This is a genomic window from Fusobacterium massiliense (assembly GCF_900095705.1).
In the GTDB taxonomy this organism is placed as follows: Bacteria; Fusobacteriota; Fusobacteriia; order Fusobacteriales; family Fusobacteriaceae; genus Fusobacterium; species Fusobacterium massiliense.
The window spans coordinates 57,672-173,014 of record NZ_LT608326.1 but is presented as its reverse complement, the minus strand read 5'-3'; the positions used below and the strand labels follow the sequence as shown (position 1 = coordinate 173,014).

The 115,343-nt window shown below is 28.1% G+C and carries 109 protein-coding genes, 4 tRNA genes, 1 pseudogene and 1 other annotated feature (2 of these 115 cut by a window edge); of the genes and pseudogenes, 72 read left to right on the top strand and 42 right to left on the bottom strand.

Annotated elements, in window-relative coordinates; translation table 11 throughout:
- From BQ2505_RS03250 to BQ2505_RS03235, 4 genes are all read left to right on the top strand, one after another.
- Positions 1-927, top strand: the 3' portion of a protein-coding gene (locus BQ2505_RS03250) for a RelA/SpoT family protein (RefSeq protein ID WP_074016362.1). Its footprint begins 1,248 nt before the window's first position; only the last 927 of its 2,175 coding nucleotides appear in the window; its start codon lies off the left edge, out of view; its stop codon occupies positions 925-927.
- 17 nt (positions 928-944) lie between these two features.
- Positions 945-2,066, top strand: a complete 1,122-nt coding sequence (gene tgt, locus BQ2505_RS03245; protein WP_074016361.1) for a tRNA guanosine(34) transglycosylase Tgt — start codon at positions 945-947, stop codon at positions 2,064-2,066.
- 34 nt (positions 2,067-2,100) lie between these two features.
- Complete coding sequence (gene mgtE, locus BQ2505_RS03240) at positions 2,101-3,432, top strand: magnesium transporter (protein WP_074016360.1); 1,332 nt, start codon at positions 2,101-2,103, stop codon at positions 3,430-3,432.
- Positions 3,433-3,545: 113 nt separating this feature from the next.
- Complete coding sequence (locus BQ2505_RS03235) at positions 3,546-4,136, top strand: hypothetical protein (protein ID WP_074016359.1); 591 nt, start codon at positions 3,546-3,548, stop codon at positions 4,134-4,136.
- Positions 4,137-4,385: 249 nt separating this feature from the next.
- Here BQ2505_RS03235 and BQ2505_RS03230 read toward each other — a convergent pair whose 3' ends face one another.
- Genes BQ2505_RS03230 through BQ2505_RS03220 form a run of 3 tightly spaced genes read right to left on the bottom strand, consistent with a single transcriptional unit; the run spans position 4,386 to position 6,406 of the window.
- On the bottom strand, positions 4,386-5,285 hold the full coding sequence (locus tag BQ2505_RS03230; protein WP_074016358.1) for a DMT family transporter: 900 nt from the start codon (positions 5,283-5,285) through the stop codon (positions 4,386-4,388).
- An 8-nt stretch (positions 5,286-5,293) separates the two neighbouring features.
- Positions 5,294-6,124, bottom strand: coding sequence for an ethanolamine utilization protein EutJ (eutJ, locus tag BQ2505_RS03225; protein ID WP_074016357.1), 831 nt, complete (start codon positions 6,122-6,124; stop codon positions 5,294-5,296).
- Between the two features lie 12 nt (positions 6,125-6,136).
- Positions 6,137-6,406, bottom strand: coding sequence for a GNAT family N-acetyltransferase (locus BQ2505_RS03220; RefSeq protein ID WP_074016356.1), 270 nt, complete (start codon positions 6,404-6,406; stop codon positions 6,137-6,139).
- Positions 6,407-6,713: 307 nt separating this feature from the next.
- Between BQ2505_RS03220 and BQ2505_RS03215 the strand changes: the two genes are divergently transcribed.
- Genes BQ2505_RS03215 through BQ2505_RS03175 form a run of 9 tightly spaced genes read left to right on the top strand, consistent with a single transcriptional unit; the run spans position 6,714 to position 15,440 of the window.
- A complete protein-coding gene (locus BQ2505_RS03215; RefSeq protein WP_074016355.1) occupies positions 6,714-9,050 on the top strand; it encodes an endonuclease MutS2 in 2,337 nt (778 codons plus the stop codon).
- Positions 9,026-9,727 (top strand): 2-C-methyl-D-erythritol 4-phosphate cytidylyltransferase, encoded by a 702-nt coding sequence (gene ispD / locus BQ2505_RS03210; protein ID WP_074016354.1) that lies wholly within the window; start codon positions 9,026-9,028, stop codon positions 9,725-9,727. The genes BQ2505_RS03215 and ispD overlap by 25 nt, the downstream gene beginning before the upstream one ends.
- 21 nt (positions 9,728-9,748) lie before the next feature.
- The gene (gene cysS / locus BQ2505_RS03205; RefSeq protein ID WP_074016353.1) at positions 9,749-11,164 is read left to right on the top strand and encodes a cysteine--tRNA ligase; all 1,416 of its coding nucleotides are present in this window, start codon (positions 9,749-9,751) and stop codon (positions 11,162-11,164) included.
- Positions 11,152-11,550, top strand: a complete 399-nt coding sequence (locus tag BQ2505_RS03200; RefSeq protein ID WP_074016352.1) for a Mini-ribonuclease 3 — start codon at positions 11,152-11,154, stop codon at positions 11,548-11,550. The genes cysS and BQ2505_RS03200 overlap by 13 nt, the downstream gene beginning before the upstream one ends.
- Entirely contained in the window at positions 11,537-12,565 is a 1,029-nt protein-coding gene (mreB, locus tag BQ2505_RS03195) for a rod shape-determining protein (protein WP_074016351.1), read from the top strand. Before BQ2505_RS03200 ends, mreB begins: the two co-directional genes overlap by 14 nt.
- Positions 12,565-13,431 carry an ATPase gene (locus BQ2505_RS03190; RefSeq protein ID WP_074016350.1) on the top strand — a complete coding sequence of 289 codons (867 nt, stop codon included), beginning with the start codon at positions 12,565-12,567 and terminating at the stop codon, positions 13,429-13,431. The genes mreB and BQ2505_RS03190 overlap by 1 nt, the downstream gene beginning before the upstream one ends.
- Before the next feature lie 15 nt (positions 13,432-13,446).
- The gene (locus BQ2505_RS03185) at positions 13,447-13,710 is read left to right on the top strand and encodes a Smr/MutS family protein (protein ID WP_074016349.1); all 264 of its coding nucleotides are present in this window, start codon (positions 13,447-13,449) and stop codon (positions 13,708-13,710) included.
- 9 nt (positions 13,711-13,719) lie between these two features.
- Positions 13,720-14,715 carry a 3-deoxy-7-phosphoheptulonate synthase gene (gene aroF / locus BQ2505_RS03180; protein ID WP_074016348.1) on the top strand — a complete coding sequence of 332 codons (996 nt, stop codon included), beginning with the start codon at positions 13,720-13,722 and terminating at the stop codon, positions 14,713-14,715.
- On the top strand, positions 14,715-15,440 hold the full coding sequence (locus tag BQ2505_RS03175) for a purine nucleoside phosphorylase YfiH/LACC1 family protein (RefSeq protein ID WP_074016347.1): 726 nt from the start codon (positions 14,715-14,717) through the stop codon (positions 15,438-15,440). Before aroF ends, BQ2505_RS03175 begins: the two co-directional genes overlap by 1 nt.
- A gap of 268 nt (positions 15,441-15,708) precedes the next feature.
- Here BQ2505_RS03175 and BQ2505_RS03170 read toward each other — a convergent pair whose 3' ends face one another.
- The 13 genes from BQ2505_RS03170 to gltX all read right to left on the bottom strand — a co-directional run bounded on the left by BQ2505_RS03170 (position 15,709) and on the right by gltX (position 27,072).
- A complete protein-coding gene (locus BQ2505_RS03170) occupies positions 15,709-16,932 on the bottom strand; it encodes an IS256 family transposase (protein WP_187367082.1) in 1,224 nt (407 codons plus the stop codon).
- A gap of 210 nt (positions 16,933-17,142) precedes the next feature.
- On the bottom strand, positions 17,143-17,772 hold the full coding sequence (locus BQ2505_RS03165) for a DMP19 family protein (RefSeq protein WP_202613309.1): 630 nt from the start codon (positions 17,770-17,772) through the stop codon (positions 17,143-17,145).
- Positions 17,773-17,797: 25 nt separating this feature from the next.
- Positions 17,798-18,352, bottom strand: a complete 555-nt coding sequence (locus BQ2505_RS03160) for a hypothetical protein (protein WP_074016345.1) — start codon at positions 18,350-18,352, stop codon at positions 17,798-17,800.
- 221 nt (positions 18,353-18,573) lie between these two features.
- Positions 18,574-19,686, bottom strand: a complete 1,113-nt coding sequence (locus BQ2505_RS03155; protein WP_074016344.1) for a tetratricopeptide repeat protein — start codon at positions 19,684-19,686, stop codon at positions 18,574-18,576.
- A gap of 72 nt (positions 19,687-19,758) precedes the next feature.
- The gene (locus tag BQ2505_RS03150; protein ID WP_143403544.1) at positions 19,759-20,403 is read right to left on the bottom strand and encodes a hypothetical protein; all 645 of its coding nucleotides are present in this window, start codon (positions 20,401-20,403) and stop codon (positions 19,759-19,761) included.
- Between the two features lie 112 nt (positions 20,404-20,515).
- Entirely contained in the window at positions 20,516-20,938 is a 423-nt protein-coding gene (locus tag BQ2505_RS03145) for a recombinase family protein (protein WP_202613308.1), read from the bottom strand.
- Complete coding sequence (locus tag BQ2505_RS03140; RefSeq protein WP_074016343.1) at positions 20,925-21,599, bottom strand: DUF6678 family protein; 675 nt, start codon at positions 21,597-21,599, stop codon at positions 20,925-20,927. The genes BQ2505_RS03145 and BQ2505_RS03140 overlap by 14 nt, the downstream gene beginning before the upstream one ends.
- Positions 21,600-21,657: 58 nt before the next feature.
- Positions 21,658-21,942, bottom strand: a complete 285-nt coding sequence (locus BQ2505_RS03135) for a DUF2695 domain-containing protein (RefSeq protein WP_074016342.1) — start codon at positions 21,940-21,942, stop codon at positions 21,658-21,660.
- Between the two features lie 16 nt (positions 21,943-21,958).
- Positions 21,959-22,411 (bottom strand): hypothetical protein, encoded by a 453-nt coding sequence (locus BQ2505_RS03130; protein WP_202613307.1) that lies wholly within the window; start codon positions 22,409-22,411, stop codon positions 21,959-21,961.
- 28 nt (positions 22,412-22,439) lie between these two features.
- A complete protein-coding gene (locus tag BQ2505_RS03125; RefSeq protein ID WP_074016341.1) occupies positions 22,440-23,483 on the bottom strand; it encodes a Fic family protein in 1,044 nt (347 codons plus the stop codon).
- A 329-nt stretch (positions 23,484-23,812) separates the two neighbouring features.
- Positions 23,813-25,051: a DUF695 domain-containing protein gene (locus BQ2505_RS03120; protein WP_074016340.1), complete on the bottom strand. Its 1,239-nt coding sequence runs from the start codon at positions 25,049-25,051 to the stop codon at positions 23,813-23,815.
- 18 nt (positions 25,052-25,069) lie between these two features.
- Entirely contained in the window at positions 25,070-25,315 is a 246-nt protein-coding gene (locus tag BQ2505_RS03115) for an immunity 17 family protein (protein ID WP_074016339.1), read from the bottom strand.
- Between the two features lie 215 nt (positions 25,316-25,530).
- The gene (gltX, locus tag BQ2505_RS03110; RefSeq protein ID WP_074016338.1) at positions 25,531-27,072 is read right to left on the bottom strand and encodes a glutamate--tRNA ligase; all 1,542 of its coding nucleotides are present in this window, start codon (positions 27,070-27,072) and stop codon (positions 25,531-25,533) included.
- Between the two features lie 206 nt (positions 27,073-27,278).
- Between gltX and thyA the strand changes: the two genes are divergently transcribed.
- From thyA to BQ2505_RS03085, 5 genes are all read left to right on the top strand, one after another.
- Complete coding sequence (thyA, locus tag BQ2505_RS03105) at positions 27,279-28,106, top strand: thymidylate synthase (protein WP_074016337.1); 828 nt, start codon at positions 27,279-27,281, stop codon at positions 28,104-28,106.
- Positions 28,106-28,609, top strand: coding sequence for a dihydrofolate reductase (locus BQ2505_RS03100; RefSeq protein WP_074016336.1), 504 nt, complete (start codon positions 28,106-28,108; stop codon positions 28,607-28,609). Before thyA ends, BQ2505_RS03100 begins: the two co-directional genes overlap by 1 nt.
- Positions 28,610-28,944: 335 nt before the next feature.
- Positions 28,945-30,303, top strand: coding sequence for a Trk system potassium transporter TrkA (gene trkA / locus BQ2505_RS03095; protein ID WP_074016335.1), 1,359 nt, complete (start codon positions 28,945-28,947; stop codon positions 30,301-30,303).
- Between the two features lie 228 nt (positions 30,304-30,531).
- Positions 30,532-31,887 (top strand): CCA tRNA nucleotidyltransferase, encoded by a 1,356-nt coding sequence (locus BQ2505_RS03090; protein WP_074016334.1) that lies wholly within the window; start codon positions 30,532-30,534, stop codon positions 31,885-31,887.
- Between the two features lie 168 nt (positions 31,888-32,055).
- Positions 32,056-32,436, top strand: a complete 381-nt coding sequence (locus tag BQ2505_RS03085; protein WP_074016333.1) for an adhesion protein FadA — start codon at positions 32,056-32,058, stop codon at positions 32,434-32,436.
- Positions 32,437-32,671: 235 nt separating this feature from the next.
- Here BQ2505_RS03085 and BQ2505_RS03080 read toward each other — a convergent pair whose 3' ends face one another.
- The 3 genes from BQ2505_RS03080 to BQ2505_RS03070 all read right to left on the bottom strand — a co-directional run bounded on the left by BQ2505_RS03080 (position 32,672) and on the right by BQ2505_RS03070 (position 35,347).
- Positions 32,672-33,556 carry an SPFH domain-containing protein gene (locus BQ2505_RS03080; protein WP_074016332.1) on the bottom strand — a complete coding sequence of 295 codons (885 nt, stop codon included), beginning with the start codon at positions 33,554-33,556 and terminating at the stop codon, positions 32,672-32,674.
- A gap of 129 nt (positions 33,557-33,685) precedes the next feature.
- Entirely contained in the window at positions 33,686-34,111 is a 426-nt protein-coding gene (locus BQ2505_RS03075) for an NfeD family protein (protein WP_074016331.1), read from the bottom strand.
- Positions 34,112-34,168: 57 nt separating this feature from the next.
- Positions 34,169-35,347: a GNAT family N-acetyltransferase gene (locus tag BQ2505_RS03070; protein ID WP_074016330.1), complete on the bottom strand. Its 1,179-nt coding sequence runs from the start codon at positions 35,345-35,347 to the stop codon at positions 34,169-34,171.
- Positions 35,348-35,613: 266 nt separating this feature from the next.
- Between BQ2505_RS03070 and BQ2505_RS08815 the strand changes: the two genes are divergently transcribed.
- The 7 genes from BQ2505_RS08815 (at position 35,614) to BQ2505_RS03040 (ending at position 38,698) form a co-directional block, all read left to right on the top strand.
- A complete protein-coding gene (locus BQ2505_RS08815) occupies positions 35,614-35,790 on the top strand; it encodes a hypothetical protein (RefSeq protein ID WP_143403543.1) in 177 nt (58 codons plus the stop codon).
- A 287-nt stretch (positions 35,791-36,077) separates the two neighbouring features.
- Positions 36,078-36,929 carry a radical SAM protein gene (locus tag BQ2505_RS03065; RefSeq protein WP_074016329.1) on the top strand — a complete coding sequence of 284 codons (852 nt, stop codon included), beginning with the start codon at positions 36,078-36,080 and terminating at the stop codon, positions 36,927-36,929.
- Between the two features lie 72 nt (positions 36,930-37,001).
- A tRNA-Thr gene (locus BQ2505_RS03060) sits at positions 37,002-37,077 on the top strand.
- Positions 37,078-37,079: 2 nt separating this feature from the next.
- A tRNA-Glu gene (locus tag BQ2505_RS03055) sits at positions 37,080-37,154 on the top strand.
- A 16-nt stretch (positions 37,155-37,170) separates the two neighbouring features.
- A tRNA-Tyr gene (locus BQ2505_RS03050) sits at positions 37,171-37,255 on the top strand.
- A 133-nt stretch (positions 37,256-37,388) separates the two neighbouring features.
- Complete coding sequence (locus BQ2505_RS03045) at positions 37,389-37,943, top strand: HutD/Ves family protein (protein ID WP_074016328.1); 555 nt, start codon at positions 37,389-37,391, stop codon at positions 37,941-37,943.
- Positions 37,944-37,945: 2 nt separating this feature from the next.
- Positions 37,946-38,698 (top strand): YaaA family protein, encoded by a 753-nt coding sequence (locus BQ2505_RS03040; protein WP_074016327.1) that lies wholly within the window; start codon positions 37,946-37,948, stop codon positions 38,696-38,698.
- Between the two features lie 173 nt (positions 38,699-38,871).
- Here BQ2505_RS03040 and BQ2505_RS03035 read toward each other — a convergent pair whose 3' ends face one another.
- The 6 genes from BQ2505_RS03035 to BQ2505_RS03010 form a co-directional block, all read right to left on the bottom strand.
- A complete protein-coding gene (locus tag BQ2505_RS03035) occupies positions 38,872-39,636 on the bottom strand; it encodes an ABC transporter ATP-binding protein (protein ID WP_074016326.1) in 765 nt (254 codons plus the stop codon).
- 16 nt (positions 39,637-39,652) lie between these two features.
- Complete coding sequence (locus BQ2505_RS03030) at positions 39,653-40,432, bottom strand: ABC transporter ATP-binding protein (protein ID WP_074016325.1); 780 nt, start codon at positions 40,430-40,432, stop codon at positions 39,653-39,655.
- A 12-nt stretch (positions 40,433-40,444) separates the two neighbouring features.
- A complete protein-coding gene (locus BQ2505_RS03025; protein WP_074016324.1) occupies positions 40,445-41,995 on the bottom strand; it encodes an ABC transporter substrate-binding protein in 1,551 nt (516 codons plus the stop codon).
- Positions 41,996-42,030: 35 nt separating this feature from the next.
- Entirely contained in the window at positions 42,031-42,843 is an 813-nt protein-coding gene (gene nikC / locus BQ2505_RS03020; RefSeq protein ID WP_074016323.1) for a nickel transporter permease, read from the bottom strand.
- Complete coding sequence (gene nikB / locus BQ2505_RS03015; protein ID WP_074016322.1) at positions 42,843-43,781, bottom strand: nickel ABC transporter permease; 939 nt, start codon at positions 43,779-43,781, stop codon at positions 42,843-42,845. The genes nikC and nikB overlap by 1 nt, the downstream gene beginning before the upstream one ends.
- A gap of 708 nt (positions 43,782-44,489) precedes the next feature.
- Positions 44,490-44,948: a hypothetical protein gene (locus BQ2505_RS03010; protein WP_074016321.1), complete on the bottom strand. Its 459-nt coding sequence runs from the start codon at positions 44,946-44,948 to the stop codon at positions 44,490-44,492.
- 296 nt (positions 44,949-45,244) lie between these two features.
- Between BQ2505_RS03010 and pyrR the strand changes: the two genes are divergently transcribed.
- From pyrR to rplS, 13 genes and pseudogenes are all read left to right on the top strand, one after another.
- Positions 45,245-45,766: a bifunctional pyr operon transcriptional regulator/uracil phosphoribosyltransferase PyrR gene (pyrR, locus tag BQ2505_RS03005; protein WP_074016320.1), complete on the top strand. Its 522-nt coding sequence runs from the start codon at positions 45,245-45,247 to the stop codon at positions 45,764-45,766.
- Positions 45,767-45,851: 85 nt separating this feature from the next.
- The gene (locus BQ2505_RS03000; protein WP_074016319.1) at positions 45,852-46,742 is read left to right on the top strand and encodes an aspartate carbamoyltransferase catalytic subunit; all 891 of its coding nucleotides are present in this window, start codon (positions 45,852-45,854) and stop codon (positions 46,740-46,742) included.
- 194 nt (positions 46,743-46,936) lie between these two features.
- Positions 46,937-48,199: a dihydroorotase gene (locus BQ2505_RS02990; RefSeq protein WP_074016318.1), complete on the top strand. Its 1,263-nt coding sequence runs from the start codon at positions 46,937-46,939 to the stop codon at positions 48,197-48,199.
- Positions 48,200-48,227: 28 nt separating this feature from the next.
- A complete protein-coding gene (gene carA / locus BQ2505_RS02985) occupies positions 48,228-49,304 on the top strand; it encodes a glutamine-hydrolyzing carbamoyl-phosphate synthase small subunit (protein ID WP_074016317.1) in 1,077 nt (358 codons plus the stop codon).
- A gap of 14 nt (positions 49,305-49,318) precedes the next feature.
- On the top strand, positions 49,319-52,495 hold the full coding sequence (gene carB / locus BQ2505_RS02980; protein ID WP_074016316.1) for a carbamoyl-phosphate synthase large subunit: 3,177 nt from the start codon (positions 49,319-49,321) through the stop codon (positions 52,493-52,495).
- 213 nt (positions 52,496-52,708) lie between these two features.
- Positions 52,709-53,530 carry a dihydroorotate dehydrogenase electron transfer subunit gene (locus tag BQ2505_RS02975; protein ID WP_262360277.1) on the top strand — a complete coding sequence of 274 codons (822 nt, stop codon included), beginning with the start codon at positions 52,709-52,711 and terminating at the stop codon, positions 53,528-53,530.
- 11 nt (positions 53,531-53,541) lie between these two features.
- Positions 53,542-54,456, top strand: coding sequence for a dihydroorotate dehydrogenase (locus BQ2505_RS02970; protein ID WP_074016314.1), 915 nt, complete (start codon positions 53,542-53,544; stop codon positions 54,454-54,456).
- Between the two features lie 22 nt (positions 54,457-54,478).
- Entirely contained in the window at positions 54,479-55,192 is a 714-nt protein-coding gene (pyrF, locus tag BQ2505_RS02965; RefSeq protein ID WP_074016313.1) for an orotidine-5'-phosphate decarboxylase, read from the top strand.
- Positions 55,182-56,039, top strand: a complete 858-nt coding sequence (locus BQ2505_RS02960) for a hypothetical protein (protein ID WP_074016312.1) — start codon at positions 55,182-55,184, stop codon at positions 56,037-56,039. The genes pyrF and BQ2505_RS02960 overlap by 11 nt, the downstream gene beginning before the upstream one ends.
- A 29-nt stretch (positions 56,040-56,068) precedes the next feature.
- On the top strand, positions 56,069-56,686 hold the full coding sequence (pyrE, locus tag BQ2505_RS02955) for an orotate phosphoribosyltransferase (RefSeq protein WP_074016311.1): 618 nt from the start codon (positions 56,069-56,071) through the stop codon (positions 56,684-56,686).
- Positions 56,686-57,465: a histidinol-phosphatase HisJ family protein gene (locus tag BQ2505_RS02950; protein ID WP_074016310.1), complete on the top strand. Its 780-nt coding sequence runs from the start codon at positions 56,686-56,688 to the stop codon at positions 57,463-57,465. The genes pyrE and BQ2505_RS02950 overlap by 1 nt, the downstream gene beginning before the upstream one ends.
- A 28-nt stretch (positions 57,466-57,493) precedes the next feature.
- Positions 57,494-57,985: pseudogene (locus BQ2505_RS02945) on the top strand (hypothetical protein); the annotation flags it as partial.
- Between the two features lie 2 nt (positions 57,986-57,987).
- Positions 57,988-58,338: a 50S ribosomal protein L19 gene (gene rplS / locus BQ2505_RS08665; RefSeq protein WP_143403539.1), complete on the top strand. Its 351-nt coding sequence runs from the start codon at positions 57,988-57,990 to the stop codon at positions 58,336-58,338.
- 44 nt (positions 58,339-58,382) lie between these two features.
- On the opposite strand, the gene BQ2505_RS02940 is transcribed toward rplS, so the two are convergent.
- From BQ2505_RS02940 to dinB, 10 genes are all read right to left on the bottom strand, one after another.
- Positions 58,383-59,156, bottom strand: a complete 774-nt coding sequence (locus BQ2505_RS02940; protein WP_074016309.1) for a glutamate racemase — start codon at positions 59,154-59,156, stop codon at positions 58,383-58,385.
- A 43-nt stretch (positions 59,157-59,199) separates the two neighbouring features.
- Positions 59,200-60,054, bottom strand: coding sequence for a nitroreductase family protein (locus tag BQ2505_RS02935; RefSeq protein WP_074016308.1), 855 nt, complete (start codon positions 60,052-60,054; stop codon positions 59,200-59,202).
- 30 nt (positions 60,055-60,084) lie between these two features.
- Positions 60,085-60,867: an ABC transporter ATP-binding protein gene (locus tag BQ2505_RS02930; protein ID WP_074016307.1), complete on the bottom strand. Its 783-nt coding sequence runs from the start codon at positions 60,865-60,867 to the stop codon at positions 60,085-60,087.
- A gap of 2 nt (positions 60,868-60,869) precedes the next feature.
- Positions 60,870-61,865 carry a FecCD family ABC transporter permease gene (locus BQ2505_RS02925; protein WP_074016306.1) on the bottom strand — a complete coding sequence of 332 codons (996 nt, stop codon included), beginning with the start codon at positions 61,863-61,865 and terminating at the stop codon, positions 60,870-60,872.
- Between the two features lie 13 nt (positions 61,866-61,878).
- Complete coding sequence (locus BQ2505_RS02920; RefSeq protein ID WP_074016305.1) at positions 61,879-62,931, bottom strand: ABC transporter substrate-binding protein; 1,053 nt, start codon at positions 62,929-62,931, stop codon at positions 61,879-61,881.
- Between the two features lie 22 nt (positions 62,932-62,953).
- Positions 62,954-64,609 (bottom strand): nitrogenase component 1, encoded by a 1,656-nt coding sequence (locus BQ2505_RS02915; RefSeq protein ID WP_074016304.1) that lies wholly within the window; start codon positions 64,607-64,609, stop codon positions 62,954-62,956.
- A gap of 2 nt (positions 64,610-64,611) precedes the next feature.
- Positions 64,612-65,442 carry a nucleotide-binding protein gene (locus tag BQ2505_RS02910; RefSeq protein WP_074016303.1) on the bottom strand — a complete coding sequence of 277 codons (831 nt, stop codon included), beginning with the start codon at positions 65,440-65,442 and terminating at the stop codon, positions 64,612-64,614.
- Positions 65,443-65,982: 540 nt separating this feature from the next.
- Positions 65,983-66,432: a SoxR reducing system RseC family protein gene (locus BQ2505_RS02905; RefSeq protein ID WP_074016302.1), complete on the bottom strand. Its 450-nt coding sequence runs from the start codon at positions 66,430-66,432 to the stop codon at positions 65,983-65,985.
- Positions 66,433-66,521: 89 nt separating this feature from the next.
- Positions 66,522-67,721, bottom strand: coding sequence for a MalY/PatB family protein (locus BQ2505_RS02900; protein ID WP_074016301.1), 1,200 nt, complete (start codon positions 67,719-67,721; stop codon positions 66,522-66,524).
- A gap of 50 nt (positions 67,722-67,771) precedes the next feature.
- Positions 67,772-68,821 (bottom strand): DNA polymerase IV, encoded by a 1,050-nt coding sequence (dinB, locus tag BQ2505_RS02895; RefSeq protein WP_074016300.1) that lies wholly within the window; start codon positions 68,819-68,821, stop codon positions 67,772-67,774.
- Positions 68,822-69,212: 391 nt separating this feature from the next.
- Here dinB and rpmG point away from each other — a divergent pair, with 391 nt between their 5' ends.
- From rpmG to BQ2505_RS02820, 15 genes are all read left to right on the top strand, one after another.
- The gene (gene rpmG / locus BQ2505_RS02890; RefSeq protein ID WP_005904076.1) at positions 69,213-69,365 is read left to right on the top strand and encodes a 50S ribosomal protein L33; all 153 of its coding nucleotides are present in this window, start codon (positions 69,213-69,215) and stop codon (positions 69,363-69,365) included.
- Positions 69,366-69,392: 27 nt separating this feature from the next.
- Positions 69,393-69,468 (top strand) — tRNA-Trp (locus BQ2505_RS02885).
- 21 nt (positions 69,469-69,489) lie between these two features.
- Positions 69,490-69,666 carry a preprotein translocase subunit SecE gene (gene secE, locus BQ2505_RS02880; protein WP_074016299.1) on the top strand — a complete coding sequence of 59 codons (177 nt, stop codon included), beginning with the start codon at positions 69,490-69,492 and terminating at the stop codon, positions 69,664-69,666.
- Complete coding sequence (gene nusG, locus BQ2505_RS02875) at positions 69,663-70,244, top strand: transcription termination/antitermination protein NusG (RefSeq protein ID WP_074016298.1); 582 nt, start codon at positions 69,663-69,665, stop codon at positions 70,242-70,244. Before secE ends, nusG begins: the two co-directional genes overlap by 4 nt.
- A gap of 33 nt (positions 70,245-70,277) precedes the next feature.
- Complete coding sequence (gene rplK / locus BQ2505_RS02870; protein WP_074016297.1) at positions 70,278-70,703, top strand: 50S ribosomal protein L11; 426 nt, start codon at positions 70,278-70,280, stop codon at positions 70,701-70,703.
- Positions 70,704-70,764: 61 nt separating this feature from the next.
- The gene (rplA, locus tag BQ2505_RS02865; RefSeq protein WP_074016296.1) at positions 70,765-71,472 is read left to right on the top strand and encodes a 50S ribosomal protein L1; all 708 of its coding nucleotides are present in this window, start codon (positions 70,765-70,767) and stop codon (positions 71,470-71,472) included.
- Between the two features lie 4 nt (positions 71,473-71,476).
- Positions 71,477-71,607 (top strand) — a sequence feature (ribosomal protein L10 leader region).
- Positions 71,608-71,625: 18 nt separating this feature from the next.
- On the top strand, positions 71,626-72,138 hold the full coding sequence (gene rplJ / locus BQ2505_RS02860; RefSeq protein ID WP_074016295.1) for a 50S ribosomal protein L10: 513 nt from the start codon (positions 71,626-71,628) through the stop codon (positions 72,136-72,138).
- A 35-nt stretch (positions 72,139-72,173) separates the two neighbouring features.
- Positions 72,174-72,539, top strand: coding sequence for a 50S ribosomal protein L7/L12 (gene rplL, locus BQ2505_RS02855; protein ID WP_074016294.1), 366 nt, complete (start codon positions 72,174-72,176; stop codon positions 72,537-72,539).
- Positions 72,540-72,705: 166 nt separating this feature from the next.
- Positions 72,706-76,260 (top strand): DNA-directed RNA polymerase subunit beta, encoded by a 3,555-nt coding sequence (gene rpoB / locus BQ2505_RS02850; protein ID WP_074016293.1) that lies wholly within the window; start codon positions 72,706-72,708, stop codon positions 76,258-76,260.
- A gap of 36 nt (positions 76,261-76,296) precedes the next feature.
- The gene (gene rpoC / locus BQ2505_RS02845) at positions 76,297-80,256 is read left to right on the top strand and encodes a DNA-directed RNA polymerase subunit beta' (RefSeq protein ID WP_074016292.1); all 3,960 of its coding nucleotides are present in this window, start codon (positions 76,297-76,299) and stop codon (positions 80,254-80,256) included.
- A 233-nt stretch (positions 80,257-80,489) separates the two neighbouring features.
- Complete coding sequence (locus BQ2505_RS02840; protein ID WP_074016291.1) at positions 80,490-81,368, top strand: YicC/YloC family endoribonuclease; 879 nt, start codon at positions 80,490-80,492, stop codon at positions 81,366-81,368.
- A gap of 19 nt (positions 81,369-81,387) precedes the next feature.
- Positions 81,388-81,948 carry a guanylate kinase gene (gene gmk, locus BQ2505_RS02835; protein ID WP_074016290.1) on the top strand — a complete coding sequence of 187 codons (561 nt, stop codon included), beginning with the start codon at positions 81,388-81,390 and terminating at the stop codon, positions 81,946-81,948.
- Position 81,949: 1 nt separating this feature from the next.
- Complete coding sequence (rpoZ, locus tag BQ2505_RS02830; RefSeq protein WP_074016289.1) at positions 81,950-82,168, top strand: DNA-directed RNA polymerase subunit omega; 219 nt, start codon at positions 81,950-81,952, stop codon at positions 82,166-82,168.
- Complete coding sequence (locus BQ2505_RS02825; protein WP_074016288.1) at positions 82,155-83,165, top strand: FAD:protein FMN transferase; 1,011 nt, start codon at positions 82,155-82,157, stop codon at positions 83,163-83,165. Before rpoZ ends, BQ2505_RS02825 begins: the two co-directional genes overlap by 14 nt.
- A 77-nt stretch (positions 83,166-83,242) precedes the next feature.
- Positions 83,243-85,261 (top strand): sodium-translocating pyrophosphatase, encoded by a 2,019-nt coding sequence (locus tag BQ2505_RS02820; RefSeq protein WP_074016287.1) that lies wholly within the window; start codon positions 83,243-83,245, stop codon positions 85,259-85,261.
- Between the two features lie 263 nt (positions 85,262-85,524).
- Here the strand turns inward: BQ2505_RS02820 and BQ2505_RS02815 are convergent, their stop codons facing one another.
- A complete protein-coding gene (locus BQ2505_RS02815) occupies positions 85,525-86,178 on the bottom strand; it encodes a Crp/Fnr family transcriptional regulator (protein WP_074016286.1) in 654 nt (217 codons plus the stop codon).
- 72 nt (positions 86,179-86,250) lie between these two features.
- Between BQ2505_RS02815 and BQ2505_RS02810 the strand changes: the two genes are divergently transcribed.
- Complete coding sequence (locus BQ2505_RS02810; protein WP_074016285.1) at positions 86,251-86,565, top strand: hypothetical protein; 315 nt, start codon at positions 86,251-86,253, stop codon at positions 86,563-86,565.
- An 8-nt stretch (positions 86,566-86,573) separates the two neighbouring features.
- Here BQ2505_RS02810 and BQ2505_RS02805 read toward each other — a convergent pair whose 3' ends face one another.
- From BQ2505_RS02805 to hcp, 5 genes are all read right to left on the bottom strand, one after another.
- Positions 86,574-87,050 (bottom strand): deoxycytidylate deaminase, encoded by a 477-nt coding sequence (locus BQ2505_RS02805; protein ID WP_074016284.1) that lies wholly within the window; start codon positions 87,048-87,050, stop codon positions 86,574-86,576.
- Between the two features lie 86 nt (positions 87,051-87,136).
- Complete coding sequence (locus tag BQ2505_RS02800; protein ID WP_074016283.1) at positions 87,137-87,901, bottom strand: ABC transporter ATP-binding protein; 765 nt, start codon at positions 87,899-87,901, stop codon at positions 87,137-87,139.
- 1 nt (position 87,902) lies between these two features.
- On the bottom strand, positions 87,903-88,790 hold the full coding sequence (locus BQ2505_RS02795; RefSeq protein WP_074016282.1) for an ABC transporter permease: 888 nt from the start codon (positions 88,788-88,790) through the stop codon (positions 87,903-87,905).
- A 39-nt stretch (positions 88,791-88,829) separates the two neighbouring features.
- Positions 88,830-89,831, bottom strand: coding sequence for a tryptophan ABC transporter substrate-binding protein (trpX, locus tag BQ2505_RS02790; protein ID WP_074016281.1), 1,002 nt, complete (start codon positions 89,829-89,831; stop codon positions 88,830-88,832).
- A 664-nt stretch (positions 89,832-90,495) separates the two neighbouring features.
- A complete protein-coding gene (hcp, locus tag BQ2505_RS02785) occupies positions 90,496-92,178 on the bottom strand; it encodes a hydroxylamine reductase (protein WP_074016280.1) in 1,683 nt (560 codons plus the stop codon).
- 185 nt (positions 92,179-92,363) lie between these two features.
- On the opposite strand from hcp, the gene gmhB reads away from it, so the two are divergent.
- The 14 genes from gmhB (at position 92,364) to rpoN (ending at position 107,967) form a co-directional block, all read left to right on the top strand.
- Positions 92,364-94,211, top strand: coding sequence for a D-glycero-beta-D-manno-heptose 1,7-bisphosphate 7-phosphatase (gene gmhB, locus BQ2505_RS02780; protein ID WP_074016279.1), 1,848 nt, complete (start codon positions 92,364-92,366; stop codon positions 94,209-94,211).
- The gene (mraY, locus tag BQ2505_RS02775; RefSeq protein ID WP_074016278.1) at positions 94,211-95,296 is read left to right on the top strand and encodes a phospho-N-acetylmuramoyl-pentapeptide-transferase; all 1,086 of its coding nucleotides are present in this window, start codon (positions 94,211-94,213) and stop codon (positions 95,294-95,296) included. Before gmhB ends, mraY begins: the two co-directional genes overlap by 1 nt.
- Positions 95,293-96,591: a UDP-N-acetylmuramoyl-L-alanine--D-glutamate ligase gene (murD, locus tag BQ2505_RS02770; RefSeq protein WP_074016277.1), complete on the top strand. Its 1,299-nt coding sequence runs from the start codon at positions 95,293-95,295 to the stop codon at positions 96,589-96,591. Before mraY ends, murD begins: the two co-directional genes overlap by 4 nt.
- A gap of 7 nt (positions 96,592-96,598) precedes the next feature.
- Positions 96,599-97,666 carry an undecaprenyldiphospho-muramoylpentapeptide beta-N-acetylglucosaminyltransferase gene (murG, locus tag BQ2505_RS02765; protein WP_074016276.1) on the top strand — a complete coding sequence of 356 codons (1,068 nt, stop codon included), beginning with the start codon at positions 96,599-96,601 and terminating at the stop codon, positions 97,664-97,666.
- A 5-nt stretch (positions 97,667-97,671) separates the two neighbouring features.
- Positions 97,672-99,054: a UDP-N-acetylmuramate--L-alanine ligase gene (gene murC, locus BQ2505_RS02760; RefSeq protein WP_074016275.1), complete on the top strand. Its 1,383-nt coding sequence runs from the start codon at positions 97,672-97,674 to the stop codon at positions 99,052-99,054.
- An 11-nt stretch (positions 99,055-99,065) separates the two neighbouring features.
- Entirely contained in the window at positions 99,066-99,905 is an 840-nt protein-coding gene (murB, locus tag BQ2505_RS02755) for a UDP-N-acetylmuramate dehydrogenase (RefSeq protein ID WP_074016274.1), read from the top strand.
- Positions 99,906-99,960: 55 nt separating this feature from the next.
- A complete protein-coding gene (locus tag BQ2505_RS02750) occupies positions 99,961-100,827 on the top strand; it encodes a D-alanine--D-alanine ligase (RefSeq protein ID WP_074016273.1) in 867 nt (288 codons plus the stop codon).
- Between the two features lie 9 nt (positions 100,828-100,836).
- Positions 100,837-101,520, top strand: a complete 684-nt coding sequence (locus BQ2505_RS02745) for a cell division protein FtsQ/DivIB (protein ID WP_074016272.1) — start codon at positions 100,837-100,839, stop codon at positions 101,518-101,520.
- Positions 101,517-102,815 (top strand): cell division protein FtsA, encoded by a 1,299-nt coding sequence (ftsA, locus tag BQ2505_RS02740; protein WP_074016271.1) that lies wholly within the window; start codon positions 101,517-101,519, stop codon positions 102,813-102,815. The genes BQ2505_RS02745 and ftsA overlap by 4 nt, the downstream gene beginning before the upstream one ends.
- Before the next feature lie 25 nt (positions 102,816-102,840).
- Positions 102,841-103,914: a cell division protein FtsZ gene (ftsZ, locus tag BQ2505_RS02735; RefSeq protein WP_074016270.1), complete on the top strand. Its 1,074-nt coding sequence runs from the start codon at positions 102,841-102,843 to the stop codon at positions 103,912-103,914.
- A gap of 94 nt (positions 103,915-104,008) precedes the next feature.
- The gene (rpsF, locus tag BQ2505_RS02730) at positions 104,009-104,293 is read left to right on the top strand and encodes a 30S ribosomal protein S6 (protein ID WP_074016269.1); all 285 of its coding nucleotides are present in this window, start codon (positions 104,009-104,011) and stop codon (positions 104,291-104,293) included.
- A gap of 41 nt (positions 104,294-104,334) precedes the next feature.
- Entirely contained in the window at positions 104,335-104,553 is a 219-nt protein-coding gene (gene rpsR / locus BQ2505_RS02725) for a 30S ribosomal protein S18 (protein ID WP_005970619.1), read from the top strand.
- 447 nt (positions 104,554-105,000) lie between these two features.
- Positions 105,001-106,617, top strand: a complete 1,617-nt coding sequence (locus BQ2505_RS02720) for a putative manganese-dependent inorganic diphosphatase (protein WP_074016268.1) — start codon at positions 105,001-105,003, stop codon at positions 106,615-106,617.
- Positions 106,618-106,740: 123 nt separating this feature from the next.
- Positions 106,741-107,967 carry an RNA polymerase factor sigma-54 gene (gene rpoN / locus BQ2505_RS02715; protein ID WP_083232318.1) on the top strand — a complete coding sequence of 409 codons (1,227 nt, stop codon included), beginning with the start codon at positions 106,741-106,743 and terminating at the stop codon, positions 107,965-107,967.
- On the opposite strand, the gene BQ2505_RS02710 is transcribed toward rpoN, so the two are convergent.
- Positions 107,964-109,679, bottom strand: a complete 1,716-nt coding sequence (locus BQ2505_RS02710) for a sigma 54-interacting transcriptional regulator (RefSeq protein WP_074016267.1) — start codon at positions 109,677-109,679, stop codon at positions 107,964-107,966. The two genes, rpoN and BQ2505_RS02710, sit on opposite strands and share 4 nt — an antisense overlap.
- A gap of 264 nt (positions 109,680-109,943) precedes the next feature.
- Between BQ2505_RS02710 and dpaL the strand changes: the two genes are divergently transcribed.
- The 4 genes in view from dpaL to BQ2505_RS02690 are tightly spaced (at most 59 nt apart) and all read left to right on the top strand, a layout consistent with a single transcriptional unit that may run on beyond the window.
- Positions 109,944-111,152 carry a diaminopropionate ammonia-lyase gene (gene dpaL / locus BQ2505_RS02705; RefSeq protein ID WP_074016266.1) on the top strand — a complete coding sequence of 403 codons (1,209 nt, stop codon included), beginning with the start codon at positions 109,944-109,946 and terminating at the stop codon, positions 111,150-111,152.
- A gap of 12 nt (positions 111,153-111,164) precedes the next feature.
- Positions 111,165-112,349, top strand: coding sequence for a YgeY family selenium metabolism-linked hydrolase (locus BQ2505_RS02700; RefSeq protein ID WP_074016265.1), 1,185 nt, complete (start codon positions 111,165-111,167; stop codon positions 112,347-112,349).
- 59 nt (positions 112,350-112,408) lie between these two features.
- A complete protein-coding gene (locus BQ2505_RS02695) occupies positions 112,409-113,881 on the top strand; it encodes a sodium:solute symporter family protein (protein WP_074016264.1) in 1,473 nt (490 codons plus the stop codon).
- Positions 113,882-113,894: 13 nt separating this feature from the next.
- Positions 113,895-115,343, top strand: partial view of an N-acyl-D-amino-acid deacylase family protein gene (locus tag BQ2505_RS02690; protein ID WP_074016263.1) — the 5' portion only. 141 nt of this gene lie beyond the right edge of the window; 1,449 of the gene's 1,590 nt are visible here — the first part of the coding sequence; its start codon is at positions 113,895-113,897; its stop codon lies beyond the right edge, outside the window.

The window sequence follows — 115,343 nt, the reverse complement described above, 5'->3', positions numbered from 1 at the left end:
TGTGTGGGAGCAAAAGTAAATGGAAGAATGGTAACAATTGATCATAAACTAAAGAATGGAGATAAAGTAGAAATTATAACCTCTAAGAATTCTAAAGGACCTAGTATAGATTGGTTAGATATCGTTGTTACTCATGGTGCTAAAGGAAAAATCAGAAAATTTTTAAAAGATGAAAATAAAGAGCTTGTTGTGAAGTTGGGACGAGACAATCTTGAAAAAGAAGCCGTTAAATTAGGTATGTCTTTGAAAGAACTAGAAGTTGATCCGACCGTAAAAAAACACATGGAGAAAAATAATATTCCTAATTTAGAAGAATTTTATTTTCATATAGGAGAAAAGAGAAGTAGACTTGATATTTTGATTGGTAAAGTCAAAGCAAAACTCGAAAGAGAGAGAGTGGCTTCTAGTTTGACATTAGAAGAAGTCTTGAAAAAAAATGAAGAAAAGAAAAAAGACGGAAAGAATGATTTTGGAATAGTTATTGATGGAATAAATAACACACTTATTAGATTTGCTAAATGTTGTACACCACTTCCAGGAGATGAGATAGGTGGGTTTGTTACAAAATTAACTGGAATAACAGTTCATAGACATAACTGTAGTAATTTTAAAGCTATGGTTGAAAAGGATCCTAGCAGAGAGATTTCTGTAAAATGGGATGATAATTTACTTGAAACTAAAGCAAATAGATATAATTTTAGTTTTAATATTGTAGCAAGAGATAGACAAAGTTTACTTATGGATATAATAAACTTAATAGCAAATCATAAAATTAATGTTACTTCATTAAATTCATCAGAAATGAAAAATAATGGAGAAAAATTAGTAAAAGTTAGAATATCAATAGAAATAAAAAGTAGAACAGAGTATGATTATTTATTGAATAATATATTGAAAATAAAAGATGTAATCTCTGTTGAAAGATAAATATTTATAGGAGAAGTATGAAGTTACCTGTTACATATGAATTAGAAAAAAAAGATGGAAAGGCTAGAGCTGGAAAGGTTAAGACTCCACACGGAGAGATAGAAACACCAGTGTTTATGCCAGTTGGAACACAAGCAAGTGTAAAAACTATGTCAAGAGAAGAATTAATAGATATTGGAAGTGAAATAATTCTAGGAAACACTTATCACTTATACTTGAGACCTAGTGATGATTTAATTGCAAGACTTGGAGGCTTACATAAATTTATGAATTGGGAAAAACCAATTTTAACAGATAGTGGAGGATTTCAAGTATTTAGTTTAGGTTCTCTAAGAAAAATAAAAGAAGAAGGAGTATATTTTAGCTCACATATAGATGGCTCTAAACATTTTATATCTCCTGAAAAATCGATACAAATACAAAATAATTTAGGCTCTGATATAGTGATGCTTTTTGATGAGTGTCCTCCAGGGCTTTCAACAAGAGAATATATAATTCCTTCAATAGAAAGAACTACAAGATGGGCAAAAAGATGTGTCGAAGCTCATCAAAAGAAAGATAGTCAAGGGCTATTTGCAATAGTTCAAGGTGGAATTTATGAAGATTTAAGGCAAAAAAGTCTAGATGAACTTAGTGAAATGGACGAACATTTTTCTGGCTATGCAATAGGTGGACTTGCTGTTGGTGAGCCAAGAGAAGATATGTATAGAATACTTGATTATATTGTAGAAAAATGTCCAGAAGATAAACCAAGATATTTAATGGGAGTTGGAGAACCTGTTGATATGCTAAATGCAGTTGAAAGTGGAATAGACATGATGGATTGTGTTCAACCAACAAGACTTGCAAGACATGGAACAGTATTTACTAAAGATGGAAGACTTGTTATAAAAAGTGAAAGATATAAAGAAGATACAAGGCCACTAGATGAAGAGTGTGATTGCTATGTTTGTAAAAACTATACAAGAGCCTATGTTAGACATTTAATAAAAGTTCAAGAGGTATTGGGACTTCGTTTAACTTCTTATCATAATTTACATTTCTTGATAAAACTTATGAAAGATGCAAGAAAAGCAATAAAAGATGGTAAATTTAAAGAATTTAAAGAAGAATTTATAACAAGGTATGAAAAAAAGTAATATGATTTAGAATTGGTAAAAGGAGGGGATAGATTTGGAAGAAATCGTTAAATTACTGGAAGAAAATAGATTGACAGAACTAAAAGAAATATTGATAGAGGAAAATCCTATAGATATAGCTGAAGTTTTTGAGGATTTTCCAAAAGAAAAGTATTTAATAATTTTTAAGCTTTTACCTAAAGATTTTTCTTCAGAAGTATTTTCATATTTATCTCCAGAGAAACAACAAGAAGTTATAGAAAATATAACAGATGAAGAGATTAAATTTATAGTAGAAGACATGTATCTTGATGATACGATTGATTTTATTGAAGAAATGCCAGCTAATATAGTTGATAAAATACTAAAAAATACTTCTCATGATAAGAGAAAATTAATAAATCAAATGTTAAAGTATCCAGAAAATTCAGCTGGAAGTGTAATGACAGTTGAGTATATTTCTTTTAAAGATAATTCAACAGTAAAAGAAGCTATTGATTACTACAGAAAAATTGCAATAGGTAAAGAAGAGACTGATATTTGTTTTGTAACAGATGATAAGAGAAAATTAGTTGGAATTATTTCATTGAAGACTTTAATTTTATCCAAAGATGATTCTCTGATAAAAGATGAAATGGAAACAAATATTATTAGTGTTATAACAAAAGATGACCAAGAAGAAATAGCAGCATTATTTAGAAAATATGATATTACAACTATGCCTGTTATAGATAATGAATATAGGTTAGTCGGAGTTATAACAGTTGATGATATTGTCGATGTAATAGACCAAGAAAATACAGAAGATTTACAAAAAATGGCTGGAATGAACCCATCTGATGAAGAATATTTAAAGGAAAGTGTTTTATCTCTTGCTAAGCATAGGATACTATGGCTTTTAGTTTTGATGATTTCAGCCACATTTACAGGGTTTGTTATAAAAAAATATGAGGATATATTACAATCGGCTGTTTATCTTGCAGTTTTTATACCTATGCTTATGGATACAGGGGGGAATGCTGGATCTCAATCGGCAACACTTGTTATAAGAGGAATTGCATTAGGAGAGATAGAATTTGCAGATATATTTAAAGTTATTTGGAAAGAATTAAGGGTAAGTGTGATTGTAGGATTAATTTTATCCTTAGTTAATTTTGTTAGGATATATTACTTTACAACAGCTAATATTGAAACAGCTCTTGTTGTTGGAATAAGTTTGTTTGTAACGGTTGTAATGGCAAAAGTTATAGGAGGAGTGTTACCTTTAATAGCGAAGTCTTTAAAAATAGACCCAGCTATAATGGCAAGCCCATTGATAACTACTATAGTTGATACTGCTGCTCTTCTAGTATATTTTAAATTGTCAGTAATATTTTTAAATATATAACTAAAAATAAAGCCTATTGACAGACAGTCGTATGAGTTTATGAGCTCAATGAATATAGGCTCTAGTTAAATTTATAATTTAATATATATTAAAATTTAGAAAGGTAAAAAGAAATGAAAAAAAATTTAGAAGTTTTAAAAAAAATCTATGACCTACGTTATAGATCAGGAAAAGTACACATTTTTTATAGTATTAATAAGTTAATTAATAAATTTGGAGATACTATAAAATTAGAAAGGGTTTATATAAGTAAAGAATACTTATCTTATTTATCCGAAAAACTTTTTCACGACAAAGAAAGAATAAATAGCTTTTTTGGGGGGAATAATTCTTTTGTTAGACTTAGTTTATTAAATGAGTTTATGCAAGATTACAGAAAAGATATTGTTGATGAAGTAAAAAAAGATTTCTTAGAATTAAAACAATATAATTCTTCTGTTTTTAAATCAGTAAAGGAGAGAATAAATTCTCTTGTTGAAAATGAAAATGAAGAAATGACAGCAGAAGATATTGAATTGATTAAAGGTTATTTAAATAACTGGAAGAAATTACAAGAAAGAATAAAGTTTTTAATTCCAGAAGAGTTTTATAATCAAAAAAATAATTATCTTTACACAGCTTTGTTATCTTATGTAAAATTTTTTGATAAATTAAATCCTGTGTATAATGAAGCTATTTTATATTTTAATGAAATCCAAAAATAGAATTAAAGAATAATTGAAATAAAAAATAATCCCTGATGTCTGTATTTATTTGAAGAGCTTGTGTTTATTGAGCTCATAAAACTCATACGACTATCAGGGATTTTACTAATTTATAAGGAAGTGTAAAACTAAATAGAAAAAATTAGTCTCCGACGTCCGTATTAGTTCGAAGAGCCTATGTTTATTGAGCTCGTAGAACTCATACGGCTGTCAAGAGACTTTATTTATATTAAGTAAAGTTTAATATTTCTAATTTAATCTACTAATTCTTATAATTGAAACTATCATTAAACCAGCACTAAACAATTGGACTGGACTTAAAATATTTCCATTTATTAAATAATCAAAAATAACACTTGATATCGGGAAACATAATTCACACATAGTAGCAACTTTTGCAGTAATATATCTAAGCCCAAAATAGTAAAGTAAAATGGCACCACTTCCAGTTGTTAGTGCTATTATTACAAATATCAACCAATTCGTAGGACTTGCATTAAAGAAATCTCCAAATCCAGAAGTAAAACTAGTTATGACAAGCATTATACAACTTGTTAATAGATATCTTAAATATAAAGCTGTCCTAAAAGAAGCTGATTTTAATATTCTTTTTCCAAAAACCGTAGCACTTCCAAAAGAAAATGCAGCAAGTATTGAATATAGAGAGGCAGCTAACAAATTATCTCCTGAGTAAAATTCTGGAAGATGAAATTCGAAAGTAAGCAAGTATCCTCCTAAAAGAGCCAAAAATCCCCAGAAAAGATATTCTCTTTTTATTTTTTCTTTTAATATAATTCTTGCCAAAATTATAGCAAAAATTGGTTGTAATTTTTGTAATAATGTTACAACTGTTAAGTGTTTGAAATTCACTAAAAATAAAGCCTTTACTATGGATAGAGTTCCTAAGCTTCCACCGAATAATGCTACACAAAAGAAATAAAATAAATCACTACTATCTAATTTTTTAATATTTTTTATTTCTTCTTTTCCAAAAATAAAAGACATTACTATAAATGGTAGTAAATGTAATACAAACACAACAAAGGGTACATTTAAGTTGAATAATCTTGGAGTTAAAGCTATTCCATCGAATCCCCACATGGTTGCAGCAAAGCAAACTAATAATGCTCCTTTAATTTCTTTATTCATTTTTTCTCCTAATTTTTTTCTTTTAAACCTGTTAATGCTATTCCTAATGGAGTTATATATAATGGCATATATGGTTTATATATATTAAGTCCTAATTCTTTTTCAAATATTTTTTCACTTCCATCAAAACTACAAGCACCACCAACTAAATATACATCTTTAACATTATATCCAGATATATATTTTTTTACTATTGATGCCATTTTTTGTAATACAGGAGTTATTTGAATAAACACTTCTCTTTCTCTTTTTTTATCTAACTTTATATCTTCAGCTTCCTCAAAATCTATTCCGTAACTTCCAGATAAAACAAGAGTCATATGAGTTCCACCAGTGGCTTCATCAGCAACAAAAACTACTTCTCCATTTTCCAATATGCTTATTCCGGTTGTTCCTCCACCTAAATCTACAACAACTCCATCTTTTATTCCTAGAACATATGAAGCAGCAGTTGGTTCGTCCACTACTTTGACAACCTGTATCCCAGCTGATTCAACTACATTAACTATGGCTTTAACACTTCCTGGTTCTACACCAGGGGGAATAGCTGTATATCCTTCTGTGATTTCTATACCAAGTTTTTCTTCAAGATCATTTTTTAATTTTCTAACAATATTTATAGCTCCAATAAAATCTACAACTATTCCATCTTTTACCACTCTAGATCTTTGAGTTGCACCGGCTACAGGGTTTCCATTCTTGTCTACAATAGTTATAACGATATTAGCTGTTCCCAAATCTACTCCTACATAAAACTCACTTTTATCAAAATCTAAAATAGGACTTGTTATAGTATCTTCAAATTTTTTTATATAATCATTAACTTTATCTAAATTCATATTTCCTCTTTCTTACACTTTTATATCATCGTATTGACCTGATTCAAATTTTTTCACAACATAACTACATACAGGTTTTACTTTATAGTTATTCCCTCTTGCAAAAGCTACAGCTTCTTCTAAAAGTTTTCCGGCTATTCCTTGCCCTTTAAGTTTATCAGAAACAACTGTATGATCAAAAATTAAAATGTTTCCATTTCTTTTATATTCAAGTCTTGCTAAAATTTCTTTATCTTCTCCGTAAATATAAAATCCATGTCCTTCATAATGAATAATTTCCATATTTATCACTCCTATCATTTTCTTTATATTGTTTTATAAATATGAGTATAGTATAACATAATAAATGAAAAAACTAACAAATAATATTTTTTAATTCTACAGTTAAGTATAAAATCAAATAATGAAATTTAGTCTCTTGACAGCCGTATGAGTTCTACGAGCTCAATGAACACAGGCTCTTCGAACTAATACGGACGTCAGAGACTTTTTTATTCTTTAGGAAAGTGTAAATTTAAAAATTAATTGTACTTTATTATATTTCTATTGTAAAATATAATTATTATTTTTAAAAATTTTAGGAGAGAATATGAACAAACATACTTTTAATATTTTGGAGTTTGATAAATTAAAAGAAAATATATTAAATAATGTAGTAATTGAAGAAAATAGAGAAGTTATAGAGAATTTAAAACCTTATAAAGATTTATCTATTTTAAATAATGAGTTAAAGATCGTTAAAGATTTTATGGATCTTTTAGTTTTTGATGGTGGATTTGAAGCTGTTGGTTTAAAAAATATTTCAAATCTTATGGAAAAAATAAAACTTATTGGAACATATTTAGATCCCGAAGAACTATGGGATATTAATTTTAACTTAAAGACTTTAAGAGTTTTTAAAAATAGAATTGATGAATTAGGAAAATATAAATCATTGAGAGATGCTATCGGAAATATCCCAAATTTAAGAGTTGTTGAGGATACTATAAATAAAGCTATAAATATTGAAAAAGAAATCAAAGATGATGCTTCTTTAGACTTAAGAGATATAAGATTACATAAAAAAACTTTAAATATGAATATAAAAAGAAAATTTGAGGAACTTTTTGATGAACCAAGTTTAGCTAATGCTTTTCAAGAGAGAATAATAACTGAAAGAGATGGTAGAATGGTTACACCTGTAAAATATGACTTTAAAGGTCTTATTAAAGGAATTGAACATGATAGATCTGCCAGTGGACAAACAGTCTTTATAGAACCTCTTTCTATTGTTTCTCTTAATAATAAAATGAGAGAGTTAGAAACTAAAGAAAAAGAAGAGATCAGAAAAATTTTATTAAGAATAGCTGAAGTATTGAGAAATCATAAGGACGATATTTTAGTTGTTGGTGAAAAAATTATGTATCTTGATATATTAAATGCAAAGTCTATTTTTTCAATAGATAATAAATGTGACATTCCTAATGTTAGTAACAGAGAAATTTTATATTTGGAAAAAGCAAGACATCCATTTATAAGTAAAGATAAAGTTGTTCCTTTAACTTTTGAAATAGGAAAAGATTATGATATTTTACTTATAACAGGTCCAAATACAGGGGGGAAAACAGTTGCTTTAAAAACAGCTGGTCTTCTTACATTAATGGCATTGTCAGGAATTCCAATCCCTGCATCTGAAAATTCAAAAATTGGTTTTTTTGAAGGGGTATTTGCTGATATTGGAGATGAACAAAGTATTGAGCAATCTTTATCGTCATTTTCAGCACATTTAAAAAATGTTAAAGAGATTTTGGAAAATGTAACTAAAAATTCTTTAGTTTTACTTGATGAGTTAGGGTCAGGAACAGATCCTATTGAAGGTGCTGCATTTGCTATGTCAGTAATAGATTTTTTAAATGAAAAAAAATGTAAGTCCTTTATTACAACACATTATAGTCAAGTAAAAGCTTATGGTTATAATGAGGAAGGAATAGAGACAGCTTCTATGGAATTTAACACAGATACACTATCTCCAACATATAGATTACTTATAGGAATTCCTGGAGAAAGTAATGCATTAACAATTGCTCAAAGAATGGGATTACCTGAAGTTATTCTTTCAAAAGCTAGAACTTATATAAGTGAAGATAACAAAAAAGTTGAAAAGATGATAGAAAATATCAAAAATAAATCTCAAGAGCTTGATGAAATGAGAGAAAAATTTGCAAGATTGCAAGAAGAAGCTGAAAGAGATAGAGAAAGAGCTAAGCAAGAAATTTTAACTATTGAAAAACAAAAAAATGAAATTATAAAAGCTGCTTATGAAGAGGCAGAAAAAATGATGAATGAAATGAGATCTAAAGCTTCTGCTTTAGTTGAAAAAATTCAACATGAAGAAAAGAATAAAGAAGATGCTAAAAAAATTCAGAAAAATTTAAATATGCTTTCTTCTGCCTTAAGAGAAGAAAAAAATAAAACCGTTGAAGCAGTTAAAAAAATTAAAACAAAAGTTAATTTTAAACCCGGAGATAGAGTTTTTGTAAGTAGTATAAATCAGTTTGCAAATATTTTAAAAATTAATGATTCAAAAGAAACTGCTAATGTTCAAGCTGGTATCTTAAAATTGGAAGTTCCTTTTAATGAGATTAAAGTTGTAGAAGAAAAGAAAGAAAAAGTTTACAATGTAAATACACATAAAAAGACGGCAGTTAGAAGTGAAATTGATTTAAGAGGTAAAATGGTAGATGAAGGTATATATGAGCTTGAAACATATTTGGATAGAGCAACTTTAAATGGCTACACTGAAGTTTATGTTATACATGGAAAGGGAACAGGAGCTTTAAGAGAAGGAATATTAAAATATTTAAAAACATCAAAATATGTTAAAGAATATAGAATTGGAGGACATGGAGAGGGAGGACTTGGATGTACGGTAGTAACTCTGAAGTAAAAGGAAAAGTAACTTTTATTTTATTGGCAGCAGGTCAAGGAAAAAGAATGAATATCTCTACTCCAAAACAATTTTTAGAATATAAGGGGGAGCCATTATTTTATTCTTCTCTAAAAGTTGCCTTTGAAAATAAAAATATTGATGAAATTTTTATCGTAACTAATGAAGAAAACTTAAATTATATGGTAAAATATTGTAAAGACAAAAATCTCTTATCTAAAGTCAAATATATAGTTGAAGGTGGTAGTGAACGACAGTATTCAGTTTTTAATGCTTTAGAAAAAATTGAGGATACAGATTTTGTGATAATTCAAGACGCAGCAAGACCTTTTTTAAAAAACAAATATATAGATGATAGTCTAAAAGAATTAGTTGAAAATAAAGAATATGATGGAATTGTTGTTGGAGTGAAGTGTAAAGATACAATCAAAATAATAAACGATGACAATACTATAAAAGAAACTTTGGATAGAAATTTTTTGATATTGACGCATACGCCTCAAACGTTTAGATTTGAAAAATTAAGAAATGCTCATAAAAAGGCAAAAGATAATAATGAGTTAGCTACTGATGATGCAAGTTTAATTGAAAAAAATTCGGGGAAAATAAAGTTTTTACATGGAGATTTTGATAATATAAAAATAACGGTTAAAGAAGATTTAAAATTTTTAGAGTAAAAATTCGGAGGAGAAAGAAAAATGATAAAAATTTACAACACATTGACAGGACACTTAGATGAGTTCAAACCTATAAAAGAAAAAGAGGTTTCAATGTATGTTTGTGGACCAACAGTATATAATTATATACATATAGGGAATACAAGACCAGCAGTGTTTTTTGATACAGTAAGAAGATATCTTGAATATAGAGGATATAAAGTAAATTATGTTCAAAATTTTACAGATGTCGATGATAAAATGATAAATAAAGCTAATGCTGAAAATGTTACTGTAAAGGAAATTGCAGATAGATATATTAAGGCTTATTTTGAGGACACTGCCAATATAAATTTAAAAGAAGAAGGAATGACAAGACCTAAAGCCACTGATAATATTGATGGAATGATAGATATAATAGAATCTCTAATAGAAAAAGGATATGCTTATGAGTCAAATGGAGATGTCTATTTTGAAGTAAAAAAATATAAAGATGGTTATGGAGAATTATCAAAACAAAATATAGAAGACCTTGAAAGTGGAGCCAGAATTAATGTTAATGAAATAAAAAAAGATGCTCTTGACTTTGCTCTTTGGAAAAGTTCAAAACCTAATGAACCTAGTTGGGATTCGCCATGGGGAAAAGGAAGACCGGGTTGGCATATAGAATGTTCAGCTATGTCAAGAAAATATTTAGGAGAAAGTTTTGATATTCATGGAGGAGGTCTAGATTTAATATTCCCTCATCATGAAAATGAAATGGCTCAATCAAAATGTGGTTGTGGAGGAACATTTGCAAGATATTGGATGCATAATGGATACATTAATATCAATGGTGAAAAAATGTCTAAGTCTGGCTCTTTTGTATTACTTAGAGATATATTAAAAAGTTTTGAAGGGAGAGTTATTAGATTATTTATTTTAGGTTCTCATTATAGAAAACCTATGGAATTTTCTGATTATGAGCTAAATCAAGCTAAATCTTCACTTGAAAGAATAGAAAATACTTTAAAAAGAATTAAAGACATAGATAGCGAAGCAAGAGGAGAAAATAATTGTGAAGAATTATTAATCACAAAGAATGAGATAGAACAAAAATTTATCGAAGCTATGGACGATGATTTTAATACTGCTCAAGCTTTAGGTTATGTATTTGAACTTATCAAAGCTGTAAATAAAGCACTAGACGATGGAGAAGTTTCAAAAAAAGGCTTAGAAATATTGAATGAAGTTTTTGATTATTTAAATATTGTAATTCAAGAAGTTTTAGGAGTTAAATTAAAATTAGAAGCTGAAGTAAATAACATTTCAGCTGAACTTATAGAATTTATCTTAGAATTAAGAAAAAATGCTAGAGATGAAAAAAATTGGGCTTTATCTGATAAAATAAGAGATAGATTACTTGATATGGGGATTAAAATCAAAGATGGAAAGGACAAAACTACATGGTCAATGTAGAAAAAGATATTAGGGAATACAGTGGTCTTGAACTTGCCTATATTGGAGATGCTGTATGGGAAATTAAAATGAGAGAACATTATTTATCTTTCGGTTACAGTATTTTTAAATTAAATAAGGAAGTTAAAGCAAAAGTAAATGCAAAATTTCAAAGTTTAGTTTATAATAAGATAATAGATAGTTTAGATGAAAAATTTCAAACGATTGGGAAGAGGGCAAAGAACAGTAATATAAAAACTTTTCCTAAAAGCTGTACGGTTATGGAGTATAAAGAAGCAACAGCTTTAGAAGCTATAATTGGAGCGATGTATTTATTGAAAAAAGAAGAAGATATTAATAAAATAATAAATTTAGTTATAAAGGGAGAAAGAAATGGGAATTTTTAATTTTAAGGCTAATAGAAGTATAGGTATTGACTTGGGAACAGCTAATACACTTGTGTACAGTAAAAAGCATAAAAGAATTGTTTTGAATGAACCATCTGTTGTTGCTGTTGAAAGAGAAACTAAAAAAGTTTTAGCTGTTGGAAATGAAGCAAAAGAAATGCTTGGTAAAACACCTGATACTATTGTTGCTGTCAAACCTTTAAGTGAAGGAGTTATTGCAGATTATGATATTACTGAAGCAATGATAAAGTATTTTATTAAAAAAATATTTGGAACTTATAATTTTTTTATGCCAGAAATTATGATTTGTGTTCCTATTGACGTTACTGGAGTTGAAAAAAGGGCTGTTCTTGAAGCAGCTATTTCAGCTGGAGCAAAAAGAGCATACCTAATAGAAGAAGCAAGAGCGGCTGCTCTGGGATCTGGTATGGATATATCTGTTCCGGAAGGAAATATGATTATAGATATCGGTGGAGGTTCTACAGATGTTGCAGTAATATCTTTAGGAGGAACAGTTGTAAGTAGAACAATAAGAGTTGCTGGTAATAATTTTGATGCTGATATTATTAAATATGTTAAAAAGACATATAATCTTTTGATAGGAGATAGAACAGCTGAAGAAATAAAAATTAAAATAGGAACAGCTTTACCATTAGAAGAAGAAGAAACTATGGAAATTAAAGGTAGAGACTTGATAATGGGGCTACCTAAAACTGTTACAATAAGTTCAGAAGAAGTTAGAGAGGCTATAAAAGACTCATTAAATGAAATTTTACAATGTGTCAAAACAGTTCTTGAAAAAACTCCTCCAGAACTTGCATCAGATATTGTTGATAAAGGTATGGTTATGACTGGTGGAGGATCATTGATAAGAAACTTCCCAGAAATGATAGCTAAACATACAAACTTAAAGGTACATTTAGCTGAAAATCCTTTAGAAAGTGTTGTTGTTGGAGCTGGTCTTGCTCTAGATCAACTTGGAGTTTTAAGGAAAATTGAAAAGGCTGAAAGATAATGTTAGATGAATTTCTAAAAAATGAACTAAGTTTTAATAGAGAGGCTGGAACTTATCTATTTTATGGAGAAGATTTAGAAAAAAATTATAGAATTGCTTTAGACTTTGCAGCAAATATTTTTTCAAAAAACTCAGATGATGAGAGAAAAAAAGAAATTTTTGAAAAAACGAATAAGGAATTATATAGTGATTTAGTGATTCTAGATACTATTAATATTGATAGTGTTAGAGAGCTTATAAAAAAGACTTATACTAGTTCCCATGAAGGTGGAGCCAAGGTTTTTATTTTAAAAAATATTCAAAACATTAGAAAAGAGAGTGCTAATGCTATGTTAAAAGTTATAGAAGAGCCATCAAAAGATAACTTTTTTATTCTTTTATCAAGTAAGTTAAATGTTCTCTCAACAATAAAATCTAGAGCAATTATCTATAAAGTAAAAAAAGATACAGCTGAAGAACTTGATGTAGATAAATATATTTATAATTTTTTCTTAGGTTTATCTTCAGATATTAAAGAATATAAAAAGAAAAATATTGATTTATCTACTGAGAAATCTTATAAAAGTATAGGTGGTATTTTAAAAGAATATCAGACAAATAAAAGCATTGAAATTAAAATTGATTTATATAAGTGCATGAGAAATTTTATTCAAGAATCATATGCTTTAAAAGAATATGAGAAGATAAAATTTGCAGAGGATATATTTTTAAATGTTAGTAAAGAGGATACTGCTTTAGTAATAAATTATCTTATTAATTTGGTTAAAAGAAATATGAATTTAAAACAAAAATTAGAATATAAAAAAATGTTAAGATTTCCAATTAATATGAAAATATTTTTTATTAATTTTGTATTATCTTTATAAACATAAGGGGAAAAAATGTATAATGAAATTGATTTGCATAATCTTGATTATAAAGTAGCATTAGCTTTATTTAAAAAAAAGTATAACGATGCTATTAAAAGAAAAGATAAAAGAGAAATTTTAATTATTCATGGTTATGGAGCTAATAAATTGGAACATAATCCTGTTTTAGCAACAAATATTAGATTATTTTTATCAAAAAATAAGGATAAATTGAGTTACAGGTTGGATATAAATCCAGGAGTAACTTATGTAACGCCTATATTTAGATTAGAATGAGAGGACTTAATGTATATAAAATTAAAAAATAAGAAACTATATTCAGATTTAGAAAAACTATTATTAGAAAACGATATAAAATTTTTTACAGTAGACGATATAAGAATTGCTTTACTTTATGTACCTAAGGCTTTTGATTTTAAAAAATTAGAGAAATTTGAAGATAATATAGAACTTATTAAAATAAAGTCAACTTTTAAATTTGCAAGTAGAGAATTTAAAGAAGATGATACGGTGATTAATGTTAAAAATCATCTTATAGGTGGAAATAACTTTATGCTGATGGCAGGACCTTGTTCCGTTGAAAATAAAGAAATGCTTTCGAATATAGCAAAAGAAGTAAAAAAAGGTGGAGCTATTGCACTTAGAGGTGGAGCATATAAGCCGAGAACTTCCCCTTATGATTTTCAAGGGCTTGGAGAAATTGGACTTAAATATTTGAGAGAAGTTGCAGATGAAAATGATATGTTAGTTGTTACTGAAGTTATGGATAGTGAGGACATAGATTTAGTTTTACAATATACTGATATTGTCCAAATTGGTGCAAGAAATATGCAAAATTTTAGTTTGTTAAAAAAATTAGGAAAAATTGATAAGCCAGTTCTTTTAAAAAGAGGTTTAAGTGCAACTATAAACGAATTTCTATTATCAGCAGAATATATTATTGCTCATGGAAATAGACAAGTTATTCTTTGTGAAAGAGGGATAAGAACTTTTGAAACTATGACAAGAAATACAGTTGATATAAATGGACTTGCTTTAGTTAGGGAATTATCACATTTACCTATTATTATAGATGCAAGTCATGGAACAGGGAAGAGAAGCTTAGTTGAGCCTGTAACTCTTGCAGGAATTGTAGCCGGGGCAAATGGTGCTATGGTAGAAGTTCATGAAAACCCTGAATGTGCTTTATCTGATGGGCCACAATCACTAAATTTTGAAATGTTTGAGAAATTGTCTAAAAATTTAAAAAAAGCATTAAAATTTAGAGGAGAATTAGAATAATGAATAATGTTGATAATAATATAATTGAACATGAAAATTATATTGAACTAGAAAATTTTAATAAATTTGGAATAAAAATTTATTTTACAAATAGAAAATATGGGAATATTTTAGATAAAAGTTTAGATGAGATAAAAAAAGATTTCAATATTAATAAGACTATAATTTCATCTCATCAAACTCATAGTGCAAATGTTGAATTAGTTAAGGATACAAATAATTTATATTTTGAGAATACAGATGGTTTCTTAACTTCTAATACTGATATAGCTTTTTTAACAAAATATGCAGATTGTTTACCCGTATTTATTTTTGATGAAGAAACTGATGTTTTTGGAGTTGTTCATTCAGGTTGGAAAGGAACATTTCAAGAAATTACTTTAGAGGCCATAAAAAAAATCAAAAATAAAAAAGATTTTTCTAAAATTCATATTCTTTTTGGAATAGGAATTTCTTGTGAAAAATATGATGTTGGTGAAGAATTTTTAGAGAAATTTAAACAAAAGTTTGATGGTGGTATAGTAGAAAAAGCTTTTTTAAAAAAAGATAATAAAATTTATTTCGATAATCAACTTTTCAACTATCATCTGTTTCTTTCGTATGGAATACCTAAAGAAAATATTTATTTGAATAGTAGATGTACTTTCTCAGAGAATTTTCATTCATATAGAAGAGATAAAGAAAAATCAGGTAGAAATGGTGCTATAATTTGGAAGGAGTTTTAAGGGTTATTTACCAAAGGGTTGTTGACAAAAAAGTTTAGACTATGACTTAGTATAATGGTTGTATACTAAATGGTGTTGATGGAAGAAAATTCTATTAATACCATTTTTTAATAAAAAAATTGAGACAATGAAATTTTGAGACTGTGAACTTTTTTCTGTAAATTTTATTCTTCTATGATTAGAATTACTTAATTAAGTTTTAACATATTAATATAATATTTTTAATATGTCAAGATTAAGGTATTCAATTTTGAGTACCTTTTTCTTTTTATGCTCCAAATCTACCTTCATACATTATACTAAATTCTCCATATACTTTTCCCCAATTTCTTAATGGTTGACTCCATTTTTTTGTAGCTTCAAGTGTTGATAAGTAAAGTGCCTTTAATAGCGCTTTATCACTTGGATATACTGTTCTTTGACTATTTAATTTCTTGTAAGTACTATTCAAACTCTCTATTGCATTTGTGGTATATATTACTTTCCTTACTTCCAATGAAAACTTAAATATTGGTGTTAAAACATCCCAATTTTGATACCAGCTTGACATGGAATTTGGGTATTTTTCTTCCCATTTTTCACTAACTTTATCTAAATTCTCTAATGCTTGTGCTTCTGTTACTGCTAGGTATATACTTTTTAAATCAGAAGCAAATTCTTTCTTATCTTTGTATGACACATATTTTAAAGTATTTCTTACTTGATGGACTATACAACGTTGATATTCTGTTTGAGAAAAAGCAGTAGCAATCGCTTCTTTTATCCCTATTAATCCATCAGCGCAAATTACCATAATATCATTTATACCTCTATTTTTTAATGCATTTAAAACACCTAACCAATATTTACTATTTTCATTTTCTCCAATTTCTAAACTAAGTACTTCTTTCATTCCATCTTTTGTAATGCCTAGTACCACATAAGCAGCTATTTTTTTAATTCTATTATCTTCTCTGACAGAAAAATGAGTAGCATCAATAAAAATTACCGGATAAACCTTTTCTAAAGGTCTATTTTGCCAATCTTGAATATCTTGTAGTATTTTATCAGTTACATTAGAAATGAAGCTCTCAGAACATTCAAAACCATATATATCTTCAATTTGTTCAGATATTTGTCTAGTAGTTAAACCATGCGCATACATATTTATGATTTTTTGATCTATCTCAGAAATATTTTTCTGTCTCTTTTTAACAATTTGAGGTTCAAAAGTAGAATTTCTATCTTGAGGAACTTCAACTTGAAACTCACCAAAAGTAGAACGTACATTTTTCTTTTTCACACCATTACGATAATTAGTAGCATCAGAATGTTGATACTTTTCATATCCAATATGCTCATCCATCTCAGCTTTCATCATAGATTTGATAGTTCCTCCAAGAAGATCTTTAAGAGCTTCTTGAATATCTTCAGCAGTTTTAATATCATACTCTTCAATTAAAGTAGCAATAATATTCTTTTTCCCTTCTGTTAATGGTTTTACTTTGTAGATTTCTTTTTTTTCTTTCATAAAAATAGCCTCCTACGATATTTTATATTCTACCATAGAAGACTATAGTTTTAAATATTTACAGACTTTTTGTTACAGTCTCATAAAAAAAGAGAATTTTCAAATTTTTATTCTCAAAAATTCTCTTAATTATGCTAGGTCATAGTCTAAATTTTTTCATCAACACTATTTGACAAATAACCTTTTTCTTTTTTAACGCCGATTGTAAAAGCTCTCGTATTCTCCTTCAAATACAAACTTTTCAGGGTGAGATTTGATGTAGTTTAGTTCGTTTTCTTCACCTTCATAATCGTAAATGAAATCATCGGCTTCACCTAAAATATTAAAAAATTCCTCTCCGTATTTTTCTTCCAATATTTCTAGCATATGGTATCTTTTTTCTCTACCAAAAGATATTGTCCCACCACAATAGTCTACAACTTTTTGAAAATTATCTGCATATTCGTTCATCCCAAAATGTTTGAAACCTTTTATTGCGTCTTCCCAAACTATCCCTGTAGGATTATGTAAAAACTGGTAATGACCTCCATTACTTACTTCTGCAAAATACCAAGTAATGGCTAATAAATATCTTTGCTCTAAAGTGAAAGTCTGCGCTGATTGAATATACTCATCATATCCATCATAAATATTAATCGTTTCCCACATTGGCTCAACAACATCAAAATAAGAATTTTCATCTAAACTTTTAATATTTTCTATGGTAATCTTTGCGTATTTTAATTTCGTTTGTGTTTCACCCATTTCATTTGTCTCCTCTATATTTTCATTTTCTTGATTGATATATTCAAAATATTTCTCTGTTAAAATAGGAGGTTTCATATTTTACCTCTCGTAATTAATAAAATTATGCAAGTTCTAACTCACAGATAACTCTTTTGGTATCTAGTTCGTCTATAGCAGTAATTTTTATATAATCAAATCCATTCCTCTTCACTTCTTCAAAAGAAATTTTTTCTCCGTTAATAGTTTCTGTAAAGTCACCTTCATCAAATTCAAAATCTTCTTTCTCTTCATCAAAATCAATGCTATAGGCAAAATCTACTTCAATTTTAGAGTTTGGAATTTCTAATTTAGAAAGTGGACGATTTTTTATATCTTCTAAATTTATCTCATCACAAAACATAGGATTGTATCCATATTTAGCTTCATCATAGAGTAAAATTTCTTTTCCTGTATGTATGCATTTTGCTACTATCATGCAAGGATTGCTAATCTCATTTTTTTCATCATACATACCACAAATCATATGTTCTTCAAAAAGTGAACCATAAAAATAAATTTCATACAGTTCGTTGGTATCTCCACTTTCTAAGTTGTTGCAAATACTAATACTTGTAAATGTATCATCTAAATTTATTATATTGTAATTTTCTTCTTTAATATAAGTTGGTACTCTCATTTTATTTCCTCTCTTAATTATTATATCGTTATTAAATACGTCATCATTTCTACAGAATGTTTCAGATACCCAAAGCCTCATATGTTTCCTGAACTAGCCTCATGACTAAATCGTATATCTATCATAACTAATTGTGAAGTACTATTAGCCCTTTTGCCCTTATTATAACTTATTCATTTATCATAATTGTTGCAGCACCAACTTCAAATTTTTACAACATTTTATTTAAATTTATGTCTCACACAGTCTACCATGAAGCAAGAAAACTCTGGATACAGCTTAAGCCTCACTTTTGGTTTGAAAGTTAGAGATTTTACACGAGAAATCATTTCTTCGTATTCTCTTTTATCTTTTTCCAATTCCTCAATATATTTCTTCTTCTCTTCCTCGCTCACATAGTCATCATCAACTATAGCTTCTTTAATAGCATCCATTAAATAGAGTCTATTTTTTTCTTCAAGGACAAAAAATTTTGCTTTTTCATCCTTTAACCATAAAGCATAATAATAGTGTTCCCAGTCAGCTAGATAGTATTGACAAATAACTTCATCGCTATAGTAATGTAAGAATTTGTCGAATTCTTCAAGTACATAATAGGCATCAAAAATTTGCTCCGCAGAAATATCATCTGTTTTCAAATTGTGATTTTCATCTTCTCCTGACTTTACTTTTTCTAACCAAGATATTGCTTTATCTTTATTACCAAGATATACTTCGCAGTATGCAATGCTAAGCAATAGGCTCATTCTATCAGGATATTTTTTTAATAATTCTAAAAATATTTCTTTAGCTTTCTCATATTCTTTGAGTTCATATAAAGAGACTGCATGATTGAAGGAATATTCATAACTATCATCAATATTTTTAGCTTTTTTAAAATATTTTTGACTCAATATAAGCCATTCTTTATTTTCATTAGACTGGTACATACTAAAGTAATAAAGCCCCAATCCTGTATATGTTTCAACAAAAGGAGAATCTAAATCCTTTGCTTTTAGTAAATATTCTAATGTTTCTTCAGTATAATCATAGTTAAATGCAATATTGGTGTAAACTCTTGCTTTTTGAGCGTTATCTAAATAAATTTCAAATTCATTAAAAAAAGAATTTAAATATTTTATATACTCACCGCGTCTAAGCTCTAATTTTAAAGAAGCAAGCGTACATACTATATCAATATCTGAAGGATATTCTTTTTGTTTGGATAACAAGTAGCTTTCCATTTTTTTAAGGTATTCTGTTGATCTTTCATAGTCCTTTAAAAATGTCTCTTTATATCTATCCTCATATTCTTTTTTCTGCTTGTCCCAATATGCCTTTATTTCATTTATCAAAATCTGTACTCCTCATTAGTTAAAATTTAACAAACACTATTTCCACTTTTTATCCTGACCCTTCAGCATTAACTAAAAGTAAGATTCTATTGTATTTCCTTGTTGGTCTTTCATATCATGGATTTTATTTTTCAGAATATCAAAGTTGCACATTCCATCTCTAATATCATTATCCGCTCTGTAGCCATTAATCATCTCAGTCAGAGTTTTCCCTTTACTACCATTCTTTATAGTGGTATTTACTCTTTTTATCTTGTTTTCAAAAGGCTCATATGTTTTATACTTAATTACTTCGTCTTTAAAATCAAATAAAGGTGTATCCGGTTTAGCATCCCATAAAATAATCAACCACATTATCGCATGATAAAGCTGCTTTGCAGTTTCATTCCACTTTTCAGATTGTAAATTCCCACTCCCTCTATTGTCATATTCTTGTCTATTATTTACATGAGGATCAGCTACAAGAGGATTAAAAAGAGGTAACCCTTTGTGATTAATTAGTTCTAAAAAATCTCTTGCCGCACCCATACCACACTGAATAACTTCCTTCTTGCCATCAGTTTTTCGCTTAGCACTAAATACATAATATTCATCTTCAATAATTGCTCTTGCATCACTATATTTTTGTTGATTTGCTAACAGCTTAATATGTGCTTCAGGCTGAACTTCATAATCTCTAACAATTCTTTGTCTTGTTTTACTCCCTCTACAATCCATTTAGGTTCCCCTTTCCACTCGTTTTTGAACTATACTTTTTATTCTTTCCTCAAGATTTTCGATTTTCCCCCACTTCTACTTTACTACGCAGTTCCATTTCTAGTTGAACTGTTTAATTTGTTCTGCTTGAAATTATCCCATTCTTATCTTTTTTGTAGCTGAAACAGCCTCTATTATATAGTCCAGATATTTCATCCTCGGATCTGTATTTTAAACTCAAGCGTATATTTTCGTTTCTCCAGTCATTTTCTGCTTGTTCACATGCTTCAATTATGCTAATCAGGAATTCATCTTTAACAGTCTCTACATCTATCTTATCTTTCTCAAAGATAATTCTTGTCCTTACTACTCTTATTCTGCTAACAGCTTCTAAACTTTCTCTAGCATCACGTCCAAAGCGACTAAGACTTTTAGTTAGAACAATGTATATACTTGCTCTTTCACATTCTTTTATCATTCTATTAAATTCTGATATTATCGAGCCGGTCTTAGCAGATGCTACTTCAATAGTAGATAGTTTATCATCTATATCCAAAAATAGTAAAACATTTTTCAACATCATCATATTCATAAGGAATACTAAATCTATTAAGCATCGACTCTATTTCTGATTTTTTATCAGTAACACATGTCTTTGGCTCAATTAAACGTCCTTGACCAAGAACTTTCTCAATTTTACTTCTAATTTTAAACCATTCAACAATGCTCATATTCATATGAAAAAAATGTTCATCAGTATCAATCGTCCAATACACGCTAGGCGTTTCTTCATCAAAAAATGTTTTATATTGTATCGGGATGTCTCTCATGTTCTCCATGATGGAATCTATCAGTTCTTTCCATTTTGTGTTATTCATAAAGGAGGTTAGATTTCTTTTTTCAATAACCTGTTTAATTTTTTCTTTTTCAGTTTTTTTGTTGTTATATTTTCCATTTTCAATTTCATCTATAATGTGCTGCATAACAGATAACGCTCTATCATCTATTTTTTTATAAACATAAGATGGCGATATAAATTGTTTATCTCTTTGTACATAATACCAGCCGTAATGCACCCAACCAGTAACTATAAAATGGAAATCTCTCTTCCAACTTATATCGAAATAAATTCTATCTTCATCATTAGAAATACTGATTTTGATAACTCCACTTCTCGGATTTAGTTTTTCACATAAAATATTATGTATTGATTGCATCGATCACTATTTCTCCTTACAACTTCAAATTTACCTGTCTATTTCTAATACAAACATTTTATTCTTCAAACTTTTCCTCAACATTAAAAATCACTTCACAATCACAACCAGCACCATTTTCTCGCAAAAATTCTATAACCTTTTCAATATCCACATTTTTATCTTTCAAAAACTCATTTGTTAAAGAAAAATCGTGATTACACTCTACCGTTTCTGATTTATCATTTAGATAATCAAATAATTCATAAAATAATTTCTTTTCCATCGGTAAGTTCTCTTCAAATTCTTCCATTTGTTTGACTTGATATTCTTGTAACAATTTTCTCTTCTCAAATTTGTTCATGAGCTTTTCTCCTTTATTAAATTGTTTTTTTAAATCGTTTATTTTTTACGTTATACACCATATCTCCGCTATTCCAAAGATACATAATTGCTGTCACTGGTCTTTTTCCGTCTTCCCGAAGCCATCCTGTATATGTAGTTGTGTTGCCATAATAGCCTTCAATAATGATTTCAAATTCGGATTCTGTATATTCATCCATAAATTGTTGTAAACCAATAGACTTTCCATTGAAACGTCCTTCACCCAAGGTTTTGTTAAATATCAATACATCGCACAAGTCGATATCACATTTTTCAAAACATATTTCACCAGGGTATGATTTTCTTTCACCTTCCACAAATTCATATATTTTATTAACTTTTAACGTCAAAGTTTCATTGTGATATGTGATTTCTTTAACTCTACTATCATGAAGGCTGAAAAGGATGTTGCTACTTCTATCGTGTATAAAATTTATACTGTTCCTCATAATTTCACCTTAAAATCTAGTTATTTAGCTATTTTTTTACATAAAAGGTCGCTCTTCCTTTACCATGTCTTTCAATGTACGCTTCCTCAGTCAATTGCTTAAGCATATTTTCGATTGTAGCCTTCCCTACACTTGGAACTAATTCCATCATATCACTTTTTGTAAATTTACCTAATTTCCTATCAATTGCATTTCTAACAAGTTCAATTGTAGATACTTTTTCGTCTACATAATCAACTCTTTCTTCAAAATCAATATAAGCGGCTAATATCGTTCTAAGAATATATTTTATAAACGGTAAAGGATCTTCTTTGTTTTCATGCCAACCTATCCCACTTTTTTCTAAAGCTATATAATAACTGTCTTTATTTTTTTCTATTTTACTTTCTAAACTGATATATTTCCCAATTACATATCCTTGTCTGTATAGCAAGAGAGTTGTTAATAAACGACTCATCCTTCCATTCCCGTCATTGAAAGGATGAATACAAAGAAAATCATGGATAAAAATTGGAATTAAAAGCAACGAATCCACGTCTTTTTTGTCAAAAGCTATATTCAATTCATTACAAATCTGCTCAATTGCACCTGGTGTTTCATATGGGGATAATGGCTTAAAAATTTCGATAGCATTACCCTCTTTATCTTTTTCCACAATAGAATTCTGAGTATTTTTATATCTACCACCAATTCCTTTTTCACTATACTTAAATAGGTCTCTATGAAGCTGTAAAATATAGTTACTGTTGATTGGAATATATTCATAACTTTCATGAATCGTATTTAGTACATCTCTATACCCAAGAATTTCTTCTTCATCCCTATTTCTAGGAGTTGTTTTTTGATTCATTAACTCTTTTATTCTGACTGCTGTAGTAACAATTCCCTCTATTTTATTAGAATCCTCTACACTTTGAATTTTAGCAATCTCTACTAATTTATCTAAAGCAGCAGGTTTGCGTGTCAAAAAAAGTTCTTGTTTTCCTTTGTGCTCATGAATTTGTGAAAGAAGATTTATAATTTCACTATCCCACTTGCTTCTTGCTAGATTTTCATAACTAAAAAATCTCATTCGCCTACCTCCTTTTCGTTTCGCCTAATTATATCATATTTTTAGGTGATTATTTATTCTATATGAAAGTACAAATTTAAATAATAAAAATTAGTCTCTGACGTCCGTATTAGTTCGAAGTGCCTATGTTCATTGAGCTCGCAGAACTCATATGGCTGTCAAGAGACTTTATTTATACTTATCTGAGTTATAAAATAAAATGAGACAAAAATATCGTTATTTTCTATTAAAATTGTTTCATCAACCTTATTTAACAAAGAGCCTGTTGAAATCTATATTTTTAAAGGAGGTTTTCATCTCGCTCCTTTTGTCTAAAGTGCCATTTCACGCTACTTTACAATAGGGCATGCCCAGCCATCATATTCCCCGTCAAATTCTTTTGCCAAATCCATAAGATACCAGACAGTTTCGTCAATATCTTCAAAATCATCTTCTCTGCCTATGACAAGTTCATATGGATATTCCTTATCTATATCCTCATTGTTGCTCAGATTTTCTGATGAAAGTTTTGTAAAACCGTCTTCCATTACTTTGGTTAAAAATGCTTCCCCATTTTCTTCTGTTGTAAAGAACAGGCAATGTTCGAGTACTCTTGGCACCATACTATCACCATTACTTTTAATATCCTCAATGAGCCATCTATTCATAATACTTTGGTATTCATATCTGTCAGGATACAGTGCATCAAAATACAGTTCCCAGTCCTTATCTTCAAATACTGCAAATGTATATACGTAATCAGGGAAGTTTTCTGCCATAATCTCAGAAATTTCATCGTAGTACCCCGACTCATCCTTAGCATAGGCAAAAATATGTACCCGTTCATCGCATTTCACAACGCCTGCTAAAATATCTCCATGTTGTTCAACAATCTCTTCTACAGCGTCTTCTATATCATATAAATATTTCCCTTCTTCTTTTGTGGGAAACCCGTTGTCATCAGCATTCTTATATAATATTTGTAATTCTAGTCTTTTAGGGTAGTTTGCAGTGAATTGAAAATCTGTAAGAGCTAAATTGGTTCGAATCACAGCTGGTAAGTCACAAGCAAATGCATTGCATAGATAAACGCACCAGTCTTCATCAATTTCAGCAGTTTCTTGATCTATTACTTTCTCAGTAGCCACATTTACTCTGTACTCTCTTTTTTCCACTTCTTCTTTACACTCTTTTACTACTTCCAATGCATCCTTATCCTCAGGATCTAACTCTGCCCAACGCAATGCATAAGGAATCGCTTTTTCTTCCTCATGAGTCAAGTATTGATAGCCATATGCCATACGCATATTCCATTCAGCTTTATCTTTCCCCTCTTCTCTAACTGAATTCAAAATATCTATAGATTTTAATAAAAATTTATCGCCAATAAAACTAGGTGTTCCTTTATCATCATTACCGACAATAGCGAAGTTTTGATAGGTACGAGCAAGCTGATACCATACTTCGTAATCCCGTTCTTCCATAGGGATGCTTTCCAATGCTGTCATACATTCCGTATATTTATCTTCATCTGTAAGCTTTTCTATATACGCAAAAAATTCTTTGCGATTTTCTGAATTCCATTTCATGTTACATTACCTCCACTTTTATCGTTTATCCAACATTAAAAACACAACACCACAAATCATAAGCAACAGTCCACATATACCTATGAAAACTCTGTAACCTTTCTCACCCCACACTTCAAAAATAAATGCGTGCCTTGCCTTATTTCCGCCTGTAGCCTGATACACCCATTTCCAATCTCTTATAGCACCGATTAAAAATAGTAACCCGGCTGCTATCAATACATACTGATAATGTGCTTTTAACCATTCAAATACTTCATCCATATCGTTTGTCTATTTCCTCCACCAAGATTTCTTTGTTTCCGCTTCATGAGCAATTTTCAATGTGTCTTGTTCTAGAAAAGCAAGACTTTTGCTTAATTTAAAAGGAAAGTATAAAATTAAATAATGAAAAATAGTCTCTGATGTCCGTATTAGTTCGAAGAGTCTATATTTATAGAACTCGTAAACTCATACGGCTGTCAAGAGACTTATTTCAATTATATTCCTATATTATATTTTGTAATAGTATCTTTAATTCTTTTTAAAGCTCTTTCTTTTCCGATAACATAAAGAACATTATATAAATCTGCCCCTTTAGATTCACCAGTTAATACTGCTCTAATAGGCATAAATACTTTTCCTGGTCCATCTTGTAAATCATCAAGTAGAGAGTGTAATAAATCTTTTGCTTCTTCAGAAGTAAATTCATTACTATTCCATTTTTCAAGTTTTTCTACAAATAGTTTTATTGATTTTAACCCAACCTCATCTTTTAACGAGTTTAGTAATCTTTCAACACTTTTTCTTTCTTTCTTATCCATATCTTCTCTTAATTCAGGAAGAGAAAACTCATCAACAAAGAAAAATTTAGAATTTTTTGCTAATTCTTTTAGAGTTTTTGCTCCTTCTCTTTCTATTTCAACTATTTTCTTCAAAGATTCAAATTCTTTATCACTAATATTTTCATCTTTTAAATATCCTTCTTGTACAAAGAAAGGAATAGTTAATTTTGTAAGTTCAGTTAAATCTTTCATTTTCATATGTTGATTATTTACCCAACCTAATTTTACAAGGTCAAATACTGGTCCACCTAAAGAAACTTTATCGATATTAAAATTATTTTTAAATTCTTCTAAGCTAAATATTTCTTGTCCATCACCATAAGAATATCCCATTAGTCCTAAGAAATTTATTAAACCTTCTTTTAAATATCCTTCTTCTTTATACCAAGTTAATGAAACTGGATTTTTTCTTTTTGAAATTTTACTTCTATCATCGTTTCTTAAAAGAGGCATATGTATAAATTCTGGAGCGTCCCAACCAAAGGCTTTGTAAAGTTGGATATGTTTTGGAGTTGAAGCTATCCATTCTTCTGCTCTTATAACATGAGTGATTCCCATTAAATGGTCATCAACTATATTTGCTAAGTGATAAGTAGGGAAACCATCTGCTTTTAATAAAACTTGGTCATCTATCTTACTATTTTCAAAAACTATATCTCCTCTTAGTCTATCATGGATTACAGTTTCTCCTTCATAAGGCATTTTTAATCTTATTACATATGGAACACCTGCAGCAATTTTTTCTTCTATTTCTTCTTTAGTTAAAGAACGACAATGTCCATCATATCCAGGAGGTAGTCCCATAGCTTTTTGTCTTTCTCTTAGATTTTCAAGTCTTTCTTGGTCACAGAAACAATAATATGCTCCACCTTTTTCAACTAATTCTTTTGCATATTTTCCATAAAGGTCAAATCTTTCAGATTGTCTGTATGGTCCATAATCTCCACCAACATCTGGACCTTCAGCATAATTTAAATCAAGCCATTTTAAAGAATCAAATATCATTTGTTCTGATCCGGCTGTATATCTAGTTCTATCCGTATCTTCTATTCTTAATATAAAGTCTCCATTATTTACATGAGCAAAAGCTATATTAAATAAAGCTATGTATGCTGTTCCTACATGTGGATCTCCTGTTGGAGATGGAGCTACTCTTGTTCTAACTCTTTTTTTATCACTACAATTACAAGTGCACATTTTTATCATCCCTTTTCATTTTTATTTGTCTAATTATTTTTATTTTAACATAAGTATTGAACTTTTCAAAAGATTTTTTTATTATTTCGTTAATATGGTATAATATAAATGAAATATTTATGAAAAATAGAGAAAGGAGGTAGGGGAAATTATAGAAAACTGTTACATTTTTATTTTAAACAGTTTATATAAAGAACCTCAAAAAAATGAAATCACAATTTGATATTATTTATAGAGATATAGTTAATACTATTGTTGAAAAAGGAATCTGGTCAGAAGGAAATGTTAGAACAAAATATGCTGACGGAACTCCAGCTCATTATAAAAGTTATATTGGGTATCAATTTAGATTGAATAACTCAACAGATGAAGCTCATTTAATAACATCAAGATTTGCTCCGAGTAAAGCACCAATCAGAGAAATTTATTGGATATGGTTGCTTCAATCTAACAATGTAGATGTTTTAAATAATTTAGGTTGTAAATTTTGGGACGAATGGAGAAAAGAAGATGGAACTATTGGGAAAGCCTATGGGTATCAAATAGCAAAAGAAACTTTTGGACAAAAATCTCAACTTGACTATGTAATAAATGAATTAAAAAATAATCCAAATAGTAGAAGAATTATGACTGAAATTTGGATACCTAATGAATTACATGAAATGGCTTTAACTCCTTGTGTCCATTTGACACAATGGTCTGTTATTAACGGCAAATTATACTTAGAAGTAAGACAAAGAAGTTGTGATGTTGCACTAGGACTTGTTGCAAATGTGTTTCAATATTCTGTGTTACATAAACTAGTAGCATTAGAATGTGGGCTTGAACCAGCTGAAATTATTTGGAATATTCATAATGTTCATATTTATGATAGACATTATGATAAATTAGTAAAACAAGTTAATTCAGAAACTTTTGAAGCACCTACTTTAAAAATAAATAATTTTACATCTATTTATAACTTTAAACCTGACGATATTGAAATTTTAAATTATCAATATGGAGAAAAAGTAAATTATGAGGTAGCAATTTAATGGAGAAAAAATATTATAAAAATTTAAAAATGATAGTTTGTGTTGGAGAAAATAATCTTATTGGAGATAGAAAACCAGATGAAAATGGGAACGGAATGCTTTGGCATATCAAAGAAGAACTTATGTATTTTAAAGAAAAGACAATAGGACACACTATATTATTTGGAGCAACTACTGCTAAATATGTTCCTGTAGAACTTATGAAAAAAAATAGAGAAGTTATTGTATTACATAGAAGTATGGATATTAATAAATTAATTGAAGACTTAACTCAAGAAAATAAAACTGTATTTGTGTGTGGAGGTTCATCTATATATGAGTATTTTTTAGATAATTTTATTATAGATGAAATCTATTTTTCTAAAATTAAATCTCATGTTGAAGTTCAGGAAGCTAAAGAGCCTCTTTTCTTCCCTAAATTAGACGATTATGGTTATAAAAGTATTTCTGAAAAAGAATTTGATGATTTTACAGCTTATGTATATTCAATAGAAAAATTTTAATTTATCAACCTTATTATAGCCCCTGATAGCCGTATGAGTTCTACGAGCTCAATAAACACAGGCTCTTCGAACTAATACGGACATCGGGGCTATCTTTTGGATAATTTAAAAATAAGTGAGTTATTTTTCCAGATTTTAGATTAAAAATCAAATAGAGTGAGCCGAACAAATCTTGGCGTGTCTGAGCTAACTTGTTAGCAAGTTAGCGAGTTTTGCCAAATTTGTAGCGAACTCTTGATTTTTAATCGTTAAAAAATCTGGTTATAACGAACTATTTTTAAATCAACAAATTAAAATTTAAAAGTTAAAAATAATAAATTAAGACAGGAGTTTCTATGAAAATTGTTATTATTGGAGCAGGAAAAGTAGGAGAGCTACTTTGCCAAGATTTGTCACTTGAAGGTAATGATATTATACTTGTTGAGAAAGAAGCTAAGACTCTTGAAAAAATTCTATCAAACAATGATATTATGGGATTTGTTGGAAATGGTACAAGTTATGATGTTCAAATGGAAGCAGGGGTACCCAAAGCTGATGTTTTTATATCTGTAACAGAAAAAGATGAAATTAATATTATAGCTTCTGTTATTGCAAAAAAATTAGGAGCTAAATATACTATAGCTAGGGTAAGAAGTATTGATTACTCTTCTCAAATATCTTTTATGACTGATTCTTTAGGAATAGATTTAGTCATAAACCCAGAGCTTGAAGCAGCAAAGGATATTAAAAAAAATATTGATTTCCCAGATGCATTGAATGTTGAAACATTTTTGGACGGAAAATTAAAATTGGTTGAGTTTAGCATAGAAGAAGATTCTATTTTAGAAAATGTATCTATATTAGATTTTAAGCAAAAATATTTTCCTAACTTATTGGTTTGTATTATTAAAAGAGGAGATGAAATTATTATTCCATCTGGAAATAATTTTATTAAACCGAATGATAGAATTTATGTAACTGGTAGTAATGAAGAAATACTAAAATTTCAAGATAAATTAGGGAAAAATAATAAGAAAATTAAATCTGCTTTTATTATCGGTGCGGGAATAATTTCTCATTATTTAGCAAAAGAACTTTTAAAGGATCATATTTCTGTAAAAATAGTAGAACAAAACTTACAAAAAGCAAATAGATTTAGTGAGGCTTTAGAAGGAGCCTCTGTTATAAATGGTGATGGTAGTAGTGAAGAAACTTTAAAAGAAGAAAATTTTAAAAATTATGACTCATGTATCTCTATTACAGGGATAGATGAGGTGAATATGTTTATATCTATTTATGCAAAAAAAATAGGAATTAAAAAGATAATTACAAAGCTTAATAAACTATCTTTAGTAAATATTTTAGGGGATAATAGTTTTCAATCTATTATTACTCCTAAAAAGATCATTGCTGATAATATAGTAAAAGTTATTCGTTCTTTGAGTGGAAAAAGAAAAAGTTTGATTGAGAATTTATATAGATTAGAAAATAACAGAGTTGAAGCTGTTGAATTTTTGATAAGAGGTAATAATAAAGTAAATAATATTCCTCTAAAAGATTTAAAAATAAAGAAAAACTTGATGATTGCTTATATAATCAGAGATGGACTTCCTATATTTCCTAAAGGGACAGATTGTATAAAAGAAGGGGATAGAGTTATAATAATAACTACAGAGATTTTTTTCGATGATATTAATAATATTGTAGTAGAGTAGAAGTATTAATAGAGCCTAAAAATTTTATTGGAATATAAGTGATAGAAAGTATAAATTTGAAAAGTAAAAATTAGTCTCTGTGACGTCCGTATTAGTTCGAAGAGCCTGTGTTCATTGAGCTCGTAGAACTCATACGGCTGTCAAGAGACTTTATTTGTTGAGATTAAAGTACTATTGTTAAGAACTTTATTTATTCTGGCTATAATTATGTAGAGAAGAGGGATTTTTATGCAAAAAATTTCTAAGGATAATTTTAATTTGGTTGAAATAAATATTCTAAATATTTTAAATAAATATGGAAAAGGATATGTTGTTGGTGGAGCTGTTCGAGACATTTTATTAGGGAAAAAACCTAAAGATGTGGACTTCACAACAAATTTATCTTATGAAACTTTAAAAAATCTATTTAAAGATTGTAATCCTAAGGAGATAGGGAAATCTTTTGGGGTATTAAAAATAATATGTGCTAATAAAGAATATGAAATTGCAAAGTTTAGAAAAGACTTATATATTGAAAAAAATGGACTAAAGTTACTTCCAGAGGGAGAAAAAATTGAGTTTTTAGATGATGTTGATGAAGACTTAATTCGGAGAGATTTTACAATAAATGCCATGGCATATAATTTAGAAAATGGGCTTATAGATCTATATAATGGTCAAAATGACATAGAAAATAAGATTATAAATTTTGTTGGTTTAGCTGAAGAAAGAATTATAGAAGACCCTTTACGTATATTAAGAGCTTTTAGATTTATGAGTACTTTAAATTTCTCGTTATCAAATGATACTATAAGTGCTATAAAGAACCAAAGAAATACGATAATTAGTTTACCTAAAGAAAGAATAAAAATTGAATTAGATAAGTTAATACTTGGGGAAAATATAAAAAATACTTTGTTTTTAATGAAAGAAACAGGGGTCTTAGAGTTGATTATTCCAGAATTAAAAATAACGTATTCCTATAATCAGTGTAATCCACATCATAGTTTTGATTTGTTTACACATATTGTTAATGTTGTAGAAAAAGTTCCGAATGATCTTGTTTTGAAATATACTGCTCTTTTGCATGATATAGCTAAACCGCTTGTTCAAACTTTTGATGATAAAGGAATTGCTCACTATAAAGGTCATGATACAGTAGGCTCAGAGAAAGCTAAGGAAATTTTAATGAGTTTAAAATTTCCTACAAAATTTATAAATATAGTTAGTGAGTTAATAAAATATCATACACAGTTATATAAGGATCTTACGGATAAAAAATTAAATAAGTTATTATCTATCTTAGGATATGAAAATATGAAAAGACTAATAGAGCATACTATTGCTGATAATGAATCTAAAAATATAGAAGTTGTAAAGGTTGAAAGCAATTTGTTTGACAGATTAGAGGAAGCTGTGAAAAAGAATATGGAAATATCTATTAATGATTTAGATATAGATGGATATGAGATTCAGAAATTAGGTTATCAAGGTAAAGAAATAGGAGAAATTAAAAATAAATTATTAGATTTAGTTTTGGAAGAAAAGCTTGAAAACAAAAAAAGATATTTGCTTGATTATATTTTAAAAAATAAACTTTTGTGATATAATGTAAAAAATTTAAAAATAATATTTCTAGAATGATTATAGATTTTATATTTCTCATAATTTAATAAAATTTTAATTTGTATCAAAAAACTATTGTTTTTTTTAGAATTTTTTTGTATAATTATATTATTATAGATAACTATAAATTACTTTGGGAGGTAAGAAATGAAAAAATTTTTATTATTAGCAGTTTTAGCTGTTTCTGCATCAGCTTTTGCTGAAGACAATTTGATAGGAGAATTACAAGCACTAGATGCTGAATACCAAAATCTAGCTAATCAAGAAGAAGCAAGATTTGAAGAAGAAAGACAACAAGCAGTTGCTGCAAGTGAAGCATTAGCACAAAATGAAAGAGTTTATTCTGAATTATCTGAAAGAGCTCAAAAACTTTCTGCTGAAGCTAACACAAGATTCTACAAATCTCAATATCAAGATTTAGCTTCTAAATATGAAGGAGCTTTAAAGAAATTAAATGCTGAAATGGAACAACAAAAAGCAGTTATAGCTGATTTCCAAAAAATTCAAGCTTTAAGAGCTGGAAACTAGTAATTTATAAAATAAAAAATTTTGACTGTACTTGTCTTTTGAAATCAAAATTCAAGTACAGTTTTTTTATTCTATAGGAAAGTATAAAATTAAATAATGAAAATTAGTCTTTACGTATTAGTTCGAAGAGCCAGAGCTTATTGTTTAATAAAATAACCCCTGACATTTGTACTAATTTATCGTGCTTACAATCGTTAAGCTGATAAAAATTTATACGAATATCAAGGGTTTTTGATTATTTAATTTCTCTTATACTTTGTATTAGTCCACCTAAATTTTGTATTTCACTAGGAATAATAATTTTTGTTGCCTGACCATTAGAAACTTTTTCAAATGTTTCAAGAGATTTTAAAGATAAGATTTCTTTACTAGGTTTAGCATCGTTTAATATTTTAATTGCCTCAGCTTCTGCTCTTTGAATTTCAATAATTGCTTGAGCTTTACCTTCTGCTTCTTTAATTTTAACTTCTTTTTCAGCCTCAGCTCTCAGAATAGCAGATTGTTTTTCTCCTTCTGCAACAAGAATAGCAGATTCTCTAACTGCTTGTGCTTCTAAAATCTTTGCTCTTTTTTCTCTTTCAGCTTTCATTTCTTTTTCCATAGCAATTCTAATATCGTTTGGTGGCAATATGCTTTTTAACTCAACACGGTTGACTTTAATTCCCCAAGGATCTGTGGCTTCATCAAGTTCTTGACGCATTTTTGTATTAATAATATCTCTTGAAGTTAAAGTTTCATCAACAGTCATATCTCCAATAATGTTTCTAAGAGTGGTAGCTGTTAAATTTTCTATGGCAGAAAGTGGTCTTTCAACTCCATAAGTATATAATTTAGGATCAGTGACTTGGTAATAAACAACAGTATCTATTTGCATAGTTGCATTATCTTTAGTGATAACGGCTTGTGGTTCAAAGTCAACTACCTGTTCTTTTAAAGATACAATTCTTGAAACTCTATCAAAAAAAGGATTGATAAAGTTAAGACCAGAGTTTAAAGATTCAGAATATTTTCCTAATTTTTCAATAACATAAACTTGTGATTCTGGAATTATTTTTATAGCTTTCAATGTTATAAGAGCTATAAGAATAAGTAAAAGTACAAAAAATGGTATAACTAACATATTAAAACCTCCTAATTTATTTTTTTATTTTATAGGAAAGTATAAAATTAAATAGCAAAAATTAGTCTCTGACGTCCGGATTAGTTCGAAGAGCCTGTGCTCATTCAGCTCGTAGAACTCATACGGCTGTCAAGAGACTTTATTTATAATAATTTTATTTCCTTTAAAACTAACTATTCTAGCACTATCATCTAATTCAAAAATATCACTGCTAATAGCTGTCCAGATAGAAGATTTATATCTTACTTCATAAGTTTTTTCTTTAGATTTTACATCAATAATTTTTGTAATTATTACAGCAGTATCAATTATTGTAGCATCAGAGTTTAGATGATTTCTATTCAAACATTTTTTAGCATAGGGTCTAATGAAAAGAATAGATAAAACAGAGATGATTGTAAAAAATATAATATCTATTTTAGGATCATTCGTAAAGAATGATACTGGAATTGTCAGTGCAGATGCAATAGCAAACCAAACGGTAACTAAAGCTGGTACAGTAAATTCAATGATAGTAAAAATTATTGTTAAAACTAACCAAAATATATAAGTCATAGGGAACCTCCAATCTAATTAATATTTTTATTAATTATAGCACAAAACTTATGGAGATTATAAAAATTCATAAAGATAAGATTTTTTTTTCTTAAATATTTTATTTAATTTTTCAATCAAAGCATTTTCTTTATTGCTCTCTAGAATTTTTATTTTATTTAATTTCAATAATTCCTCGACAGAAAAATAACCACTAACTAAAAAAACTAAATCTTTGATATCTATTTCTATATCAGCCTCATTTATATCTTTAGAAAAGGTAATGTCTTTATTTAAAGTATAAAGACCTGTATTTTCACTTAGAGTTTTATCTATTATAGATATTTTTAGATTTGTATTTTCTAAATTTAAAATTTTAAAAACATTTATAGGATTTAAAATTCTTAACATCATGAAAGGTAAAATTTTTCTTTCTATTTTTAACTGATTACTAAAAATAAAATTAATATTAGAACCTTTAGGAGAAGCTAAGTTAACTTTTGAATAATAATCTCTGTATCCATATATAAGGGATAAAATTTCCTTATAGGAAGTTGGATCCATAGCAAAACATTCTCTTATTTCAACCGTATCATTTTCTAAACCATAAATAATATATGCAGATGGGATATTATCTTTATATAGAATATAAGTTTTCATTTCATCTACAAAAGTTTCTTTTAATAATTTTTTAAAATAGTATTCATCTCTTTCTAAATATGAAAAATTATTTTTCATATTAAAGTTATAAATTTTAATAAGATCTTTTACACAAAACTTTATATTTTTTTCGTTTATTTTTAAGTAGCCATAATTATTAGAAGGTTTTTTAAACTCAATTAATTCTTCAATAGAAAAAGAATAATATTCAATATCAGAAAAATATTCAAAATCAAACTTTCTATATATTTCTGGATTGATAGGAGTTAAAAAAACAAAAGGCAAATTTTTCCTCTTTGAAAGGGTTAACATAGAAGTCAATAAGTATTTCATATATCCCTTATTTCTCAAGCTTATATCTGATGAAACACCGACTATATATTTTGTATCAATTTTTTGAGAATTAAAATTTAGAATATATGGATTTTCATGCAAAGAAGAAACAATTTTTTCTTCATCTTCTAAAATTAAGTAATTATTATGGTCAAAAATTTCATTGAAATAAAAATTTATTTGTTCATCAGTATCTTTAAAACTTTCTTTCCAAAAATTTATAGCAATATTTTTTTCATCTTTATTAGCATACCTTACTTCCATTCTATAACTCCTTCTATATAAACTAAAGTAATTTATTTTATCATAGAATAAAAAAAATGAATATATTTTATTCTATAGGAAAGTATAAAATTAAATACTAAAAGCCAGCCTCATACGGCAAGAGACTTTTTTATAGATATATATTCTTTCTATTGTAATAAAAAAAAATAAAAAAAAATACTTGACATAGTATACAGGGTAGGGTATAATGTATATACCTAGATAGGTATATAAAAAAGTTTTTAAAATATAGAGGAGGTTTTTTTATGGTAAGTTGTGAAAATATGAAAAAAGGTGAAGTTTATAAATGTCAATGTTGTGATTTCGAAATAGAGGTAAAAAATCAATGTAATTGTGCAGATGATGAAAATTGTGAAACTCACAAACATGCTCACGAATGTTGTGAATTTTCTTGTTGTGGTAAACCATTAGTAAGAAAATAAGAACTTTCATAAAATAGAATTAAAAGATTGTTATAAATTTTTGTAACAGTCTTTTTTTTGTTCTATAGGAAAGTATAAAATTAAATAATAAAAATTAGTCTCTTGACAGCCGTATGAGTTCTACGAGCTCAATGAACACAGGCTCTTCGAACTAATACGGACGTCAGAGACTTTATTTATTATATACTTAGAAAGTATTTGTTTAATAAAGTATTTAGATAATTTATTTAGAAAAAAATAAAATAAAGTGGTAAAATAAGGTAAAATTATGTTTAGGAAGTGATACTATGTATAAGCATGTTTTTGGACCGGTTCCATCTAGAAGATTGGGAATTTCTTTAGGGGTAGATTTAGTTGTAAATAAAAGTTGTAACTTAAATTGTGTGTTTTGTGAATGTGGAGCAACTAAAAAAATAATATTAGATAGAAAAATATTTAAAGATATTGAAGAAATAAAATTTGAAATAAGAGAAGTTTTAAAATCTATTACGCCAAATTATATAACTTTTTCTGGAAGTGGAGAACCAACTTTAAGTTTAGATTTAGGGAATATTATAAATTTTATTAAAGATAACTTAGTTTATAAAGGTAAAATAGCAGTAATTACAAATAGTTTACTATTGAATAATGCTGATGTTATAAAAGAAATAGAAAGGGCAGATTTGTTAATTCCAACTTTAAGTACAGTAAATCAAGAGATTTTTGAAAAGTTAGTTAGACCGGATAAAAGTACTCATATAGAAGAAGTAAAAGAGGGCTTTATTAAGATGAGTCATTCTAATTTTAAAGGGGAAATTTGGATAGAGATTTTTATTATAGAAAATGTTACAGACAGCTATGAGAATATAAAAGGAATCATAGAATTTTTAAAAGAAAATAAAATAAGATACGATAAGATTCAACTTAACACAATAGATAGAGTTGGGGCTGATAGAAATTTAAAAGCAATTTCATATTTTAAACTTTTAGAAATAGAAAAAATCTTTAAAGAAAATAATATATTGAATGTAGAAATAATAAAAAAGTTAGATGAACTTGATGAAAAAAATAAAATTTCTATAAATAATGAATTACTTAATAATATGAAACAAAAAAGAAAATATCAACAAGAAGAAATTGATAAAATTTTTAAAAAGTAGAAAAAAAATAAAAAAAGAGTTGACAAAAGATAGAAAATAATGTATTATAGTGAATGTCTCTAAACGACATAAGCCGCTTTAGCTCATCTGGTAGAGCAACTGACTTGTAATCAGTAGGTGATTGGTTCGACTCCGATAAGCGGCACCAGTGCCCCGTTCGTTCAGTGGTTAGGACATCAGATTTTCACTCTGGAAACAGGGGTTCGATTCCCCTACGGGGTACCACTAAATTTAATAGCATGGTTGGGTTCCCGAGCGGTCAAAGGGATCAGACTGTAAATCTGACGGCTCCGCCTTCGAAGGTTCGAATCCTTCCCCAACCACCATCTAAGATTACTACTACACAATAATGTGTAGTTTTTTTATTTTACTTTTATAAAAAAGGTTGTATAATTATAATATGTATGAATATTAATATTAATGGTTTAGATATTTTATGCGATGAGATAGGAGGGGAAAATGTATAAGGTTATAAAAAAGGAAGATTGGAAAGTCTCTGTGTGGTCTGGTGGAGTAACAAATGAAATTTTTATTTACCCAGAAAATTCAAACTATGCTGAAAGAGTTTTTAAAGCTCGTATAAGTGTTGCAACAACAAATGACCCAGCAGAATCTCTTTTTACAAAACTACCAGGAGTGGATAGATACATTTCTAAATTGGAAGGAGAAATGAAACTATCTCATACGGGACATTATGAAGTAGATATGGAAGATTATCAGATAGATCGTTTTAGAGGAGATTGGGAAACTTATTCTTATGGTAAATTTAGAGATTTTAACTTAATGTTAAAAGGTATAAGAGGGGACTTATATTTTAGAGAAGTTCAAAAGCTATGTAAATTACATCTTGAAAAAGATAGTAATATTATATTTCTTTTTGTAATTGACGGTGAAGTCGAAGTTAATGGAGTAGTCGTAAAAAAAGAAGAATGCTATATTACAGATATAAATATACTTGATGTTACTGGAGATAATACAAAAATATATTATGGTTTTATTAAAGAATGGGAGTAATGATGAAAATAATATTTTCTCCAAGTAAAGAGATGAGAAAAGTAGAAGTACTTTTTAATAAAAAAAATCAAAGTATTGATGAAAGTTTTAAATTAAAAAGAAAAGAATTATTACAATTATTAAAGAAAAAAAATAATGAAGAAATTTCAAATATTATGAAAATAAAAGGGAAATTACTTGAAGAAACTATTGAGAATTACAGAAAATATGATGTATTAGAAGAATTGTATGCAATATCTTTATATAATGGGGTTGCATATAAGGAATTGAATTTAGAAGAGTATTCAGATGCTTCTTTAAGTTATATTAGAGATAATCTTTTTCTTTTGTCGGCTTTTTATGGGATAGCTTTACCTTTTGAAAAAATAAAGCCGTATAGATTAGATATGACAATGAAGATAATGGAAGAAAGTCTATATAATTTTTGGAAAAAAGAAGTAAATTTCCATATAAAAAATAGTTTAAAAGCTGAAGAAGTATTATTGAATTTAGCTTCCTCAGAATTTTCAAAGATTATAGATAAAAATATTCCTATGATAACATTAGACTTTAAAGAAAATCATAAAGGGAATTTGAAATCAATAAGTAATTATAGTAAGAGAGCTAGAGGAAAATATTTAGATTATTTAATTAAAAAAGAAATTTCTAATATTGAAGATATAAAAAAGGTATCCATAGATAAATATATATTTGATGAAAATATTTCAGATGAGAAAAATTTTATTTTTGTTAGAGAGAGTAAAGTAGAAGTATAAATTAATATTAAAAAGTTAATCCTTGATAGCTGTATAATTGATTCATACGGTTATCAAGGATTTTTTGATTATATAAATTAAAAAATAAAAATTAGTCTCTGATATCTGTATTATTTCAAAGAGCGTGTGTTCATTAAGCTCATAGAACTAATACAGTTGTTAAGAAACTTTATTTAATCTATTTTATCAACTTCAAAAATAGAATTTAAAAGTAATTTTGTATAAGGGTGTTTTGCTTTAGTTTTTAAATCAGCAGAGTTTAATTCCTCAACAATTTCACCCATATACATAACAACTATTTTTTGACTTATATCTTGAACAACAGCTAAATCATGACCAATAAAAAGATAAGATAGTTCTAAATTTTGTTGTAATTTTTTTAAAAGTTCTAAGATTTGTTTTTGAACTGAAACATCTAATGCACTGGTAATTTCATCACAAACTATTAATTTAGGCTTAGTAATTATTGCTCTAGCTATTGTAATTCTTTGAAGTTGTCCCCCTGAAAATTCATGAGGATATTTTTCCAAAGTAGTTTCATCTAAACCAACATCTATCAAGGATTTTTTGATTATAGAGATGCTTTCTTTTTTAGATAATTTAAAATAGTTTCTAAGTGGTTCCCACATATAATCTACAATTTTCATACGTGGATTAAAAGATGAAAGAGGATTTTGAAATATCATTTGAATATCTTTTGTTTTTAAAATATCATCTATTTCTTTATTATCAAAGATAATTTTTCCAGATGTTTTTTCTTCTATCCCAATTATAATTCTAGCTAGAGTAGACTTTCCACAACCAGATTCCCCAACAATGCCTATACATTCGCCTTTTTTTAAGATAATATTTACATTTTTAAGAGCTTCTAATTCTTTATTTTTATCGATTTTAAATGTTTTACAAATATTTTTTATAATTAATAAATCTTCTTTCATAGCTCTCCCTAAACTTCTATTTTAAATTTATAATGGCATTTAATAATGATTTTGTATAATCATGTTGAGGATTCTTTATAATTTGATCTCTATCTCCAAATTCAACAATTTCTCCATTTCTCATAACGGCAATTTTATCAGATATATAAGCAGCAACTCCCATATTATGAGTGACTAAAATAATAGATGTTTTAAAATTTTCTCTAATTTTTTTTAGTTCATTAATAACTTGAGCTTGTATAGTAACATCAAGGGCACTTGTAGGCTCATCAGCTAATAATAATTTAGGATTTTGTGCCATTGCCATAGCAATAGAAACACGTTGCTTCATTCCACCTGAAAGTTCAAAGGGATAAGATTTTAAAACTCTTTCTACATCTATTAAATTAAGTTTCAACAAATATTTTTTTGCTAAATCAATAGCTTCTTTTTTTGATATGTTATTATGCTCTAAAATATATTCAATAAACTGTTTTTCAATAGTTTTTATAGGATCCATTGTTGAATTAGGATCTTGAAATATCATTCCTATATCTTTTCCTCTAAGCTTATTGAGTTCATTTTTATTTAGATTGAGAATATCTTTCTCTAAGAAAAAGATATTACCACTTTCTATTTCTCCACCCATTGGAAGTAATTTCAGAATAGCTCTTATGAGAGTGCTCTTACCACTTCCACTTTCACCAACTATTGAAATAATTTGATTATCTTCTAATGTTAAACTAACATTTTTAACGGCTTTTATAGAATTTTTATAGTTGATATTCAAATTTTTAATTTCTAATAGAGGTTTCATAAAATCACTTTCCTATTTTGATATTTTTGTATTTGCTGTTAAGAAATAATAATCTATTGGGAAATTAGCCATATTTTCTACTTTATTATTAGATACATTTACATTAGCTTGGCTTACTATGTATGTTCCATAAGCTTCGTCTATTATTATTTGACTAGCTTCTTTTGTTATTTTTTGACGTTCTTTTACATCAAATGTTGTTGCAAGTTCATTGATTAAATCATCTAATTGTTTATTACTATATTTACCATAGTTTCCACTTCCATCAGTCTTGAAAGCATTATCTAGGAACCATTGAGAATCTCCAGTTGAAACTGTTTGCCAGTTTTGGAATAAAAGATCAAATTCTAAATTCTTTTTAATTTCATCAAGATTTTCAGCTATTTTTATATTAGCTTTTATTCCTGCATTTTTTAATTGAGCTTCTAAAAGTTCAGCTACTGTTGAGTTTGCTCTAGTGTTTCCACCAGCTGTTCCATAAATATTTATTTCAAGATTTTTTCCATCTTTATCAACAAAACCATCATTGTTTGTATCTTTATAACCTGCTTCAGTTAAAAGATTTTTAGCTTTTTCTATATCAAAAGCTTGTTTATTAAGTTCATTGTAACCATAAGGAGCACTAGCTGGAAACGGTGCTTTAGCAGCAACAGCTCCTCCACCAACGACTTTTGCTATAGTATCATAGTCAACTGCTGAGTTGATAGCTAAACGAAGATTTTTATCTTTCAAAGGAGATTTTACTGTATTCATTGTCATAAATTCAATACGAGTTCCTGTTGTTGATTTAACAACATAATCTTTATTATCAGTAAATAAAGCTATATCTCCAGCTCTTACACCTTGAGCCATGTCAACATCTCCTGATTGTAATGCAAGTGCTCTTGTATTATCATCTTCTATATCAAAAACAGTTATACTATCAAGTGCAGGTTTTCCACCCCAATAATTTTCGTAAGCAGTAACCTCAAATGAAGTAGCAGGTTTAAATGAAGTTACCATGTATGGACCTGTACAAACAGGAGTTTCTTTAAACTTAGAAGTATCAACACTAGTATCAACTATTATAAACATTGGATCAGAGATATTTGCTAAAAATGCTCCATATGGTTCTTTTGTTTTTATAATTACATATTCTCCATCTACATCTATACTAGCTAGTTTTAAAGCATTTTCTCCTCTTTCATTCAATTTTACAGTTCTTTCAATAGAAGATTTTACTGCTTCTGGAGTTAAAGGATTTCCATTTTGGAAAGTTACACCTTGACGAATATGAAATTTCCAAGTTGTTTCATCAACATTTTCCCAAGAATCTGCTAATTGTCCTACTAATTGTAAATTTTCATCGACAGTTACTAATGTTTCTCCAACAGCAGCTCTTGTTAAAGTCCAACCATCCCAGTCTAATGCAGGGTCCAATGTTTCTCCAAACCAATAAAGAGCAACATTCATATGTCCACCCTTAGTTTCAGTTGCTGAAGTAGTTTTTTCACTACCACAACTTGATAAAATTCCAATTGAAATAAGGGCTAAAAAAATTCCTAATAATACTTTTTTCTTCACAATTTCCTCCTATAAATAAAATTAAAATATAAAAATTACTTTTTAGGATCAAGAATATCTCTTAAACTATCCCCAAGTAAATTAAAAACAATTACACAAATAAATATTGCTATTCCTGGAAAAAAAAGTATCCAGGGAGCTGTTTGAATATATTTTTTACCTTCACTTAACATAAGTCCCCATTCTGCTGTTGGAGGTTGAACACCTATTCCTAAAAGAGACAGACTTGATAAAGTTAAAAGATTATTTGCAATATCTTGTGTTGTTAGAACAATTAAATATGGTAAAACATTAGGAGCTAAATATTTATACATAATTCTTATATCACTAGCTCCACTTAATTTAGCTTGATTAATAAAATCATTATTTTTCAGAGAGATTACCATGGCTCTTGTAACTCTTGCATAGTTAGTCCAGCTAATTAAAGTCATAGCTAAAATTAAATTTTTTAATCCCCCTCCAAAAATTGTTACAATTGCTATTACAAAAACTATATAAGGAAATGACATTATCATATCAACAATTCTCATAATAATAATATCAATTATGCCTCCTGAATAACCAGATATAAGTCCTATTATAATTCCAATGAAAGCAACTAATAAAGTTACTAATAATGCAATTAGTAGTGAATATCTACCTCCATAAAGTATTCTTGATAAAATATCTCTTCCAACATAATCAGTTCCTAGTAAGTAATTAGAATTTGGAGCCTGAGATATAGCTTCATAATTTTGGTAGTCAGGATTATATGGAGCTATATAGCTTGCAAAAACTGTAATTAAAATTATAAGGATAGCTAGTATGAAAATTGTAGAAAATTTATAATCAATTTTTTTATTTAACATTAATTTTCATCTCCTATTCTAATTTTAGGATTAAGATATTTATAAAGAATATCTACAATAAGATTAATTACTACATAAATTATAGCTGTCCAAATAACATAACCTTGCATTAAAAAATAATCTCTATTAGTTATAGCATCTGCTGCCATTTTACCAAGGCCACGATATTCAAATATTGTTTCAATTATTGTTGTTCCACCCAATATAGCTCCTATTGACATTCCAAACATTGTAACTATTGTTAATAATGAGTTTGGGAGAACATGAAAAAACATTATTTTTGAATATGAAATCCCTTTTGATTTTAATGCAATTACATAATCTTTGTTTATTTCTTCAAGTATACAAGCTCTAATTCTTCTTATATAAACAGCAATCAACCATACTGAAAGTGTTATTGAAGGAAGAATAAGACTTTTTATTCCATTACTTCCAATAATAGGTAAAAGCTTGAATTTCACTGAAAAGAAATACATTAACATTAAACCTAACCAAAAACTAGGGATGGAAATACCTATAAATGAAAAAAATCTTATAATATAATCTAGCCATTTATTTTTATATTGAGCTGAGATTATTCCAAGAGGGAAAGCTAAAAAAATTGTTATAAAAATAGATGTTCCAGTTAATGCTAAAGTTTTAGGAAGTCGTTTACTTATTTCATCTTTTACTGGTACATTATATTTAGTAGATATTCCTAAATCACCAGATAAAACATTTTTAGACCATCTTAAATACTGTTTTATAAAAGTATCATTTAGTCCCATTTCTTGTTTTTTATTTTCTATATATTTTGAGTCTCCAACAGTAGCCATTGAGGTATATTTCATTGATATAGGATCTGATGGAGCTAGGTATAACATTAAAAATGTTAAAAAAGTTACTCCGATCAAGATAGGAATTAGATATAAGACTCTTTTTATTATATACTTTATCAAAATATTAGTCTCCTCTTTTATCTTTGTTTATTATTTTAAATTAATATAAAAAATTTTTTCTTCAATAAACTCTTTTAAGAACATAGAAAAATATAAATTTAAAAAGCAAAAAATAGTTCTTAATATTAGTATTAGTTGAGAATGTTTAAATAACCTTAAAAATTTATACAGTCGTCAAGAGTATTCACTTTATTAATGATGTATCAGTATAACATATTTAGCTAATAAAAACAATTAAATAAAAACAAAAAAATAAAATAAAAATTTTAATTAGCTAACTTAATTTTATATAATAATATATTCTTTTCAGGATAAAAAAATTGATAAAAAATGAGAAAATGATATAATTTTTAATAGAGAATAGCTATTAAGCAATGTATTTATAGTGATTTTTAGTGATTTTTAAGATTTTGAGAAAAAGACTTGCATATTTTTAAAATAAGATGTATAATAAGCTATAAACAATAAAATTTAATTTGCAAAGCAAAATAAAAAAATAAAATATTTTGATATCATACCAACCTTATAATAAATAAAAAAAGAGGCTTCTTGGAAAAGAAGCTTCTTTTTTTGCTCTATAGGAAAATATAAATTAAAATAGCAAAAACCAGTCTCTGACATTCATATTAGTTCGAAGAGTCAGTTTTCATTGAGCTCATAGAACTCATACGGCTGTCAAGAGACTTTTCTAATTTAATATTCCACATATTATTTTATAAATGATTCAGATTCAGCAAGTAGTTTATCTACTAATTTATTTAACTGATTACTTGGATATTCATTAGGAGTAAAATATGCAACTGAAGTTAACACATCAGCTGGTTTAGAGTTTTTGAAAACTATAGTGTATAGAAAACCTTCCTTACCTGAATATTTTTCAACTAAAGCTCTCCCCATTTTTAAAGATTGTTTTGAAGTTAGTTCTTGACTAGCTTCGCTTTTTAAAGATTTATTTAATTCAGCTGGACTAGGATCAGGAGCACCATACCAATATGCTATTGTTGTTGCACCATCTTTATCTGTTTTTTGAAAAGTTACAGTAAAATTTTCAATATCTTGAGTAAAAGTATAGCCTTTATTTTCGACTCTTCTTTTATCTACAAAGCTTGGGACAGCATAACTAGCAATTGCTAAAATTAAAAATAAGCTAAAAATAATTTTTTTCATTTTATCACCTTCCTAATTAAGAATAAATAATTTTATATTATTTTAACATATTTTTTTTAATTTACAAATTTTAACTTTAATTAAATTAGATAAATCTTACTTTCTCGTCTTCTTTTTCTTCTTGACAAATATTGAAAAATATTATAAAATAGATAAAATTAAATATTTCCTTTTAAGAGAGTCCAGAGAGGCTAACAAGGGTGTGGATGGCTAATATTTTTTAGTCTATATTTTTGTGTGTTTACCTAAAGCCTTTGGTTTTAGGTTTTTTTATTAACATTATTTGTGAGGTAAAAATGAAAATATTATTAGATGAAAATGGCATACAAAGATCGATTACTAGAATATCATATGAAATTATTGAAAGAAATAAATCAGTAGAAGATATTGTTTTAGTTGGAATAAAAAGCAGAGGAGATATTCTAGCAGAAAGAATAAAACAAAAAGTATTAGAAATTGAAAATATTGCTATTCCACTAGAAACTATTGATATTACTTATTATCGTGATGATATTGATAGGAAGAATTTTGACTTAGATATTAAAAAAACAGAATTTAAAAGTGATTTAACAGGGAAAGTTGTTGTTATAGTTGATGATGTATTGTATACAGGAAGAACTATAAGAGCGGGACTTGATGCAATTCTTAGCAAGTCAAGGCCAGCTAAAATTCAACTAGCTTGTTTAATTGATAGAGGACACCGTGAATTACCAATAAGGGCAGATTTTATAGGGAAGAATATACCAACTTCTCATTCAGAAAATATAGAAGTATATTTGAAAGAATTAGATGGAAAAGAAGAGGTTGTAATATTGTAATTAGTTGATTTACCTATTTAGAATGTCCTAGAATTTTAATTTTATGACCTTCTAAGTAGTGTAAGACTATTTAGGAGGTTTTTTTATGAAAAATTTGTTGTCTATGGAAGATTTAACAAATGAAGAAATAGTATCATTGGTAAAAAGAGCTTTAGAACTAAAAAAAGGAGCAGAGAATAAAAAAAGAAATGATTTGTTTGTTGCAAATTTGTTTTTTGAAAATTCAACTCGTACAAAGAAAAGTTTTGAAGTTGCAGAAAAAAAATTAAATCTAAATGTTGTTGATTTTGAAGTTTCAACTTCTTCTATTCAAAAGGGAGAAACTCTTTATGATACTTGTAAAACTCTCGAAATGATAGGAGTTAATATGTTGGTAATAAGACATTCAGAAAATGAATACTACAAACAACTTGAAAATTTAAAAATACCTGTAATAAATGGTGGAGATGGAAGTGGAGAACACCCTTCGCAATGCCTTTTAGATATTATGACTATATATGAAACTTATGGAAAATTTGAGGATTTAAATATAATTATTGCTGGAGATATAAAAAATTCTAGAGTTGCAAGAAGTAATAAAAAAGCACTTACAAGACTAGGAGCTAAGGTTCAATTTGTAGCACCTGAAATATGGAAAGATAAAAGTCTAGGAGAATTTGTAAACTTTGATGATGTAATAGATAAAGTAGATATTTGTATGCTTTTAAGAGTTCAACATGAAAGACATACAGATAGTAAAGAAAAATCTGAGTTTTCAAAAGAAAATTATCATAAAAATTATGGCTTGACAGAAGAAAGATACAAAAGATTAAAAGAGAAAGCAATTATAATGCACCCTGCTCCAGTAAATAGAGATGTAGAAATAGCAGATAGTTTAGTTGAAAGTGAAAAATCTCTTATATTTGAACAAATGAAAAATGGAATGTTTATGAGACAGGCAATACTTGAATATATTATCGATAATAACAAGTTGTAAGATTATTGAAAAATAAGAGAGTTACATTCCAGATTTTAGGATAAAAATTAAATAGAATGAGCCGAGTAATTGTCGGCGTGTTTGAAGCCAACTTGTTGGCAAGTTTTGCCGAAATTACAGCGAATTCTTAATTTTTATTCGTTAAGAAATCTGGCTAGTAACGAACTATTTTTCAAAATAGAAAGGGAGAATTTATGTTATTAAAAAATTGTAAGATTTTAAAAAATGGTAAATTTGAAAGAGTAGATATTTTAATAAAAAATGACAAGATAGAAAAAATTTCAAAAAATATAGATATTACAGATGAAAATACAATAGATGTAAAAGATAAATTTGTAACGGCAGGTTTTATAGATGCTCATGTTCATTGGAGAGAACCAGGGTTTCCACAAAAGGAAACTATTTATACGGCTTCAAGAGCAGCAGCAAGAGGGGGATTTACAACTGTTATGACTATGCCTAACTTAAATCCTGTTCCTGATAGTGTAGAAACTTTAAATAGACAGTTAGATATAATAAAAAAAGATTCTGTAATTAGAGCTATTCCTTATGGTGCAATAACAAAAGAAGAATATGGTAAGGAACTTTCAGATATGGAAAGTATAGCTAACAATGTATTTGCTTTTACTGATGATGGTCGTGGAGTTCAAAGTGCTAATGTTATGTACGAAGCGATGCTTATGGGGAGCAAATTAAATAAAGCTATAGTTGCACATTGTGAAGATAATTCACTTATAAGAGGGGGTGCAATGCATGATGGTAAAAGAAGTGCAGAGCTAGGAATAAAAGGGATTCCTTCAATATGTGAATCAACTCAAGTAGCAAGAGATATACTTTTAGCTGAAGCAGCAAACTGTCATTATCATGTTTGTCATATTTCAGCAAAGGAATCAGTAAGAGCTGTGAGAGATGGAAAAAGAAATGGAATAAAGGTAACTTGTGAAGTTACACCACATCACTTATTAAGTTGTGAAGATGATATAAAGGAAGACAATGGAATGTGGAAAATGAATCCTCCTTTGAGAGCAAGAGAAGATAGAAACTCTTTAATAGCTGCAATTTTAGATGGGACAATAGATATTATAGCAACAGACCACGCTCCACACACTATTGAAGAAAAACAAAGAGGAATTGAAAAATCTTCATTCGGTATAGTAGGCTCAGAAACAGCTTTTGCACAACTTTATACAAAGTTTGTTAAAACAGATATATTTTCTTTAGAACTATTAGTTAAGTTGATGTCGGAGAATGTAGCAAAGATATTTAATTTACCCTATGGAAAGTTAGAAGAAAATTCTTTTGCAGACATAGTTGTAATAGATTTAGAAAAAGAAATGATAATAAATCCAGATAATTTTTTGAGTAAAGGTAAAAATACACCTTATACTAATGAAAAAGTTTTTGGAGTACCAGTATTAACAATCAGTAATGGAAAAATAGCATATAAAGAAATTTAAGAGAAATTATTATAAAGGAGATGCTTTTATGTACAACAGACAGTTAGTTTTAGAAGATGGAACTGTATACAAAGGATATGCCTTTGGAGCAGATATTGAAAGTATAGGAGAAGTAGTTTTTAATACTTCAATGACAGGTTATCAAGAAACATTATCAGACCCATCATACAATGGTCAAATAGTTACTTTTACTTATCCACTTATAGGAAATTATGGAATAAACAGAGATGATTTTGAATCTATGAATCCTTGCATAAAAGGTATGATAGTGAAAGAATTATGTACTACTCCATCAAATTTTAGAAATGAAAAAACTTTAGATGAAGCTTTAAAAACTTTTAATATTCCAGGAATATATGGAATAGATACTAGAAGTTTAACAAGAAAAATTAGAACAAAGGGAGTTATAAAAGGGTGTTTAGTTTCTATTGATAGAAATGTAGATGAAGTTGTGGAAGAATTGAGAAAAACTACTTTACCAACAAATCAAATTGAACAAGTTTCATCAAAATCTATTTCACCAGCATTAGGAAGAGGAAGAAGAGTTGTACTTGTTGATTTAGGAATGAAAATAGGTATAGTTAGAGAATTAACAACAAGAGGTTGTGATGTAATAGTAGTTCCTCATAACATAAAGGCAGAAGAACTTTTAAGATTAGAGCCAGATGGAGTTATGCTTACAAATGGACCTGGAGATCCGGAAGATGCAAAAGAAAGCATTGAAATGATAAAAGGAATAATAGGTAAAGTACCTATATTTGGAATATGTATGGGGCATCAGCTAATTTCCCTAGCTTGTGGAGCTAAAACATATAAACTAAAGTTTGGTCATAGAGGAGGAAACCACCCGGTAAAAAATCTTATAACTGGAAGAGTAGATATTACTTCTCAAAATCATGGGTATGCTGTTGATATAGATTCGTTAAAAGATACAGATTTAGAATTAACACATATTGCAATAAATGACAGAAGCTGTGAAGGAGTAAGACATAAAAAATATCCAGTATTTTCTGTTCAATATCACCCAGAAGCAGCACCTGGACCACATGATTCAAGTTATTTGTTTGATGAATTTATAAAGAATATTGATAAGAATATGAAATAATGGGAGTGAGATTAATGCCAAAAAGAAAAGATATAAAAACTATACTTGTAATAGGTTCAGGACCAATAATAATAGGACAAGCTGCAGAATTTGATTATGCTGGGACACAAGCTTGTTTATCATTAAGAGAAGAAGGATATGAAGTAATACTTGTAAATTCAAATCCAGCAACAATAATGACAGATAAAGAAATTGCAGATAAGGTTTACATAGAACCTTTAACTGTTGAATTTTTATCAAAAATAATAAGAAAAGAAAGACCAGATGCTTTACTTCCAACTTTGGGAGGACAAGTTGCATTAAATTTAGCTGTTGATTTATATGAAAGTGGAGTTTTAACAGAATGTGGAGTTGAAATTTTAGGAACAAAATTAAATTCTATAAAACAAGCAGAAGATAGAGAATTGTTTAGAGATTTGATGAATGAATTGAATGAACCAGTTCCAGATTCTGCTATAGTTCATACTTTAGAAGAAGCAGAAAAATTTGTGAAAGAGATAGGGTATCCAGTTATAGTAAGACCAGCATTTACAATGGGAGGAACAGGAGGAGGAATTTGCTATAATAGTCAAGATTTAGAAGAAATTGTACCAAATGGCTTAAACTATTCTCCAGTTCATCAATGTTTGCTTGAAAAATCAATAGCTGGTCTTAAAGAAATAGAATATGAAGTTATGAGAGATAGCAATGATACAGCAATAGTTGTATGTAACATGGAAAATATAGATCCAGTGGGAATACATACAGGGGATTCGATAGTTGTTGCTCCATCTCAAACCTTAACAGATAGAGAACATCATATGTTAAGAGATGTTTCATTAAAAATAATAAGAGCTTTAAAAATTGAAGGAGGGTGTAATGTTCAAATAGCATTGGATCCAAATTCATTTAAATATTACATAATAGAAGTAAATCCAAGAGTTTCTCGTTCATCAGCCCTTGCATCAAAAGCAACAGGGTATCCAATAGCAAAGATAGCAGCAAAAATAGCTGTTGGAATGACATTAGATGAAATTATAAATCCAGTAACTAAGTCTTCTTATGCTTGTTTTGAACCAGCAATAGACTATATTGTTACAAAAATTCCAAGATTTCCATTCGATAAGTTTGGAGATGGAGATAGATATTTAGGAACTCAAATGAAAGCAACTGGAGAAATAATGGCAATAGGTAGAACTTTGGAAGAATCTCTACTTAAAGCTATAAGATCTTTAGAATATGGAGTTCATCATTTAGGACTACCAAATGGAGATGAATTTACTTTAGAAAAAATAATAAAAAGAATAAAACTTGCTGGAGATGAAAGATTATTCTTTATTGGAGAAGCTTTAAGAAGAAATGTAAGTATAGAAGAAATTCATGAATATACAAAAATTGATTTATTTTTCTTAAATAAAATGAAAAACATAATTGATCTGGAACATTTATTAAAAGATAATAAAAATGATATAGGACTTTTAAGAAAAGCAAAAACATTTGGATTTTCAGATAGAGTTATTGCTCACAGATGGGGAATGACAGAAAAAGAAATAACTGATTTAAGACATAAGAACAATATCAGACCTGTGTATAAAATGGTTGATACTTGTGCTGCAGAATTTGAGTCAAGTACTCCATATTTTTATTCAACTTATGAATTTGAAAATGAGTCAATTAGAAGCGATAAAGAAAAAATAGTTGTTCTTGGTTCAGGACCTATAAGAATAGGACAAGGGATAGAATTTGACTATGCAACAGTACATGCTATTATGGCTATAAAGAAATTAGGTTATGAAGCAATAGTAATAAATAATAACCCTGAAACTGTATCAACAGACTTCTCAATTTCAGATAAACTATATTTTGAGCCTTTAACACAAGAAGATGTTATGGAAATCTTAGAGCTAGAAAAACCTCTTGGAGTAGTTGTACAATTTGGAGGGCAAACTGCAATTAACCTAGCTGATAAATTAGTTAAAAATGGAATACAAATTTTAGGAAGTTCTCTTGATTCAATAGATACAGCTGAAGATAGAGATAGATTTGAAAAATTACTTATAGATTTAAAAATTCCTCAACCATTAGGAAAAACAGCATTTGATGTTGAAACAGCATTAAAGAATGCAAATGAAATTGGTTATCCAGTTTTAGTTAGACCATCTTATGTATTGGGTGGTAGAGCTATGGAAATAGTATATAATGATGAAGATTTAAAAAAATATATGGAAAAGGCAGTACATATAAATCCTGAACATCCAGTATTGATTGATAGATATTTGATAGGTAAGGAAATAGAAGTTGATGCTATATCTGATGGAGAAAATACTTTTATACCTGGAATAATGGAACATATTGAAAGAGCAGGAGTACATAGTGGAGACTCAATATCAATATATCCTCCTCAAAGTTTATCAGAAAAAGAAATTGAAACTTTGATAGACTATACAAAAAAATTAGCTAGTGGGCTAAAAGTTAAGGGACTTATCAATATTCAATATGTTGTAAGTAAGGGAGAAATTTATGTACTTGAAGTAAATCCAAGAGCTTCAAGAACAGTACCATTCTTAAGTAAAGTTACAGGAGTTCCTGTTGCAAATATAGCTATGCAATGTATCTTAGGTAAAAAATTAAGAGACTTAGGATTTACAAAAGATATTGCAGATGTAGGAAATTTTGTTTCTGTAAAAGTACCTGTATTCAGTTTCCAAAAGTTGAAGAATGTTGACACAACATTAGGGCCTGAAATGAAATCAACAGGAGAAGTTATAGGAACAGATGTAAATTTACAAAAAGCATTATATAAAGGGCTTACTGCTGCTGGAATAAAAATTAAAGATTATGGTAGAGTTCTATTTACAATAGATGATAAAAATAAAGAAGCTGCTTTAAATCTTGCAAAAGGTTTTTCTGATGTAGGTTTCTCAATTTTAGCAACAGAAGGAACAGGAACATATTTTGAAGGTCATGGACTAAAAGTTAAAAAAGTTGGAAAAATAGATAATTCAGATTATAGTGTCTTAGATGCAATACAAAATGGAGATGTGGATATAGTTATAAATACTACAACAAAAGGTAAATCTAGTGAAAAAGATGGATTTAAAATCAGAAGAAAAGCTACTGAACATGGAGTAATTTGTTTCACTTCACTAGATACTGCAAATGCACTGTTGAGAGTTATTGAGTCAATGTCTTTTAGAGTTCAATCACTATAGAATTGTAAGTCAAGAATAAATGAATTACGAATGTAGATTTTTCATTATATAGGAAAGTATAAAATAAATAGTAAAAATTAGTCTCTGACATCCGTATTAGTTCGAAGAGCCTGTGTTCATTGAGCTTGTAGAACTCATACGGCTGTCAAGAGATTTTATTTTATCATTAAGAAATCTACTCAGTAATGAATTATTTTTGATTAATAATATGAAATTAAACTTAAAAGAAATAGGAGAGATTTTATGAAAATGGAAGATTGTACAGTTGAAGAAAATGTACAAATAGCAAAAGATACATATAAAATGAAAATAAAAGGAAACTTTGTAAAAGAATGTAGAACTCCTGGGCAATTTGTAAATATTAGAATAGGGGATGGAAGAGAACATGTGTTAAGAAGACCCATTTCAATTTCTGAAATTGATAGAGGAGAAAATTTAGTAACTATAATATATAGAATAGTTGGAGAAGGGACTAAATTTATGGCTGATATAAAAAAAGGAAATGAAGTAGATGTCATGGGACCCTTAGGAAGAGGCTATGATGTTCTTTCATTACAAAAAGGTCAGACAGCTCTTCTTGTTGGTGGAGGAATAGGAGTTCCTCCTCTATATGAACTAGCTAAACAATTTAATAAAAGAGGAATAAAAACTATCACAATATTAGGATTTAACACAAAAGATGAAGTTTTTTATGAAGAAGAATTTAAAGAATTTGGAGAAGTCTATATTTCAACAGTTGATGGAAGTGTAGGAACAAAAGGATTTGTAACTGATGTTATAAAAAAACTTCAAGATGAAAATAATCTAGTTTTTGATAAATATTATAGTTGTGGACCTGCTCTTATGTTAAAAGCATTGATAAATACAGTTGGAGAAAATGGATACATTTCACTTGAAAATAGAATGGCTTGTGGAATAGGAGCTTGTTATGCTTGTGTTTGTAAGAGAAGAAAAAAAGAAAAAAATAAAGATGATTATACAAGAGTTTGCTATGATGGACCAGTTTATTTAGCTAGTGATGTTGAGATTGAATAATAGGAGAAAAGATGAGTGAAAGATTAAGAGTACAAATTCCAGGTTTAGATTTAAAAAACCCAATTATGCCAGCCTCTGGTTGCTTTGCTTTTGGAATAGAGTATGCAGAACTTTATGATATTTCAAAATTGGGTGCAATTATGATAAAGGCAGCAACGAAAGAACCAAGATTTGGAAACCCAACACCAAGAGTAGCAGAAACTTCTAGTGGAATGTTAAATGCAATAGGTTTACAAAATCCAGGAGTTGATAAAATAATTTCTAATCAATTAAAAAAATTAGAAGAGTATGATATTCCAATAATAGCAAATGTTGCAGGTAGTGATATAGAAGACTATGTGTATGTAGCAGATAAAATTTCAAAAGCTCCTAATGTAAAAGCTTTAGAACTTAATATATCTTGTCCTAATGTAAAACATGGAGGTATACAGTTTGGAACAGATCCAAGTGTTGCAAGAAATCTAACTGAAAAAGTAAAGGCTGTTTCATCAGTGCCAGTTTATGTAAAATTATCTCCTAATGTAACAGATATAGTTGCAATGGCAAAAGCAGTTGAAGCTGGTGGAGCAGATGGACTTACAATGATAAACACTTTAGTAGGTATAGTTCTTGATAGAAAGACTGGAAAACCAATAATAGCCAATACGACAGGGGGATTATCAGGACCAGCTATAAAACCTGTGGCAATTAGAATGGTATATCAAGTTGCACAAGCAGTTAATATTCCAATAATTGGTATGGGTGGAGTTATGGACGAATGGGATGTAATAGATTTTATTTCAGCAGGAGCAAGTGCTGTTGCTGTAGGGACTGCTAACTTTACAGACCCTTATGTTTGTCCTAAGATAATTGATAATTTAGAATCAGCCTTAGATAAACTAGGAGTTAATCATATTTTGGAGTTAAAAGGAAGAGCTTTTAGATAGAATATTAATAAGGAGTGTGGATATGAAAAAAGAAGTTATAATAGCACTAGATTTTCCAACATTAGAAAAAACTTTAGAATTTTTAGATAAATTCAAAGAAGAAAAATTATTTGTAAAAGTTGGAATGGAGTTATATTTACAAAATGGACCAGTGGTAATAGATGAAATTAAAAAAAGAGGACATAAAATTTTCTTAGATTTAAAATTACATGATATTCCAAATACTGTTTACTCTGCTGCAAAAGGGTTAGCTAAATTTAATATTGATATTTTAACTGTTCATGCAGCAGGTGGTTCTGAAATGCTAAAAGGAGCTAAAAGAGCTATGACAGAAGCAGGAGTAAATACAAAGGTTATAGCTATAACTCAACTCACTTCTACAAGTGAAGAAGATATGAGAAAAGAACAAAATATCCAAACAAGTATAGAAGAATCTGTTTTAAACTATGCTAGACTTGCAAAAGAAAGTGGAATTGATGGAGTGGTATCCTCTGTTCTTGAAACAAAGAAAATTAGAGAACAAAGTGGAGAAGACTTTATTATAGTAAACCCAGGAATAAGATTAGCAGAAGATTCAAAAGGTGACCAAAAAAGAGTTGCTACTCCAATAGATGCTAATAGAGATGGAGCAAGTTATATTGTTGTCGGTAGATCAATAACTGGAAATGAAAATCCAGAAGAAAGATATAGACTTATAAAAAATATGTTTGAACTGGGGGATAAATATGAAAAGTAAAATTATAAAAATATTACTTTTTCTATTTATTGGTTTAGAATGTTTAGCTATAACTAATCGTGAAAGAATTGAGAAAGATTTAAAAAGATTAAATATAACTGATCCAACAATGATAACTCAAACAATTTTAATAGATGAGAAAATGGAATCTGATAGATTAAGTAGAGAAGAAAAAGAAATCTATTTAGAGGACTTAAAAAAAATGGCAGATGAGAATCCTAAAAATTTTTATTTATCTTATCCAATTGCTAGATATTATTTAGACTTTGAAGATGATATTGAGGAAGTAAAAAAGAATAGGAAATATTTTGATAATTATGTAGATAATGTCTTTCAAGATGAAGAAAAATATTTATTAAATATATCATATTATAGAAAAATTGGAGATAAAGAAAAAGCTAAAAAGTATTATGATGACTTTATGAAAAAATATGCTAATAAATGGTCAGGAAAAATCAAACTTGCAGGAGAATATGAAACTGATCAAGAAAAAGTTAAAAAATATGTTAAAGAAGGATTTGAATTATTAAAAAAAGATATAAAAAATGGAAATAAAGATGAAGTAACAGATGAAGAATTCTTTATAGTTCAAAATGCTTATGATACTATAATGATACAAGAAGTATTAGAAAAAAAGCAATATCAAAAAGCAATTGATTACTATTTAGATAATATGGCAAATAAAGATTATTATACACAAAGTGTATTAAATAGATGTAGTAGTATACTTGTAGCTCAGTTACATTTAATAATACAAATAAACGAAAAACATTTAAATAAAAACAAAGAAAATATTAACAAAATCAGAAATTCTAAGGTATATAAAGAGTTAGAAAAATATCAATAATAGTACTAATGAAATGTAAGGAGAAGAATATGTTAGATAGAGAAATAATAAATGCATTGTTAGATATTAAAGCTGTTGAATTGAGAGTTGATAAAGAAAATTGGTTTACTTGGGCATCTGGAATAAAATCACCTATATACTGTGACAATAGACTTACTATGTCTTATCCTAAAATAAGAAAGCAAATAGCAGAAGGTTTTGTTAAAAAGATTAAAGAACTATATCCTAATGTTGACTATATAGTTGGAACAGCTACTGCTGGTATTCCTCATGCTGCTTGGATAAGTGATATTATGGATTTACCAATGTTATATGTTAGAGGTTCTGCTAAAGACCATGGAAAGACTAACCAAATAGAAGGGAAATATGAAAACGGTAAAAAAGTTGTGGTAATAGAAGATTTAATTTCAACTGGGAAATCTTCTGTTTTAGCAGCACAAGCTTTACAAGAAGAAGGATTAGAAGTTTTAGGAGTAATTGCAATATTTAGTTATAACTTAAATAAAGCAAAAGAAAAATTTGATGAAGCTAAAATACCTTTTTCAACTCTTACAAACTATGATGTGTTGTTAGAACTTGCAAAAGAAACAGGGCTTATTGGAGATAAGGAAAATCAAATTTTAGTTGATTGGAGAAATAATCTATAATGTTTGACCAACATGTACATTCAAACTTTTCTTTTGACTCAAATGAGAATTTAGAAAACTATATAAATGTTTGTAATGAAAATGATATTATAACAACTGAACATTTAGATTTTGAAAATCCTATAATTAATTATAAAGATAGTTCAATTCACTATTTAAAATACATTGAACAAATAGAGATTTTGAATAAAAAGTATTCAAATAAATTTTTTTCAGGAATAGAGATAGGTTATACTCCAAATTCTGAAAAGAGAATAGAGGGCTTCTTAAAAGATAAAAATTTTAATTTGAAACTTTTATCTATACATCAAAATGGAATTTATGACTTTATGTGTATTAATAAAAGTTTAATAAGATTAGAATATTTAGTCAAAGAGTATTTTGAACAGATGATACAAGCTTTAGAAAGTTCAATAGAATTTGATATTTTAGCACATTTTGAGTATGGAATGAGGATAATTGATATTTCAGTTACAGACTTTGATAATTTAGCAAGTATATTTTTAAATAAAATTATTGAACTTATAGTAAAAAAAGAAATTGCCTTTGAAGTAAATACTAAAAGTATGTATAAATATAAAAAAGAAAATTTGTATAGTTATATGATAGAAAAGTATTTAAGAATGGGTGGAAAACTTTTTACTTTGGGTTCTGATGCACATAATACCAAAGAATATGCTTATAAATTTGATGAGGCAACAAAATTTTTATTAAATAAAAACATAAAAGAAGTTATTTTATTTAAAGATAAAATTATAATGCAAAAACTTTTGATATAATTTATTAAAAATTATATGGAGGAAAAATTTGTTTATAAAAAGAAATATCTATGAGTATGATATCTATAAAGCTAATATTTCTTGTTTATTGGAAATGGGAGAAATAAATCAAGAGCAATATAATATGCTTAAAGATATTCCAAAAGATGAAAGAGCTAAATTTGTAGCTGCCTTTGAAAAATTAGAAGCTGATACCTCTAAGGGATATCATATATTTGTAGAAAAATCACTTGAAAAATTTAAAAAGCTTAATAATATAAAAGAAGAAAATATTATTGAAATTGCTTTTGATGCAATTTGGATAGATAAAGAAGTTAATAATTTAGAAGTAACAGAAAATATAAGATTTACTTGTAAGAGAAAAGCTAGCTCTATATTAGAAATTGGAAAAGTTAAATTTTACTTTAATTTTATGGATAATAGTTTCTTTCAAAGGGGCTTAGGTAAAAAAGAGAGTCCTTGGTTTGAAATAATAAAAGAATATATGAGATTATCAGAGATAGGAGATACTGAAAACTTAAAATAAAAGAAAAATTAATTGAGTTAGTTGAAAAAGAATATCTAAGAAGTGATATTCCACAATTCAAAGCTGGGGACACTATTGGAGTGTACTACAAAGTAAAAGAAGGAAACAAAGAAAGAGTTCAATTATTTGAAGGAGTTGTAATCAGAGTAAATGGTCGAGGAGTTGCAAAAACTTTCACTGTAAGAAAAGTTACAGCAGGAATTGGAGTAGAAAGAATAATCCCTGTTAATTCTCCAAATATTGACAGAATCGAAGTTCTAAAAGTTGGTAGAGTAAGAAGATCTAAACTTTACTACTTAAGAGGATTATCTGCTAAGAAAGCAAGAATCAAAGAAATAGTAAAATAAGAAAAAGAAAAGCTGGGTTAAATTTAAAACTCAGCTTTATTTTTTTATATGATTTCATAATCAAGTTTAATTTTTAAAATATCTAAAATCTTTAAAAAATCTTTAGCTGGATATTTTTCAGATTCAGAAATTATTGAATACACCTTTCCTTCTCCAGTAGTAATATAAGGTTTTATTGCTTTTACCAAACTATCAGCAGGATCGTATAATTTAGCTTGTGGAATAAGTTTTTCAAAATAAGAAGAAAGCCAAGGTAAATGTGTACTACTAAGAGTTATTGAATCTAATTTACCAAATTTATTTTCACAATTATCAATAAAGTTCTTTATAGTCTTTTCTGTTCCCTCTATATTATTTATAAAATCTCCACTTTCAATAAGTTGAATTAAAGGAGAGGCATTCTCTACATGAAATTGTTTATAGAAATCTCCAACTTCTTTTTTTATATATTCCTGTAACTCAAAACTATCAATCATTACTTTAGCACCAATGATAAGAGTATTTTTCTTTTTATCCTTTATAACATCTTTAAGCGGAGGATATATTCCAATAACTTTATCCTTCTTTTTTATTTTATCAAGAACAGTTATACTTGGAGCATTTGAAGCAAGCACAATAAAATTAGAACCCCTTTTTAAAAGAAAATCAATAGAATTTTCAATAATATCTTTTAATTCTTCAGTTGTTTTTGCACCGTAAGGGAAACTTCTTCTATCGGCAAAATAAATAATATCTTGTTGTGGATAAGCTTTTTTAATAGCTTCAACAATGGCATAACTACCAAGTCCAGCATCGAAAACAGCAATAGGATTATTCATTAAAAAAACTCCTTTCTTTCTTTATTTTAGATTATTTTAGTTTTTACTTTGATGAATAAGATATAATATAGTGCATATTTTCAGGAGTTGAAAAATGTATATTCTGTATTTCAAAATGCCCAATTAATTTCTCACTCATAGCAGTCTGATGAAAATGTGATAAGGCTATACCCAAATCTAAATGCTTTATTTTCTTCATATCATCATTTATACTATTTTTATAATTACAAAAGAAATGAAAGTTACTTCCATCTTTAACAACTGCCCATGGTTGTGCATTTGTAGCACTAGGAGCTAATCTAAGCATTTCAAGTGCTACTTCATATTTTCCAGCATTTTTTGGTAACAAAGGTTGATTAAAATCTCCCAAGAAAAATAATTTATCCCATGATTTTCTATTTTTAGAACCAAGAGTCAATCGGGTAATTTTTTCAATAAAGGAACGCTTTTCAGATGGATAACCTATAGGACAAATACATGGAAATAAATCATCAGATTCTATATCCACAACATTTTCAAAATCTTTTCTGCTAAATGTTGCAGCAAGCCATACTGTTCCAAGATTTATAGATGTAGCATATAGAATTAAATTTTCAAATTGATATCCTACCGCTTCCATAGCAAAAGGGATATCTTTTACAGTAATTGTAAGAAAGTCTTTTGCACCTTTTATTGTTCCATATGTTCCAAGTTGAACTTTCTCTGCACCTGTGTCTTTGCTAACATACTGAACTCTAATATCTACACCAAAAGGGTTAGATAAAGTTTTATTAAACTCTAGTAGCTTATTTTTATCTTCATCATTCAACGATTTTTCTTCAAAACTTCTACTACTAACACGTTTTTTTATGGCTTCTTTAATATCAATTGGCAATTGATTTACTTTTTTAAATTCCATTTGTATTTTCCTTTTTTTATTCAAAAGACTTTAATTTTCTAAATTATCAGTTATTACTACAGATTTTATTTTTTGTTCTTTGTCTTCTATTTCTACAATTTTTGTTTTTATTTCAAAATATTTTTTTAAATTTTCTTCATTAATAATTTCTCTACTTTTACCAACAATATAGCCATCTTTTCCTATTAACATAGATTTATCTGAAATTCTTAAAGCATATTCAGGATAGTGAGTATTAAAAATACAAGTAATATTTTTCTTTTTTGCTAACTGAACAATTGTTCTTAAAATTTTAGTTTGATTTTTAAAGTCTAAATGTGATTCTGGTTCGTCAAGAATCAAAATTTTAGGTTCTCCTACTAAAGCCCTAGCTAAGAAAACCAGTTGAAGTTGTCCACCACTCAACTCTGAACATTTTCTATCCTTTAAATATAATATTCCCATCTCATCTAAAATCTTTTCTACTATATCATAGTCTGATTTTGAAGGAGTAGAAAAAATGTTTAAATATTTGGCTCTTCCCATAATAGCAAGTTCTTTCACAGTATATGAAAAAGAGAATGAATGTGCTTGAGGAACATAAGCTATATCTTTTAAATCTTTTATAGAATCAACTTTTCTATTATCAATAAAAACTTCACCAGAATTCCATTTTAAAACTCCGTTAATACATTTTAGCAATGTTGTTTTACCAATTCCATTTTGTCCTAATATTGTAAATATCTCTCCACTATCAATTTTTAAATTTATATTTTTTAAAATAGGATTTTCATCAGTGTATGAAAAATTTCCATTTTTAATCTCTAAATTCATTTTTACCAACTCCTGTATTTTTTGAAGATTATAATAAAAAATGGAGCTCCTATTAAAGAAGTCAATATTCCAATAGGTATTTCACTAGAAGTTGCTGTTCTGGCTATTCCATCTATTATTAGCATAAAAATTGCTCCCATAATACAGGAAGTTGGAATTAATTTTATATTATCGGCTCCTATATACATACGACATATATGAGGAATTAATAATCCTACCCAACCAATTATACCAGTTAATGTTACACAAGTTGCACTTATTATTGTTACTGCAATAATGATAAGAGCTCTTATATAAACTGGATTCATACCCAGTGCTTTTACTTCATCATCGCCAAGAGATAGGATATTTATTCTCCATCTTAAAAAATATAATATCATGATACCAGATATTATTGGTAATATAGCAATTTTAATATTATTGTAAGAAGAGCTAGAAAAACTTCCCATAAGCCAATATGTTATAGCAGGTAATTTATCATAAGGATCAGCTGTATATTTTACAAGTGAAATTAATGAAGAAAAAAGAGCTGTTATAACCATACCGGAAAGTATCAGAGAAAGTACAGAACTTTCTCCTCTTACTTTTGATAAGTTATAGGTTATAATTACACTTAATATACCAAATAACAAAGCTAAAATGATAACATAAGAATTCATTCCAAATAAAAGTATAGCTAAAACAGCTCCAAATGCAGACCCTGAACTTACACTTATTACATCTGGACTAACTAAAGGATTTTGAAATATTCCTTGAAAGGCTACTCCTGAAATAGAAAGGCCTGCTCCTACTAATATGTTCATTATTATTCTAGGTATTCTTAATTCAAAAATTATAGAACTTTCAATTGGATTATTTTCAACACCATTTATAGTATCTAAAAGAACATTAAAAAACATTTTAGGTGATATAAAAAATCTTCCTAAAAATATTGAAATCAGTATACACAAAACTAATAAAATTATAAGAAATGATATTTTTTTTCTATATGTATTCATATTTTTTCCTTACTTAAAGATTTAAACCTTTATTAATCTTTGAATTTAAAATAAAATTTAATTGTTCATCAGAAAGTTTATAGTTAAAGAACTCCAAATAAAAATCTTTTATATCTTTTCTCATATTATAATCTTTAAAAAGTTCAGGATTTGCTACTTTTGCCATCCATTTTATCATAAGTGGAGTTTCTGCTGAAGGAGCATCCCATCTATAAATACCTATTGGAGCTTTAAATACTTTTTTATTTTTAACTGCATCAATTTTTGACCAATCTTGACCTTCAAATTTATTATTATAAATATCTTCAGGTAAAAATTTATCAAAATTACTTAAAATAATAATGTCAGGATTCCATTTTATAACTTCTTCCATAGTAACTTTTGACCAAGTGCCAGTAGTAACATCTTTAGCAACATTTACCCCACCTGCCATATCAATCATAATATTATTAACTGATTTTCCACTAGCTACAGTTAATTGAGAATCTTTAAGATAAAGAATTTTTTTTCTTTTTGTATCTGCTAATTTTTCAGTTTTTGAAGCAAAATACTTATTTGTATTTTTATGGTAATTAATTAATTTTTGAGCTTTTGCTTGTTTGTTTAAAATATCTCCAAGTAATTTTATACCTTGTTGAACATCTTCTAATGTTCCATATTTTATTGCCACTGATGGTATTTTTAATTTATCAAGTTTTTCTATTGCATCATTTTGATAATCCCATACTACAACAAGGTCAGGTCTTAAAATAGCTAACTCTTCATAATTTATATTAAAATTATTATCCACAAATACTGAATTTACATTTTTCATATTTGGTGCTAACTCTTTTAATATACTTATTTCATAAGATTTTTTAGCAGAAGGATGCATTCCAACTATTTTAGAAGAATCTCCATCTACAGCATAAGTCAAAGAAGCCCAAGGGATAGGAACAATAGCAATTCTGCTTGGATTGTCTTTAATTGTAACATTTTTTCCTGTTAAATCTGTAACAGTTTTAGCGTTAATATCTGCAAACAAAAATAAAAATAAAATAACCATTGAACTAAAAATTTTTTTCATAAAATCACACTCCTATTATTAATTAAATAAATTTTTTAAAATATTCATAAGCTTTTTTTCCACAATATTCATAATTTAAATTCAAATATAGCCTAGTGCTATATCCATAATGAAGTAGAGGAATAAAAGTAATGTTTTTACTTACTAAGTCTTTGTACACAGGATCTGATATTAAAATATCTGGTTTGTATTCTTTTATCTTTTCTTTTAGATCATCTTCTGTGTTTACAATATTTAAAAATTCTAAATATTCAACTTTTTTAAATTTTCTACTTTCTTTTATAAACGAAAATGCTAAGATATTAGCAAACGAAAAGTCTTTTCTTAAAGACTCAGCCATATTTACTGCCATAAATGGAGAAGCAATAATCATAACTTTCCTATCGTCAAATTTATTATTTTTTTCTAAATTTTCAAAGGAATTATCTATGTTATAAAAGAATTTTTTTAAAATGTTTTCTGTATTTTCAATTCCATATTTTGAAACAACATTTATTATTACATAAGGAATCGAAAAATTTTTTTCCATATATTTTGCAAGGGCAATTCCTTCATAGCTTAAAACTAGATTCAATTCAGCAGATGTACTATTTTTAATTTTTTCTAATGATAAATTATCTGAAAAAATAGTTAGAACATTTAAATCTAAACTTTTTATTAAAGAGAATACTTCATCTAACTTTTCTATTTTTCCAAAAGTTAAAGGGGAGTATCCAATAATATTTACTGTGTTTTTAATTTTCTTATTTTCAAACATAAATTTTTTAGCTAAAGCATTTAGTGTTAATGAAACTCCAGAGTAATAGTTTTCAAAACTATTTGTATTTATGAAAATACAAGGAATATCTAGTGTTTCTTCTATATCCTCAACAATAGTCTCTAAATCCATTCCTATTATTTGAGGGACTACTGTTGAAATAATAGCTATAAACTCAATCCTAGGGTTTTGACTTATAATTTCTTTTATATTTTCTTGCAGTCCATCTATTTCGCCAGTAACTATTTCTAACTCATTCAATGATGTAGAATACTGCAAACTACAATCTATATTTCTTATTTCATCATAAGCAACAGGTGTTTTACAGCCATGAGGTGAAATTAATATTTTTAAAATATTTTCACCATATAAAGTTGAACAAGCACCTGAATAATCAGAAGTTATTGGTGGAACTATATGCTGAATTTCTATTTTTAAATCACTTATTTTTTTATCTTTTATTTTTGAAGTATTTTTTATCTCTTCTTCTAATTCAACTAATAATTTTTCTAATCTTTTTTCTGGTGATAATTTTCTCTTTGCAATAGGACCTCTTTCCAATATTTTCACAATAATTCCATAATCATTTTTAATTTTTTTTGTTAAAAATGAAAAATCACTCACCAATATTAAATCAGCACAAGTTAAATAGATAATAATTGACTTTATTTTTTCAAAATTTTCAGAAATTATCTTAACTATATATTTTTCTAATTTATCTATATGATTAGCAGAAACCATATCTATTTCAGATATAGGAAAGGTATATAAATTTCCTAATTTATTTTCTTTTATTGCTTCATTATAAAGAACATTTAAACAACCAGTTGGACCAATAGAAACAACTATATTTTCTGGAATATTGAGTAAAGATTTAAGCATTTTATTTTTTTCATTTTTTAAACATCTCTCTATATTCATCTCTATTCCTTTTCATAATAAATATTTTCTTTTAATATTTCAGCAGCTAAGTATTCCATTTCCTCTTCTGATAGTGGTGAGAAATGAATATCATCTTGATTATTCAAAATTTTTTCTGATAGCTCTAAAAAATTATTATATAAATTTGAATCAGGATACATTTCAGCAATAGTTTTTCCATTTAATTCACTTTTTATTAATTCTTTACTAAAAGGAATTTCTCCTATAATCTTCGATTTAGTCATATCTGCAAAAATTTTTAAAATATTTATATTTGAATTATTGTTTCTTTGGTTATGAATTAAGCCACCAAATTTTATATTTTTCATTTTTGAAAAATTTTTAATACTTTTCATAATATTATTAGCTGCAAAAATTGACATAAATTCAGAAGATGTAACTATATAAATAACATCAGCATATTTTTCCCTCATGGGAACTGCAAATCCTCCACATACGACATCTCCTAGGACATCATATACAATAACATCTCTTTCTTCGTCAAATACTTTTAAGTCTTCTAGTTCTTCCATTGTGGTGATAATTCCTCTTCCTGCACAACCTACCCCTGCTTCAGGACCACCAGTTTCAACACATTCAATTCCGTTAAAGCCTTTATAAATGATATCTTCTCTATTTAAATTATTTTTTTCTTTTAAAATTGAAATAACAGTTGGAATTTTCTTTCCCATAAGATTTCTTGTAGAATCTCCTTTTGGGTCACAACCTACATGTAAAACCTTTTTTCCACTTTTTGAAATAATAGCACTTAAATTAGAAGATATTGTAGATTTTCCTATTCCACCTTTTCCATATATTGCTATTTTTAACATATCATCTCCTTAATATTACTTGTTGTTATAATTTTTATTTCAAAAATTATTCATATATCCATTGAGGTCATAAATAATTAAAATTTTTTATTTTATAAATTTTTAATTACATACGTGTTCTATTATACCATTAAAAGTAAAATTTGAAAATATTATTTTGCTTAGGAAAATAAAATTATTTTTTGTTCTATAAACAAAGTATAAAAATAAATAGTAAAAATATTCTCTGATTTCAGTATTAGTTGAAAGAGCCTATGTTCATTGAGTTCTTAGAAGTCATACGGTTGTCAAGAGACTTTATTTAACATTTATCTGTATAATAAAAAACTGCACTTAAAATCTTGCATATAAGATTTTAGGTACAGTAGTTTTTTATTCTATAGGAAAGTATAAATTTAATATGAAAATTAGTCTCCGACGTCCGTATTTACTCTAGAGAGCATTTCGGTTAGTTCAGAAGAGTCATGTGGCTGTCAGGAGACTTTTTTCTATACATAATTTCTGTATATAATCATATTGGAAACTATTTAATATCTATTTTTAAAAATGTTCCCCACAACTTAAATCAACACAAGCACTAGGGTCATACTTCCCAACTGATATTATTTTAATTTCTTCATCGATAGTTTTTTTAGCAAAAACCCTATCGTAAATTCCTAAAATAACAAATGAGACTATAACACCGATAAAACTTCCAATGATAGATTTAGTTTCAGAAAATCCTAAAGAAGCGGCAATAATATATCCAGCTATCATAAAAATAGGAGGCATTATATATGCTATAAGAGCTGCTTTAACAACATCTTTTTCAGCTATTTCTAAAGTTACTAAATCTCCAATTTCCACTTTTTGATTTATTTTAAATTCAAAATCACTTCCCATTTTTCTTTCTTCACTACAACAACTGCAATGAGAACAAGAAGAACTTTTATGTAATTTAACACTTACATTATTACCATCAATTTTTGTAACGATTCCTGTGTTTATCATTTTATACACCTCCAATATTATTTATTATATCACTAAACTTTTAAATTTTAAATATATAATCTGTTAAGTTTAGGTAGAAGAATAAAAAGTTAATTATTTTTAGGAAAGTAAGAATTGTAAACTTCTATTATATTTGAAACGGCCTTCTTTACAATTTCAGGGTCAGTTGCTAAATTTAAACGAATAAAACCTTTAAAACTATCTCCAAACCATTCTCCAAAGTCAATAGCTAGTCTTGCCTTATCTTGAATAAAAGTTTTAACTTCATTGACTGAAATAATTTTTCTTAAATCTAGAAAGGCAAGGTATGTTCCTTCTAAAGGAGTAACTATTATATCAGGAATATTTTTATTAAGTTCACTTTTTAAATAATCATAATTATCTTGAATAAGGTCTATAAGATTTTCAAGCCATTCCTTTCCTTTTTCATAGCCTACTTGAGTTGCTAACATTCCTAAAATGTTGACTTCTGTTTGATTTATTTTTTTAAATTCAAAATCAAATTTTTCTCTAATTTTTGGATTACTAATTATTATATTAGAATGAGTTAGACCAGCTAAATTAAATGTTTTAGAAGCAGCATTTACAGTGATAATATTATCAGCATACTTACAATTATCAACAGTAGCAGCAGGAATATGTTTATTTCCTTTTAAGACTAAATCTTGGTGAATTTCATCAGAAACAACTAAAACATTATGTTTTTTGCAAATTTCAAGTATTTTTCTTAGTTCATCTTCTTTCCAAACTCTACCAGCAGGATTGTGAGGAGAGCATTGTATAAACAGTTTAACATCATTTTCAATAATTTTTTTCTCAACATCGTCATAATTAATAGTAAAGTAACCATTATTATTTATTAAATCTGAAGTTATTAACTTTCTGTTGTTATCTTTAACAGCATTGTGAAAAGGATAGTATACTGGAGTTAGTATTAAAACACTATCGTTTATCTTAGTGAAAATATTGATAAAACAATAAATTGCAGTTACTACACCTTGAGAAAACCTTATCCAATCTTTTTCTATATTAAAATTATGGTTTTCTTTCATCCAAGAAATTAAAGCACTATAGTATTCACCACTAGCATAAGAATAACCAAATACACCATGTTCACATCTATTTTTTAAAGCCTCAATAATTTCTTTTGGACTCTTAATTTCCATATCAGCAACCCACATAGAAATTAAATCTGGATCTCCGTATCTAACATCTAAAGCGTCCCATTTTAATGAATTCGTATTTTTTCTATCAACTAAATATTCTTTTAAAAACTCTTGTTTTTTCATATGTCCTCCTAATTTTGATTTTTAATATGATATCATATTTTGAATGAGATTTAAAATTTTTCTAGAGCTAATTGTTCTAGAAATTTCTTTTTAATATCTCCAAAATAGATTCCTAAAAGGCGAATATCTTCGGTTATTTCAAAAGAACTTAGAAGCTCTAATAAGGTAGTGTATAAAATGTGTTTATCTTTTGTAAAAAATTTTAATTTCTTACTCTTGGTATAAGTCTTAAATGAGGTATATCTAATTTTAATAGATACTAATTGTGTAAAAACATTTTGTTTTTGTAATCTTGAAAAAGTATGCTCAAAGAGATTATAAAATTCTCGTTCAATTTCTTCTTCGGTTTGTAATGGAAGAAAAAAAGTCTCTTCATTTCCAATAGAATGGATATCTCTTTCAAATTCAACTTCACTGTGGTCGATACCTCTTATAGAACAATATAAATTTTCTCCTCGAGATTTTCCATATTTTTTTATCAAAAAATCAAAGGAGAAATCATAGAAATCTTTAACAAAAAATAAATTTTCTTTATATAAAAGTTCAGTAAATTTTTTACCTACACCAGGTATAATACTTATTTTTTTATTTTCTATATATTTTATAAAATCGTTTTCAGTTTTGAAAATATATTGTCCAAATGGTTTGTTTATATCACTTGCAATTTTAGCACTTAATTTATTGAAACCTATCCCAACAGAACAAGTTAACCCTGTAATTTCTTTAATTCTTTTTCTAAATTTTGTTGCAAAAGAATTTAAATTCTCTTTTTTTACAAGGCCAGTTAAATCTATATATCCCTCATCTGTTGCTATAAATTCAACCTTGTTTGTAATTTTTAGAATTAAATTGTGAATTGTTTTAGAGGTACGAATATATTCGTTTTTATCGACAGGAATAACCATAAGTTTTGGACAAAGTAATTTGGCATCTGAAACTTTCATTGCAGAATGAATACCAAATTTTCTAGCTTCATAGCTTGCAGTTGTAACAATGTTTTCTCCAACAACTAAAGGCTTATTTTTTAATTTTGGATTTTTTTTAATTTCAATAGAAGCGAAAAAAGCATCCATATCATAATGCATAATAATCCGTTCCATAAAAACTCCTTTCAGCTAATATTGTGTAGATAGTTTAGTATACAATATTGGTAAAAAAATGTCTATATAATAAAATTGTTTAGGAAAAATAAAATCTATAAAATGAAAGTTATGAAATAAAAATTTCTCTGTTGACAGTATATAAAAATTATGATAGAATGACAAAGTCTTAGAAAGCAGAATACAGGAAAAACTCGCATACCATATATTGAAAATATGGGAGGATCATTAGATACCGTTAAAGAGTGGACTTGTTTTTGATAAAAGGTTTACACTTTGATGTAGATTGTGAAGAATTTAAAAATCTTAATTTCTTCGTTTAGTTTTAGTTGAGTAGAATTGTATGAGCTATATAAGATTAGAAAATACAATTTAATAGGAGGAATAAAAGATGAGAGTACAAGTAATTTTGGAATGCACTGAAACAAAATTAAGACACTATACTACAACAAAAAATAAAAAGACTCATCCAGAAAGATTAGAAATGATGAAGTACAATCCAGTATTAAAGAAACATACTTTATACAAAGAAACTAAAAAATAGGATGAATTTTTATTAGCAGACACATGCAGGTCAATGGCTCAATTGGTAGAGCATCGGTCTCCAAAACCGAGGGTTGGGGGTTCGAGTCCCTCTTGACCTGCCATTTTTATTGAGAGGAGATATTATGAACTTGTTTCAAAGAGTTAAAATGGAATACTCAAAAGTTGAGTGGCCTTCAAAAACAGAAGTTTTACACTCTACAGTATGGGTTGTAACCATGACTGTTTTAATATCTATCTATCTTGGTCTTTTCGATATTCTTGCAGTAAAAGCTCTTAATGTATTGGAGGCACTAATATGAGCACAGTAAATGTAAGAAGATGGTTTATGATACATACTTACTCTGGATATGAAAAGAAAGTTAAGACGGACTTAGATCAAAAAATGGAAACATTAGGGTTAAAGGAAGTTGTTACAAATATATTAGTTCCAGAAGAAGAATTGACAGAAACTGTTAGAGGGAAAGAAAAAAAAGTTTATAGAAAACTGTTCCCTGGATATGTCATGCTTGAAATAGAAGCGACAAGAGAAGAAAATGAATTTGGAATTAATTATAAAGTTAATCCAGATGTTTGGTATATAATTAGAAATACTAATGGTGTAACAGGTTTCGTCGGAGTAGGTTCAGACCCTGTTCCTATGGAAGAAGATGAAGTACAAAATATATTCAATATAATAGGAATAAAAGTTCCTAAAGAAATCATAGACTTTGGATTTGTTGAAGGGGATTATGTAAAAATTCTTAATGGAGCGTTTGCTGACCATGAAGGACAAATAGCAGAAATCGACTACGAACATAGTAAAGTAAAAGTTATGGTTGAAATGTTTGGAAGAATGACGCCTGTTGAAGTAGAAGTAGACAGTGTTTTAAAGGTGTAATATACACAATCTTACGGAGGTGTAATAAATAAAATGGCAAAAGAAGTAATTCAAATAATAAAACTACAATTACCTGCAGGAAAAGCAAACCCTGCTCCACCAGTTGGACCAGCACTAGGACAACATGGTGTAAATATAATGGAATTTTGTAAAGCATTTAATGCTAAAACTCAAGATAAAGCTGGATGGATAATCCCAGTTGAAATATCTGTTTATAGTGACAGATCATTCACATTTATATTAAAAACTCCACCTGCTTCAGATTTATTAAAGAAAGCTGCTGGAATACAATCAGGAGCTAAAAACTCTAAAAAAGAAGTAGCAGGAAAAATTACTACTGCAAAGTTAAGAGAACTAGCTGAAACAAAAATGCCTGACTTAAATGCTTCATCAGTAGAAACAGCTATGAAGATAATTGCAGGATCAGCAAGATCTATGGGAATAAAAATAGAAGACTAATTGCTTTATAATTTAGTGGTAGAGTAAAGCTCGTTAAGCCACAGAGGGAGGAAATTTAATAATGGCAAAACATAGAGGAAAAAAATATTTAGAAATAGCTAAATTAGTTGAAACAGGAAAACTTTATGATATAAGAGAAGGACTAGAATTAGTTCAAAAAACAAAAACAGCAAAATTTGTTGAAACTGTAGAAGTTGCATTAAGACTTGGAGTAGATCCAAGACATGCTGATCAACAAATCAGAGGAACTGTTGTGTTACCACACGGAACAGGAAAAACAGTTAAAATACTAGCAATCACTTCTGGTGAAAATATAGAAAAAGCATTAGCTGCAGGGGCAGACTATGCTGGAGCTGAAGAATATATTAACCAAATCCAACAAGGATGGTTAGATTTTGATTTAGTTATAGCTACACCTGATATGATGCCTAAAATAGGTAGATTAGGGAAAATATTAGGAACTAAAGGTTTAATGCCTAACCCTAAATCAGGAACAGTTACACCTGATGTAGCATCAGCTGTATCTGAATTCAAAAAAGGTAAATTAGCATTCAGAGTAGATAAATTAGGGTCTATTCATGCTCCAATAGGAAAAGTTGATTTTGACTTAGATAAAATCGAAGAAAACTTTAAAGCTTTCATGGAACAAATCGTAAGATTAAAACCAGCTACATCTAAAGGACAATACTTAAGAACTGTAGCAGTATCTCTAACAATGGGACCTGGTGTAAAATTAGATCCTGCGTTAGTAGCTAAATATGTTGGATAATTAAATTGAATATAAATCCAAACCAAAGACCGTAGGGGGATATATCCTTAAATAACCTACCGAGGTTGGAGTTTAGGTATACTAACCTCAATACTCAACCCCTGTTTTTGTGAATAGGGGTTTATTTTTAGAAAAAAGAGGAGGTGAATCAATATGGCAACTCAAGTTAAGAAAGAAGTTGTGGCTGAATTAGTTGAAAAAATTAAAAAAGCTCAATCAGTTGTTTTTGTTGATTATCAAGGTATTAAAGTTAATGAAGAAACTTCATTAAGAAAGCAAATGAGAGAATCTGGTGCTGAATATTTAGTAGCAAAAAACAGATTATTCAAAATAGCTTTAAAAGAATCTGGAATCGAAGATAACTTTGATGAAATTTTAGAAGGAACAACAGCGTTTGCATTCGGATATGCTGATCCTGTAGCTCCAGCAAAAGCAGTTTTTGATTTAGCAAAGACTAAAGCAAAAGCAAAACAAGATGTATTTAAAATAAAAGGTGGTTTCTTAACTGGAAAGAAAGTTAGTGTTTCTGAAGTAGAAGAATTAGCAAAATTACCTTCAAGAGAACAATTACTATCTATGTTACTAAACTCTATGTTAGGACCAGTAAGAAAACTTGCATATGCAACTGTTGCAATAGCAGACAAAAAAGAAGGATCTGCTGAATAATAAAAAAATCGTGAATATTTGAGGAGGAAAAAATAATGGCATTCAATAAAGAACAATTTATAGCTGATTTAGAAGCTATGACAGTATTAGAATTAAAAGAATTAGTATCTGCATTAGAAGAACACTTTGGAGTAACTGCTGCTGCACCAGTAGCTGTAGCTGCTGCAGGACCAGCTGAAGCTGCTGAAGAAAAAACTGAATTTGATGTTGTATTAAAGAACGCAGGAGCTAACAAAATAGCTGTAATCAAAGAAGTAAGAGCAATAACTGGATTAGGATTAAAAGAAGCTAAAGACTTAGTTGATAATGGTGGAGTAATTAAAGAAGCTGCACCTAAAGATGAAGCTAATGCAATAAAAGAAAAATTAGTAGCTGCTGGAGCAGAAGTAGAAGTTAAATAATAACTAATTTTATTATAACAAACAAAAATAATAGGCACTCTTTATACTATTTAGAGTGCCTTTTTGGTAACTTTGGCAAAAAATGTTGTTACATAATTAATCTTTTGGAAATAAATTAGCCTTTTTAATTACAAAAGATTAATTATACTTATAAGGAGAGTGAAACGTGGAGAAACTCGTTGAAAGACTTAATTTCGGTAAAATTAAACAAAGAGGAGAAATGCCTCATTTTTTAGAATTTCAATTAAATTCATATGAGGAATTTTTACAAACAAGTGCATCACCAAACAAAAGAGAGGATAAAGGGTTTGAGGCTGCATTTAGAGAAGTATTTCCAATTGAATCTTCAAATGGAGATGTAAGGCTAGAATATATTGGTTATGAATTACATGAGTCTGAAGCACCTTTGAACGATGAGTTAGAGTGTAAAAGAAGAGGAAAAACATATTCAAATTCATTAAAAGTCAGATTAAGACTGATAAATAAAAAAATGGGAAATGAAATACAAGAATCACTTGTATATTTTGGAGAAGTTCCTAAGATGACTGAAAGAGCTACATTTATAATAAATGGAGCAGAAAGAGTTGTTGTATCTCAATTACATAGATCACCTGGAGTATCTTTTAGTAAAGAAGTAAATACTCAAACAGGAAAGGATTTATTTTCAGGAAAAATAATTCCTTACAAAGGAACTTGGTTAGAGTTTGAAACAGATAAAAATGACTTCTTAAGTGTAAAAATAGATAGAAAGAAAAAAGTTCTAGCTACTGTTTTCCTAAAAGCTGTTGATTTTTTTGAAGATAATAACGAAATCAGAGATTATTTCTTAGAAACAAAAGAACTAGAATTAGGTAGCATATATAAAGAATATTCAACAAATCCAGAAGAATTATTACTAGTTTTAAAAGAAAAATTAGAAGGTTCTATATTAAAAGAAGGAATTATTGACGAAGAAACTGGAGAATATTTAATAGAAGAAGAAACTTATTTAAATGAAGAACTTATAGCAAGATTGATTGAAAATAAGATAGAAACTATCACATATTGGGAAGTAAAGGCAGAAGATAAGTTAGTAGCTAATACTTTAATGAATGATGCGACAGCAACAAAAGATGAAGCCGTTGTTGAAATATTTAGAAAATTAAGACCAGGAGACCAAGTTACAATAGACTCGGCTAGAAATTTAATCAGACAAATGTTTTTCAATTCACAAAGATATGATTTGGAACCAGTTGGAAGATATAAAATGAATAAAAGACTAAAACTAGATATTCCTGATGAAGAAATTGTCTTAACTAGAGATGATGTATTAGGAACTATAAAATATGTTATAGCTTTAAACAATGGAGATCAAACTACTCATATTGATGATATAGATAATTTATCTAATAGACGTATAAGAGGAGTTGGAGAATTACTTCTTATGCAAATAAAAACAGGATTGACTAAAATGAGTAAAATGGTCAGAGAAAAAATGACTACTCAAGATATAGAAACAGTTACTCCTCAATCGTTGTTAAATACTAGACCATTGAATGCATTAATCCAAGATTTCTTTGGTTCTGGACAATTGTCACAATTTATGGACCAATCAAATCCACTTGCAGAATTAACTCATAAGAGAAGAATATCTGCACTAGGACCTGGAGGTTTATCAAGAGAAAGAGCAGGGTTCGAAGTAAGAGACGTACACGATTCACATTATGGTAGAGTTTGTCCTATAGAAACACCAGAAGGTCCAAACATTGGACTTATTGGGTCACTTGCAACTTATGCAAAAATCAATAAATATGGATTTATGGAAACGCCTTATGTTAGAGTTGAAAATGGAATTGCACTATTAGATGATATAAGATATCTAGCAGCTGATGAAGAAGATGGATTATTTATAGCACAAGCCGATACTAAATTAGATAAAAAGAATAAAATCCAAGGTTTAGCTGTTTGTAGATATGGGCATGAGATAGTTGAAATTGAAGCAGATAGAGTAAATTATATGGATGTTTCTCCAAAACAAGTTGTATCTGTTTCAGCTGGACTTATTCCATTCCTAGAACACGACGATGCCAACAGAGCATTGATGGGATCGAACATGCAAAGACAAGCAGTTCCTTTACTTAGATCAGAAGCTCCATTCATAGGAACGGGACTTGAAAGAAAAGTTGCAGTGGATTCTGGAGCAGTAATAACATCAAAAGTAAACGGAAAAGTGACTTATGTTGATGGAAAGAAAATAATTATAGAAGATGAAAATAAGAAAGAACATGTATACAGACTTTTAAATTTTGAAAGATCTAACCAATCAATGTGTTTACAACAAACACCTTTAGTTGATTTAGGAGATAAAATAAAAGTTGGAGATATTATAGCAGACGGTCCAGCAACAAAATCTGGAGATTTATCATTGGGAAGAAATATCCTTATGGGATTTATGCCTTGGGAAGGATATAACTACGAAGATGCTATTTTAATTTCAGACAGATTGAGAAAAGATGATGTATTTACATCTATCCATATTGAAGAATATGAAATAGAAGCAAGAGCAACAAAATTAGGTAATGAAGAAATAACAAGAGAAATTCCAAATGTTTCAGAAAGTGCATTAAGAAACTTAGATGAAAACGGAATTATAAAAATTGGTTCAGAAGTAAATCCTGGAGATATACTAGTTGGGAAAACTGCTCCTAAAGGAGAAACAGAACCACCTGCAGAAGAAAAATTATTGAGAGCAATATTTGGAGAAAAAGCAAGAGATGTTAGGGATACATCACTAAAAATGCCTCATGGATCTAAAGGAGTTGTAGTTGATATACTAGAACTTTCAAAAGAAAATGGAGATGACTTAAAACCTGGAGTAAATAAATCCATCAGAATTATGGTAGCAGAAAAACGTAAAATAACTGTTGGAGATAAAATGTCAGGAAGACACGGAAATAAAGGGGTTGTTTCTAGAGTGCTTCCAGCTGAAGATATGCCATTCTTAGAAGATGGAACACACTTAGATGTTGTGTTAAACCCACTTGGAGTTCCTTCACGTATGAATATAGGACAAGTATTAGAAGTTCACTTAGGTATGGCAATGAGAACATTAAATGGAGGAACTTGTATTTCTACACCAGTATTTGATGGAGCTACAGAAGAACAAGTAAAAGATTACTTAGAAAAACAAGGGTTCCCAAGAACAGGAAAAGTAACTTTATATGATGGAAGAACAGGGGAAAAATTTGATAACAAAGTAACTGTCGGAATAATGTATATGTTGAAATTACACCATCTTGTTGAAGATAAAATGCATGCTAGAGCAATAGGTCCATATTCACTTGTAACTCAACAACCACTAGGAGGAAAAGCACAATTTGGTGGACAAAGATTAGGGGAAATGGAAGTTTGGGCTTTAGAAGCATATGGAGCTTCAAATATTCTTCAAGAAATGTTAACAGTAAAATCAGATGATATAACAGGAAGAACAAAAACATACGAATCTATTATAAAAGGGGAAGCTATGCCAGATTCAGATTTACCAGAATCATTCAAAGTTCTTTTAAAAGAATTCCAAGCATTAGCTCTTGATATAGAATTGTGTGATGAAGAAGATAATGTGATAAATGTTGATGAAGAAATAGGATTAGAAGATACTCCTACAGAGTATTCACCTTCATATGAAATAGAAATGGGTGGTCTTCATGAAGTTGATGAAGAAGCGGATGATATAATCGAGTAATAGAAACATAATTTCATTAAGGAGGATTTATATTTAATGGGAATAAGAAACTTTGAAAAAATAAGAATAAAATTGGCATCTCCTGAAAAAATATTAGAATGGTCTCATGGAGAAGTAACAAAACCAGAAACAATAAATTATAGAACTCTTAATCCAGAAAGAGATGGATTGTTTTGTGAAGTAATATTTGGACCAACAAAAGATTGGGAATGTTCTTGTGGAAAATATAAAAGAATGAGATATAAAGGACTTGTTTGTGAAAAATGTGGTGTTGAAGTAACAAAAGCAAGAGTAAGAAGAGAAAGAATGGGACATATTAGTCTGGCTGCTCCAGTATCTCATATTTGGTACTCAAAAGGAAGCCCAAATAAAATGTCTTTAATTATAGGACTTTCTGCAAAAGAATTAGAGTCAGTTTTATATTTTGCAAGATATGTTGTAACTTCTAGTACAGAAGATACTTTAAAAGTAGGACAAATATTAACTGAAAAAGAATATAAGTTACATAAACAATTACATAGTACAGGTTTTGAAGCTTATATGGGAGCAGAAGGAATTTTAAAACTTCTTGAATCTATAGATTTAGAAAAGTTAAGAGATGAATTAGAAAATGAATTAGCTGATGCAAATTCAGCTCAAAAAAGAAAAAAACTTGTAAAAAGATTAAAAATAGTTAGAGATTTTATATCTTCAGGAAATAGACCAGAATGGATGATACTTACAAATGTACCTGTAATACCAGCTGAACTAAGACCTATGGTTCAATTAGATGGAGGAAGATTTGCAACTTCAGACTTAAACGATCTATATAGAAGAGTTATCAATAGAAATAACAGATTGAAAAAACTAATAGAAATTAAATCACCAGAAATTATTGTAAAAAATGAAAAAAGAATGTTACAAGAAGCTGTAGATGCTTTAATTGATAATGGTAGAAGAGGAAAACCAGTAGTAGCTCAAAATAATAGAGAGTTAAAATCTTTATCTGATATGTTAAAAGGAAAACAAGGAAGATTTAGACAAAACTTACTAGGAAAGAGAGTTGACTATTCAGCAAGATCAGTTATAGTTGTAGGACCATCTTTAAAAATGAATCAATGTGGAATTCCTAAAAAAATGGCACTAGAATTATACAAACCATTTATTATGAGAGAATTAGTTAAAAGAGAACTAGCTAATAATATAAAAATGGCAAAAAAATTAGTTGAAGAGTCTGATGAAAAAGTTTGGACAGTAATAGAAGATGTTATTGAAGATCATCCAGTTTTATTAAACAGAGCTCCGACACTACATAGATTGTCTATACAAGCTTTTGAACCAGTATTAATAGAAGGGAAAGCTATAAGACTACATCCTTTAGTTTGTGCTGCATTCAATGCTGACTTTGATGGAGACCAAATGGCAGTTCATTTAACATTATCTCCAGAATCAATAATGGAAGCTAAGTTATTAATGTTAGCTCCAAACAATATAATTTCTCCTTCTAACGGAGAACCAATAGCAGTTCCATCACAAGATATGGTTATGGGATGTTTCTACATGACTAAGGATAAAGAAGGAGCACTAGGGGAAGGAAAAGTATTTTCAAATATAGATCAAGTTATTACAGCTTATCAAAATGAAAAAGTTGGAACACATGCAATAATAAAGGTAAGAATGAGAGATAAATTAGTTGAAACAACTCCTGGAAGAGTTATGTTCAATGAAATATTACCAGAAGTAGATAGAAATTATGGAAAAACTTATGGTAAAAAAGAATTAAAAGTTTTAATTAAATCGTTATATGAGAAACATGGATTTACTCAGACAGCCGATTTAATAAATAGAATCAAGAACTTTGGATATCACTATGGTACATTTGCAGGAGTTTCAGTTGGTATAGAAGATTTGGAAATACCTAAAGAAAAGAAAGAATTACTAAGAAAAGCAGATGAAGAAGTAGCAAATATAGAAAAAGATTATAAGTCTGGAAAAATTATTAATGAAGAAAGATACAGAAAAACAATAGAAGTTTGGTCTAGAACTACTCAACAAGTTACAAAAGCAATGATGGATAATTTGGATAAGTTTAACCCGGTATATATGATGGCGACTTCAGGAGCCAGAGGTAATACTAACCAAATGAGACAGCTTGCAGGAATGAGAGGAAACATGGCCGATACTCAAGGTAGAACTATCGAAGTTCCTATTAAAGCAAACTTCAGAGAAGGTCTAACAGTGTTAGAGTTCTTTATGTCATCTCACGGAGCTAGAAAAGGGTTAGCCGATACAGCTCTAAGAACTGCCGATTCAGGATATCTAACAAGAAGACTTGTTGATATTTCTCATGAAGTCATAGTAAATTCTGAAGATTGTCATACAGAACAAGGAATAGAAGTTGAAGCATTGGTTGGTTCTGATGGAAAAGTAATCGAAGAATTAAAAGAAAGAATAAATGGTAGAGTTCTTGCAGAAGATCTAATTCATAAGGGTAAGAAGATTGCTACAAGAAATACTATGATTGGAAAAGAATTAATTAATAAAATTGAAGAGTTAGGTATTAAAAAAGTTAAGATTAGATCTCCATTAACTTGCGCCTTAGAAAAAGGTGTATGTCAAAAATGTTATGGAATGGATTTATCTAACTACAATGAAATATTACTAGGAGAAGCGGTTGGAGTTGTTGCAGCTCAATCAATAGGAGAACCTGGTACTCAGCTAACAATGAGAACTTTCCATACAGGAGGGGTAGCTGGAGCAGCAACTGTAGTTAATTCTAAAAAAGCTGAAAATGGTGGAGAAGTTTCATTTAGAGATATCAAAACTATAGAAATAAATGGAGAAGAAGTAGTTGTAAGCCAAGGTGGAAAAATCATAATAGCTGACAATGAACATGAAGTGGATTCTGGATCTGTTATAAAAGTAAAAGAAGGACAAGTTGTAAAAGAAGGGGATACAATAGTAACATTTGACCCTTATCATATTCCGATAATATCTTCACACGATGGAGTTGTTCAATACAGACATTTCACTCCTAAAAATATAAGAGATGAAAAATATGATGTACATGAATACTTAGTTGTAAGATCACTTGATCATGGAGATACAGAACCAAGAGTACATATTTTAAATAAGGCTAATGAAAAGTTAGCAACATATAATATTCCTTATGGGGCATATATGATGGTAAGAGATGGTGCAAAGGTTAAAAAAGGGGATATTATAGCTAAGATAATTAAGTTGGGAGAAGGGACAAAGGATATAACTGGAGGTCTTCCAAGAGTACAAGAATTATTTGAAGCAAGAAATCCTAAAGGAAAAGCTATTCTTTCTGAAATAGATGGTAGAATAGAAATTCCTCTAATTAAAAAGAAACAAATGAGGGTTGTTAATGTTAGATCCTTAGTAAATCCAGATGACTACAAAGAATACTTAGTTCCTATGGGAGAACGTTTAGTAGTTACAGATGGATTGAAGATAAAAGCTGGAGATAAGATAACTGAAGGAGCTATTTCACCTTATGATATTTTAAGCATTAAAGGTTTAGTTGCTGCAGAACAATTTATACTAGAATCTGTTCAACAAGTTTATAGAGATCAAGATGTTACAGTTAATGACAAACATATTGAAATAATAGTAAAACAAATGTTTAAGAAAGTAAAAGTAGTAGATTCAGGTGCTTCTTTATATCTTGAAGATGAAATATTAGAAAAAAGAGTTGTAGATCTTGAAAATCAAAAACTTCAAGAAGAAGGAAAAGCTCTTATTAAATATGAACCAGTTATACAAGGAATTACAAAAGCAGCTGTTAATACAGGAAGCTTTATATCAGCAGCTTCATTCCAAGAAACAACAAAAGTTCTATCAAATGCTGCAATAGAAGGAAAAGTTGACTACTTAGAAGGACTTAAAGAAAATGTAATTTTAGGTAAGAAAATTCCAGCAGGAACAGGATTCAACAAATATAAAACTATAAAAGTTAGATATAATTCTGACGAAGAACCTACGGAAGAATAAAAATAAGCTCTAATTATTTTAGACATAAAGAGTGATAGAATAAAAAAGTATTTACTTTTTTATTCTATAGGAAATTATAAAATCAAATAATAAAAATTAGTCTCTGACGTCCGTATTAGTTTGAAGAGCTTGTATTCATTGAGCTCGTAGAACTCATACGGCTGTCAAGAGACTTTATTTACCATCACTCTTATCTAAAATAAAATTTCAAAAATAAAGAGAGGAAGAATTATATGAGAAGTATGACAGGCTATTCAAAATTAAATTTTGAAGATGAAAATTATGTTGTTAATATGGAAATAAAAAGTGTAAATAACAAAAATCTATCAACAAAAATCAAACTTCCATATAATTTGAATCTACTTGAAAATTATATAAGATCTGAGATAGCAACCGTTGTAACAAGAGGATCTATAGACTTTAGAATTGAGTTTGAAGAAAAATCAGAAAGTTTGAAAGAATTGAAATATGATGAAAATTTGGCTAAATCTTGTATGAACATTTTAAATAAAATGGAAGAAGATTTTAATCAGAAATTTTCAAACAAATTAGATTTTTTAATCAAAAATTTTGGTGTGATTAGCCAAAAAGAATCTAACACAGATGAAGAAAAATATAAGGAAATTATAGGAAAACTATTAAAAGAATTACTTGCTAATTTTGTTATAACTAAACTTGAAGAGGGAAGTAGGCTAAAAGATTTCTTTAAAAAGCAATTAGGAAGTCTAAAAAATAATTTAAATGAAATAAAGTTATTAAAACCTAAAGTTGTAGAAAATTATAGAGAAAAATTACTAAATAATATAAATTCTATAAGAAGTGATATAAATTTAAAAGAGGAAGATATTTTAAAGGAAGTTTTATTATTTAGTGATAGAGTTGATATTACTGAAGAAATATTAAGATTAGAAAGTCATTTCAAACAATTGGATATAGAATTTGAAAGTAGAGAAGATTCTCAAGGGAAAAAAATTGAGTTTATTTTTCAAGAAATATTTAGAGAATTTAATACTATGGGTGTAAAATCTAATATGTATGAAATATCTAAATTAGTTGTTGAAAGTAAAAATGAATTGGAAAAGATGAGAGAACAAATAATGAATATAGAATAGGTTGTATGTGGAGGGGATTATGTCTTTAGGAGCTTTATATGTTGTGTCTGGGCCAAGTGGAGCAGGAAAATCAACAGTATGTAAATTAGTAAGAGAAAAATTAGGTATTAATCTATCGATATCTGCTACAAGTAGAAAACCTAGAACTGGTGAAGAAAATGGAATTGATTATTTTTTCTTAAGTCCTCAAGAATTTGAAGAAAAAATTCAAAATGGAGAATTTTTAGAATATGCCAATGTACATGGAAATTATTATGGAACTTTAAAATCTGAAGTTGAAGAAAGATTAAAAAAAGGAGAAAAAATAATTTTAGAAATAGATGTACAAGGTGGAGTTCAAATAAAAGAAAAATTTCCAACGGCAAACTTAATATTTTTTAAAACAGCAACAAAAGAAGAATTAGAAAAAAGACTTAGAGGAAGAAATACCGATAGTGAAGAAGTTATTCAAAAAAGATTAAAAAATTCTTTGAAAGAATTGGAATACGAAGATAAGTATGAACAGGTAATTATAAATAATAAAATTGAGCAAGCTTGCGAAGATTTAATAAGTATAATTGAAAAAAATGGAGTGAAATAGAATGAAAAAAAATATTACTTATGATGAACTATTAGCTAAAATACCAAATAAATATGTTCTTACAATAGTAAGTGGAGAAAGAGCTAGAGAAAGAGCAAAAGAAAGAGAAGAAAGAGGGGGAGAACCTTTACCTCTAACAAAGTATGATAAAAAAGATACTGAAATGAAAAAAGTATTTAAAGAAATATTAGCAGGAAAAGTAGGTTATGAAAAAGAGTAGGTTGCTCTCATTTCTTTTTGTAATACTCTTCTTATTTGTCTCTTGTGGAAAAGAAAAAATAGAGAAATATGAAGATTCTCAATTTTTATTTGGAACATATATAAAAATAATAGTTTATGATTCTAACAAAGAATTAGCTGAAAATTCAATAAAAAAAGCTTTTGAAGAAATTCAAAGAATAGATTTAAAATTTAATAGTAAAAGTGAAGGAAGTTTAATATATAATTTAAATAGTTCAAATGAAAAGAGTCTTATTTTAGATGAAGAAGGTCAAGAAATTTTTTCAAAAATAAGAGAAGCATATGAAATATCTGGACATAAATATGATATAACTATTGCTCCACTTTTAGAACTTTGGGGATTTACTGAAGAAGGTATGGAACAAGCTCAATTAAAATTACCTACAAAAGAAAAAATTGAATATATAAAAAGATATGTAGATTTTGGAAAGGTAAAATTTGAAAATAATAAAATGAGTTTTGAAAGCCCTGTAAAAGAAATTGATACAGGATCATTTTTGAAAGGTTATGCCATAGAAAAAGCTAAAAATCTTCTAAAAAAAGAAGGAATAAAAAGTGCTTTCGTGACAGCTATTTCAAGTCTTGATTCAATAGGAGGCAAAACTGAAGGAAAACCTTGGAAAATTGGTTTGCAAAATCCAGAAGATCCTAGTCAAATAATAGGTATAGTTGATTTAAAAGATAAGGCAATGGGAATTTCTGGAGATTATCAAACTTATGTAGAAATAGATGGGAAAATGTATCACCATATTTTAGATAAAGAAACAGGCTACCCCGTTGAAGATAAAAAAATGGTAGCTGTAATATGTGATAATGCTTTTGATGCAGATGTCTATTCAACCACTTTCTTCTTGATGCCTATAGATAAAGTTTTAGAATATGTAGATAATAAAGATGGCATAGAAGTATTAATAGTTGATAAAGATATGAAGATAATAAAAAGTAAAAACTTTAATTTTCAAGAGGTAAAAAAATAAAAACTTGTAATTAAGTTGAAATTAAAATATAATATTGAGGTAATTATTTTAAAAAACAAAATGGAGGGAAAAAGAAAATGGATTTATTAACACAAGTTATGTATTTCGGTATAGTTGCTGGAATAATATCTCTACTTGCTGCATTTTATTATGCAAAAAAAGTTGAGCATTATGAAATCAATATACCAAAAGTACAAGAAATCACAGCAGCAATAAGAGAAGGAGCTATGGCGTTTTTATCAGCTGAGTATAAAATTCTTATTGTTTTCGTAGTAGTAGTAGCAATAGCATTAGGAATATTTATTAGTGTTCCAACAGCAGGAGCTTTCGTATTGGGAGCTATAACTTCTGCGATAGCAGGAAATGCTGGGATGAGAATTGCAACTAAAGCAAATGGAAGAACAGCAATAGCTGCTAAAGAAGGAGGACTTGCAAAAGCACTTGATGTGGCATTCTCTGGTGGAGCAGTTATGGGACTTACAGTAGTTGGTTTAGGAATGCTTATGTTATCATTAATCTTATTAGTTTCTAAAACTGTAGGAATTAGTGTAAATGATGTAACTGGATTTGGTATGGGAGCTTCTTCAATAGCTTTATTTGCTAGAGTTGGTGGAGGAATCTATACTAAAGCAGCAGACGTTGGAGCAGACTTAGTTGGTAAGGTTGAAGCAGGAATACCTGAAGATGACCCTAGAAACCCAGCTACAATAGCAGATAACGTTGGAGATAACGTTGGAGACGTTGCAGGAATGGGAGCAGACTTATTTGAATCTTATGTTGGTTCAATAATAGCTACAATTACTTTAGCATATTTATTACCAGTTGCAGATGCAACTCCTTATGTTGCAGCACCTTTATTAATTTCAGGATTTGGTATAATAGCATCTATCATAGCTACTTTAACAGTTAAAACTGATGATGGAAGCAAAGTTCATGCTAAACTTGAAATGGGAACAAGAATAGCTGGTATATTAACTATAATAGCATCTTATGGAATTATTCAATATTTAGGATTAGATATGGGAATATTCTATGCAATAGTTGCAGGACTTGTAGCAGGACTTGTTATAGCTTATTTCACAGGAGTTTATACTGATACTGGAAGAAGAGCAGTAAACAGAGTTTCTGATGCAGCTGGAACTGGAGCAGCTACTGCAATAATTGAAGGTTTAGCAATAGGAATGGAATCTACAGTTGCACCTTTAATAGTTATAGCAATAGCAATAATAGTTTCATTTAAAACAGGTGGATTATACGGAATTTCAATAGCAGCAGTTGGAATGCTTGCAACAACAGGAATGGTTGTAGCAGTTGATGCTTATGGACCAGTTGCAGACAATGCTGGAGGAATTGCTGAAATGTCTGAATTACCTCATGAAGTTAGAGAAACTACTGATAAACTAGATGCAGTTGGAAACTCAACAGCAGCAGTTGGTAAAGGATTTGCAATAGGATCTGCAGCTTTAACAGCACTATCTTTATTTGCAGCTTATAAAGAAGCAGTGGATAAATTAACAAGTGAACCTTTAGTAATAGATGTTACTGACCCAGAAGTTATAGCAGGATTATTCATAGGAGGAATGTTAACATTCTTATTCTCTGCATTAACTATGACAGCAGTTGGTAAAGCAGCTATAGAAATGGTTGAAGAAGTTAGAAGACAATTTAGAGAATTCCCAGGAATTATGGATAGAACTCAAAAACCTGATTACAAAAGATGTGTTGAAATATCAACTCATTCATCATTAAAACAAATGATATTACCAGGTGTACTTGCTATAATAGTTCCAGTTATTATTGGATTATGGTCTGTAAAAGCTCTTGGAGGATTACTTGCTGGTTCTCTTGTAACAGGAGTTTTAATGGCTATAATGATGGCAAATGCTGGTGGAGCTTGGGATAATGGTAAAAAACAAATTGAAGCTGGATATAAAGGGGATAAAAAAGGTTCTGATAGACATAAAGCAGCAGTTGTTGGAGATACAGTAGGAGATCCATTTAAAGATACTTCTGGTCCTTCATTAAATATCTTAATCAAATTAATGTCAATAGTATCTCTAGTACTAGTTCCATTATTTGTAAAATTTTATAACTAATTAATAGAGATAATAAAGGCTGATGAAATTTTCATCAGCCCTTTTATTTTTATAGGAAAGTGTAAAATTAAGTATCAAAAATTAGTCTCTTAACAGCCGTATAAGTTCTACGAACTCAATAAATACAGATTCTTCGAACTAATACGGACGTCAGAGACTTTATATATAAAAAATTGAAACAATAAGATTTTCTTCCTAAAATAAAAATAATCCTAAGGAAATAATCTCATTGTCTCATAAAAATATTATCAAACCTATTAAAATCAAAAATCAAAAAAATCTTTATCTAAAATTTTAAATTTTTTAGTACTAATTTTTTCTATTTTTCCTTGTTTAACAAAAGAACTTAAGACTCGAGAAAGAGAAGGTCTTTCAACTCCAAATTTTTCAGCTAAATTACTTATATTTTTTATTTCAAACTCTAAATTTTTAGAATTCTTTGTAATATAATTAGCAAGTTTTTTTTGTATAGTCTTATTATTAAAATTATTCCATATTTTGTTACTCAATAATTGGGTTTTGTTAGAAATTTCATTCAAAAAATTTTCTAAAATTATCTCATTTATAGATAATAACTTTAGTAATTCTTTTTTTTCAATAAATAAAATTTCAGTACTTTCAATAGTTACTAAATCAACGGGAAGTATATTGCTATCTCCAAAAATAAAAGCTGGAGCTATAATATCAGAATTTGTAAGTTCTTCAATTTTTATAACATTTCCTTCTTCATTTAACATTTCTGTTGAAATACGGCCTTTTAAAATAATAAGGACACCATTTACTTTATCTCCTCTAAAAGCTATTTGTTCATCTATATCGTATCGTTTTTTAGAAAATTTAATTTTTTTTAATATTAAGTCAATTTCTTCATTTTTAAGTCCATTAAAAATAACAGTATTTTTCAAAGTATCAAACATTTTTTTACTCCTTGCTATACTAATAGATATTTGTTAAAATATTAAAATAAAAAATATTAATAGGAGAGGTTTATGGAAAAAATTGTAATTATATGCCCAAGTTGCTCAAAAAAAATGAAAATAACAAATAAAGTTGCAAAGTATAGATGTCCTCATTGCTCAGAAATATATCAATATACTAGAATAAAAAAGTTCTTTACCAGTATTGATAAATATTGCAATAGACTTCTTGATGGAATCCTATCATTCCCTAGAAAAATTTCAAAGAGATATAGAGATGCCTTAGCAACAGCTAAATATATGAAACAACTTAAGAAAAATATGAAAAATGATCCTAACTGGTCAAATTATAGGAAACAACAAGAGGAAGAAAAAAGATATAAATAAAATAGAAATTATGAAAAATTAATTTCTAATTTTTTTAATTTAGGTGTAAATTGTCTAAATTTTATTCCTGCAGTTTCTAACATTTTTTTTGAAGCTTTATTTGCATCTGTTCCATTGTGTTTATCAGATAAGTATACGATTTCTTTAATCCCACTTTGTATAATTGCTTTGCTACATTCGTTACAAGGGAACAATGCAACATAGATAATACAATCTTTTAAAGATTGTATACTATTTAAAATAGCATTTAACTCGGCATGGCAAACATAAGGATATTTAGTTTCTAAAAATTCTCCCTCTCTCTCCCAAGGAAAGTCCTCGTCATTACAACCTTTAGGAAGTCCGTTATAACCAACACCAACTATTCTTTTATCTTCGTTTACTATACAAGCTCCAACTTGAGTGTTTGGATCTTTACTTCTCATTGAAGACAAAAGGGCAATGCCCATAAAATACTCGTCCCAATCTATAAAATCTTTCCTCATAATATCACCTTATTCATTTAAAATTCTTATATTTTTAAATACTATATCATTTTATTTTTATAGTTGCAAGAAGTAAAATTATCATTTTAATCAAGCTCAACCATTATTTTATATACATCTGTAACAGAGAGCTTGCTTTTTTCTTCTTGAGAAAAATCTCTCACAATTTTTCCTTGATGTAAAAGTAGCATTCTATTTCCATAAGTTAAAGCGTCTTGTAGATTATGAGTAATCATTAATGTTGTTATATTTTTTTCTTCAACTTTTTCTTTTGATAAAGTCATAATTAACTTTTGAGTTTTAGGGTCAAGAGCAGCAGTATGCTCATCTAATAATAAAAGTTGTGGCTCTTTTATTGTTGCCATTAAAAGAGCTATCGATTGTCTTTGTCCACCTGATAAGACAGCCATTTCTGTATTCAATTTATTTTCTAGACCCAAATTTAATGATTTTAATAATTCTTCGTATATTTTTAAGTTTTCTCTATTTTTAGCTGTTTTAAGAAATCTTTTTTCACCACGTTTACTTGCAAGAGCAATATTTTCGGCTACTGTCATACGAGGAGCTGTATTATCTGAGGGATTTTGAAAAACTCTACTTATATATCTAGCTCTTTCGTTTTCTTTAGTTTTAGAGATATCTTTTTCATCAATAATAATATTTCCACTATCTAAAGAGAAAACTCCTGATATTGCATTAAATAAAGTTGATTTTCCGGCACCATTTCCACCAATAATAGTAATAAAATCTCCTTTATTTATAGATAAATTAATATTTTTTAATGCATGATATTCTCTATTCGTGTTAGGAAAAAAAGTTTTATTAATATTTTTTAATTCTATAAAAGCCATATTAGTTATCTCCTTTTTCTCTTGAAATGTTAATATATTTTTTTAATTCAGGAACACTTAAAAATAGTGCTATTAATAGAGCTGAGATAATTTTAAAATCATTTGCTTCTATGATATTTAATTTTAAGACAAAGACTAACAACAATCTATATATTATTGAACCTAGAATTATACATATAAGTCTTGTTAAAAAATTGACATCACCAAAAATAACCTCACCGATAATGATAGCAGCAAGAGCCACAACGATTACTCCTAGTCCACTATTAACATCAGCATAACCGTTGTTTTGTGATAATATTGCTCCAGTGAGAGCTACTATTGAGTTTGATAACATCAAACCTAAAAGTGTCATTTTTTTTGTTGAAATTCCTAAAGAAGATGCCATTTTAGGGTTATCTCCTGTTGCTATAAGTGCTTGTCCTAATTCAGTATTAAAGAAAAAATGCATAAAGAAAATAACGAGACTAACAATTATTATTCCAACAATTATTGAATCAAAATATGGAGGTAAACTCACTGATGAAAATATATCAAATATTGTTTTGTGATTAAGTAAACTTAAATTTGGTCTTCCCATAACTCTTAAATTAACTGAAAGTAAAGCTGTCATAGTAAGAATACCTGCTAGTAAACTAGGAATTTTACAAATATTAATGAATATTGATGTTAGAGCTCCAGCTAAAGCTCCAGCTAACATTGCTATAAATATAGCTAAAATTGGAGACATTCCTGTTTGAATTAAACTTACACATACGGCTGCACCAAGAGGGTAGGCACCCTCTGTTGTCATATCTGCTATATTTAATATACGAAAACTTATAAATAAACCTAATGATAATAAAGACCATAAAATTCCTTGTGAAATTGCTGAAATAATTAAATCCATTTTTATTTTCCTTTCTTTTTTGTTATTCTAAATTAATTTTTATTTATTTCCAACTATTTCTGCTTTTTCTTTTATGTCTGCTGGAATTTCTAAACCAAGTTTTTTTGTTTGAGCTTCATTTAAATAAATAATACTTTTATTGGCTAAAACTATTGGCATTTCAGCTGGTTTTCCACCTTTTAAAATATCTATTAAAACTTTTGCAGTTGAAACTCCTATTTGATATTGGTCAACACCTAAACCTAAAACTCCACCATCTTTTACCATAGTGTCTGCTGATGGGAATACAGGAACTTTAAATTTGTCAGTTACTTTTACAACTGTAGCCATAGCACTTGCTATTGTATTATCAATAGGAACAAATATTGCATTAACTTCACTAGCTAAGCTTTCTGTAACTTGTTGTATATCGTTTGTATTTGCAATACTTGCTAATTTTATATTTATTCCCAATTCTTCTGCATATTTTTTAGCTTCTTCTATTTGTTTTATAGAATTATCTTCACTTGAAGTATATAATAATCCAAGAGTTTTTAAATTAGGGATAATTTGTTTAATTAATTCTAATTGTTGCTTTATTGGAGTTCTATCACTTACTCCAGTTATATTATTTCCAGGTTTATCTTCACTTGCAATAAGCCCGGCTTCAACTGGGTAAGTTATTCCTGCCATAACAATAGGAATATCCTTTGTTACATTTGCTAAACTTAAAGTTGCTGGAGTAGTAATTCCAACTAGGATATCATTTTTTTCAGAAACTAATTTTCCACTCATAAGAGCAAGATTACTTTGTTCTCCTTGTGCATTTTGTAAATCAATTTTAATATTTTTTCCATTTTCATAACCTTGTCTTGCAAGTTCTTCTTCTAAACCTTTATAGATACTATCTAATGCAGGGTGACTAAGCAGTTGCAACACACCGATATTAATGACTTTTTCACTTTTAGCCACATCTTCATTTCCTTTTTTCGTATTATTTACAAAATAATAAGCTAAAGCTATAACAATCACAACAATAAAACCTAAAACATTTTTTTTCATAATAAATCCTCCTAAATTTTAAATAACTTTTCTAATTTTACTGCAGATAATTAGAGTATAAATAAAGTCTCTTGACAGCCGTATGAGTTCTACGAGCTCAATGAACACAGGCTCTTCGAACTAATACAAACATCAGAGACTAAATTTCATTATTTGATTTTATACTTTCCTATATAAAAATAAAAACCACAGTTTCCTGTGGTTTATTTTTATAAATAATTTAATAATAAAAAACCACATAGATATTATTTATTCTATGTGGAAATCTTTAATATATAGTAAGCCACATAGATACGACCAAGTCAAAAAGGTTATATCTATATGCTTTAAGAAAACATTAAGAAATAACCTCTATATCCAGTGGCTTTGCCAACTATTTTGTGTAGTCATATTTTGTTGATATAGTTTCATTTTCTTAACTCCTTTCTTAAAATGTATTTGTTCCTATTATATATATTTTTTTCTAAAAGTCAAGTTTTTTTATACAATAGTTAGACTTTGACGTCCATATTAGCTTGAAGAACCTAAGTATACTAAGCACGTAGAATCTATAATACGGACGTCAAGAGTAAACTATTTTAACTAATTAATATTAAGCTTTCTAATAATTATATATTAGTTTATAAATTATAATTTTAGATAGCTTTTGAAAAGAAATTATAAATTAAGCCAAGTCAAACTTTTTTAAATCTTCTTCAACAGTAGTAATTCCAGCTATACCAAAGTTTTCTACTAAAACTTTAGCAACATTAGCTGATAAGAAACCTGGTAAAGTAGGTCCTAAGTGAATATTTTTAACTCCTAAGTATAATAAAGCAAGTAAAACTATAACAGCTTTTTGTTCATACCAAGCAACATTAAATACTATAGGAAGCTCATTTATATCATTTAAATTGAATACTTCTTTTAATTTTAATGCAACAACAGCCCAAGAATAAGAGTCATTACATTGACCAGCATCTAGCACTCTAGGAATACCATTAATATCTCCCAAGTTTAATTTGTTGTATTTGAATTTAGCACAACCAGAAGTTAAAATAATTGTATCTTTTGGTAGTTTTTCAGCAAATTCTGTATAATAATGTCTTTGTGACATTCTTCCGTCGCAACCACTCATTACAACAAATTTTCTGATAGAACCATTTTTTATATTTTCAACAACAGTATCAGCAAGACTTAAAACTTGATTATGAGCAAATCCAACAGTTATTTCTCCGCTTTCAACTTCTACTGGAGGTTGACATGTTTTTGCAAGTTCTATTATTTCAGAAAAATCTTTAGTTCCATCTGCATTAACTTTAATTCTTTTCCATCCAGGGAAACCTGCTGCATTTGTTGTGAAAACTCTGTCTTTATATGTAGCATTTTTTGTTGGTGGAACTATACAGTTAGTTGTAAATACTATAGGTCCATTAAAGTTTGTGAAATCTTTTCTTTGATCCCACCAAGCATTTCCATAATTACCATAGAAATGAGGGTATTTTTTTAACTCTGGATAAGCATGTCCAGGTAACATTTCTGAGTGAGTATAAATATCTACTCCTGAATCTTTACTTTGTTCAAGTAATTGTTTTAAATCCCATAAATCATGTCCACTGATTAAAATTCCAGGTCTTGTTCCAGCTCCTATTTTAACTTTTGTAATTTCAGGAGTCCCTAAAACAGACGTATTAGCTTCATCTAATAAAGCCATAACTTTTACTCCGTATTCTCCAACTTCTAATACAAGAGCAACTAATTCATCAGCAGTTAAGCTATCATCCATAGTAGACAATAAAACTTTTTCTGTAAAAGAGAAAATTTCATCGTTTGTTTTTCCTAAATTCATTGCATGTTCAGCATAAGCCGACATACCTTTTAATCCGTAAATAGCTAATTCTCTTAAAGATCTAACATCTTCATTTTCAGTTCTTAATATTCCAACTACTGATTGGTCTTCTGAGAATTTTATTAAATCTTCGTCAGTTTCTAAATGCCAATTTACTAAATCAGCACCATACTTTTCAGCTTCTTTTAATTCATCAGCTGTAGCAAGAGCTTTTAATTCATCTCTTAATTTTAATCCAACTCTAACTTCATCTAAAATATGATTATCATCAAAATTAGCATTAGTTATAGTTATAAATAGAGAGTTTACTAAGTATCTATTCACCCTATTTTTTATTATTTCCGTTGCTTTTCCATTTTTTCTTAAAACAGAAGATATTGCAGCTACTCCCTTATCTGCATATATTAGTAAATCTTGTAAACCAGATGTTGTAGAAGTTTTTCCACAAACTCCAATACTTGTACATCCAGTTCCTTGAGCAGTTTCCTGACATTGATAGCAAAACATATTGTTACTCATTTATTTCCTCCTAAAATTTTATATAGTTTATTTCGTTATAAATAATATAAATTAAGTAATAAAAAAAATCAGTAACATATGTTACAAATTTTAAAAATAATTTTTTTCTAAAATTAATAACAAATTTCAATATTTATGCTATAATGTAATGTCAGACTAATTATGATATAAAATTGAGGATAAAAATGAATAAAGCAATTTTTTTAGATAGAGATGGAACAATAAATGTAGAGAAAGATTACATTTATAAGAAAGAAGATTTAATTTTTGAAAAAGGTGCAATAGAAGCCTTAAAAACTTTTAAAAATCTAGGATACAAATTGATAGTTGTAACTAATCAATCAGGTATAGCTAGAAATTATTTTACAGAAGAAGATTTAGAAATTTTTAATTCAAATATGCAAAGCATATTAAAAAATAATGGAGTTGAAATAGAAGAATTTTATTATTGTCCTCATCACCCAACAAAAGGGATAGGAAAGTATAAGGTTGAATGCGATTGTAGAAAACCTGGAAATAAAATGATAGAGGAAGCTATAAAAAAATATAATATAGATAGAGATAAATCATATATGATAGGAGATAAAAAATCTGATATTGATGCGGGTATAAAATCAAAAATAAAAACAATTTTAGTAAAAACAGGATATGGGAAGAGGGATATGGAAAAGATTAATACTCAAGAAACTTTAGTTTGTGAAGATTTAAAAGAGTTTTCAGAAATTTTAAAAAGAGAAAAATTAGAAAAATTAATTTTTGAAGAATTTGGAAAAGAAGTAAAGATAACTTCAGTGGTTATGGATAGTAGAAAAATAGAGAAAGGGTCTATCTTTTTTGCAATAAATAATGGAAATCAATATGTCGAAGAAGCATTAAATAAAGGAGCTTCTTTGATTATAGCAGATAAAACAGATATAAAGAATGAAAAGATTGTATTGGTAAAAGAAACTGTGGCTACTATGCAAGATTTAGCTCATAAATACAGAAAAAAATTGGGAATACGAGTAATTGGAATAACAGGAAGTAATGGAAAAACAACTACAAAAGATATATTATATTCATTACTTAGCCAAAGAGCAAAAACATTGAAGACAGAGGGAAACTATAACAACCATATAGGCTTACCTTACACTATATTGAATTTAACAGACGAAGATAAGTATGCTGTTTTAGAAATGGGAATGAGTAGTTTAGGAGAAATTAGAAGGCTTGGAGAAATTTCAAGTCCAGATTATGGAATAATCACAAATATAGGGGATTCACACCTTGAATTTTTAAAAACAAGAGATAATGTTTTTAAAGCAAAGACTGAACTTTTTGAATTTGTTCAAAAAGAAAATAGTTTTGTTTGTGGAGATGATGAATACTTAAAGAAATTAGATGTAAGCAAAGCTGGTTTTGGAGAAAATAATAATTATAGAATTGAAGAGTATGAGTTTACAAATACAGGTAGTAAGTTTACAGTCAACGGTTTGGAATATGAAATGAACTTAATAGGAAAGCATAATATTTCAAACGCTGCCTTAGCAATAGAAGTTGCTAATAGATTGGGTTTATCTTATGAAGAAATTCAAGCAGGATTAAAAAATGTGAAAATTAGTAAGATGAGATTGCAAGAAATAGTTGTGGGTGAAGATATATATATAAACGATGCTTATAATGCAAGTCCAAGCTCTATGAAAGCGGCAATAGATACTTTGAATGAAATCTATGAAGACAGATACAAAATAGCAATTTTAGGTGATATGCTAGAGTTAGGAGAAAAAGAAATAGACTATCACATAGATGTATTGAAGTATTTGCTTGATAAAAAAATTAAGCTGATTTATCTTCATGGGGAAAAAATGAAAAAGGCTTATGATATTTTTATGAAAAGCCAAAGAGAAGAATATAGATATTGGCATTATCCAACTAAAGAGGGTATAGTTGAAAGTTTGAAAAATATAAGAATGGAAAAGGTAGTGCTATTAAAAGGTTCAAGAGGAATGGCTCTTGAAGATATAATTAAAGCACAAGAGGAGATGAATGACTAATGCTATATTTTTTAAGTGAGCATTTTGAAAGTTTATTATTTTTAAAATCTATATATCTAAGAGCTTTTATAAGTTTTGTATTGTCGTTTTGTATAGTTTTGTTTGCGGGTAAACCATTTATAAAATACTTAAAAATAAAGAAATTTGGGGAAGAAATAAGAGATGATGGTCCAAGTTCTCATTTTGCTAAAAAAGGGACACCTACTATGGGAGGAGTTCTCATCATAGCTTCCATTTTGATAAGCAGTTTATTAATAAACGACTTAAAAAACACATTAATATTGTTGTTATTATTATCAACTTTGATGTTTGCAGGAATTGGTTTCATTGATGACTATAGAAAGTTTACAGTTAGTAAAAAAGGACTAGCTGGAAGAAAAAAATTATTATTTCAAGCAACTATAGCTTTAATAGTTTGGTTGTATTTGTATTTTATAGGATTTACAGGAAGACCTATGGTAGACTTTTCTTTAATAAATCCTATAAGTTCAGCACCTTATTATATAGGAGCAGTAGGAATGTTTTTCTTAATACAAATAATATTGATGGGAACATCAAATGCTGTAAATATAACAGATGGTCTTGATGGTTTAGCTATAATGCCTATGATAATATGTTCAACAATATTAGGAGTTATTGCATATTTTACTGGTCATACAGAATTAAGTTCGCATTTAAATTTATTTTATACAGTAGGTTCAGGAGAAATAAGTGTATTTTTATCAGCTGTAACAGGTTCTGGATTAGGATTCTTATGGTATAATTGCTATCCAGCTCAAATATTTATGGGAGATACTGGTTCATTAACACTTGGAGGAATATTAGGTGTAATAGCTATAATATTAAAGCAAGAACTAATCCTACCAGTACTTGGTTTTATATTTGTTGTGGAAGCTATATCAGTTATACTACAAGTTGGTTCATTCAAAATGAGAGGAAAGAGAATATTTAAAATGGCTCCAATACATCATCATTTTGAACTTTCTGGAGTACCAGAATCAAAAGTAACTATGAGATTTTGGATAACAACACTTATATTCGGAATAATAGCCTTAGGAATGATAAGAATGAGAGGTTTGCTATGAGAAAAGTAATGATTTATGGTAGTGGAATTAGTGGAAATGGAGCAAAAGAATTATTAGAACATGAAAATTATGAAGTTATTTTAGTCGATGATAAAAAAGCTATGACTTCAATAGAAGCATTAAATCACTTAGATGGTTTAGAGTACTTTATAAAGAGCCCGGGAATACCATACAATGATTTTGTGTTGGAAGTAAAAAAAAGAGGAATAAAAATTTTAGATGAAATAGAAGTAGCTTATAACTATATGCTTGAAAAAGGGTATAAAACTAAATTGATAGCTGTTACAGGAACTAATGGTAAAAGCACAACGACAGCTAAAATATCAGATATGTTAAACTATGCTGGGTATAAAGCAACTTTTGCTGGCAATATTGGTAGATCGTTTTCTGATGTTTTATTAAAAGATGGCGAGTTAGATTTTGTTGTATTAGAATTGAGTTCGTTCCAACTAGAAAATTTAGAAAATTTTAAACCTTATATATCTATGATAGTAAACATGGGACCAGATCACATAGAAAGATATCATAGTTTTGATGAGTATTATGATACAAAATTAAATATTCAAAAAAATCAAGATGAAACATCTTATTTTATTGAAAATATTGATGATTTGGAAACAGAAAAAAGAAAAGAAAAAATAAAAGCAAAAAAAGTAACTGTTTCAAAGTTCTCTAAAGCTGATGTAGATGTAAAAGAAAATAAAATTTATGCTCATAATAAATTTATAATAGAAACAGATAAATTAAGTTTGAAAGGTATTCATAATTTAGAAAATACTTTATTTATGGTAGCTACTGCTGAAATTTTAAATTTAGATATGGATAAAGTAAGAGAGTTTTTAATGGTAGCAACTCCATTAGAACACAGAACAGAACTATTTTTTAGTTATGGGAAATTACAATTTATAAACGATTCAAAAGCAACAAATGTTGATTCAACAAAGTTTGCTATTCAAGCGTATAAAAATAGTATCTTAATATGTGGTGGATACGATAAAGGGGTTGACTTAGCTCCACTTGCTGAAATGATAAAAGAAGATATAAAAGAAGTTTATTTAATAGGGCTCATAGCAGATAAAATAGAGAAAGAGCTAAAAAAAGTTGGGTATGAAGAAAATAAGATTCATAAACTAGAAAATTTAGAAAATTCTCTTTTAGACATGAAGAAAAGATTTACTAAAGATTCAAACGAAGTTATTTTACTTTCACCAGCAACATCAAGTTATGATCAATTTAATTCTTTTGAACATAGAGGAAAAGTTTTTAAAGAATTAGTTTTAAAAATTTTTGGGTAGGTGTAATATGAAAAAAGTTATATTGACTACTGGAGGAACAGGGGGGCATATATATCCAGCTCTAGCAGTTGCAGATAAATTGAAAGCTAAAGGAATTGAACCTATATTTATTGGAAGTACATCTCGTATGGAAAAAGATATAGTTCCTCAAAGTGGCCATAAATTTATAGGGATTGATATAGTTGTTCCTAGAAGCTTTAAAAATATAAAAAAATATATAAGTTCAATAAGAGAGGCATATAGAATTGTTAAAGAGATAGAGCCTGATGCAATAATAGGTTTTGGAAATTATATTTCGATTCCAACTATAATTGCAGGAATATTTTTGAAGAAGAAAATATATTTACAAGAGCAAAATGTTAGTTTTGGTATGGCTAATAAGTTGTTTTATAAGTTTGCAAAATTGACATTCTTAGCTTTTGATAAGACTTATGATGATATTCCTATAAAACATCAAGGAAAATTTAAAGTAACAGGAAATCCTCTTAGAAAAAGTATAGAAGGATTAAAATATGCTTTAGAAAGAGAAAAATTAGGGATAAAACCTGAACAAAAATTAATTTTGATAACAGGTGGAAGTTTAGGAGCTCAAGACATAAATAAAACAGTACTAAAGTATTGGGAAAAATTTTATAATGATAAAGATATAGTTGTTTATTGGGCAACAGGAAATCAAAATTTTGAAGAAATGAAAAAAGATTTAAAATATAAAAAAGAACAAGATGTTATAGATTCATATTTTAATAATATCTTAAATATTATGGCAGCTGCTGATTTAGTAATGTGTAGAGCAGGAGCTTTAACAATATCAGAAATAATAGAGTTAGAAAGACCTTCAGTAATACTTCCATATAGTTCAGCAAAGGTTGGACAATATGAGAATGCAAAAGTATTATCAGATAATGAATCTGCATATATCTATATGAAAAATGAAATGGATGAAGCAGTACAGAAGGTTTTTGCTTTAATAAAAAATGATGAAAAATTAAAAAAGATGAGAATTAGACTAAAATCATTAAAAAAATCTAATGCAGCTGAAGAAATAATAGCTAATTTAGATATTTGGAGGAATTGACATAAATGGAAAAGATTTATTTTATAGGAATAAATGGAATCGGAATGAGTGGTCTTGCAAAAATAATGAAGTGCAAAGGTTACGAAGTTTTAGGTGCTGATATTTGTAGAAATTATGTAACAGAAGATTTGTTATCTATGGGAATAACAGTATACGATGAGCATAATGAAGAAAATGTTAAAGGAGTAGACTTTGTTGTAGCTTCGACTGCTATAAAAGAAACTAACCCAGAATATTCGTATGCTATAAATAACGGGATAAAAATATTAAAAAGAGGAGAATTATTAGCAAAACTTTTAAATAATGAAACAGGTATTGCTATAGCTGGAACTCATGGTAAAACTACAACATCGTCAATGATGTCAGCTGTAATGTTAAAAAAAGATCCTACTATAGTTGTGGGAGGTATTTTACCAGAAATACAATCCAATGCTAAGCCTGGTATGAGTGAATATTTTATTGCTGAAGCTGATGAAAGTGATAACTCATTTTTATATATGAAGCCTAAATATTGTGTTGTAACTAATATAGATGCAGATCATTTAGATGTCCATGGAACATTAGAAAATATAAAGAAATCTTTTATTAAATTTATATCAAATACACAAAATGAAGCTTTAGTTTGTGCTGATTGTAATAATATAAGATCTATTTTAAAAGATATACCAGAAGCAGAAAAAATAATTACTTATTCAATAAAAGATGAAAAAGCAGATATATATGCAAAAAATATTAGAGTTGAAGATAGAAAGACTATTTTTACAGTAGTTATAAATGGGGAAGATAAAGGAGAATATGTTTTGAATATTCCGGGAGACCATAATATTCAAAATTCTTTACCTGTTATATACATGGCTTTAGAGTTTGGAGTAAGTGCGAATGAAATAAAAGAAGCCCTTTTAAAGTTTAAAGGGTCAAAAAGAAGATATGATGTCTTATTTGATAAAAATATAGAAAATGGATATGGGAATAAAACTAAGAGAGTAAGAATAGTAGATGACTACGCTCATCACCCAACAGAAATAAAAGCGACTTTGAAAGCGATCAAAGGGATAGATAATTCAAGACTTGTAGCTATATTTCAACCACATAGATATAGTAGAGTGCATTTCTTGTTAGATGAATTTAAAGATGCCTTTACAAATGTAGATAAAGTAATTCTTTTACCAATATATGCAGCAGGTGAAAAAAATGAATTTAATATATCGAGTGAAGTTCTAAAAGAACATATAAATCACTCAAATATTGAAGTTATGAATGATTGGAAAGATATAAAAAAATATGTATCTAAAGTAAAAAAAGATTCAACATATATTTTTATGGGAGCAGGAGACATATCAACTTTAGCTCATCAAATTGCTGAAGAATTAGATGAAATTGAAGAATAGAAAGGATTAAAATGAAAGTTTTCTTAGATCAAGAGATGAAAAATTACTCTAATATGAGAGTTGGAGGAAAAGCAAAAAAATTAATTATTCTTGAAAATAAAGAAGAAATAATTGATGTTTACAAAGAAAATAACAATATATTTTTATTAGGAAATGGAACTAATGTACTTTTTACTGATGATTATATGGATAGAACTTTTGTTTGTACAAAAAGACTTAACAAAATAGAAAATTTAGTAAATGGATTAGTTAAAGTTGATACAGGAGCAAATATAAAAGAGCTAATTGATTTTATGGAAAAATACGATTATACAGGAATTGAAAGTTTATTTGGAATACCAGGAACTATTGGTGGACTTGTTTATATGAATGGAGGAGCATTTGGTTCTGAAATTTTTGATAGGATTAAGTCTGTTGAAATATTTGATGAAAATTATCAAATAAGGGAAATAAAAAAAGAAGATATAAGAGTTTCCTATAGAAAAACAGAAGTGCAAGACAAAAAATGGGTAATCTTATCTGCAACATTTGAATTTGAAAAAGGTTTTAATGGAGCTAGAGTAAAAGAAATAAAAGAATTAAGAGAAAGTAAACACCCTTTAGATAAGCCAAGTTTAGGAAGCACTTTTAAAAATCCGACAGGAGATTTTGCTGCAAGGCTTATATCAGAATGTGGATTAAAAGGTACTGTAATAGGAAATGCTCAAATAGCAGAAAAACATCCTAATTTTGTATTAAATTTAGGGAATGCTAAATTTTCTGATATAGAAGGTATTTTAAATTTAGTTAAGAAAAGTGTAGATGAAAAATTTAATGTAAAATTGGAAGAAGAAATAATAATAGTTAAATAAATGAATAGATTGTCATTTTTATTTGATATATATTTTTAATTAATAGGAGATAATTATGAAGATAGCAGTTTTTATGGGAGGAACTTCTTCAGAAAAGGAAATTTCATTAAAAAGTGGAGAAGCTGTTTTAGAAAGTTTATTAAACCAAGGGTATAATGCTTATAAAGTTGTTTTAGATGAAAAAAATCAAGTGAGTGCTTTTATTGAAAATGAATATGATTTAGCATATTTAGTATTACATGGGGGAAATGGAGAAAACGGAAAAATCCAAGCGGTTCTAGATATACTAGGTAAAAAGTATACAGGTTCAGGAGTTCTTGCTAGTGCAATAACAATGGATAAAAATAAGACTAAACAAATAGCTCAAAGTATAGGAATAAGAACTCCTAAAGCTTATGAAAAAGTTGATGAAATTGAAAAATATCCTGTTATAATAAAACCTATGGATGAAGGTTCAAGTAAAGGATTATTTTTATGCAATAATAAAGAAGAAGCTGAAAAAGCAGTAAAAGAATTAAAAAAGCCTATAATTGAAGATTATATTGTTGGAGAAGAGTTAACAGTTGGAGTATTAAATGGAAAAGCACTAGGAGTTTTAAAGATAATACCTAAGGCAGATGTTCTATATGATTATGATTCAAAATATGCTAATGGAGGTTCTGTTCACGAATTTCCTGCTAAAATAGAAGATAAGTTATATAAAGAAGCTATGAAACTGGCTGAGAAAATCCACAGTGAATTTGATATGAAAGGGACTTCAAGAAGTGACTTTATATTGAGTGAAGGAAAACTTTATTTCTTAGAAGTAAACTCATCTCCAGGAATGACAAAAACAAGTTTGATTCCAGATTTAGCTACTCTTCAAGGATATACTTTTGATGATATAGTAAGAATGACAGTTGAAACATTCTTTAAAGATTAGGGAGACTATATGGCTATAAGATTTTTAATTTTTAGTGGAATAATTTATTTGTTCTATATTTTATCTCAAAATTTTTTAAATTTAGATTATTTTAATATAACTAAAATAAATATTTCAGAAAATTCAAAAATGTTACAACCTGAATTGACAAACCTAACTGAAATACTATATAATAAAAATATTAAAAAGTTAGATTTACAAGAGATAAAAAGAATACTAGAAAAAGATATTAGAATAAAGACTGCTGAAGTTGATATGAATAAATTAGGAGAGGTTAGTATAAATATTGAAGACAAGTCTCTCTCTTATTATGCTGTAATAGGGAAAAATATATATTTAGTAGACGAAAGTGGTGTAATTTTTGGTTATTTGAATGAGCAAAAGATAGAAGATTTACCTTTTATTGTAGCTAGTACGGAAGGTGAAATTAAGGAGATAACTAAAATTTTAAATAATATCTTAGATAAAAACACAAGAGATAGCATATCTCAAATATATATATTAGATGATAAAGAAATAGTTATAATCTTGGAAGATGGAGTAAAATTTAAAATAGATAAAAAAACAAACAAAGAAAAATATTCAATAGCAGTGCAACTTTATTTAAAAATGTCAAAAGAAAGAAAAATAGACTACATTGATTTAAGATTTGATGATTATATAATAAAATATATAGGTGAGGAAGAAAAATGAATAGCATAAAAAAAGTAGCATTAGACATTGGAAATAATGAAATAAAGCTTTTAGTTGGAGAGATTAATTCAACCTTTGATAAAATTTCAGTAATTGATTATGTAAAAGTAAAAAGTAAAGGAATAAGAAAATCAGTAATTGAAGATGTAGAAGCTTTAACAGACTCTTTACAAGACGCTGTTAAAGAAATAGAAAAGAAAGGTTTCCAAATAGAAAAATTATCTTTAGGTCTAGCAGGATCCAATGTTATTTCATCGACAGTTAATGTTAAATTAAAATTTCCTGAAAAAGAAATAACTGAAGCTGATATGGAAGAACTTTATGCAGAAGCTAAAAGGAAAATATTTGCTGGAAGAGAAAGCTTATATAGAATACTCTATACAGAGATATATAATAAAAGACTAGATAGTCCAGGAATTGTAAAACAACCAATAGGAATGGTTGCAAGTGAATTACAGGCTGATGTACATTTAGTGTATGTTGAGGATAGCTATGTAGAAAAATTTTTAGAAATAATAAATAAAATAGGAATAGATGTTGAAAGAGTTTACTTGAGTTCTTATGTGGCAGCTAAAGGGACATTAGATGATGAAACAAAAAAAATGGGAGTGGCTTTAGTTGATGTAGGTTACTCAAATACAAATCTACTTCTGATGAAAAACGGAAAGGTTTTATATGCAAAATCTTTAGCTATTGGAGAATGGCATTATATTTCAGATTTGAGCCATTATTTTGAAATAAGTATTGAAGAAGCTAAAGAAGTCTTTGAAAGATTTAAGAATAAAGAATTTGAAAATGATAATACAATAAAACTAGGAACAAAAAAAATCTCTTTAAGAAAAATAAAAGATGCAATAATGGAAAGAACTTTGGATGTTTTGAAATTTATAACTAGAACAATAGAAAATTCTGGGTTTAATGGGCATTTAGCTAAAGGAATAGTTTTAACAGGTGGAACTGTAGCTTTAGATGGAGTATCAGAGTCGATATCAGCAAAATCTGGTTACATAGTAAGAAAAATAAAGCCGATAGAAATAAAAGGACTTGAAAACCCTGGTTATAGCGAAGCAGTTGTTATAGGAATTTTTCTTGAAGATATGGAAAGAGAATATCGAGAATATGTAGATAGAAAGACTAATTCCATAGAAGAAGTTGAAGATACTCACAAAGAGGTTGAAACTAATAGAAAAAAAGAAGAAATAGATGAAATATTAGAAGATGATGAAGAATTTGAAGAAGAAAAAGCAGATGGATTTTTCAAAAAATTGATAAGAGATATTGTGGATCTTTTCTAAAAATATAAAATAAGGGGGAACAGTAATGGCTGAAGGACTAAAAGATCTAGTAAAAATAAAAGTAATAGGTGTTGGTGGTGGTGGTGGAAACGCCATTAATGATATGATATATTCAGGTGTTGGTGGTGTAGAGTATATAGCAGCAAACACAGATAAACAAGATTTAGAAAAGTCACTAGCAGATAGAAAGTTTCAATTAGGAGAAAAATTGACAAAGGGTCAAGGTGCTGGAGCAGACCCAGAAGTTGGAAGACAATCTGCTGAAGAAGATATAGAAAAGATAAAAGAACTTTTGAAAGATATCGATATGATCTTTATAACTGCTGGAATGGGTGGAGGAACAGGGACAGGAGCAGCTCCAATAATAGCGGGAATAGCTAAGGAATTAGGTATATTAACTGTTGCTGTTGTAACAAGACCATTTGGTTTTGAAGGTAAAAAAAGAGCAAAAAATGCTGAAAATGGAATAGAAAAATTAAGAGGAAATGTTGACAGTTTAGTAGTTATACCTAATGATAGATTATTTGATTTACCAGATAAAGAAATAACTTTAGCTAATGCTTTTAAAGAAGCAAATAATATTTTAGGTATAGGTATAAAAGCAGTTGTTGATTTAGTATTAGGACAAGGATTTATTAACCTAGATTTTGCAGATATTAAGGCAACATTAAAGGACTCTGGAGTAGCAGTTTTAGGTTATGGAGCTGGAGAAGGAGAAAATAAAATTAAAAAGGCTGCAGAAATGGCATTACAATCTCCTTTATTAGAAAAATCTATAGAAGGTGCAGATAAGATATTAATGAACCTAATAACAGGTCAAGATATTAAGTTAACTGAAACTAATGAAATTGCAAAAATTATAGGAGAAGCTACTGGAAGAGAACCAGATGACGTAATGTTTGGAGTTACTATTGTTCCAGAATATGTAGATAAAATAGAAGTTATAATTATTGCTAACAATTTTAAAGATGAAAATTCAAAAAATGAACCTTTCATAAATGTTGATACAACAAGATATGAAGAATCTAAGGTAAAAAAAGAAGTGAGTGAGGATGATGAAGAATTGGATATTCCTCCATTCTTAAGAAATAGAAAATAATTATTGAAAATAATTTAAAAATATGGTATACTAAACAAGCCCTGCTCAAAAACGGAGTGTTTTGGGCAAAAACCATAGGGAGGAGGTTAATGCTATGAAAAAATATGAAATTATGTACATCATCAATCCTACTGTTTTAGAAGAAGGAAGAGAAGCTTTAGTAAATGAAGTAAATACTTTATTAACTTCAAATGGAGCTACAATAGCTAAGACAGAAAAATGGGGAGAAAGAAAATTAGCTTATCCAATAGATAAGAAAAAATCTGGTTTTTATGTACTAACTACTTTTGAGATTGACGGAACAAAATTAGCAGAAGTAGAATCTAAGTTAAATATTATGGAATCTGTAATGAGATACATAGTTGTTAAACAAGACTAATTTTAGTAGAAAAATCGTTATTCTCGAAAAGGAGGAAGAAAATGGCAGAATTCAGAAGAAGAAGAGCAAAATTAAGAGTTAAAGCTGAAGAAATTGATTATAAAAATGTTGAACTTTTAAAGAGATTTGTATCTGATAAAGGAAAAATCAATCCTTCAAGATTAACTGGAGCTAATGCTAAATTACAAAGAAAAATAGCAAAAGCTATAAAAAGAGCTAGAAATATTGCTTTAATACCATATACAAGAATTGAAAAATAAATTTTACTGGGGACTAATATTTAGTCCCTTTTTTTAAATATTTTTGAATATAGGGAAGTATAAATTTTAATTTGTCAACCTTATTATAGCCCCTGATAGCCGTATGAGTTCTACGAGCTCAATAAACACAGGCTCTTCGAACTAATACGGACATCGGGGCTATCTTTTGGATAATTTAAAAATAAGTGAGTTATTTTCCCAGATTTTAGATTAAAAATCAAATAGAGTGAGCCGAACAAATCTTGGCGTGTCTGAGCTAACTTGTTAGCGATCTTAGAAGCTTTTAATGAACTTGTTCATTTAGAGCTTCTTACTGATGCCAAATTTGTAGCGAACTCTTGATTTTTAATCGTTAAGAAATCTGGTTATAACGAACTATTTTTAAATCAACAAATTAAAATTTAGATAAGAAATTAATTTTTAGAGAGGGAGCGAGGAGATAAATAGATGGAAGAAATTTTAGTTTTTGGCCATAAAAATCCTGATACGGATAGTATATGTTCTAGTATAGCTATGGCAAATTTAAGAAAAAATCAAAAATTAAATGTAATTCCATGTCGTTTGGGAGAATTAAATAAAGAAACGGCATTTGTATTAAAAAAAATTGGAGTAGAAGCTCCAAAACTTTTAAAAACAGTTAGTGCTCAAATAAAAGATTTAAACTATGTTGAAAAAAGTACAGTTTCAGTGGAAGATTCTATACAAGAAGCTCTTCAACTTATGACAAAAGAAAATTTTTCAAGTTTGCCAGTTGTAGATAAAGACCAGAAATTTAAGACAATGTTAAGCATATCTGATATTGCTAACACTTATTTAGAAATAGATTATTCAGATTTGTTTGCTAAATACAGTACAACTTATGAAAATTTACAGGAAGCCTTAGATGGTAAGATTATAAGTGGGAATTATCCTAAGGGAGAAATAACAACTAATTTAAAAGAAGTTTCAGAATTGAATACACTTGAAAAAGGAGATATAGTTATAACAACTTCTTTAACTGATGGAATAGATAAAGCTATTCAAGCTGGAGCAAAGGTTGTTATAGTTTGCTGTGGTGAAAAAGATTTTATAAGTCCAAGAGTAACGTCTGAATGTGCTATCATGCTTGTAAAACATTCTTTTTTCAAATCTATATCTTTAATTAGTCAGTCTATTTCTGTTGGAGGAATACTTGATACACAAAAAGTATACTATTCCTTTCATAAAGAAGATTTTATAAATGAAACTAGAAATATAATGAAAGAAGTTAATCAAACAAATTTTCCTGTATTAGAAGAAGATGGAAAAGTTTTTGGAACAATTAGAACAAAACATTTAATAGATTTTAATAGGAAAAAAGTAATACTTGTTGATCATAATGAATTTTCTCAGTCAGTTGAGGGAATACAAGATGCTCAAATATTAGAAGTTGTAGATCATCATAAGTTTGCAAATTTCCAAACAAATGAAGCTACAAAAATAAAAACAGAACCTGTTGGTTGTACATCAACTATTGTATACTCATTATATAAAGAAGCAAAAGTAGAAGTAGATAAAACTAATGCATTACTTATGCTTAGTGCAATACTTTCAGATACTTTACTTTTTAAATCTCCTACTTGCACAAGTAGAGATGTAGAAGTAGCAAAGGAATTAGCTAAAATTGCTAATGTATCAGATATACAAGAATATGGAATGGAAATGTTGATTGCAGGAACATCTTTTGCTAAGGCTAGTATGAAAGAAATAATTAATCAAGATAAAAAAGTATTTCCAGTTGGAGATATAGAAATTGCTGTAGCTCAAGTCAATACAGTTCAAATAAAAGAATTATTAGATAGAAAAGAAGAAATTGAAAAAGAAATACTACATGAAATAGGAAAATATGGATATTCTTTATTTTTATTTGTTGTGACAGATATAATAAATTCAAATTCTTTAGTATTTGCTTATGGAAAAGAGTTGGAACTTGTAAAAAATGCTTTTGGAAAAGATGTTATAAATAATGAAATAATGCTTGAAAATGTTGTATCAAGAAAAAAACAAATAATTCCTTTCTTAATGACAGCAGCTCAAAATAAATAGTATAAAGCCTACAAAATATTTACTATATATTGATTATAGAAATTATTTTATACTCTTTCTTTTATATAATTTTTATAAAAACTATATATTATAATTAAATTATTTAGAAAAAAGGTGAAAATTATGGATAATAAATTAGGTATTATTGAAAATCAAAAATTAATGCACTCTTTAAAATTATCACAAACAATGAGATTATCATTAAATATATTAGGAATGTCTATAATGGAAATAAATAATTTTATTCACAAAGAGTTTTTGAACGGATTAGAAAGTTTGGTTGAATTAAATTATTCTTATCAAGAAGCTAATAATGATGATGAAAAAGAAGCAGAGATTAATTATTTAACAGAAGAAAAAGATTTTTTTCAAATTTTAGAAGAACAATTATCTTATTTTAAAATTGAAAAAAAAATAAAAGAAATTTGTTTATTTATAATAAATAATTTAAATAAAAAAGGATATTTAGAATTATCAAAAATTGAAATAAAAGATATTCTGGAAATAGATGATAAAGAACTGGAAGAAGCATTTAATATAGTACATAATTTAGAACCTTATGGAACAGGTGCGTACTCATTGGAAGAATGTTTAAAAATTCAATTAAAATCTAAAGGAATTACAGATAAAAAATTAATTTTATTTGTAGAAAATTATCTTTATTTATTAGCTGATAAAAAATATAATTTGTTAAAAGAAAAATTAAATATTGATGAGGACACTTTATTTTCATACATAAGTATAATAAAATCTTTAAACCCTATTCCAAGTCGTGGGTATAGTGTTGGAAAAATAAAACAGATTATTCCAGACATTTTAGTAGAATTAAAAAAAGATGAGATATTTTACAAAATAAATAGAGAATCAATACCTCAAATAAAAGTGAAAGATAAAATTAATAATAAATATTATACTAAAATAAATGAATTAATAAATTGTATTGAAAAAAGGATAGAAACTCTTGATAAAATTATGAAAATTATTATTAGAGAACAAAAAATATTCTTTACAAGTCAAGGTAAAAAAATGAATACTTTAAAGATTTGTGATATTGCTGAAGAATTAAATTTGAGTTCTTCAACGATATCAAGAGCGATAAAAGAAAAATACGTAAAATCAGATTTTGGAATAATCTCTTTAAGAAAATTTTTTAATATAAACTCAATGGTATTTTTATATCAAGAAAAAATAGTTGAATATATTGAAAATGAAGATAGAAAATTCCCATATTCAGATCAGGAATTAGTATTTTTTTTAGAAAAAGATGGGATAAAAATAGCAAGGAGAACAGTGACCAAGTATAGGAAGAATTTAGGCTATAAAGCTGCTCATAAAAGAAGAAAATACTAAAAATTATAAAATTTTAGTTTTCTATATAATGTTGCAATCCCAATTCCTAATAATTTAGCTATAATTTTTTTAGATTCTGAGCTATTACCATAAATCTTTATAAGATTTAAAATAGCTTCTTTTTCTAATTCGTTTAAAGTTTTTATTTGGTTAGTTTTTTCTTTGTTTTCTAAAAATTTAGGAGGTAAATGTTTTAAATCAATAGTTTTTTCATCTTCTTCTACCATATTCATACAATATTCGATCGTATTCTTTAATTCTCTAATGTTACCTGGCCAAGAGTATTCCAAGAAATGTTGATAAACCTCAGCGGAAATTTCTTTTTGCTCTTTTTGAAAAGAAATATAATATTTTTTTATAAAAAACTCAACTAATATTTTTATATCTTTTTTTCTTTCTCTTAAAGGAGGAATATCAATAGGAAAAACACTTAAACGATAAAATAAGTCTTGTCTAAAATTTCCTTTTTTTACTTCTTCTTCCAAATTTTTATTAGTTGCTGTAATAATTCGAACATTAATTTGTTTTTCTGTACGAGAACCAATAGGAGTAATTTTTTTATCTTGTAAAACTCTTAATATTTTTACTTGTATTTGTAAGGGCATTTCACCTATTTCATCTAAAAAGATGGTTCCATTATTTGCTTTTTCAAAGAAACCAATTTTCCCTTTTGGATCAGCACCTGTAAAGGCACCTTTTGTATAACCAAAAAGTTCACTTTCTAATAAAGATTCAGGTATTGCACTACAATTTACTATTATAAAAGCACCATCTGAATAAGAACTCAGATCATGGATTTGTTTTGCAATAATTTCTTTTCCTGTTCCACTTTCACCAGTAATTAGAACTGAAGTATTATTTTTAGCAACTTTTGATACTTGTGAATAAATATTCTGCATTTGAGGAGATTCTAATAAAATAATTGAAGAATTTCCATGAAAACTTAAAAGATAATTTTTAAATTCTGAAATCTCTTTAAAAACAAACAGTGTTTTTGTAAGTTCTTTACTATTTTCTAGTGAAAAAGTAAAAATATCTCCTATTGCAGTAATTTCCTTTCCAGAATATAAAAAACTAAATTCTTTTTGATTTAAAAAATTTGAAGATGTTTTTAAAATAAGTTTTTCCTTGTTAGTAATATCTCCCAATATACTTTTACCTTTTTTATTAATTAATTCAATTTGATTTTTTCTATTTGTTAATATAATAATATCTTGAACTCTATTAATAATATTACTTAAAATTTCATTATCTCTTTTTAGTTGTAAATTACTAAAATATACATAAACTTTATATGAGATGAATTTTGAAATTTGCTCTAAAAATTCAATATATAAATCTTTTTTTTCTATAAAGTCATATTTTTTATTTTTTTCAAAACAAATAAGACCTATTACACCAATAACTTCTTCTTGATAAATAATAGGTGTTGAAATTTCTAATTCTTCCTTACATAATTCTTTTTTTTGACAATAAAAGCAGTGTTTTTCTTCACGAGGCTCTAAAATTATAGTTGTTTTTTTATTTTTTAAAACATGATGATATATATGGGATTCATCTTTCATATTTAATCCAACTTTTTCTTTTAGATTACCAGTACCTGCAATTCTAATAAAAGAAGAATCCATAATTTCAACATCTATATTTATAACTTTTGAAATAATTTCAGAATATTTTTTTACATCATCTAAAATAAAATTTAAAAAATTCATAATATCTTTTCCTTTTTTTGTATTTTAATATATTAATTATAACATATTTTATCATTTTGATAAACATATAGTTAAAATATTTTACATATTCTTTCTTTTTATATATAATGATAGAAAAAATATCAAAATGATAATACTTTATCAATTTGATAATAAAAAGAAATAGGTTTTTATAAAAATCCATTGATCTATTTAGAAAAATAAAAATGGCATAATTCTTGCTTATTAATATAAGCAAGAGAGAAATGAGGAGGTTATATTTATATGAAAATAATTGAATGGGTAGAAAATGATAAAGTAAAAAAAAATAAGGGAATAGTAGATGGTTTTGACAAATATTCAATAAAAAGTGTTTTAAAATTTCATCAGAGTTTACCAAAATATGAAAAAACCCCTTTAATAGATTTAAAAGAACTTGCAAAGTATTGTGGAGTAAAAAAAATATGGGTAAAAGACGAATCTAAGCGTTTTGGATTAAATGCTTTTAAAGTTCTGGGGGGCTCTTATTCAATAGGAAAATGTTTAAGTGAGATTTTAAATGAAGATATATCAAATCTTCCATTTTCCATACTAACTTCAAAAAAAATAAAAGAAAAACTAGGAGATATAACTTTTATTACAGCTACAGATGGAAATCATGGACGTGGAGTTGCTTGGATGGCAAGTCACCTTCAACAAAAATCTGTTGTTTATATGCCAAAAGGATCATCGCAAATGAGATTAAAAGCAATTCAAAATGAAGGTGCTGATGCAAGTATAACTGAGTTGAATTATGATGATGCAGTAAGATTAGCAAATAAAAGAGCGGAAGAAAATAATTGGATAATGGTTCAAGATACTGCTTGGAAAGGATATGAAAAAATTCCTCTTTGGATAATGCAAGGTTATTCGACTATTATGAGCGAGATTATAGATGAATTAGAAAAGAATAAAGAAAAGCCAACACACATATTTCTACAAGCAGGGGTTGGTTCATTTGCTGGAGCAATGCAAGCACTAGTTACTGAGATATATGGAGAAGAAAGACCGATTACAGTTATTTGTGAACCACATGGAGCAAATTGTATATATAAATCTTTTAAAGCAAATGATGGAAAACCTCATAATGTGACAGGAGATTTGAAAACTATTATGGCAGGACTTGCATGTGGGGAGCCAAATACTATAAGTTGGGAGATTTTAAGAGATTATTCTAATTTTTCTTTATCTTGTGATGATAGTATTTCGGCAAAAGGGATGAGAATTTTATCTTCTCCACTTGGTGAAGATAAGAGAATTATTTCTGGGGAATCAGGAGCAGTAGGTGTAGGTAGTTTTGTAACTCTTTATGAAAATCAAAAAGATTATAAAGAGTTATGGGAAAAATTAAATATAAATAAGGACTCATCTATTTTATGTATAAGTACAGAAGGAGATACAGATACAGAAGGTTATAGAAATGTAGTTTGGAATGGACATTATAAAAATAATTAAGGAGGAGAAGTTATGTTAACAAAAGAAAGAAAGGTAAGAGTAGTAGAGGCATTACAAAAAGCAATACAAGAAAAAAGTTATTCTGGAGAAGAAAAGGGAGTAGTCAAATATTTGGAAAAATTATTTAAAGAAATTGGATATGATGAAATTCATGTAGACCATTACGGAAATATTATTGGTTGTATTAAAGGTAAAAAAGAAGGATTAAAAATATTAATGGATGGACATATGGACACAGTTCCTGTACAAGAAGAAAAATGGAAAGAAAAACCTTTTTCTGCAGAAATAAAAGATGGGAAAATTTATGGAAGAGGAACTTCTGATATGAAAGGAGCTTTAATTTCAATGGCATTAGCTGGAGCATATTTCGCGGAAGATATGAATAAAAATTTTTCAGGTGAAATATATGTAGCAGGAATTGTACATGAAGAATGTTTTGAAGGAGTTGCTGCTAGAGAAGTTAGCAAATATGTAAAACCAGATATTGTTATTATAGGGGAAGCTTCTGAATTAAATTTAAAAATTGGTCAAAGAGGAAGAGCAGAAATTGTAGTAGAAACATTTGGAAAACCTGCTCATTCTGCAAATCCTGAAAAAGGAATAAATGCAGTTTATAAGATGATAAAACTAATAGATAAAATCAAAAAATTGCCTATGACACATCAAGACAAATTAGGATATGGAATTTTGGAATTAACTGATATAAAATCTTCACCATATCCAGGAGCTTCAGTGGTTCCTGACTATTGTAGAGCTACATATGATAGAAGACTTTTAGTTGGGGAAACTATGGAAGGGGTATTAAAGCCAATTCAAGATTGTATTAATGAGTTGAAAAAAGAAGACTTAGAATTAGAAGCAAAAGTATCTTATGCTATTGGTAAAGAAAAATGTTGGACTGGAGAAGAAATAAAAGGAGAAAGATTTTTTCCAGGATGGCTTTATGATGAAAAGGCAGATTATATTCAAAAGGCATACTCAAGTCTAAAAAAAATAGGTCAAAGTCCAATAATAACATATTATAACTTCTGTACAAATGGTTCACATTATGCAGGAGAGGCTAAAATACACACAATAGGATATGGACCATCAAAAGAAAATTTAGCTCATGTCATAGATGAATATGTTGAAGTTGAACAAATAGAAAAAGTAACAGAAGGATACTATGCAATATTGGATGGATATTTAGGAAAATAAAAATTTATAAAACTTAGGAAGTTTAACTTTAATTTTATTGGAAACGAGGAGGAGACTTTATGAATAGAACACAAGTGATAGCTCTAATAATTATTTTGATATATATGGGAGCAACGGTTCTTATTGGACTTATTGCTTCTAAAAGAAAAGAAGAAGAGAAACAAAGTAATGATGACTTCTTAATGGCCGGTAAATCACTTGGACCAGTTGTATTGGCAGGAACTTTATTTGCAGCGAATACAGGTGGTGCAAGTACAACTGGGATTGCAACCAATGTTTTTAAATATGGTTTGTCAGCTTCATGGTATGTTATAGCAGGAGGAATTGGTTTTATTCTTGTATCTTTTATAGCTCCATATTTTAGAAGAGCACAGGCTAATACAGTTCCAGAAATTATAAGTAAGAGGTATGGGAAAGCATCACATATTTTTACAGCATTTACTTCGATATTAGCATTATTTATGGCAACAGGGGCTCAAATAATTGCAACAGCATCCATTATAAATGTTGTTACTGGTTTTAATTTTAAAACAGCTGCAATAGTTAGTACAATAGTAGTTATTATTTATACTATGTTTGGAGGTTTTAAATCTGTTACTGCTGCTAATTTAATGCACGTAATATTTATTACTATTGGAATGACAATAGCAATGTTTATAATGGTAAATAACAAAGCTGTTGGAGGTTTTCAAATTTTATTTGAAAAAGCTAAAAATATACATGATATTGATGGAAATGATATGAATTTTTTAAGTATGACTAAAATAGGAGCAACAACAATTTTAGGTTATATAGCAATGTATTTTATGACTTTTCCAACTGGACAAGAAATAGTTCAAACATATTGTTCAGCTAAAGATGGAAAATCAGCTAAAATAGGTTCTGTCCTTGCGGGGTTTGTGTCAGCGATATATGCGATAGTTCCTGCTATTATAGGACTTTTAGCTTATGTTTGTATTGATGGCTATATATTAGAAGGTGCTCAAAAAAATGCTTTAGCTCAAGCAACTATAACATTTGCACCTCCAGTTGTAGCAGGTATTGTGTTAGCAGCAATAGTTGCTGCTACAATGAGTAGTGCTTCTGGAAATATGATTGGAACAGCAACTATGTTTACGAATGATATTTTTACACCATATATAAATAAAGGAATAAAAGATGATAAAAAAGAAATATGGATTTCTAAAATAGCAATGTTTGTAGTGGGTGTAGCTGGACTATTTATAGCGCTTGAAGCAAGTAATGTAATTAGTGTTATGATGGGTGCTTTTGCACTAAGAAGTGCAGGTCCATTTGCAGCTTTTATTTGTGGAATATTTTATAAAAATGTTACTAAAAGAGCAGGATTTTTATCTATTATTGCAGGAACAATAGTAGCAGCAATATGGATTTATATTTTAAAAACTCCTTGGGGATTAAATGCAATGGTTCCAGGGGGAATTGTGGCATTCATAGTAATATTTGTAGGTTCTTATATTGAAAGAAAAATGGGAGTTGAAGCAGCTCCTGAAATAGAATTTGAAAATATATAAGGAGGTAAGATATATGTCTACTATTTTAATAAAAAATGGAACTTTAATTGATGGAAGTGGAAGTAAGAGATATTTGGCTGATATTTTAATAGAAAATGAAAAAATAAAAAAAATAGGTAATTTAAATATTAAAGCAGATAAAATAATTGATGCTTTTAGGAAAATAGTTTCTCCTGGTTTTATTGATACACATAGTCATTCAGATTTAAAAGTTTTAATTGAACCATTCGTAGAACCTAAAATTAGACAAGGAATTACAACAGAAATTTTAGGACAAGATGGCATCTCTATGGCACCTCTTCCTGAGAAATATGTTAGCTCTTGGAGAAAAAATTTGGCTGGATTAGATGGTGATAGTGATGAATTAAATTGGGATTGGAATGATACAAATGGCTATCTTAATTTAATTTCAAAAACAGGTTCTGGACCGAATGAGTTATATTTAGTACCACATGGAAATATAAGAATGGAAGCTATGGGATTAGAGGCAAGAAAAGCAACAAAAGAAGAATTAGAAAAAATGAAAGAAATAACTAGAAGAGAAATGGAAGCAGGGGTAGCTGGACTTTCGACAGGTCTTATTTATATACCTTGTGCTTATGCAGAAACAGAAGAATTAATAGAAATTTGTAAAGTAGCCGCTGAGTATGGGAGACCTTTAGTTATACATCAAAGAAGTGAAGCAGACACTATGGTAGAATCCATGCAAGAAGTTATTAGGATAGCAAAAGAGAGCGGAGTAAAAATACATTTTTCACATTTTAAAATATGTGGACAAAAAAATTGGAAATTAATAGATCCAGTAATAGCTTTATTAGATAAATGTAGAGAAGAAGGAATAAATGTTTCCTATGATCAGTATCCATATGTAGCAGGAAGTACAATGTTAGGGGTAATTTTACCACCTTGGGCACATGCTGGTGGAACAGATAAATTAATAGAAAGATTAAAAGATAAAGATTTACGTGAAAAAATGAAAGAAGATATTATAAAAGGTATCCCAGGTTGGGACAATTTTATAGATTTCGCTGGGTTTGATGGAATTTATGTAACATCTGTAAAAACAAATAAAAATCAAGATTGTATTGGTAAAAATTTAACTGAAATTGCCGAAATGAGAGGCAAAGAAAAATTTGATGCTGTATTTGACTTACTAATGGAAGAAGAAAATGCAGTTGGTATGTATGATTATTATGGAAAAGATGAACATGTGGTTACTTTTATGAGAAGACCAGAAAGTAATGTTTGTACGGATGGGTTATTAGGTGGAAAGCCTCATCCAAGAGTATATGGGTCTTTTCCAAGAGTTTTGGGAAAATTTGTTCGAGAGATGCAAACAATGTCTTTAGAAGAAGCCATTTATAAAATGACACACAAACCGGCATTAACTTTTAAAATAGATAATAGAGGTTTATTGAAAGAAGATTATTTTGCAGATATAGTAATTTTTGATGAGAACAAA

Bases quoted from the DNA above. Each gene is read 5' to 3' on its own strand.
- tgt (WP_074016361.1), top strand. From the start codon at position 945: ATGAAGTTACCTGTTACATATGAATTAGAAAAAAAAGATGGAAAGGCT.
- BQ2505_RS03235 (WP_074016359.1), top strand. From the start codon at position 3,546: ATGAAAAAAAATTTAGAAGTTTTAAAAAAAATCTATGACCTACGTTAT.
- BQ2505_RS03230 (WP_074016358.1), bottom strand. From the start codon at position 5,285: ATGAATAAAGAAATTAAAGGAGCATTATTAGTTTGCTTTGCTGCAACC.
- eutJ (WP_074016357.1), bottom strand. From the start codon at position 6,124: ATGAATTTAGATAAAGTTAATGATTATATAAAAAAATTTGAAGATACT.
- BQ2505_RS03220 (WP_074016356.1), bottom strand. From the start codon at position 6,406: ATGGAAATTATTCATTATGAAGGACATGGATTTTATATTTACGGAGAA.
- BQ2505_RS03215 (WP_074016355.1), top strand. From the start codon at position 6,714: ATGAACAAACATACTTTTAATATTTTGGAGTTTGATAAATTAAAAGAA.
- ispD (WP_074016354.1), top strand. From the start codon at position 9,026: ATGTACGGTAGTAACTCTGAAGTAAAAGGAAAAGTAACTTTTATTTTA.
- cysS (WP_074016353.1), top strand. From the start codon at position 9,749: ATGATAAAAATTTACAACACATTGACAGGACACTTAGATGAGTTCAAA.
- BQ2505_RS03200 (WP_074016352.1), top strand. From the start codon at position 11,152: ATGGTCAATGTAGAAAAAGATATTAGGGAATACAGTGGTCTTGAACTT.
- mreB (WP_074016351.1), top strand. From the start codon at position 11,537: ATGGGAATTTTTAATTTTAAGGCTAATAGAAGTATAGGTATTGACTTG.
- BQ2505_RS03190 (WP_074016350.1), top strand. From the start codon at position 12,565: ATGTTAGATGAATTTCTAAAAAATGAACTAAGTTTTAATAGAGAGGCT.
- BQ2505_RS03185 (WP_074016349.1), top strand. From the start codon at position 13,447: ATGTATAATGAAATTGATTTGCATAATCTTGATTATAAAGTAGCATTA.
- aroF (WP_074016348.1), top strand. From the start codon at position 13,720: ATGTATATAAAATTAAAAAATAAGAAACTATATTCAGATTTAGAAAAA.
- BQ2505_RS03175 (WP_074016347.1), top strand. From the start codon at position 14,715: ATGAATAATGTTGATAATAATATAATTGAACATGAAAATTATATTGAA.
- BQ2505_RS03165 (WP_202613309.1), bottom strand. From the start codon at position 17,772: ATGAAACCTCCTATTTTAACAGAGAAATATTTTGAATATATCAATCAA.
- BQ2505_RS03160 (WP_074016345.1), bottom strand. From the start codon at position 18,352: ATGAGAGTACCAACTTATATTAAAGAAGAAAATTACAATATAATAAAT.
- BQ2505_RS03150 (WP_143403544.1), bottom strand. From the start codon at position 20,403: ATGGATTGTAGAGGGAGTAAAACAAGACAAAGAATTGTTAGAGATTAT.
- BQ2505_RS03140 (WP_074016343.1), bottom strand. From the start codon at position 21,599: ATGCAATCAATACATAATATTTTATGTGAAAAACTAAATCCGAGAAGT.
- BQ2505_RS03135 (WP_074016342.1), bottom strand. From the start codon at position 21,942: ATGAACAAATTTGAGAAGAGAAAATTGTTACAAGAATATCAAGTCAAA.
- BQ2505_RS03130 (WP_202613307.1), bottom strand. From the start codon at position 22,411: ATGAGGAACAGTATAAATTTTATACACGATAGAAGTAGCAACATCCTT.
- BQ2505_RS03125 (WP_074016341.1), bottom strand. From the start codon at position 23,483: ATGAGATTTTTTAGTTATGAAAATCTAGCAAGAAGCAAGTGGGATAGT.
- BQ2505_RS03120 (WP_074016340.1), bottom strand. From the start codon at position 25,051: ATGAAATGGAATTCAGAAAATCGCAAAGAATTTTTTGCGTATATAGAA.
- BQ2505_RS03115 (WP_074016339.1), bottom strand. From the start codon at position 25,315: ATGGATGAAGTATTTGAATGGTTAAAAGCACATTATCAGTATGTATTG.
- gltX (WP_074016338.1), bottom strand. From the start codon at position 27,072: ATGTGCACTTGTAATTGTAGTGATAAAAAAAGAGTTAGAACAAGAGTA.
- thyA (WP_074016337.1), top strand. From the start codon at position 27,279: ATGAAATCACAATTTGATATTATTTATAGAGATATAGTTAATACTATT.
- BQ2505_RS03100 (WP_074016336.1), top strand. From the start codon at position 28,106: ATGGAGAAAAAATATTATAAAAATTTAAAAATGATAGTTTGTGTTGGA.
- trkA (WP_074016335.1), top strand. From the start codon at position 28,945: ATGAAAATTGTTATTATTGGAGCAGGAAAAGTAGGAGAGCTACTTTGC.
- BQ2505_RS03090 (WP_074016334.1), top strand. From the start codon at position 30,532: ATGCAAAAAATTTCTAAGGATAATTTTAATTTGGTTGAAATAAATATT.
- BQ2505_RS03085 (WP_074016333.1), top strand. From the start codon at position 32,056: ATGAAAAAATTTTTATTATTAGCAGTTTTAGCTGTTTCTGCATCAGCT.
- BQ2505_RS03080 (WP_074016332.1), bottom strand. From the start codon at position 33,556: ATGTTAGTTATACCATTTTTTGTACTTTTACTTATTCTTATAGCTCTT.
- BQ2505_RS03075 (WP_074016331.1), bottom strand. From the start codon at position 34,111: ATGACTTATATATTTTGGTTAGTTTTAACAATAATTTTTACTATCATT.
- BQ2505_RS03070 (WP_074016330.1), bottom strand. From the start codon at position 35,347: ATGGAAGTAAGGTATGCTAATAAAGATGAAAAAAATATTGCTATAAAT.
- BQ2505_RS08815 (WP_143403543.1), top strand. From the start codon at position 35,614: ATGGTAAGTTGTGAAAATATGAAAAAAGGTGAAGTTTATAAATGTCAA.
- BQ2505_RS03065 (WP_074016329.1), top strand. From the start codon at position 36,078: ATGTATAAGCATGTTTTTGGACCGGTTCCATCTAGAAGATTGGGAATT.
- BQ2505_RS03045 (WP_074016328.1), top strand. From the start codon at position 37,389: ATGTATAAGGTTATAAAAAAGGAAGATTGGAAAGTCTCTGTGTGGTCT.
- BQ2505_RS03040 (WP_074016327.1), top strand. From the start codon at position 37,946: ATGAAAATAATATTTTCTCCAAGTAAAGAGATGAGAAAAGTAGAAGTA.
- BQ2505_RS03035 (WP_074016326.1), bottom strand. From the start codon at position 39,636: ATGAAAGAAGATTTATTAATTATAAAAAATATTTGTAAAACATTTAAA.
- BQ2505_RS03030 (WP_074016325.1), bottom strand. From the start codon at position 40,432: ATGAAACCTCTATTAGAAATTAAAAATTTGAATATCAACTATAAAAAT.
- nikC (WP_074016323.1), bottom strand. From the start codon at position 42,843: ATGTTAAATAAAAAAATTGATTATAAATTTTCTACAATTTTCATACTA.
- BQ2505_RS03010 (WP_074016321.1), bottom strand. From the start codon at position 44,948: ATGAAAAAAATTATTTTTAGCTTATTTTTAATTTTAGCAATTGCTAGT.
- pyrR (WP_074016320.1), top strand. From the start codon at position 45,245: ATGAAAATATTATTAGATGAAAATGGCATACAAAGATCGATTACTAGA.
- BQ2505_RS03000 (WP_074016319.1), top strand. From the start codon at position 45,852: ATGAAAAATTTGTTGTCTATGGAAGATTTAACAAATGAAGAAATAGTA.
- BQ2505_RS02990 (WP_074016318.1), top strand. From the start codon at position 46,937: ATGTTATTAAAAAATTGTAAGATTTTAAAAAATGGTAAATTTGAAAGA.
- carA (WP_074016317.1), top strand. From the start codon at position 48,228: ATGTACAACAGACAGTTAGTTTTAGAAGATGGAACTGTATACAAAGGA.
- carB (WP_074016316.1), top strand. From the start codon at position 49,319: ATGCCAAAAAGAAAAGATATAAAAACTATACTTGTAATAGGTTCAGGA.
- BQ2505_RS02970 (WP_074016314.1), top strand. From the start codon at position 53,542: ATGAGTGAAAGATTAAGAGTACAAATTCCAGGTTTAGATTTAAAAAAC.
- pyrF (WP_074016313.1), top strand. From the start codon at position 54,479: ATGAAAAAAGAAGTTATAATAGCACTAGATTTTCCAACATTAGAAAAA.
- BQ2505_RS02960 (WP_074016312.1), top strand. From the start codon at position 55,182: ATGAAAAGTAAAATTATAAAAATATTACTTTTTCTATTTATTGGTTTA.
- pyrE (WP_074016311.1), top strand. From the start codon at position 56,069: ATGTTAGATAGAGAAATAATAAATGCATTGTTAGATATTAAAGCTGTT.
- BQ2505_RS02950 (WP_074016310.1), top strand. From the start codon at position 56,686: ATGTTTGACCAACATGTACATTCAAACTTTTCTTTTGACTCAAATGAG.
- BQ2505_RS02940 (WP_074016309.1), bottom strand. From the start codon at position 59,156: ATGAATAATCCTATTGCTGTTTTCGATGCTGGACTTGGTAGTTATGCC.
- BQ2505_RS02935 (WP_074016308.1), bottom strand. From the start codon at position 60,054: ATGGAATTTAAAAAAGTAAATCAATTGCCAATTGATATTAAAGAAGCC.
- BQ2505_RS02930 (WP_074016307.1), bottom strand. From the start codon at position 60,867: ATGAATTTAGAGATTAAAAATGGAAATTTTTCATACACTGATGAAAAT.
- BQ2505_RS02925 (WP_074016306.1), bottom strand. From the start codon at position 61,865: ATGAATACATATAGAAAAAAAATATCATTTCTTATAATTTTATTAGTT.
- BQ2505_RS02920 (WP_074016305.1), bottom strand. From the start codon at position 62,931: ATGAAAAAAATTTTTAGTTCAATGGTTATTTTATTTTTATTTTTGTTT.
- BQ2505_RS02915 (WP_074016304.1), bottom strand. From the start codon at position 64,609: ATGAATATAGAGAGATGTTTAAAAAATGAAAAAAATAAAATGCTTAAA.
- BQ2505_RS02910 (WP_074016303.1), bottom strand. From the start codon at position 65,442: ATGTTAAAAATAGCAATATATGGAAAAGGTGGAATAGGAAAATCTACA.
- BQ2505_RS02905 (WP_074016302.1), bottom strand. From the start codon at position 66,432: ATGATAAACACAGGAATCGTTACAAAAATTGATGGTAATAATGTAAGT.
- BQ2505_RS02900 (WP_074016301.1), bottom strand. From the start codon at position 67,721: ATGAAAAAACAAGAGTTTTTAAAAGAATATTTAGTTGATAGAAAAAAT.
- dinB (WP_074016300.1), bottom strand. From the start codon at position 68,821: ATGGAACGGATTATTATGCATTATGATATGGATGCTTTTTTCGCTTCT.
- rpmG (WP_005904076.1), top strand. From the start codon at position 69,213: ATGAGAGTACAAGTAATTTTGGAATGCACTGAAACAAAATTAAGACAC.
- secE (WP_074016299.1), top strand. From the start codon at position 69,490: ATGAACTTGTTTCAAAGAGTTAAAATGGAATACTCAAAAGTTGAGTGG.
- nusG (WP_074016298.1), top strand. From the start codon at position 69,663: ATGAGCACAGTAAATGTAAGAAGATGGTTTATGATACATACTTACTCT.
- rplK (WP_074016297.1), top strand. From the start codon at position 70,278: ATGGCAAAAGAAGTAATTCAAATAATAAAACTACAATTACCTGCAGGA.
- rplA (WP_074016296.1), top strand. From the start codon at position 70,765: ATGGCAAAACATAGAGGAAAAAAATATTTAGAAATAGCTAAATTAGTT.
- rplJ (WP_074016295.1), top strand. From the start codon at position 71,626: ATGGCAACTCAAGTTAAGAAAGAAGTTGTGGCTGAATTAGTTGAAAAA.
- rplL (WP_074016294.1), top strand. From the start codon at position 72,174: ATGGCATTCAATAAAGAACAATTTATAGCTGATTTAGAAGCTATGACA.
- rpoC (WP_074016292.1), top strand. From the start codon at position 76,297: ATGGGAATAAGAAACTTTGAAAAAATAAGAATAAAATTGGCATCTCCT.
- BQ2505_RS02840 (WP_074016291.1), top strand. From the start codon at position 80,490: ATGAGAAGTATGACAGGCTATTCAAAATTAAATTTTGAAGATGAAAAT.
- gmk (WP_074016290.1), top strand. From the start codon at position 81,388: ATGTCTTTAGGAGCTTTATATGTTGTGTCTGGGCCAAGTGGAGCAGGA.
- rpoZ (WP_074016289.1), top strand. From the start codon at position 81,950: ATGAAAAAAAATATTACTTATGATGAACTATTAGCTAAAATACCAAAT.
- BQ2505_RS02825 (WP_074016288.1), top strand. From the start codon at position 82,155: ATGAAAAAGAGTAGGTTGCTCTCATTTCTTTTTGTAATACTCTTCTTA.
- BQ2505_RS02820 (WP_074016287.1), top strand. From the start codon at position 83,243: ATGGATTTATTAACACAAGTTATGTATTTCGGTATAGTTGCTGGAATA.
- BQ2505_RS02815 (WP_074016286.1), bottom strand. From the start codon at position 86,178: ATGTTTGATACTTTGAAAAATACTGTTATTTTTAATGGACTTAAAAAT.
- BQ2505_RS02810 (WP_074016285.1), top strand. From the start codon at position 86,251: ATGGAAAAAATTGTAATTATATGCCCAAGTTGCTCAAAAAAAATGAAA.
- BQ2505_RS02805 (WP_074016284.1), bottom strand. From the start codon at position 87,050: ATGAGGAAAGATTTTATAGATTGGGACGAGTATTTTATGGGCATTGCC.
- BQ2505_RS02800 (WP_074016283.1), bottom strand. From the start codon at position 87,901: ATGGCTTTTATAGAATTAAAAAATATTAATAAAACTTTTTTTCCTAAC.
- BQ2505_RS02795 (WP_074016282.1), bottom strand. From the start codon at position 88,790: ATGGATTTAATTATTTCAGCAATTTCACAAGGAATTTTATGGTCTTTA.
- trpX (WP_074016281.1), bottom strand. From the start codon at position 89,831: ATGAAAAAAAATGTTTTAGGTTTTATTGTTGTGATTGTTATAGCTTTA.
- hcp (WP_074016280.1), bottom strand. From the start codon at position 92,178: ATGAGTAACAATATGTTTTGCTATCAATGTCAGGAAACTGCTCAAGGA.
- gmhB (WP_074016279.1), top strand. From the start codon at position 92,364: ATGAATAAAGCAATTTTTTTAGATAGAGATGGAACAATAAATGTAGAG.
- mraY (WP_074016278.1), top strand. From the start codon at position 94,211: ATGCTATATTTTTTAAGTGAGCATTTTGAAAGTTTATTATTTTTAAAA.
- murD (WP_074016277.1), top strand. From the start codon at position 95,293: ATGAGAAAAGTAATGATTTATGGTAGTGGAATTAGTGGAAATGGAGCA.
- murG (WP_074016276.1), top strand. From the start codon at position 96,599: ATGAAAAAAGTTATATTGACTACTGGAGGAACAGGGGGGCATATATAT.
- murC (WP_074016275.1), top strand. From the start codon at position 97,672: ATGGAAAAGATTTATTTTATAGGAATAAATGGAATCGGAATGAGTGGT.
- murB (WP_074016274.1), top strand. From the start codon at position 99,066: ATGAAAGTTTTCTTAGATCAAGAGATGAAAAATTACTCTAATATGAGA.
- BQ2505_RS02750 (WP_074016273.1), top strand. From the start codon at position 99,961: ATGAAGATAGCAGTTTTTATGGGAGGAACTTCTTCAGAAAAGGAAATT.
- BQ2505_RS02745 (WP_074016272.1), top strand. From the start codon at position 100,837: ATGGCTATAAGATTTTTAATTTTTAGTGGAATAATTTATTTGTTCTAT.
- ftsA (WP_074016271.1), top strand. From the start codon at position 101,517: ATGAATAGCATAAAAAAAGTAGCATTAGACATTGGAAATAATGAAATA.
- ftsZ (WP_074016270.1), top strand. From the start codon at position 102,841: ATGGCTGAAGGACTAAAAGATCTAGTAAAAATAAAAGTAATAGGTGTT.
- rpsF (WP_074016269.1), top strand. From the start codon at position 104,009: ATGAAAAAATATGAAATTATGTACATCATCAATCCTACTGTTTTAGAA.
- rpsR (WP_005970619.1), top strand. From the start codon at position 104,335: ATGGCAGAATTCAGAAGAAGAAGAGCAAAATTAAGAGTTAAAGCTGAA.
- BQ2505_RS02720 (WP_074016268.1), top strand. From the start codon at position 105,001: ATGGAAGAAATTTTAGTTTTTGGCCATAAAAATCCTGATACGGATAGT.
- rpoN (WP_083232318.1), top strand. From the start codon at position 106,741: ATGGATAATAAATTAGGTATTATTGAAAATCAAAAATTAATGCACTCT.
- BQ2505_RS02710 (WP_074016267.1), bottom strand. From the start codon at position 109,679: ATGAATTTTTTAAATTTTATTTTAGATGATGTAAAAAAATATTCTGAA.
- dpaL (WP_074016266.1), top strand. From the start codon at position 109,944: ATGAAAATAATTGAATGGGTAGAAAATGATAAAGTAAAAAAAAATAAG.
- BQ2505_RS02700 (WP_074016265.1), top strand. From the start codon at position 111,165: ATGTTAACAAAAGAAAGAAAGGTAAGAGTAGTAGAGGCATTACAAAAA.
- BQ2505_RS02695 (WP_074016264.1), top strand. From the start codon at position 112,409: ATGAATAGAACACAAGTGATAGCTCTAATAATTATTTTGATATATATG.